We start from the raw sequence: 115,343 nt of genomic DNA on the forward strand, positions 1-115,343 counted from the left end.
TACCTATGGCGACTATATTAAACAGCAACTTTAATCTATAATCTCCTGATATTTATATTTATCACTTATATCTAACATGACTCTAGCAAAAATGTTTGTGCAAAAAAGAATTCCAACAATGGAATTATCTAAAGAACAAAGAAAGAAAATTTGGCTAAATAAGTTTATTAAATCATATTTGGTTGTATTTATAGGCTATCTTAGTATGTATATGATTCGTAAGAATTTTAATATAGCTCAGAATGATATGATTCAAGATTATGGTCTTTCTTTTACTGATTTAGGATTGATTGGTTTAGGTTTTTCAATTACTTATGGTCTTGGTAAGACTGTGACAACTTATTACTTTGATGGTAAAAATACTAAGCAAGTGTTGCCTTTTATGCTTATATTATCTGCGATATGTATGATAGGCTTTGGTCTAAGCTTAGGGAGTAGTACATATAGTATATTTCTCATGATTGCCTTTTATGCTATGAGTGGTTTTTTTCAAAGTCCGGGAGGCTCTTGTAGTTATTCTACTATTACTAAATGGACACCTAGAAATAGAAGAGGATTTTTTTTGGGACTGTGGAATATGTCTCATAATATTGGTGGAGCATTAGCTGCGGCTGTAGCACTTTTTGGGGCACATGTAGTATTTGATGGCAATGTGGTTGGTATGTTTATTTTTCCATCAGTTCTTTGCTTAATTATCGGTTTTATTGGATTGAGGGTTGGTAATGACTCTCCTGAATCATATGGTCTTGGACCTGTTGAAGAAATATTTGATGAACCTATTAGCGAAGAAGATGCATATGTTAAAAAAGTACAAATTTCAAAGTGGGAAATTTTTAAGAAATATGTGGTTTTTAATAAGATAATCTGGGTCTTGTGTTTTGCAAATGTCTTTCTATATGTAGTTAGAATTGGTGTGGATCAATGGTCACCTGTTTACGCTCATGAAGTTTTGGGTTTTACAAAAGAAACTTCGGCATGGAGTTACGCATTATTTGAATCAGGAGCTTTAACTGGAACATTATTATGGGGATTACTATCAGATCTTATTAATGGTAGACGTGGATTGACAGCTATTATTTGTCTTATAGCTACTATTATTTTAATTTTCTTATATCAGTCAGCCACTAATCAGTATGTATATTTAACGGTTATGTTTCTTTTAGGATTTTGTGTGTTTGGACCACAGCTTCTTATAGGTGTAGCTGCTGTGGGATTTGTTCCAAAACAGGGGATTGCAGTAGCAGATGGTATAAAAGGTACTTTTGCTTACTTGCTAGGCGATAGTTTTGCTAAACTTGGCTTGGGTATGATTGCCGATAAAAAAATTAGTCTATTTGGATTTGATGGTTGGTATGGAACTTTTATAGCATTATATTTAGCTGCGATTGTATGTTTCGTGCTAATGATGTTTGTAGCTATTGCAGAAGAGAAAAAAATTAAAAGAAATAAAGAGTATTATTCTGGTATATAGCTAGATTGATAAATTCTTTATTTGTTGCTCAACTTGTTTTAAAGATTTTTCTCGTATTTCAGCATTTAAATCAACTCCTTCAGCACAGATCACAGTTATGTCATTTATACCAATAAAATTAAGAATTGTTTTTAAATAGTTTTCTTGGAAATCTAAAGGTTTTGCAGCTCCTTCACTATAGATATTTCCTTTACTAAGAACGAGGATAGCTTTTTTATTTTTTACTAAGCCTTCAGGTCCATTCGCTGTATATAAGAATGTTTTTCTTGCAATCATTATATTATCAATCCAAGATTTTAGTGTCGAAGGGATACTAAAGTTATACATCGGCGATTCAATAACAATAATATCATTTTCAAAAAGCTCTTCTATAAGCTTGTTTGAGGTAGCAAGTCTATCTTGATTATTATTTGCCATGGCATTAATAAAGTCTGGATTTATATGTTCTACAGAATTATCTACAAGATCTCTCTCTGAAACTTTCACCTTGTCAGTGCTTTTAAAATGGCTAATTAAATCATCACCAATTTTTCTTGAAACCGAATTTTCTTCTTTAATACTTGATCTAATATGTAAAATCTTTCTCATATTTATACTCTCTTATGTCATTACTATGATTATAATTTTATATTTCAAATCTAATAAAAAATACAGACTAATTACATATAGTAGAAATTTTTATAAAATTTTTATATCTTTGCTAAAGTTCATAATAGAATCTTTATATCACTTGAAATTATAATTTATCTCCTAAAAATATATGTTTAAAGAGGTTGATATGATTATTGTTTCAGCAATTACAATGATAAGTTTGGCGATATATATGACAGCTACGCTTATATATCCAGAGAAATTTTAGCTTATAGGAGAGTATAGCTATGAGTTATAATTTTATTTTGTTTGTGGTTTTTATATTTACATTAGTGATTATTACTAAACCACTAGGAACTTATATATTTAAAGTATTTAATAATGAGAGAACATGGCTTGATTGGTTTGCAAAGCCTTTTCAAAGAGTATATCTATTAATACTTGGGGAGAGCTCAAAAAAAGAACAATCAGCGAAAAGTTATTTTTTTAGTTTGCTAAGCTTTTCGATTATGGCGTTTATCTTTGTTTTTGTAGTATTACTTTTGCAAGGCTTATTACCTTTTAATCCACAAGAAATTAAGGGAATGGGTTTTTCTCAAGCATTTAATACCGCAGTAAGTTTTGTTACCAACACTAATTGGCAGAGCTATAGTGGTGAGACAGGTGTTAGCTATTTCTCACAGATGCTTGCCCTTGCTGTCCAGAACTTTGTTTCAGCAGCAGTTGGGTTATGTGTTGCAATAGTCTTGATAAGGTCTGTAGCAAGGCATGAGGCTACTAAAGTTGGTAACTTTTGGAATGATTTGGGTAAAGCTATATTTTGGATTTTACTGCCAATATCTATCATAATCGCTATTGTATATATATTCCAAGGTGTGCCACAAAACATTATGGCATATTTACATGTACATACTTTAGCTGGTAGTGATCAAATCATTGCTCAGGGACCTATAGCATCACAAGAAGCTATTAAGTCTTTAGGTACAAATGGTGGAGGTTTCTTTAATGCAAACTCTGCTCATCCTTATGAGAATCCAACTATAATTACAAACTATATTCAGATGGTTTCAATATTTGCTATAGCTGCGGCATTAACTTATACCTTTGGTAAGTGGGTTGGCAACACCAAGCAAGGTTGGATGATATTTGCAGTAATGTTAGTACTATTTGTGATATCTCTAATGGTTATGACAATATCAGAGCTTCATGGCTTAGATTTTTTACATAGCAAAAATATCCAAGATATCTATGGGCAAGTTGGTCATTTATCAAATATGGAAGGTAAAGAGACTCGCTTTGGGATATTTAACTCAACTTTATATAATACTGTTTCAACATCTGCTTCAGATGGCGGTGTAAATAGTGTCATGGATAGTTATTCTGCTATAGGTGGAATGATGGCGATGCTGAATATGGCTATTGGTGAAGTTATCTTTGGTGGTATTGGTGCTGGATTTTATGGCTTCTTTATGTTCTTGATGTTAGCTGTATTTATCGGATCATTGATGATAGGTAGAGCACCAAGCTTTTTGGGTAAGCGTATCGAAGCTAATGATATGAAATGGACAATGTTTGCTCTACTTATATCACCATGTTGTGTATTAGTATTTACAGGTTTGGCAGTAGTTATTCCAAGTGTGCATCAAGCATTAACTAATAGTGGTGCGCATGGTTTTTCAGAGATACTTTATGCTTATATCTCAGGATCTAATAATAATGGTAGTGCTTTTGCAGGTTTAGCAGCAAATACTAGCTATCTGAATATTACAATAGCATTGAGTATGCTTATTGGACGTTTTGGAGTAATATTTGCTGTAATGATGCTAGCAGGATCATTAGTTAAGAAAAAACGTAGTTCACAAATGAGTGAAATAAGTTCACTTGATACAACTAGTTTTATTTTCTCGGTCTTAGTGTTTTTCACAATAGTGCTAATAGGTGGCCTAACTATATTCCCAGCTTTAAGCTTAGGACCAATATTAGATCAACTAAATTTAAATTTCTAATCGGTGATAGTTATGAGTACAAAAAAATCTCCTAATTTATTGTCAAAAGAACTTGTAGTTCCGGCTATAAAGAAGTCTTTTACAAAATGTGATCCTCGTCAGATGATCAAAAATCCAGTAATGTTCTGTGTCGAAGTTGTGACTATTTTGTGTACACTCTATCTAGTTTCAGAAATTGTACATAAACAAGATATTGGCTTTACATTACAGGTTGTAATATGGTTATGGTTTACAATATTATTTGCAAACTTTGCTGAAGGCATCGCTGAAGGAAGAGGTAAAGCTCAGGCTGATACTCTAAAAGCTGCAAAATCTAAGCTTTTTGCATTAAGAGTTGAAAGTGATGGTAATGTCACAAAAGTAGATGCAGAGAGTTTAAAGATTGGTGATACTGTCATTGTTGAAGCAAATACTCTAATTCCTTGTGATGGTGATGTTATTGAAGGAATGGCAACAATTGATGAATCTGCTATTACTGGTGAATCTGAACCTGTTGTTAAAGAAGCCGGCTCTGATAATTCTGCTGTGACTACAGGTACAAAAGTTCTTTCAGATGCTATCAAAGTTAGAGTTACATCTAATCCAGGTGAGAGCTTCTTGGATAAAATGATAGAGCTTGTTGAGGGGGCAAAGCGTCTTAAATCTCCAAATGAGATTGCTTTAACTATTTTATTGTCAGGATTGACACTAATCTTTATATTTGCGATTTGCTCTTTATATGGCATGGCAATGTATAGTAATACAGTTTTATCAGCTGTTGTTTTGATTGCACTTTTTGTGACATTGATACCAACTACAATAGCAGGCCTACTATCAGCCATTGGTATATCTGGTATGGATAGACTTCTAAAGTTTAATGTTGTGGCGTTATCTGGGCGAGCTGTTGAGTCTTCTGGGAATATTGATTTATTACTTTTGGATAAAACAGGTACGATAACTCTAGGCAATCGCTTTGCTACGGATTTTATTGCTTTAGGAGCGACATCTCCAGATGAGTTAGCTCATGCTGCTTGGTTAAGTTCACTTGTTGATGAAACACCTGAAGGTAAATCTATAGTTAAGTTAGCAGAACAGCGTTTCGGGTTTAAACAATCCTCTGTAGATATATCTGAAGCTGAAATCATACCTTTCTCAGCATATACAAGAATGAGTGGCATAAATTATCAAAGTCTTGAAGTAAGAAAAGGGGCAATCTCATCAATAGAAAATTATCTTAAAGATAAGCTTGATAAAGGTCTTCTAAAAATGTTTAGAAAAGTAACAGAGCAGATATCAGAGCAGGGAGGCACTCCTTTAGCAGTGGCTCATAAAGATAAGCTTTTGGGTGTGATCCATCTTAAAGATGTTATAAAACCGCATATCAAAGAGCGCTTTGAAGAGTTACGTAAAATGGGTGTGCAAACTGTTATGATAACAGGAGATAACCCATTAACAGCCGCTGCGATAGCTGCAGAGGCGGGAGTTGATGATTTCGTTGCTCAAGCATCTCCTCAGGATAAACTAGATTTTATAATCAAAGCACAAAAAGACGGCAAAACAGTTGCAATGTGTGGAGATGGTACCAATGATGCACCGGCTCTTGCACAGGCGGACGTTGGTATCGCTATGGCAACAGGGACATCTGCAGCTAGAGAAGCAGGTAATATGGTTGATCTAGACTCAGATCCTAAGAAGATAATTGAAATAGTTAAAATTGGTAAACAAATACTTGTAACTAGAGGAGCATTGACAACATTTAGTATAACTAATGATATTGCTAAGTATTTTGTGGTGATTCCAGCACTATTTGTGACAGCATTTCCTAGTCTTGGTGCGCTTAATTTTATGGGGTTACATTCTTCAACAAGTGCAATACTTTCAGCAGTTATATTTAATGCTCTAATCATTATCTTTCTGATACCTATGGCATTGGTGGGCGTGAAGAATGTTGTAGCATCATCACAAACCTTATTACGAAGAAATCTTCTATATTATGGTTTAGGTGGTGTGATAGTACCTTTTATAGCTATTAAGCTGATAGATATGCTTATAACAGCTATGCATATAGTTTAAGCAAGGAGTTAATCTTATGAAAAACTTATTTAAATCTTTTATGGCGATGTTTTTCCTTACCATTGTGCTTGGTTTAGTTTATCCATTTTTTATAATGGCAATTGGATATGGTGTCGCACATAATCAAGCTACAGGATCACAAGTTTATTATAATGGTAATGTAGTTGGTTCAGAGTTGATTGGGCAAACTATGCTAGATAATCTGTTCCAGTCTAGACCATCAGCATCAGGATATAATCCATTAGCTACGGGTGGTACTAATTATGCAGTTAATAATCAGACACAGTTACAAGATGTTAAAAATAGAATTAAAGACTTACAAGCTAAGTATGGTGTTAAGCCTATTCCAGAAGATTTAGTTTTTGCATCTGGTAGTGGAGTTGATCCAGAGATAAGTCTGCAAGCTGCGATATATCAATCAGCATATATAGCTCAAAAGAATAATCTCTCTATAGATCAGGTTAATAAACTTATCCAAGAGAATACTAAAGAGCATCTCTTTAATATAGCTACTGTAAATGTTTTACCATTAAATATAGCTCTTTTACAACTGATAGGTAAAAATTCTCAAGGTATATCCAGTCTGATATAATTATATTCTGTGAATATTCTCAACAACTTTAATAGCATTGCTTAAGGCCTCTATGGATAATCAGCAAAAAGTAGATGCACTACTAAATCTAGCAAATAAAAGTCAAGAATCTAAGAAAGGTAAGCTAAAGATTTTTTTAGGTTATGCCCCTGGTGTTGGTAAAAGCTACGCGATGCTTAATAATGCTAGAGCTCTACAAAAAGATAACAAAGATGTGGTAGTTGGGCTTCTTGTTAGTCATGGTAGAGCTGATACGCAAGCGCTATTAGAGGGATTAGAGGTGATGCCACTTAAAAAAGTGACATATAGAGGTAAGGTGTTTGAAGAGCTTGATATAGATGCAATAAAAGCAAGAAAGCCAGATATAGTAATAATCGATGAATTGCCACATTCAAATTTGCCGACATCGCGAAATAAAAAAAGATATATTGATATTGAAGAGCTTCTTGACGAAGGCATTTCTGTTTATACTGCGATAAATATTCAGCATATTGCTAGCTTATCTTATGAAGTTACTCAATTAACACAGGCTAATGTGAATGAGATTGTTCCTAATGATTTTATTCAGTCTGCAGATGAGCTTGTTGTTGTAGATGTTAGCCCAGAAGAGCTTATCAAGAGATTAAAACAAGGTAAAGTCTATAAAAGTGATGCAATAAATAGAGCGTTAGAAAGATATTTTCAGTATACGAATTTAACTATATTGAGAGACTATACATTTAGGATGGCAGCAAACCATGTTGGTCAAGATATTCAACAATATAGAAAGTTGTATCAAAATGGCAGTGCAATACCTACATCACCATACGTATTAGTTTGTTGTGGTTATGATGAAGCAACACCTAGTTTACTGCGTAAAGGTAAGCTTTTAGCTACAACATTAAATGCTAGATTAATAGCTATATTTGTCCAAAAACCAAATAAAGTTACAAAGACTAGATTAAACTTTGCTGTTATCAGACGCTATAAGATGTTAGCAAATAGTTTAGGTTATAATATTGAGCATATTCTTGGGGATAGGATTTCTGATACGATACTAGAATACGCAAAGTCTATAGGAGCTACTGATTTAGTTATAGCCAAGTCAATACGCCCTAAGTGGAAAGATAGGTTTTTTGGATCTCTTGTTTATGATGTTGTTCGTAATAACAATACGGGAATGCAAATCCATATTGTTTCGATAAATAAAAAAGAATGTAAGGCCGAAGAGCCACCGCGACATAAAAAGATAAATATAAAAGAGTTGGTTTTAGATACTATAAAATCGGTTTCAATAACTGCGATATCGGGAGTATTTATATTTTTTAGTTTGAATATTGCTGGATTAGTGTCTCAGACATTATGTTTCTTATTAGTTCTCGCTGCGTGTGCGTATAGGTATGGTCTGATACCATCGATATTATCCTCTCTAGTAGGATTATTTTTATATGTATATTTATATCTTGAGCCTAACTTTGTATTTCATATATCTAGTTTAGCGGGAATAATTACATTTGCTTTGTTTATGGCTATCGTTATATTTTCGAGTCATGTAATTCTACGTACAAAAAGAGCATTTACTCTTCTTAAAGAGCGAGAAAATAATATTTCTGTATTATATCGATTTACAAAGATATTTAATGAGAAAAGCTTAGATAAAGATTTACGTCCAATATTTTTAAATGCTTTGGAAGAGTATTTTAAGTGTGATTTTGTATTTTTAAGTGTTTCAAATGGCGAATTAGAATCTTCAGCATTTCCACAACATCCAAATTTTAACCAAAAAGAGTTAGCAGCAGCAAAGTGGAGTTTTAAGTATAAAGATAGTTGCGGTAAGGGGACTAATACTTTCGCAGGGTTAGATTGGGCGGTTGAGCCACTAGTTATAGAGAGTAGAGTTCTTGGTGTAATAGCTGTTTATCTAAGTTCAGAAGAAGCTGTAGAGAGGATAGTCACAGATAGTGTAATTCTAAGTAGCATGCTATCTCATATATCGCACTTACTACTTAAAAGAAATCTTGAAAAGGAAGAGAAAAAGTCTCTAGTTCTAGATGAGCAGCGAAGACTACAAAAATCGATGCTATCTTCTGTTTCTCATGATTTAAAGACTCCTCTAGCATCTATAATGGGCGCCTTAAGTAGTGTTAAATCATTTAAAGAATCTTTTACTCAAGAGCAACAAGATGAAATGATTGACTTAGCTTTGACAGAGTCTAAAAGATTAGATAACTATATAGACAATATAATCCAGATGTTAAAAGTCGACTCAGGAAAACTCTCTTTGAGTATAAGAGATATTGATAGTAATGATTTCCTTGCAGAAATTGAACAGGTTTGTAAAAGAGTTTATAGCAAGCAGAAATTCAAATTTATAGTCCCACGTGAATCATTTAAAATACAGTTGGATCCTATCCTATTCCAGCAGGTTATTCTTAATTTGATTGATAATGCGGTTAAATTTACAGCTAATTTTGATAAAGAAGTAATGGTTTCTCTTGTAAGAAAGGGTAACGAAGCTTGTCTTTTTGAAGTAAAAGATCAAGGTCTTGGCTTAAAAGAGGTAGATATGGAGAAGATATTTACAATTTTTCATAGAATTGAAAAAAGAGATAGCTATACCCATGGTAACGGTTTAGGTTTGGCTATATGTAAAGGGATTGTTGCTGCACATAATGGTAAAATACGTGTTTATAGTGATGGCGAGGGTAAAGGAAGTGTTTTTAAAGTTACATTACCTTTGCAATTAAACTTAAACAATAAGTAAATATAGATAGTTTAAATATGATAAAAAAAATACTAATAGTAGAAGATGAACCTCAAATTAAGAAGCTTTTAGAAAAAACTTTTTTGGTACTAGGGTATGATGTTGAGAGTGCACCAACAGCTTCAATAGCGACTAGCCTGCTAGGACAATATCATCCTGATGTTGTTATTCTCGATCTTGGACTTCCTGATCAAGATGGGCAAGATTGGCTTAAGGCTGTAAGAGTTAGTAGTGACGTACCTATTATTGTAGTCTCAGCAAGAAATGATACAGAAGAGGTTGTCAAAGCTTTAGAAAATGGTGCCAATGATTATGTTAAAAAGCCTTTTGATATGCCTGAGCTAATTGCTCGAGTTAGAAGACAGTTGATTGCTGTTATTAAAAAAGATCTTGAAATCGCTAATGTATATAGCTTTGATAATCTCATAGTTGACTTAAATGATCATAAGGTTATTTTGGATAACCAAGAAATTCACTTATCAAAAAAAGAATTTTCGATTTTGGGCTATTTAGTTAAACACTCAGGCAAGTTGGTAATGCAGAATACTCTTTTGCATGAGGTTTGGGGAGATTGCTATGGAGACGGGGCTCAGTATCTAAGAGTGTATATTGGACAGTTAAGAAAGAAGCTTTCTGCCTGTAAAAAGCAACCATTAATTGTTACAGAAAATGCCATAGGTTATCGCTTTATACCAGCTGACTAGAAAGTATACTTATAGTTTATAAGCTCATCTTTTTTTGGTCCAGATATTTTCCATACTAGACTAATCTCACTCTCTAAATTGTAAAGTTCAGCTGAATATAAATCATCAATACATATATGAGCCTGCTCACTTTGCCATAAGTTATCATCTATACGTATTAAATCAAAAAGTTTGACAAGATTGTTATAACCAAATCGAGCATGAGATAAACTTATGCGCTGTGAATTTATCTTTTGCCAGATATATTCGTTAGAAATGTTTATAGGTTTTTTTGAACCATCAAGTATAAAAGAACCTTCTTCTTTGAAGTATATACAATTATCTTTTTGATGAGTTATGACAGTGCCATGTCCATGACCATTCCAGCCTGTTTGAGAGTTTTTGCCGCTCTTCGACTCATACTTAAAGTACTGTATATTAAGTAGCTTAGAGAATAGTTCCATAGTGTTAACAAATTTAGTTTTTATGACTGTGATTATATGAAAAAATTGTTAGATAAGTCAGCATTATTTGCTTAGTTGTTAAAATAGAGTTATTATTTCAGCGCTTAATAAAAAATTATAATAAATTTTATGAACTCCAAATCTATCGGCTCAGTTTTTTTGATAATAGGTACTACTATTGGAGCAGGAATGCTATCTTTACCTTTGATAGTTGCTTCATGTGGATTTACTATGGCGACAATTCTTCTTGTATTATCATGGAGTGTAATGTATGTAACAGCTATTAAGCTATTGAGAGTTTGTGCAGAATATCCTCTTGGAGTTAATTTCACAACAATGATGCAGTCAAGAGTATCTAAAGGGTATCTGATATTTTTTACGGTAATTTATTTGTTATTGCTTTATTCATTAATGTCAGCATATACAACACAAGGCTCATCATTAGTAGCTACAATCGGAAGTCTTGAGGGTTCTTCGAAATTTGACGTAGCGTTATCGGCTATTATTTTTACGCTAATATTTGGTGCTTTAATGTTTAGCTATAGAGTGAGTGACTATGCAAATAGGACTTTTGTAATACTTAAGTTTGTGTTTTTTGCAGTAGCTGTCGTTATTATGTTGCTATATATAAATACGAGTTATTTAAGTAGAGCGCCTCTTAGTTTTTCAGCATTTATTTTTGCGTGGCCGACACTTTTACCATCTTTTGGTTTTCATAATATAATTCCTGTTATTTATGAGTATCAAAAAGGAGATATTAAAAGTCTAAAAAAAAGTATACTTATAGGCAGTTTATGTGTTTTGATTATATATATAATTTGGATTTTATTGGCTTTGGCTCTTATTCCTCAGCAAGGTTTGCATAGTTACCAAACATTATTTATGTCTAATAATACTCCTATGGGACTTGCTTCAGAAATTAGACAAGTCTCGGGCTCTGATTTTTTAGAAACTGGTCTAAATGCATTTATCCATATAGCTATCATTACATCTTTTATTGGTGTGGGAATTTCTTTAATGCATTATATTCGTGATTTATTCTCTCGTTATAATAAGAAAATAACTAATTTAGCATTAGGTCTTGTTTGTTTCATTCCGCCTTTAGTATTTACTGTTTTCTACCCTAGAGGGTTTATACTTGCGTTACAGTATGCTGCAATATTCGCTGTGATAATATTTGTTTATACGCCAGCATTTTTAAGTAGAAAGGCAGATCTTAAGGTGTATTATTCAAATATCTATGTGATATCAATGGGAAGTATAGTAATATTTTTTCAAATTTTTAATCTGTGTTTCGATATCAATCCATTTACTGGTTTTTAAATAGTCGATGATAATTTAAGCTAGAACATATATAATGTATGATTAGCATTTTTATAAGTATAAGATTATAGAGTTATGAGATTCGTAGATGAAGTAGTGATTAAGCTTCAAGCCGGTAAGGGTGGTAATGGTTGTGTGAGCTTCCGTAGAGAAAAATATGTTCCTCGTGGTGGACCGGATGGTGGAGATGGTGGTCATGGGGGTAGTATTTATCTCAAGGCAGATGAGAATGTAAACACTTTGATTGATTATCGTTACAAAAGAGAATACTACGCTGAAAATGGACGCCCAGGAGAGGGACGTAACTGTTATGGTAAAGCTGGTGAGGATATGTATCTAATAGTACCTGTTGGTACTAGTGTATTTGATCTTGAAACGAACAAAAAAATTGGTGAAGTTTTAAATAATGGTGAAACTCTTAAGCTAGTTTCAGGAGGTAAGAGAGGTATAGGTAATACCCATTTCAAGAGTAGTACAAATCAAGCTCCACGAAAGTTTACTTTAGGTGAGGAAGGTGAATATAAAGAAGTTCGCCTAGAACTAAATTTGTTAGCAGATATTGCATTGTTAGGCTTGCCAAATGCTGGTAAATCAACACTTATTCGTTCGGTATCTGAAGCTACACCAAAAGTTGCTGACTATCCATTTACAACTATGTATCCTCATCTAGGAGTAGTTAAGGTTGGTGTCGATAGTTTTGTGATGGCGGATATCCCAGGTGTGATTGAAGGCGCTGCTGAAGGAGCTGGGCTTGGCCTTAGATTTTTGAAGCACTTAACTCGAGCAAGATGCGTATTGCATGTAGTAGATATTTGTCCATTTAATGAGTCAGATCCTGTAGAGAACTATTTTGCAGTTGAGAAAGAGCTTAAAAAATATAGTGAAGAGCTATATGATAAGCCTAGATTTCTAGTTATTAATAAGATTGATTTGCTGGCTGATGAAGTAGAAGAAAAGTGCCAAGAGTTTGTCAAACAGATAGGCTATGAAGGTAATTATTATATGATATCGGCAGCTATGAAAAAAGGAACAGAAGAATTAGCTAAAAAGCTTAATGAGTTTTTACATAAGCAAGAGTAAATGATAGATGAAAATAAAGAATCTAATATTTGGTTCACCAATTCCTAATGCAAAGCAACAAGAACAAAAAATAGGTTTATTTGCCGGATTTGCAATATTATCATCAAATGCTTTATCTTCAGTTTCTTATGCAACGGGAGAAGTTTTTATAGTTTTAGCTACAGCAGGTGCTGTAGCTGTTTCACAGTACTCTATAGGAGTATCAGTGATGGTTATACTATTGATGCTATTGATGGGTTTCTCTTATGCTCAAGTCATAAGAGCGCATCCAGAAGGTGGCGGATCATATTCAATAGTAAAAGCACATTTTAGTGAAAGATTGGTTTTACTAACTTCAGCATCATTGATTATTGATTATATACTTACTGTGGCAGTTTCGGTTTCGACGGCAGCAGTAGCTATTAGTTCAGCATTTCCGGGGTTAGAAAATTATAGTACTAAGTTAGCATTATGTTTTTTAGTCTTTTTGATGATTATGAATTTAAGAGGAGTAAAATCTACAGCAAAAATTTTTGTGTGGCCAACATATATGTTTATCGTGTCAATAATTGTGATGATAATAGTGGGCATATATCAGTATAATCATGGCACTCTAGAGACTTTTAGCTATAAAGAAGACTATCTTAATCAAATGCAAGCATCAATGGGTGTGTTGACAATAACACTAGTTCTTAGAGCTTTTTCTTCGGGAAGTTCAGCTTTGACTGGTATAGAGTCTTATGCTAATGGTGTTTCTGCTTATAAGTCACCAGGACTATCTAAGGCTATTGTTGGGCTATTACTGATGGTTTTCTTATCTATCGTGATGTTTGCGGGAGTTACCTTTATTGCTGCAAAGACACAGATACTTCCTAATTTCTCTGAAAGCGTTCTATCTCAAGTAGCTCACCAAGTTTTAGGGAATGGATTTTTTTATTACTTTTTACAAGCATCAACATGTTTGATTTTGCTTATGGCTGCTAATACATGCTTTACAGGGTTTCCTATTCTTGCTGCAATTATGAGTAAGGATAATTATCTACCCGAACAGCTTCAGCGTCTAGGTGATAGATTTGCTTTTAGAAATGGTATTCTTATTTTGACAGTTTTATCAGCTATTTTAGTTATTATTTTTGATGCTAAAGTTAGTAGATTAATCCCTTTATATGCATTTGGTGTTTTTATTGCGTTTACTCTTTGCCAAGCAGGTTTAGTTAAATACTGGTATAAAAATAAGCGTATTTATAAGAGTTGGGGCTTAAGAGCCTTTATTAATGCTTTTGGCTGTGTAGCAACCTTTGTTGTTTTGATTACTATTATTGAGAGTAAATTCTTTGAGGGTGTCTGGATTGTAATAATTGCTATATTGATAATAATGTATGGTTTATATTCAATTAAAATGCACTACATTAAAAGAGAACATAATCTAGCTTTAAGTATTGATGAGGCTGTTGTAAATGCGTGTATACATGAGAATTTAAAACCAAAAATAGTTATACTAATCTCCCGTATTCACCGTGGTACAATAGATGCGTTGACATTGGCGAGAAATATCTCTGATGATATAACACCAGTATTTGTTTCAGCAAATGAAAAGAAAATAGAAAAAATAAAAACTGAATGGAAGAATCTTGCATTCAAAGAAAAGCTTCTTGTGATGCGACCGGTTTATAATTCATTTATCACACCTGTATTACAGATTTTGCACAAGAATGATTTGAGAGATCCTGAAAAAGGATATTCTGTAGTAATAATTCCTGAGGTTGTAAATACAAAGTGGTGGCATTTCTTATTGCATAACCAAAATTCGCGCATGGTTAAGCTAGCTATTGCCGCGATGGATAAAAAAGATAATAAGACAGCTACTAGAGTGGTTATCTCTGTACCGTATAAGGCAGAATAACGAATGTTGAGATTTTTTGGAAATTTCTGGCATATATCTGATTTTTTCTGGAAAAGTAAGTACGGTAAAATAGCACTGGCAATAGTAGCTTTGTTACTAGTCCTTGAAGGCTTGGGGGTTGCTCTAAGTGTTTACTTAAACTCATGGAATGTTGGGTTCTATAACTCAATTCAAGAATATAATAAAGCATTGTTGATACACCAGTTAATTATCTTCATAGTCTTGATATCATTGATGATGTTTAACTTCTTTCTATCATATTTAGTTAAGCAGTTCTTTGTTATTTTTATCCGTAAACCAATGACTGATTTTTATACTAAAAATTGGCTGTACTCAAGATCATACTATAGAAGTAAACAGGTTGATAATCCAGAAGAAAGGATTGATGAAGATGTTACAAGATTTATTACCGATTCACAGTCATTATTTTTAGGAATCACAAGAAGTATTTTTAGTTTTTTCTCATTTGCGGTAGTTTTGTGGGGATTATCAGGAGACTATACTTTCAATATTTTAGGTGTAGATATTACCATCTATGGCTATCTTTTTTGGGTGGCTTTTTTATTGGGTCTTTTGAATATTGTTGTAGTATTTTGGGTTGGTAGACCCTTGAAAAAGCTAGTGTATCAAAAACAGAAGTTACAAGCTAACTTTAGATACCACTTATCTACCATCAGAAACAATAGACTCTCAGTTAGGGACTATAATGCCGAAAGATATGAATATGCTCGTTCTAGAAGGAATTTCAAAGCAATTGTAACTAACTTCTATAGTTTAATGTTCCGTAATGCAAAAATAGATGTTGTAAATACGCTATTTAGTCAAGTCTATGCAATTATCGGTACAATCTTGTCATTACCTAGATATTTTGCAAAACAGATAAGCTTTGGTCAGATGATGCAGGTAAACTCAGCAGTAATGCAAGTGATATTTCCTATGGTTTATTTGACATATGTATATGAGACCTTAGCTAGCTTAAGAGCTAGTATGTCACGACTTACAGAGTTAAAGCATGAAATATCCTCAGAAAAAACAAACTCTGATGAGATAGATATGCTTAATTGTGAAGAAAGTATTTTAGAGGTAAATAGCTTTTCGTTGCAAAAATCACAAAACTCACCATTCTTGTTGGATAACATATGTTTTAGGCTAAAGAGTCAAGAAAGATTGCTTATAAGTGGCCATTCTGGCATTGGTAAAAGTACTCTGTTAAGAGCTATTGCAGGAGTTGGGTGTGGTAGTCACGATGGAGATATTATCTTTGCCAAGAAGTGTCTCAAGATTTGTTTATTGCCTCAGAAACCTTATTACCCTGAAGATGATTTTAAGCGAGCTATTTTTTATCCAATACAGTCGGGAATACCTTCGGATGATAAGTTTATCGAGATTCTTGAGTTATTAAATGTCGGCTACTTAGCAAAATACATAAATACAATAAATGATTGGCGAAATTTTCTATCGTCTGGTGAGCAGCAAAAGCTTAATTTCTGTAGGATTTTTGTTAAAGAGTATGATTTACTATTACTTGATGAGGCAACTTCAAATATTGATATAAATTCTGAAAGAAAAATATATGAAATTCTACAAGAAAAAGGATTTACATATATCTCAACAAGTCATAGTGAGAGAGTTAGAGAATACCATGATAGCTTTTTAGATTTTTCTAATGATTGATCAAAAGATGAACAATAATACTAGCGAAATAACCTATGGCAATAACCCAAGTCCACTTGAGGTGCCCCATAAAAGTATATTTACCTTTGGATTTACCCATCACGGCAACACCAGCTGCTGAGCCTATAGCTAGTAAGCTACCACCAACCCCAGCAGTTAGAGTTATTAGTAACCATTGAGCATGTTCCATTGTTGGATTCATGCTAAGGACAGCAAACATAACAGGGATGTTATCAATAATTGCTGAAAGTATACCAATAATTGTATTTGCTTGAGTATGTGCAGAGAAAAGGCTTGGTGCAATTGATTGCATATCTGTATAGATATATTGAGATGCTAAACCAAGATAGCCTAAAGCTGCTAGTCCTTGTACAGAAACTAATATTCCATAGAAAAACAACAGTGTATCCCACTCTGCTTCTTTGACTTTATCAAAGATATCAAAAGCATGAGGAGGCATTTTGTGTTTTTTAGGATTCCTATTCTCATAAGCAATTTTCAGTCCGTAGATATAGTTGTATATCATTACATATCCGAAGCCAGTCATCATTCCTAGTGATGGTGGTAAGTGAAGTAAATGCTCAAATGATACAGCAGTAGCAATCGTTAAGATAAATAGCAAAATAACTGGAATAGCGCCACGCTTAAGCTCTACTTTTTCCTCTATTATCGATTGAGATTCCATTTTTGGTATAAAAAAGCTCATAATAATAGCTGGTACTAAGAAGTTCACTAATGATGGTACAAATATAGCAAAGAATTCTGTGAATTTTACAACTCCAGTTTGCCAGACCATCAGCGTAGTAATATCTCCAAATGGAGAAAATGCACCGCCTGCATTTGCTGCAACTACAATATTAACACAAGCCATAGTAATAAACTTTTTATTGTCTTTGCCAATAGATATTACAACAGTACTCATCACTAGAGCAGTTGTTAGGTTATCAGCAACTGCCGATAGAAAAAAAGCTATAATACCGGTAAGCCAAAATGTTGCTAGATATCCAAAGCCAGCTCTTAGTAGTGTACTTTTTAGCTTAGCAAAGACATTTCGATCTTCCATTAGATTGATATATGCCATTGCGACTAATAAGAATAATAAAAGCTCACCATACTCAGTCATAATATGGTCAAAGTTTGAATGTACAATATTGTCCGCGCCAACTGATTTGCCAACTATTGCTACTAATGTCCATATAATACCTGCTGCGAGGATTACAGGTTTGGACTTATTGAGTTTAGTGAAGTCTTCGGTCATAACAAATAAATAAGCAATTACAAAAACCACAACAGCAGCAATCGCTAGTGGTTGGTCAACAGCATGAACACTCACCGCACTTAGAGATTTAGCCCCTTCAGCAAATGATAATATAGGTAACATGCTTGTAAATATTATAAGTAGGAGTTTTTTAAACATTATATTTAAATAAAAATTATCGATGGCGCTATTATAACATTGTCAGCTAGAGAGTTAAGAAAATAAACTAAGCTTTTAGCTTTGGTAGTACTACTATACTAAATGGGTAACATATTTATATTAATCTGATATAATAACCCGCTACTTACATATAAAATACAAGGGGTGTTTCTATGTGGAAATATTCTCCAATTAAAACTATTCTTATTCTAGGACCTATGGTTTTTGCTTTTGCATTAGCCATGGATGTCTATATGCCTGTTCTACCAGATATGCGAGAGGCTTTTAATACAACTCAGCAAATGGTGCAAGTCACATTATCTTTGTTTCTGGTTGTTACAGGAGTCGGTCAGCTTATTCTAGGACCATTATCAGATCAATTTGGTAGATTCAAAATTATTTTAATATCATCTATTATATTTTTGATAGGGTCGGTTTTATGTGCAATCTCTCAAGATATTGAGTTTTTGATATTTTCGAGAGTTGTTCAGGCTGTGGGGTGCTGTGGTCTATCAGTATGTGCTTTTGCAATTATTAGAGATGCATTCTTCGGTAAAACAAGTTCGATGATATACAGCTTTATTAATGCGATAATCTCTGTTTCACCAATAGTAGGGCCATTAATTGGAGTGCAATTAGCGATACATTTTCCATGGTATTCCGCTTTTATATTTCTGACTATATTAGCTTTTGTTTCATTTTTGATAATAGTATTTTTTGTCAAAGAAAGCTTACCTGTTGAAAGACGCAAAAAGATGACTTTGAGTGTTTTTGCGAGATATTTACATGTGTTAAAGTCTTTACAGTTTTGGGCGTATTCGCTAGCAGCTGTATCAGGGATGGTTTCGTTTTTTATATTATTTTCAATGACTCCATACATTATTAACTATTTGGGTTACCCTATTTCAGAGATATACATTGTATTTGGTTCAGCAGGGGTGGCATTTTTGATAGGTTCAATATTTGCTGGAGTTATTGTTAATGCACTGGGTGTCTATAACACTGCCTTTCTTGGTGTGGTGTGTGTATTTATTGCAGGTGTTTTGTCATTTAGTATATATGAAATATGGGGATTAAGTTTATGGGGCTTTTTTGCTCCGTGTTTCTTAGCGACATTTGGTTGTGCCCTTACCGCAGGTACTGGCGCTAGTGGTAGCATGGAGCCATTCTATGAAATGGCGGGTGTTGCAGCAGCATTATTTGGAACTATGGAGTTTGCTATTAGTGGAACTATAGGCAGCATAGCGATGTTATTCCCAGCAACTAGCTCTTTACCAATAGCAATTACAATGATTATTATTTCTATTATTGCGGCCTCATTGTTAATTCTAGTCAAAATCACACAGACAAAAGAATAGCTAATATTTATAAATCTTAGAAGTTACTTATGCTAAAAATATTAAAAACTATATTTAGTACAGTCAAATCGATATGGAGCGCTTACTGGAGCTGGTATATGGATTCGTGGAGAAGAATTGCCCCAATAAGATACTTTGGAATTTTTCTTATGATATTGATAATAATATACGAAGTTTTCTTTAAATCTTAACTTAATAATGCTCGTGAAGCATAGTCTTATGAATTGTGGTTAGTTTCTGTCAATCTTTAAGTTTTAATATGCATATATGCATGACAGCTATGCGCATATAGATATTTTTATCTATCTTGAGATAAATTAGAATCACTGGTATTGAGTCATCATAACCTTAATTATTGCCTTTTGAATAAATATAGATGTTCTTATAGATCAAAGGCAAAAGTTAGATACTCTAATTTCAAGAATTGATTTTATAAGAAACCAAAGGATAAACTATGAAAAAAACATCACTTGTTGTAGTGGCGCTATTTACGTCAACATTAGCCTTAGCAACACCATTCACTTTGAATATTGATAATCAGTCTGAAGCACAGGGATTGCAACTTCATTCATCTACTGATGGGGATAAGAACCTTGAAAAAGGCATCAATACTTTTAATCTTGATACTCAAAATCAGTATGAGATCCGTATACCAAATGTTCAGATAATAGGATCATTGAAGCAAGATGCAAGCTTTTTTACTATGCAGAGTGTTCCAATGAATCCACAATATTATCAAAATTTGAATGTTGAAATCTCATCTCCAAATGGTTCATACAAAACTGTAACACCAAAGCAAGCTAATGGCATATGTAGTATTGATACTCAAGGGCAGGGCATTACTTGTAGAATATCGAAAGTAGCACCAAGCGAGCTTAATATTACCCTCACAGGAGGTAAAGCTCCTGAGCCAATAGCTGAGTATACTTACGATGCGGGTGTTTGGGATGATTCAAAAATATATCAAGTCAAATATAATCCAACTTTGTACCCTAAAGTAATATATTCGGTAGATGGAGGAAAGAACTATATGTCATATGTAGCTTGTTGGTATGCAGATGCTTCAAATACTCCAGGAAATGGTGATCCTTGGAGAGAGTACGATCCATCAAAAAATGTTTGCTCGTAAAATCTCCATGATTAAAACCATACTCTAAAGCTATCTAGACACTATTTATTTCATAAATTTCTTATCATTAAGGCGAACTTCATATCATCAGATGTGACATTATCAAATCTAACTTTAGCTTGATAACCACTGCCCTTTGCCTCTTCCATAGGATTACCATCTTTGTCTAGCATATTGTCTAGTATTATCTCACGACTACCAGATGGCAACATAAGTTCGATACTATCGCCGATTTTCATTTTGTTACGGACATTGATATCAGCATAGCCAGTATACTCATCGAAGTTTGTTACTTCACCAACGAACTGTTGAGTAGAACTACGTGAGTCTGAGTTTTCATACTTTTGATACTCATCATGAACATGGCGACGATAGAACCCCTCGGTATAACCTCTGTGAGCGAGACCTTCAAGTTTATCCATAAGCGTCATGTCAAAAGGTTTGCCTGCAAGAACATCTTTGATAGCTTGATCATATAGCTGAGCAGTTCTAGCAGCATAGAAAAATGATTTTGTGCGACCCTCTATCTTAAAGCAATCAACACCCATTTTCATCATTGCTTCTACATGCTGTATAGCTCTTAGGTCTTTTGAATTCATAATATAAGTACCATGCTCATCTTCAAACATTGGGTTATATTGTCCTGGCTCTTTGTCATTCTCTATAAGCACTACTTTATCGGAAGGTGTACCTATACCAAGAGTTGAACTTACTTCAACAGGCTCGAAATCTCCCCACTCGTTTTGTTTTGCCTCAGCAACTTTGTAATTATTGCGACAAGCATTATTACATACACCTTGGTTAGGATCTCTATGACTGTAGTATCCTGATAGTAGACATCTACCTGAGTAAGCCATACATAATGAGCCATGAACAAATGTTTCAATTTCCATATCTGGAACATGCTCTTTGATCTCTGCGATTTCTTTTAGAGATAGTTCTCTTGATAATACAACGCGGGTAATACCAAATTTTTGCCAAAATCTAACAGTTTCATAGTTCACAGCATTGGCTTGAACTGATAAATGTATCTCTTGGTCTGGGAAGTTCTCTCTAACTAGCATAATCATGCCAGGGTCTGACATAATCATTGCATCAGGTTTAAGAGCAAGTACTGGAGCTATATCTTTGATGTAAGTTTTGATTTTAGCATTATGTGGAGCTATATTATTAGCTAGCATTATCTTCTTGCCTTGCGCATGTGCTTCAGTAATTGCTGTCTCAAGAGTTTCTAATTTTGAGAACTCATTATTTCTAGCCCTTAGACTATAGCGAGGTTGTCCAATATATACTGCATCAGCCCCATAAGCAAAAGCATAGCGCATAGCTTTTAGGGTACCTGCTGGTGACAATAGTTCAGGTCTTTTCATGTATTTTTATCCTTTGACTTAATATTTACTAAGCTTTTTTCTTAGAAAGCGAATGATTCGACTCTATATTTTAACTTTTTATTTTTTGTCTATAAAGATTTATTTTGATACAAAGAATTGTTGAATTAATTCTAATTTACAAAAAAATAAGATGGTAGGATTCAGTCAAAGTCTGGTATTTTGGAGATTTAGATATATCTAAATTAGTAACCTATAAATTATAATCCAAAAGGTCGGTAAAACCGCTAATATAATATAAGATATTATTAGTCCATCATAACCATACTTTGTTAAAAAAGCTCCAAGACCACTAAAAGTAAATGCTGCTAGGTTTTGCAATAATCCTAATGCTGATGCTGCTGTTCCTCGTCTATGAGGATGTAAAGATAGTGCTTCACTACTTATGTTAGGAGCTCCAATCCCAGAGCCTATTGTGAAAATGAAAAATGGTATCGCTAATAGCCACCCAGAGAGAGGTAGGTTGATTATTTTAGTAACTAAAACAATAGTCAAAGATGTTATGAATAAACAAATAGGAAGTATAATTCTATTTTCAAATTTAACTCCCTTTCTCAACATGAGTTTAGAAATTATTCCACCTAGTATAAATGCAATCGATATCGGAATAAAAAATAAACTAAATTCCCCTGTCGCAAAATGAAGCTTTGTCAACAAGAAGGGAACTTGAGACAGGTATACATATACAGATATATATATCGAAGTACTAGCTAAAGTTAAGATGATAAATTTAAAATCTTTCAATAAGTGTCTGTATTGATTTAGTACAGCTAAAATAATATGCTGTTGAATAATGCTATGATCTTTTACCAACATTTCTCGTTAAGTCTCAAGAGGGTAAAGATTTAGTTAATATGGATACAGAGTTATCGTTAGCTAGTCTTTATAGTTATTATGTTTATCAAACAAAAGAGTCAGTAAAGATTGATACTATTAAAAATCTCTTTCAAGTATCTTAATAATATTAAATGGCAAAAATTAGCAAGGTTCCTTTTACCGTGGTATTATGATATTATCTTTTTTCTAAATAGTAGATGAAATTTACTTCTTAATATTAAATATTAATAGGGGCTAATATGAATTTTGAGCTTGCTAGAGAGAATATGGTAAAGCAACAAGTCCTCACTGAAGGTCTTTCTTTAGATGGTGTTGCAAAGATTATGGCAGATATCCCTAGAGAGATTTTTCTACCCAAAGAATATCAATCTTTAGCTTACTGTGATACTAATCTTGTGATAGATGATAGAGAGCTTAGAAGCCCCATGTTTACAGCTAGGCTAATAGAAGCTTTAGCCATGAAAAAAACTGATAATGTACTAAAGCTTGGTTTAGAAACAGGGTATCCAGTAGCCTTAATAGCAAAGCTATGTAATAGTGTTGAGCTTGTTGACTATGATGAACAAAGATTAGCTATGGCAAGACGTAATTTAGCAAAAATAGATGTCTATAATGTCGAGTTTAATAGTGCTGAGCATCTGACAAATATTATAAAAAATGCTAAAAAATATAACTGTATATATATATCAAATGTTGTAGAAGAAAATGAGGTGGATGAGTCTTTATTAGATCTTCTTGAAGTTGGTGGTAGATTGGTTTTTGTCGTCAGAACTGATGTGTGTGACAAAGCTTATCTGGTAACTAAAGCAGTAAAAGAAACATACCAGAAGAATTTTCTTTTTAATGTTTATAATAGATAAAAAAGTATGAAGAAAATAGCACTATATATTTTGGGTTTTTTGGGAGTTTTTATGGCATTTGCCAACGAGGATACTCCAGTGCCAGAATACAAATATGCCGGAAGACCTCTTGGTACGGATATAACTCAGAATCCATATAGTGTAGAGAAACAGTATGCTAAGGCTGATGAGATTAAAGTAGATAATAAATTCTATGATCTTAAAAAAGCTGATGAAGTTGCAATGGTTGGCAATACTGAAGATAAATTCTATAGTCTAGTTGATATCTACAAGCTAGCTGCTGAGCATAATGCAGATTACCAAGCAGCTAGATCAACATTTGCAGCTAATGTTGAAACAGTGCCTGCGGCATTAGGTGCGTTATTACCGCAAATTGATTTCAACTATAATCTTAGACGTGATCTGTATAATCAGTTCGGTGGTAGAGTTAATGATACAGCAAACAATCTTAACTTTAGTGGTTCTCAAGTCCTTTTTGATTGGAGTAAATGGAAAACATATACTCAAGCTACATACTTGCAAAAATCTTATGCTATGATTTATGCAAAGGCAGAGCAGACTCTTATCGTTGATACTGTAACAGCATATTTTGAGCTTCTTAGAGCAGAGCAGGCGCTACAATTTCAGTTTGCAAACGAAGCATGGAACAAGAAGTTATATCTAACACAGAAGTATCAATATAACTCTGGTATGGTTTCCTATGCAGATTTTAAAACTACTGATGCTCAGTATCGTCAGGCTATTGCTGATAGAGTTAATGCTCAAAGGAATTTCATTAATGCAAAAGCAGTGATGGCTAAACTTATTGGTAAACGTATAAGCTCTATATTGTATATTTCAAAAGATACGGAATTTGGTAATCCTGTACCAGATGATATCAACTACTGGTTAAATACTGCTGAGAAATATAATCTTGATATTGCACAAAAAAAGTTTGAGTATGAGGCCGCTGGCGAGGGTGTAGGTATTGAGTGGGGTAATTTTTTTCCTAAGGTTAATTTAACTGGCGGTATATTAATGTCACGAAATGCACTTTCTGGTAATCCTCAGCAAACTGCACGAATTCCTACTAAGTATGATGTTGCTAATGTTGGTGGTGAAGCTAATTGGAACTTATTAAGAGGAGGTTCTGATTATGCGAAGCTTAAACAAGCAAGTTATAATAATCAAGCAGCTAATTATGCATTACTTCAAACACAAAGAGAGGTTTATGCTGGTACGGTAGAGGCATATCAAACGGTTGTTTTAGATGCTGTCAGAATAGATGCTTATAGAAAGTCAGTTTATGCTGGTATTGCTTCTGTAAAAGCGATATTAGATGGCTTTGAGGCAGGTACGCAGACTATCGTTGACTTACTTAACCGCCAGGCAATACTTGTACAAGCCCAGCTTTCATTTGCAGATGCTATATTCAACTATGTTGAGGACTATGTTAGATTGAAGCAATTGCAGGGTGGTTTGACTTATAAGGATGTTGAATACATAAATAATATTCTTGGTAAAACAGATATAATATCGCAAATTGCAACGGAGTAATTACTTCAATGTCTCAAGTTTCAGCTTTTATTTTAGATTTTGAAAAATACAAAGCTGAGGATCTTAGAAATTATCTTTCTTATAAAAATAGTATTGATTCGCTAAAGCTAAATAACAAGCAGAAAATATTTTCTCAGTTTATTCGTTATTTTGTATTAGAAAAATTTTATGATATTGCTACCCCAATATTTGAGTATAAGCATGGTAAGCCATATCTACAGGATCATGAACTATATTTCAATATAAGTCATACTAAAAATAAAGTGATAATAGTCTTTGCGAATAAGGATATAGGTGTAGATGCAGAGGAGATATCCTCAAAGAGAAATGTTCTTTTGATAGCAGAGCGATATTTCACTAAACAGGAGTATCAAAGTTTAAAAACTAGCGAAGACACATATAATCAGTTTTATAAATTATGGACATTAAAAGAAGCTCAGGTAAAAAGAAGCGCTCTAGGTATTGCTAGGGGGCTGTCTGATGCAAACTTCAGTAAGCAAAATATAAGTTGGATAAGTAATAACTATCCGGAAGATTTTTTTACTTTCGATTATCAAGAATTAATAATTTCGATTTGTTGTCAAAATATCACTAATCAAAAAATAGATTTATACGAAATTCAGAATTTTGAGTTTATAAGAATAAACACTACTAGGGGGTAGTTTTATGGCTTTACATGCCAAAAATAATATCAAACATAAGTTGTATAAAGAATCATTGCCAAAATTTGAAATTCCCAAAAAATCAAATGATGCTTTCGAAGCATATCAACAAATCAAAGATGAGTTAATGCTCGATGGTAATTCAAAGCAGAATTTGGCGACATTTTGTCAAACAGAAGTTGATGATTTCATTCACAAGCTTATGGATGATTGCATTGATAAAAATATGATTGATAAAGATGAATATCCTCAAACTGCAGAAATAGAGTCGCGATGTGTCAATATATTAGCAAACCTATGGAACTCTTCAGCAGAAAATGCAATTGGCTGCTCAACTACTGGCTCATCTGAAGCTGCTATGCTTGGCGGTATGGCGATGAAATGGCGCTGGAGAGATAAGATGAAAGCACAAGGTAAAGATTATACAAAACCTAATCTTGTCACAGGACCTGTGCAAGTCTGCTGGCATAAATTTGCTAGATATTGGGATATTGAGCTTAGAGAGATTCCAATGTCGAGTGAAAGTTTAATAATGACTCCAGAAACTATGCTTAAGTACTGTGATGAAAATACAATCGGAGTTGTGCCTACTTTGGGTGTTACCTTTACAGGTCAGTATGAGCCTGTTGAGGCTGTTTGTGAAGCACTTGATAAATTTGAGAGAGAGACAGGTATTAATATTCCAGTACATGTAGATGCTGCTTCTGGAGGCTTTTTGGCACCATTTGTAGAGCCTGAGCTGAAGTGGGATTTTAGATTACCAAGAGTTAAGTCAATTAATTCATCAGGACATAAGTTTGGTCTATCGCCGTTAGGGGTAGGTTGGGTTGTTTGGGCAGATAAGAAATACTTGCCCCAAGATTTGATTTTTAATGTTAATTATCTTGGTGGCGATATGCCGACATTTGCTTTGAATTTCTCTCGACCAGGTGGTCAGATAGTTGCCCAGTATTATAACTTTGTTAAGCTTGGTTTTGAAGGGTATAAAAATATTCATAAGCTTAGTTATGATGTTGCAAAATATATTGCTAAAGAAATTAAGGATATGGGTATCTTTGATATTATTCATGCTGGTAAAGGTGGTATCCCAGCGGTGAGTTGGTCACTTAAGGCAGGCAAAAGTTATGATTTGTTTGATATCTCTGAAAAAATTCGTGCTAGAGGTTGGCAGATAGCTGCTTATTCGATGCCAAAAGATAGACAAGACTTGGTAGTTATGCGAGTGCTTGTTAGGAGAGGCTTTAGCTTTGATTTAGCAGAGCTTATGATTAGGGATCTAAAAAATGTTATTAATTCTTTAGATAATAAATCTAAAGATATCGAAAGAGGTGGTTTTTCGCATTAGTAGTATTAGATGATTTTGATTAATTTATCATGATAAATATTGCTATAATATGTTTGTTAATTAATTTGGTATAAAGAGTAGTTGGTAGTTTTATGTGTGGAGTTATAGGAGTCGCTGGACCGAATCAGGTTAGTTATCCATTATTTTATGGTTTAAGTCTTTTGCAACATAGAGGTCAAGATGCAGCAGGTATCGCGACTATGGATCAAGGACATTTTTTTATTCGCAAAAATACAGGGCTTGTAAGTGATGTGTTTACTGATGAAAAGCTAGAAAAGTCAAAAGGTAATATGGGTATAGGGCATGTCAGATATCCAACTGCTGGAAGCTTAGGAGCTGCAGACAGTCAGCCTTTTTATGTAAATAATCCTCATGGTATAGTCTTTGCTCATAATGGTAATCTGACAAATGTTGCTGAGCTTGCACAGATGTTACATGATATCGAAAGACGTCATCTAAACACAACTTCTGATTCAGAGTTGCTTTTGAATTTTTTTGCATGTGGTATGAATAAATCAAAAGGTTGTCCAACACCTGAAGCTGTCTATAAAGCATGTGAGTTTGTTTTTGAACATGCTAAAGGTGGTTATGCTTGTACAGCGATGATAGCAAATTTTGGACTGGTGGCTTTTAGAGATCCGTATGGTATACGACCTTTGATACTAGGTGTTAAGGAATATGACAACGGCGAGAAAGCATATATGGTGGCTAGTGAGAGTGTTTCTTTAGATATATCGGGATTTAAGATACTAAGAGATGTTGAGCCAGGAGAAGTGATAATTATCACTGAGGATAGACAAGTTCACTCTAAGATATGTGCAAAAAATCCAGTTTTAGCACCTTGTCTATTTGAATATGTATACTTTGCACGTCCTGATAGTATTATGAATGGCGTAAGCGTATATCAAGCTAGAGTTGATGCTGGTAAAGTGTTAAGTCAACGAATCAAAGAAACATGGAAAGATAAAGAGATTGATATTGTAATCCCCGTGCCGGAGACAGGTAGAGCATCAGCCCAAGAGATAGCTACTGCTTTGGGTGTTGAGTACCGTGAAGGGTTTGTCAAAAACCGCTATGTGGGTAGAACATTTATCATGCCTGAGAATGTTGATAGAAAGAACTTTGTAAGAAGAAAGTTAAATCCAATACCAGCAGAATTTAAGGATAAGAATGTTTTGCTAGTTGATGACTCAATAGTTAGAGGTACAACATCTAAGCGTATTATTGAGATGGTTAGAGATTTGGGGGCGAAATCTGTATATCTTGCTTCTGTATCACCAGCTGTTTGTTATCCAAATGTATATGGTATTGATATGCCTGTTAAATCAGACTTGGTTGCACATGGTAAAACGTTAGAAGAAATTCGTGAGTGGATTGGAGTTGATGGATTGATTTATTTACCATTAGAAGATCTAAAGCAAATAGTTCAAAAGCAAAACCCTAAAATCACAGAGTTTGAAGATAGTGTTTTCTCTGGTAATTATATTACAGGTGATGTTGACGAAGCTTATTTGAACGAGCTAGAAAGACATAGAAAAGAGTTAAAAGAGTTAGAAAAGAAATATAAAGGGTTTGATAGCTAATGATTAGGATTTTTGAAGGGTTAAGCGCATTATCTCCATTTAAAAGAGAGAAGATTTTAGCAGATGCTAAAAAAATATCTAATAAAGTTGAGTCTGTATCTGCTCAATATATTCATGTTGTAGAACTTGAGTCAGAGTTAAGTAGTGAGCAAGAAAAAATAATTAAATCTTTACTTAACTACAATATAGAGTATGGTTCAACAGAGCCGAAGGGTCATACTTTTATTACGGCTCCAAGAGCAGGCACGATCTCTCCATGGTCATCAAAGGCTACTGATATTATCCGTAATACTGGTATCAGTGCTGTTAAGAGAGTAGAAAGAGCTGTTCTTTTTGGTATTGAGGGAAAGGTTTTTGATGGTGAGCTAAGAGCTATAGAAAATTTAGTACATGATCGTATGGTTGAGGAAGTCTTTTCTTGTAAAGAAGATCTGAATAGGTTGTTTAGTGTAACAGCACCAAAAGAGCTAGAGACAGTTAATGTTCTAGAAAATGGTGCTCAGGCTATCAAAGATGCGGATAAGAAGCTTGGATTAGCTTTAAGTGAGCAAGAGATTGATTATCTGGCTGATGAGTATACAAAGCTTGGTAGAAACCCTACTGATACAGAGTTATATATGTTTGCTCAAGCAAACTCAGAGCATTGTAGACATAAGATTTTTAATGCCAAATGGACTATAGATGGTCAAGAGCAAGATAAGTCATTGTTTAAAATGATTCGCAACACTACTGAGAAATCTCCGAAAGGTGTACTTTCTGCATATAAAGATAATGCAGCTGTGATAGAGGGTGCAACTGCTCAAAGATTCTATTCAAATACGCAAACTGGTGTTTATAGTTTCAATCAAGAGGAAGTTGATATCCTGATGAAAGTTGAGACTCATAATCACCCAACTGCTATAGCTCCATTTAGTGGTTCAGCTACTGGTGTTGGTGGCGAGATTCGTGATGAGGGAGCTACTGGATTGGGAGCTAAACCAAAAGCTGGTTTGACAGGTTTTACGGTATCAAACTTAAATATCCCAAATTTTGAACAAGCTTGGGAGACTAGCAAGTATGGTAAACCACACCATATAGTTACACCACTTCAAATTATGTTAGAGGCTCCAATAGGTGGGGCTCATTATTCAAATGAGTTTGGTCGACCAAATCTAAATGGTTATTTCCGTACTTTTGAGCAAGAGGTTAACACATCTGCTGGTAAAGAGATGTTTGGTTATCACAAGCCAATTATGATTGCTGGTGGTATGGGTAACATCAAAAGAATGCACGTTGAGAAAGGCGATATCAAAGTTGGTGCTAAGCTAATCTGTCTTGGTGGACCTGCAATGCGCATTGGTCTTGGTGGTGGAGCGGCATCTTCTGTTGTATCTTCTGATACTAACTCAGAGCTGGATTTTGCATCAGTTCAGCGTGATAATGCTGAGATGGAGCGTCGTTGCCAAGAGGTTATCGATAGATGTTGGCAAATGGGTGAGCATAATCCAATCACATTTATCCATGATGTTGGAGCTGGTGGTATCTCAAATGCGTTTCCTGAGCTTGTGAAAGATGGTAATGTCGGTGGTCATTTTGAGCTTAGAAAAGTGAGTGTCGGCGAAGAAGGACTTTCTCCATTAGAAATATGGTCAAATGAGTCACAAGAAAGATATGTATTATCAGTTGATCCTGAATCGCTAGAGCTTTTTGAACAGCTTTGTAACAGAGAAAGATGTCCATTTGCAGTAGTTGGTGAGGCAATTTCTGAGAAGCATATTACGTTAAATGATGAGTACTTTGATAATAAGCCGGTTGATTTACCAATGGGGTTATTATTCGGTAATACACCACAAATGCATATTGATGTTAAAACTGTCAAAGTAGAGCAAGATGCTTTTGATACGAGCGCTATTAAGCTTGATGAAGCGATTGAAAGAGTGCTAAAAGTACCGGCTGTAGCTTCTAAATCTTTCTTAATCACAATTGGCGATAGAAGTATTACAGGTATGGTTGCACGTGATCAAATGGTTGGTCCATGGCAAGTGCCTGTGGCTGACTGTGCTGTGACAACTGCTACAGTCGATAGTCAAGCAGGTGAAGCAATGGCAATGGGTGAAAGAACTCCTGTTGCTAGTATCAATGCGGCTGCTTCTGGTAGATTAGCAATTGCTGAGACTGTAACAAACTTATTAGCTTCTGATATTGAAAAATTAAGTGATATTCGCCTATCTGCAAACTGGATGGTTGCTGCAAATCAGGGTGACGAAAACCAAAAACTATATGAAACTGTAAAAGCAGTTGGTATGGAATTTGCACCAGAGTTAGGTATTGCAATACCAGTTGGTAAAGATTCAATGTCAATGAAAACTAAGTGGTCAGATAATGGTCAAGCTAAATCAGTAACATCACCTTTATCGTTAGTGATTTCTGGTTTCTCACCCGTGACAAATGCACGTAAGACTCTTACACCAGTTTTAGTTGATGATAATGATACAACTCTTTTACACATTGATCTATCAAATGGTGCCGGTAGACTTGGAGCTTCTTGTTTAGCCCAAGCTTATAACCAAGTTGGCAATATTGCACCAGATGTTGAAGCGACTAAGGTGAAAGTGTTATTTGAAAATATCACTAAACTAAAAGCTGAAAATAAAATCTTAGCATATCATGATGTATCTGATGGTGGTGTATTTGCAACTTTAGCAGAGATGTCATTCGCTGGGCGTAAAGGTTTAGATATCAATCTACAAACTCAAGATACATTAGCAAAACTTTTTGCTGAAGAAGTTGGCGCTGTTATCCAAGTTAAAAATAGTGATGTAGTACTAGTTGACAAGATGTTTAAAGATACTGAAATTCACCTGTGTGCAATAGCTAAGCTAAACTCTAGCGATGAGTTAAATATCTTTGCAAATGGTGAGAAAGTATACTCAAATACGCGTGTAAATTTACAAAGATGGTGGGCTGAGACTTCATATCAAATCCAATCAATCCGTGATAATAACGAATGTGCTAAACAAGAGTTTGATAGTATCTTAAATACTGATGATAAAGGTATACATGTAGAAGCAACATTTGATCTTGAAGAGGATATTACAGCTAAGTTTGTCAATGTTGAGAAGCCAAAAGTTGCAATCCTAAGAGAGCAAGGTGTTAACGGTCAAGTTGAGATGGCAGCAGCATTTACTACAGCTGGTTTTGAGGCTCATGATGTGCATATGTCAGATTTGCATGCTGGGCGTGTAACTTTGGCAGATTTCAAAGTATTGGTGGCTTGTGGTGGTTTCTCATATGGTGATGTTTTGGGTGCTGGTGGCGGCTGGGCGAAGAATATCCTATTTACAGAGAAGCTAAGAGATGAGTTTAGTAGATTCTTTGGTCGTAATGATACTCTAGCACTAGGCGTGTGTAATGGTTGTCAAATGCTTGCACAGCTTAAATCACTAATCAAAGGCGCTGAAAACTGGCCGATATTTATCAAGAATAAATCAGAGCAGTTTGAGGCTAGAGTGTCTATGGTTGAGATTCAAGAGTCTGATTCTATTTGGTTTGCGGATATGGCAGGTACAAAAGCACCAATTGCTGTAGCTCATGGTGAGGGTCGCCCATTATTTGAAAATGACAACCAGCAACAAGCTATGCTAGCAAGCTCACAAGTTGCTCTTAAATATATCGATGGGCAAGGTCAAGCAACAGAAATGTATCCATACAATCCAAATGGTGCAGTAAATGGTCTAACAGCTGTGACAGCTCTAGATGGTCGTGTCCTTGCAATGATGCCACACCCAGAGCGTGTATATAGAGCTATTACAAACTCGCATATCCCAGCAGAGTATGATGAGTATTCTGTATGGATGAGGATGTTTAGAAATGCTAGGAAGTGGGTTGGGTAGTGTTAAAGCTGTCAAAGAGAGAGTGCTTTGTTGAAATAACTAAAATAACAATATTTTTCATATCTTTATTTTTCTTATTTTTCTTTGATGGAGGGTTTTACTCTAACTTAACTTTGAAGTTGGTTTGTGCTTGTGTTCTAGGCTCTAGTTTTTTTTCAGCAGTTGCCCACATATATATTAAAAAAGCTTATCAAACAATTGATAAGCTTCTGTCAAAACTAATAAAGTCAATATTTCTAGATATTTCAGCTTTTAAAGATTTAGTAGGTTATATATTGATATGTGGCTTTTTAAAGAAGTTTACAACTTTTATTGCCGCTGGTGTTTTCTTTTTTATTTTAGCTGCGGGATATTATCAACAACAACACTTTAGAAGTGTATTAGGTATTGATAAAAATATATTTCAAGGATCTTTTTCTGATAATTTTTATGCAGTTAATGGAATAATTACATTATTATTTCCAAGTATAAAATGGTTTACCATATTATTCTTTACTAGCGTAGCTATATTGTTTTTTATTTGTATTCTTTTTGCTTTGGGGGCATTTCTCACAAAATATGCAGATCAAAATGAGAATAGATTATTTACGAGATGTCTTGGTCAATTATTATCTTTATTTGCTCTTGTTCCATTTGTATGGCTTTGTGTTATGATCATTATTACTCCTTTGGGTATAGCTGAATTGAGTTCTCGAGATACTGCTGAAGATGTGGTATTTAGTTTATTGGAAAAAGATATTAATGCTAAGCTACTTTTTACTGATCAAAACTATAACTATGTTATTTACCCTAAAGAAAGAGTTTTTTGTAGAACTTTGCTTGATGAATCTTTCTTTTCAATAGAAGAAGTATCTAGTAAGAAGCTTCTGGGATATAAATGTTTTATTCTTGGAGATGAAACTTTTCGTAAAGACTTATTGGAAAAAATTACTCAGGAAGAGCAAGAGAAGTCTAAACTAATTAAGGTTATGGGTGAAAAGAGTTATCAAAGGCTAGTTAATGCTTATGAGTAAAGTCTCGATACTTTAAATAATATGCTAAAATACTAATAGAGTATTTTAAATCTTAGATTTTCAATTACTCATTTTTATTGAAGATATTGAAGTTAACCCTGAAGAGGGTATAGTTTGGTAAGTGGTATTTGCAGAAATAGATTCTATAAATCTATTTCTTAGATTCCGCGGTCAAGCCTGACGGAATGACATGCCACTTTTGATACAGTTACACCTCTTCATTAACAACGAAGGGGAATTCTTATGATTAGAATCAAAAATGATAACTTATTAGTAGAGATTAGTGAGCTGGGTGCCGAAGTTCGCGCTGTTATTAATACAGCAACAGAGCATGAGTATATGTGGTCTGGAGATGGTCGCGTATGGGCTGGAGTGTCGCCAGTGCTATTTCCAGTAGTAGGTAAATCTCACGATAACAAAATCAAATATCAAGGTAAAGAATACCCTATGGGTAATCATGGTCTTGCTCGCCATACTGTATTTGATATTGTCTTACATAGTGAAAATAGTATCATCTTAGCTATGGAAACTACCAAAGAAGACTATCCATTTAGACTAAGATTGGAGATTTCATATACACTCGAAGCGAATAAACTTCTCACAGAGTACAATATTATAAACCTAGAGGATAATGTTGCATCATGTGGCTTTGGAGCTCATCCAGCGTTTGCTTGTCCATTCGATGATAAGCATCAGATAAATGATTATGAGATTACATTCTCTGAGCAAAAATTAGATTTTCATCCTATTACACCAGAGGCTTTTTATACTGGAGAAACCAAGCATTTCAAACTATCTAAAATTGAACTAGATAATTATACTTTTGATAATGATGCTCTTGTGTATAGTGGTTTCACAGATAAAAGAGTCAGATTAGCTGAGAAAGGTTCAAATCGTTATATTGAAGTTACTTTTGATGGCTTTGAATATCTTGGCTTATGGTCAAAACCTAAGGCTAATGCTCCGTATGTATGTATTGAGCCGTGGTGTGGTAGAAGTGATACACTAGGTATGGATGTTGATATTGAGTATCGTATAGGTAACGTTGAGATAGAACCTAAACAGATTTTTTCTCGCGCATATACTATAGAATTTGGGTATTAGTTATATTATTCAAAATATGATAAAAGTTTACACTTTTTGAATTCGTAAGATTAATTACTATGAGTAATAGACTCTAGTATATCTAAGTATGTATCTATAAGAATAAATCCTTCATTATCCGTTGTTACATTTTTTTGTCCAAAAGGCTTAAGAAAACCTTCCGGAGCCATATCTCTGCTGATACTTTTTGTCGCAGCAAATTTCATCACGCTATTACTTATTTCTTCCGCACTAGTATTAGCATGTTTAGGTTTATATGACATTTGCATTTCTTTTTGGACAGAGCCTACATCTTTACAAGTGACTTCATCAGTTACTAACTTTAGATATACAGACTCTGCGGGAGTTGTTGATACAAACAGGATATTTACACAGTTTTCATATTTATGACTATTTATCTGTATTTCAGGTATGAGCTTGTAAGCAAGTAGTTTTTCATTAACAGCACCATATCTATCACCATTATCCAAAAGCATCTCTTGACCTAGCGTGATTCTAGCTGGTAAGAGTAGGGTGCTATTAGGGTACACCTTGTCAGTCAGATATACATCACCAAAGAAATTTACATAATAAGTCTCATAATATTGTTCTAATATTTTATCTTTGCTGTTTTTTACAGTTACAAAGTACTGACACTTTGTGTTGTCATTATTGCAAGATTCAATATCTATATCAATAAAAATAGATTTGTTTGCTTTTAGGGCTGTTCTTTTGTAGTGGTACTGAGTATCAGGTTGCATAGATATGTAATCACTACCGTTAATTATAGTCGTAGAACAGCCAGCCAATAATGCTATTGAAATTAAAGCAAAGAGTATTTTTTTCATATATTTTTACTTTGTGATAGACATAAGTATATTTTTGTAGACAATTGGTTTTTCTGAATTAAAAGTCTCTTTTAAAGTATCTTTGACTAGCCCAATTTTTTTACAGTATGTTTCTATACTTTGAGTTTTTTCAACTTGTCCTTTATATTTTACAGTTGAGTTAGCTTCTAGTTCGATACAGTTCTCATAATCTTTACCGTTAATAGTCAGTTTAGGAATTTCTTTTTTAAATTCATAAGTATTTGAGAACTTACTGTTACCTATTGTTATATTTTCTTTTCTAATCTTGTTAAATTCTATATTAGCTGGTAAAAGTAGTGTTTCTTTATCAGAATTAGGGTATTGAATATATACATCGCCGTTATTTTTCGTTATATAACTATATACATACTTTGATTGAGATACTTCTTTACCCGATGGTTCTTTAATTTCGCTGAAATACTGACATGATGTCTTATCATCGCTACAGTTCTTTATTGTTGTTTGAACTAAGAAGTTATCTTTATCATCAGCATCAACACGTTCGAAATTATATGTTGTACCAACATCTGTTGAAATATAGTCACTACCTTTTAATACTGAGCTATAGCCTGTAGATGCTAGAGTCATAATTGCGATTGATGTGAATATAAGCTTTTTCATGCTATCTCCTTTTACTAGGTAATCTATTTTGACCTGTGTATTAAAAACAATAAGTATTTTTTAGTCATAATCTTTAGATAGTATTATAGCAAATGAGCTGAAAAAAATTAGTAAAATCGTTGGAGAGTAATATTTATAAAAATGTTGACAATATGGCTCCATTTGAGAGAATTAAAATATATTTATGTTGAATCAAATAAATCATTGTATATAGTCGCTTCTTGTTTTTAGCCATATGTTTTTGTGTCTGATGTGTCGAGGGTGCTTATACATGTTTATCGAATAGGATAGTAAGATGATAAAAAGGTATGATGTAGCAGAAATCTCAAAGATTTGGGCAGATGAAAATAAATATGCAAAAATGCTTGAGGTTGAGTTAGCAATTCTTGAAGCTTTAGAGGACAAAATGGTTCCCAAAGGTACGGCAGCTGAGATTCGTGCTAAAGCAGAGATTAGACCTGATAGAGTTGATGAAATCGAGAAAGTTACCAAGCACGATATTATAGCTTTTTGTACTTCAATTGCTGAGCAATTCACAGCTGAAACTGGTAAGTTTTTTCATTTTGGTGTTACATCTTCAGATATTATCGATTCAGCTCTTAGCTTACAGATCCGTGAGTCAATGGAGTATGTTGTTAGAGACTTAGAGTCTTTATGTGATTCATTATTAGCAAAAGCTCAAGAAACAAAAGAAATCATTACTATGGGTAGAAGTCATGGTATGTTTGCAGAACCTATGAGCTTCGGTCAGAAGTTTTTGGGTGCTTATGTTGAGTTTAAACGTAGACTAAAAGATCTTAAAGAATTCCAAAAAGATGGTTTGACAGTACAGTTCTCAGGCGCGGTAGGTAACTACTGTATTTTAACTACAGAAGATGAGAAAAAGGCAGCTGATATTTTAGGTTTACCAGTTGAAGAAGTGTCAACTCAGGTTATCCCAAGAGATAGAATTGCTAAACTAATTTCTATTCATGGACTTATTGCTTCTGCTATTGAGAGATTAGCAGTTGAGATTAGACATTTGCATAGAAGTGATGTTTTCGAAGTGTATGAAGGTTTCTCTAAAGGTCAAAAAGGCTCTTCAACTATGCCACATAAGAAAAACCCAATTTCTACTGAAAACTTAACAGGTATGGCAAGGATGTTAAGATCTCATGTATCTGTAGCATTAGAGAATTGTGTACTATGGCATGAAAGAGATATTTCTCATTCCTCAGCAGAGCGTTTTTACTTACCAGATAATTTCGGTATTATGGTTTACGCGCTACGTAGAATGAAAAATACTATCGATAACCTTGTAGTTCAAAAAGATATTATCGAAGATCGAGTAAGAAGTACAAGTGCATATTTATCAAGTTTCTATCTACATTTCTTAGTAGCAAATACACCATTTATGCGTGAGGATTGTTACAAGATTGTTCAGCAAGTTGCTTTTGATCTTAAGCAAGGTGAGTCATTCTCGAAAAACTTGCAAAAAGTAATGCAAGATGAGCATAGTATCATTTTAGATGTTCCAGAAATGGATTTTGAGGGTATCAAGAAAACTTATCTAAAAGAAATTGATCATGTTTTTGCAAGGTCAATCAAAGTTTAGAAATGGTTTAAATCAGTTTCCATTTATCTCTTCACTACAAATATGTATCTTTGCTAGATACATGTAGTATCATTACATAAAATTAATATCCTAGTGTAGACATTATTTAAAACAATATTATACTAAAGCAGTATAGTTGTTATTATGTCGTATTTTATTTTTATGTTGTATAAACAAATTAAATCAGTACTGAAAATTCCTAGACATACCGTATATACGCTTATTATATACAGTTTACTATTAGGTTTTTTATCACTAACAATTCCTGTATCAGTTCAAACATTAGTTAATCTTGTTGGCGTTAGTTTGTCTATTAGGCCAGTTATATCATTGATAACTATTCTGTTTATTCTATTAACAGCAGCTTTTTTTGTGAGGATTTTTCAACTAAAGCTTGTTGAAGATATCCAAAGGAAAATCTTTGTAGATGTAGTACTGCGAGTGATAACTGCTATCTATCGAGTTGATTTTAACAAGTTAGATAAGATAAATGTTCGCGAGAAAATTAACAGGGCTTTTGAACTTAAGTTTTTGCAAAAGTCGGTATCAGTTATTTTCATAATCCTTCTGGATATATTCTTGCAGACTCTTTTTTGTGTAATTATTTTAGCGTTTTATCATCCATTATTTTTAGTCTTCGATATTTTATTGATTACTTGTATCATACTGTCAATATTTGTGCCGATGAACGCTGGGTATAAAGCTGGACTTAAAGAGTCGAGTAATATTTATGATATTGTTGACTCTCTTGAAGAGAAAACAGCGGAGTTTTTATCATTTAAACAACGCCCTCTAAATAATTCTATGAAAAAGGTCGATACCAAATTATGTAACTATTTAGATGCTAGATCTAATTTCTTTGGTGTAGTCTTGAGACAGCATGTATACATAGGTTTGACATACATATTCATAAATATTCTACTATTAGGTATCGGTAGTTATCTGATCATAAATGGTCAGTTATCTATTGGTCAGTTGATTGCTGCAGAGCTTTTGGTCAATATAGTTCTACTTGGATTACTGAAATTTAGTCAATATTTATATGATTGTTATGGTTTTCTTGTGGCGGTGCGTAAGATTCTAGATTTATTGGAGATTTCTCAAGAAGATAAAGTGCGTGCAGAGCATAAAGAAGCTAAGCTAGCTGATAATGTTGTATCATTGGATGTTATATTAGCCGACGATGAGCAAAAGTATACTTTTGATTACACTCAAAATCAGTTTTATGAACTTTGTTTATCAATAAATAGTGCGCAAAAGCTTCTAGATTCTTTCTTTGATGATAATTCTCTTGGAGTAATAAAATTAAATGGTGTTTGTCTGACAAACTACTCTAAGCAAGAGATTGGTGACAAAATCCATATTGCTAGTGGTATAGAGGTCATTGCAGGTACTGTGCTTGACAATTTATGTGAGGGTGATTTCTCTCAAGAGAGGCTTGAGTATCTAAGTGAATTATTAGATATCTTTGGTATTGCTTTTCTTGAAAAGTATTTTGAAAAAGAAATTGATTCACAAACTATCAAATACAATTTAGAGTTTAATACAATGGTAGTATTAAAGATGAATTTAATAAGAGCTATTTTAAAACAGCCTAAGCTATTAATATTAATTGATTCGTATGGCTTAACAAACAGGAATGGTCATATGGCAATTACACATATACTACGTAAAATAGCAACACCAACGTTAATTATATCTATTCAGTAAGTGGGGATTTAATGATGCAATTAAAATCATCAGAAATGCTTAGAAAAGACCCTAGCTTTAAAAAGATTATATTCTTGGTTTTATTGAGCATTATTGTTATAGGTGTTGTCTTGGGTATGATTCCGTGGCAACAAACTATCGATGGCTATGGCGATGTTACAACTTTATCACCATCTGAGCGTCAGCAAAATATATCTGCTCCTATTGGAGGTAGACTAGGTAAATGGTATGTATTTGAAGGTGATGCTGTTAAAAAAGGGGATCCTATCGTTGAGGTGCTTGATCTTGATCCTGAGGTTGTCTCTCGTTTAGAGGAAGAAAAGGCAGCAATTGAGCTGGGTATCAAGTCAGTTAAACTAGCAATAAAAAATACACAAAATAATATCGAAAGACATAAATATCTAGTAGATAAAGGAGCGAGTACTCAAAGAATATATGAGCAGGCTCAGATGGAGATGGTAAATTATACTCAAGAACTATCAAAACTTAATGTTGATCTAGCAAAAGTAAAAGTACAAATAGCACGTCAACAAAGCCGTTTAGTCAAAGCTCCTACTGATGGTGTGATAATGGATCGTATCCATGGTATGGGAGGGGTAATAGTCAAAGATACAGATGTATTAGCAGTTATAGTTCCAGAGAGTAAGTCTAGAATAGTTGAATTATGGGTTAATAGTATGGATGTACCTATGGTCAAGGTTGGCGATAAGGTAATGCTACAATTTGAAGGATGGCCTGCTATACAGTTTAGTGGCTGGCCTCAGGTAGCAATTGGTACCTTCGAAGGCGAGGTTATATTTATCTCTCCACAAAATAATGCCCAAGGACAGTTTAAGATATTTGTTAAACAAAGTGGTAGTAGGGATTGGCCATCTCCTGATGTGTTAAGACTAGGTACCAAAGTACATGGTTGGGTATTGCTTAATGATGTTAGTTTAGGTTATGAGCTATGGCGTAGATATAATGGTTTCCCGATAAATCTAAACAGTAGCCAGCTACATATAGGTATCAAAAAGAGTGAATCAGTGATTAAACCTGTAACGATAAAAGAGCAAGTACAGAATCAGCCATCAAATATAAAATAGCAATAGCTACACCTTTCTTTATGTTTATGAGTATTCTATAATTTATGGGTATTTGTTTCTAATGATTTATTTGGGTGTTTAAATGGATAAAAAACTAGTAAAACATATTGCTAAGCTATCTTGTTTTGATTTGAATGAGCAGCAGTTAGAGCAGTATACTCAAGACCTTACAAATATTTGTAAGATTCTTGATGCCGTCAAAGATTTTGATGCCAATGGAGTTACACCGATGGTTTCTCCAATTAGTGTTGATTTTAAATTTCGTGAAGATATTCCTCAAGATCAAGATAATCGAGCAAGTTTTGATAAATTTGCTTGTGAAGTAGTTGATGATTATTTTATGGTGCCACAGGTTGTTAAATAGGGTGAGCAATGTCATATATTAAAAAATTGAGAGCTAGACTAGATAGTGGCGAAGTCACAGCGGTTGAACTAACTAAGCAATATCTAGCAAAAATAAAAGACCAAGATAAAAGTATAAACTCTGTAATTACACTATGTGAAGCAGAAGCGTTAAAAGAAGCAGAAAATGCTGACGCTATTATTTCTGCAGGTAAGCAAAGTTTGTTGACTGGTATACCTATTTTGCATAAAGATCTTTTTTGTACAAAAGGTATCAAAACAACAGCAGCGTCTAAGATGCTAGATAACTTTGTAGCTCCATATGATTCAACAGTTACAAAAAACTGTAAAGATCAAGGTATGGTGACTCTTGGTAAGTTAAATATGGATGAGTTCGCTATGGGCTCAACTAATGAGCATAGCTATTACGGAGCTGTTAGTAATCCTTGGGACTTGGATAGAGTACCAGGTGGATCTTCAGGTGGTTCAGCGGCTGCGGTTGCTGCAGGATTTGCTCCTGTTAGTACAGGTTCAGATACTGGTGGATCTGTGAGACAGCCTGCGAGTTTTTGTGGTCTAACAGCTATGAAGCCAACTTATGGAAGTACTTCAAGATTTGGTATGGTAGCCTTTGCATCATCTTTTGATCAAGCAGGTATCTTTGGACATTATGCAGAAGATGTAGCTATTATGTTAGATGCTATCTCTGGAGAGTGTCAGTATGATTCTACATGTGTTGGTGTCAAAGAAAATCATTTTACACAAGATTTAGAAAAAGATATCTCAGGTAAAGTAATTGGTGTTGATGAAAGTTTGATCAAAGACTTACCAGCACAAATACAAGAAGCTGTATCAAAAACTCTTGATAATTTCAAAAAGCTAGGAGCTGAAATAAAGTCAGTTAAAGTTCCTGATTTAAAAGAGGCTCTTTCAACTTACTATATCATAACGCCAGCAGAAGCAGCAGCTAACCTAGCTAGATATGATGGTATTAGATATGGCTATCGTAATCCAGAAGCTAGAGACTTAGATGAGCTATACAGAAAATCTCGTACTGATGGTTTTGGTGAAGAGGTTAAGCGTAGAATCATGATAGGTAACTATGTGCTAGCATCAAGTCAGTATGACTCTTATTATAATAAGGCTCAGCAGCTACGTAAGTTGATGACTGATCAAATTAATCAAATATTTGAGCAAGTTGATGTTATATTCATGCCTGCAGCTCCAAGTGAAGCTTTCAAAAAAGGCGATAAGTTAGATCCTGTTTCGGCATATTTATCAGATATTTATACTATACCAGCTAATATATCAGGTCTACCAGCAATAGCTTTTCCGATTGGTTTTGCTAATGATTTACCTGTTGGTGGTCAGTTCATGGCTAAAGCATTTAATGATAATGTTTTGACACAAATGGTCACACAATATCAAAATAGTTATGGTATTGAAGAATTTATTTTAGAACAAGCGAGGATTTAATAGTGAATTGGGAAATGGTGATAGGGCTAGAGGTCCATATTCAGTTAAGTACTAAATCTAAGCTGTTTTCGACTTCTGCAACAAAATATGGGCAGCATCAAAATACTCAGGCTGCATTTTTAGATTTAGGTTTGCCAGGAACTTTGCCTGTAGTAAATAAAGAAGCTATTCGTAAAGCTGTTATATTTGGTTTAGCTGTAGATGCTAAAATATCAAAAGATAGCTTCTTCGCACGTAAGAATTACTTTTATCCAGATTTACCAAAAGGCTACCAGATTAGTCAATCTAATAATCCAATAGTCCAAGAGGGTAAGCTAGATATTGAAACTTCTAATGGAACCAAAACTATCAGAATTGAGCGAGCTCATCTAGAAGAAGATGCTGGTAAATCAGTTCATGGTTATGTCGCTGGTGAGACAGGGTTGGATTATAACCGTGCAGGTACACCACTTTTAGAAATTGTTACATATCCTGATTTTAGGTCATCTGAAGAAGTAGTTTCTTATCTTAAAAAGCTTCATCAGCTAGTCAAGCATTTGGGTATATGTGATGGTAATATGCAAGAAGGCTCGTTTAGATGTGATGTCAACTTGTCAATTAGACCACAAGGTCAAGATAAGTTTGGTACTCGTGCAGAACTTAAAAACATAAACTCGTTTAGATTTATTGATAAAGCGATTGAGTATGAATATGCTCGTCAAATAGCTGTGCTAGAGTCTGGTGGAGAGGTTGTTCAAGAAACTCGTCTATATGATGCGGATGCAAATGAAACACGCTCAATGCGTGCAAAAGAGGATGCTTTTGATTATCGTTATTTCCCAGATCCAGATTTATTACCATTGGTAATAACTGATGAATATATCGAAAGTATCAAAAAGCAGATGCCACTTAAGCCAGAAGAGCGTGAAGCGGTCTATCGTGAGCATTTAGCTGATCAAGAAGTTGAGTTTTTATTATCAAATCTTGAAATAGCAGATTATTATGATCAAGTAGCAGCTGTGATAGGCTATAAGCCCGCGTATAACTGGATAACAGTCGATTTAATATCAACTCTTAATAGAGCGGAAAAAGAATTCTCAGTAGATATAATCCCAGCAGAGATTCTATTAGAGATTATTGATAATGTCCAAAAAGATGTTATCTCACAAGCGAATGCTAAAAAAGTCATAGCAGAATATATTGAGTCAGCAACATCTGTTGCTAATATCATCGAGAAACTAGGTTTGAAACAAGTATCAGATGAGGGCGCAATAAGAGAATTAGTTCAAGGTATAATTGTAGCTAATCCTCAACAAGCTGCTGACTTTAAGGCCGGTAAGACTAAGCTTATGAGCTTCTTTGTTGGTCAAGCTATGAAGGCAAGTAAAGGTAAGGCGAATCCTAAGCAGGTTAATCAAATAGTTCAAGAAGAGCTTAATAAATAAAATAGGAAAATCAAATGAATACAAATAAATTTTACTATCATCTTATGAAGCTAAATGTTTTAAGTAGTAGCTACGTTGATGATGCTTATAAAGTTGCTTGGAAAGGAAATGTATACCCATTTTTTCATGATAGCAAGTATGAGTTTCATTATGAGGTTGCAAAGTACTTTGACAGAGCTGATGAGAAAACTATAGATAAGCTTTGCTCTTTATTAGATGATTATATTGATGAGAAAACAGATTTTTCTAATTTCGAAGAAAAGGTTGAAAAGGTAGTTGGTAAAGGTAATGTATTTTATGTTCTTGATTATATTTTTAAGTCAGGCCAATACCAGCAACTTTTGGAAAATGTTAAATTGAATAAAATTCACTTTAGCCAACATTTTATTGATCGTTTTGTCGCTGGTGGCTATTTCGATTAAGTTTTCTACCTATATATTTATTCCTAAATACTCGTTAGCAATATATTCAAATAGTGCTTTATGCACTTGATAGGTTGGATGGACACCATCCCAGAATATATATTCTTGAGGATTATCACATAATTTACCAGTTTCAGCAGCTAAAATCGCACTAGTAATATCTGGATTCAGAGGAATTTTATTCATATCTAGCTCTCCTGATGAAATATTCTCAGATTCTTGAAGTAGGATAGTCTTGGGATTGCCTCTTAATAGGTTTTCATAAAACTCTTTTGAGTTTAGACCATCTGGATTATAAGAGAAATAACCACCACTCCAGCAACTTTGGTTGGTTTTGCTTGAGCTTATCGAAGTGTGATATTTTTTGTTGAAATTATCAGTATCATTAACAAGCATCTCAAATATTGGATTCATATCTACAAATTCTATATTGGTTTGGTCTTCAGCAAACTGTTTTAGAATTTGGTTATGTAGAGAAGATACTTCTTTTAAGAGGTTTTGGTTGCCTATATTTTTTGACTCTGGTGTTAAACCTAGATTAGGTAGTCCTATAACTAGAGTTTTTTGTGCTTTTACAGTTTTGATAGCTGCTATAATCTTGTCAGTAACCTCGCTAGCAATATTCTTGAGTAAGTTAGGATCTTGATTGGCTGATATTGTTAAATAGTCATTTGCACCAATAAAAAATATTGCTAGATTTTTATTGGTATCGTGAGCTCCATCATCGAGAGAATATGCTTGAAGTTCAGTGTCTATCGTATAGGGTAAGCCAAGATCTGTCCAAGATGGTTCAAAGACAGCGGTAGCTCCTCCAACAGCATAATTACTGATTGGGATTTTATTTTCTAGAATTCCACTTAACATTGTTGTCCAAACTGAGCCATTAGAAAACATACCTCTATAATAAGGAGTTGATCTTGGGATAATTCCATTTGTATAACCATATAAGTTGCCTGTATCGCTTAGGCTATCTCCAAATATAAGTATTCTTTCTATGTCTTTGAGTTTTGAGTCTTGCGGGTTTGTGAATTTCGGACAGGTAGAGATTGTAAATATAGGTATACGATATTTTAGTGTTGTTGTGTAGCTATGCCAACTATAGTCAAAATCATTATTTTGATGCTCTATAGCTATATCACCATTCAAATTATCAAAATTCGCACTATTAATAGTCCAACCATTTTTTAGATTATATTGTATTGAACCATTATATTGTAAATTCTCAGAATGGAAGTTTATATCTATAGTTGAGTTATAATCTACAAACTTATCATTGGTATACTGTCCAACATTGATATACTGATTTGCATCTAATACTTGATTGTTTATGGCACTTCCAGTGCTATTTCCTGGAGATATACTGAATGATATTGGGACTGAACAGTTATTCTCTATAATAATTTGTGATCTTGCATCAGCATAACATAATTCAGTTAAGGAAGTGGTTAACGTCAAAAAAACCAGACTAAGCTTTCTCATGTATACAAAAAATAAACTAAATAATAGTAATACTTTAGCTTAGCGTTAACTCAGTGACTACATGTATACAGCAATGTCTATAGTGAAAGTATTCATATGCTTGTCGTTATATAACTTTTGATATGAATACTCTGGACCTATTAAGACATTGTTGTCAAAATATGCGCGTTGAGTTGATAAAACTAGCTGGTTTTTGATTCCAGATGGAGATTGACCAAATAGCAGTGGAGATGCTGGTAATGACATCGGTATATTAGCAGAATTATATGTTTGCCCATATGATACACCAAAGTTTGTATTTCTGCCGCCTAGCTGTAATGAATAGTTTGCTGCAGCATACCAGCCTCCAGCTAAGACATTTTGATTACTACCATTAAAGTCTTTTCTATTTGTAGTACTTGCCCAACCTGTTCCTAGGTTTAAAAAACCACCACCTATAGTGTAAGTTAGGTTACCATTAATGTTGAAGCTGCCTATATTATCAGTTGAAGAATTTTGATTCTCCAAAAACTTGCTAAAAGAAGCATTTCCAGCTCCAGCAATATTAAAAACATAACCTGTATTAAAGCCAACAGCTAGGCTCTCAGTCCAACTCTCAGCATAGAATAGTCCGGTTGAAAAATTTAGATGATTATCATCAGATCCAAAGACTGCTATATTAGCATTTAGAATGTCATCTTTATAGTTTAGTGATATGTTGGTTGTTCTACCCGGTGCCAGAAATCCTGTTATACCACCAGTCCATGGCCCACCACCACCAAAAGCACCTACTGATAGTTTACTTCTTCCAGCAGTTACAAATAATGGTGATGTATCTAGATTACCAAATATGACAAAAGCATTGCCTAAGCCAAAGTTATTAAGCTCACTAGTGCTGATATCAAATTGAGCGGTCACGTAGTGTCCTACATTGGCTAAAAAATATAATGTAGAAGATGTCAGAGAAATATTTTGACCATTAGCATTTAGAGTATAGCCATTTGAGATTCCCTCACTACCAGACCATACTTGAGCATCGACTTCTATTTTTCCGCCTAAAAATATAGCATAGTCATCAAATTTATTGCGTTGTCCGATTACCGTAGATGAGAATAAACTGCCTGATATCATTCCTATAGGTATACTATTATTACCTGAGTAGGCTCCTAAAAATGTTACTTGTCCTCTGGTAGTAATAGCTGGGGCATTTCCGACATTAATAGCACCATCATGAGTAAAGATACCGCCTGCTAGGGTATTTCTTAAATCTATGATTGAATTATTTGTATTTATACTGGTGCTGATTTCGTAAGCATTTGTACTATTTCCAAATATTAGGCTTATATCATTAGGTTTTTGGTCGGTTATTTTTGAGTCATATGTTGTTAATCGATTGGAGTCTAGTGTGTTTTCTTCCATATCACTAATATCAGCTTGTAATTTACGTATCTGCTGCTGTAGTTCAATGATAGCTTCTTCATTTAAGCTAAGCTCTTGACCATTAGTGTTTGAAAAAGCTGTGCTGTAAGATAATAAAATAACTATACATATAATTATAGGCGCTGTAATTTTAGAATTCATAAGAATGTTATTGTATTAGAAGTAACAAATTAGAACTTAGATAATATCACCATGATAATGATAATCAATATCATTTATAGCAAATGAATAAATTAGATTATCTATCCAATATAATAGGCTTAGCACTCTCGCTAAGGAATAGTTTTTGTAATAATAGTAATGCTATTAAATATCCTGGTATGGAAATAATACCTCCTAGTGTGAAAAGCATTGAGTAACCAATATTCGCAGCTAAGAAACCACTAAGTGACATTCCTAGTATATAGATTAGAAGTTCAGCACATACTAAAACTGTAAAGTCAGTGCCTGCTTGATCTTTTGAGCTAAATTTCATGAATATAGTATATAGAACTATCATCTCCATAAGTCGAGAAGCCATATTTAATAATACAATTCCAAAGATAAATATTTGATTATTAATGCCATAAAAACTTATAAATCCTAGAGAGAAATAGCAAAAGCCTCTGATTACTGCCAATATTGTCAAAAGAATAGTTTCTTTATAAAAGTTAAAGAGATAACTAATAACAGCTGCACCACAAACACCTATTAATGCACTACCAGTTCCCATAACTATGCCTATCGTTGTTAGCGGAATGTGAGAATCTACCAAAAATGATGATTGCATTCCCATAACCAAACCTTCACAGGCTCTGTAGCTCAAACACATAAGTAACAATATTCTGGTTTCTTTTCTACTAAAGAAAGACTTTAGAGATGGTATGTGGTGCCGGTATTCTTCGTTTTGATGATTTTCATTTATAAGAAACATATAGGCACAAATGCATAAACTTATCAAAGTCATATATAGAGTAATTTGATGCCAGCCTAAAATTTTGTATAGCGCAATTAGAGATGCTCCACCAATCATGCTACCTAGAGTAGTGCCAATTACTCTACAAAAGTTGCTCCACTGTAAGCTTTTAGCTTTTGTTTGTTCTATTGAAAATCCATCAATTGCTATATCTTGAGTTGCTGCAATGGAGGACAATAAAAACGCAAATAAGAAAATATAGTTGGTATAGTCTTTTGGAGTGTAAATAGAGAATATTAAAAATAGACTTATGGTTAAAAATTGCATTACAATAAACCAGCTTTTTCTTCGGCCTATTTTTTTGATATATAACCTATCTACATAAGGAGCCCATAGGAATTTGATAACCCATGGTAATAGTAAGATACTAAAAAGGCCTATTTTTTCTAAAGAGACTCCTTCAGAACGTAGAATCGTTGGTAATCCAAAAGTACAGAAATATAGTGATATAGCTTGTGCTAAATAAAGAATGGTTATATCAAGTTGTTTTTTCATATCAAATTATCTTCAATTAGAATTTGTTGAGCTTTTTCCCATGCTGAGCATGTATTACCAATAGCAATACAGCTAAAGGGCATACCCTTAGCCATTGCTGGAGCATTAATCTTTTTGATCATAATAGGATCATTTGTGACACGAATCATACCTAGACACCATTTAGCAAGTTCAGGTTTAGACTCTTTAAACCATTTTGCTTGTTTTAATCGTGCTTTATGCTCAAACTGATATTGTTCAGAAAAAGTACTAATTACTAAGAATTTTTGTTGTTTCTTTAGTATTTGAGAACATTTATCTAACCAGCTAAGTACATCTTTATAGCTTGGGGAGCTACCAAAATGCATTTTAACTATTGGCCATTTTGAAATATCGCAGTCTATCATAATGTTTCACTCTCTATAAAAGAGCTCTTTGAACAACTAAATAGATATGCTTGTTTTTCAGGTAAGGCTATCTCACCAAGATTTGAATATCCGATTTTAGGAGCGATTTTTTGAAAAGGGATCACTCTGACATCAGGTTCAAAGATAACTTTATTAGCGCCAAGCATATCAAAGCAATATTTGCTAAGAGCTTCTACAAGTAATTTAGAATATCCTTTACCTATAGCTTCTTCAGGGCCAATTAGCAGATGCCATCCATATTCATTATTATTAGTAGAGAAGTAATTAGCGATACGATCAGTCTGTGTGTTATAAACTTCAGCATAGGCGATTTCTGAGTTATCTATCGATAATATAAGTAATTTTTGGTTAGGCTTTGAAAGCATATTGCAAAAATGTTTTTTTAGCTCTGACTTTGATTTATTTAAGCTCCAGAATTTTGCTACGTGAGGTTTATTCATCCATGAGTGAGTAGTATCTAAATCATGTTCTAAGTCAAATGCTCTAAAAGACACTCTATTATGCTTGAATAAATATTTATCTACATTTTTAGTGCTTTGGGCAAGATAAAGAGGATTATCAAGTTGACCTGTAGATATTACCTTAGGTCTTGCTGAATAATCACTATATCCAACTTCAAAAATTCTTAGCCTATTCAGACATAGTTTTGTAAAAGTTGGTTTATATAGATCAAAACGTTCAAAACGAGATTTTAGCTCAGGATTGCTTGTCTGATATTTTTGTATACATTCATCTAATTTTTGATAGAAGTAAAGTTCGGGGTAGTTTAGTTTATCTGCTAGTATCGAAGAGATATATCTATAGTGAACAACAAATAATCCTGTATGAATAAATTGCAGAAGGTAATCATCTTCAACTTGAGGAATGGCGTTTTTTACCTGTTGTGGAAGTGATCTTAGTTCAGCAACAGGATTTTTGCATATATTTATATCATCGACAAAATCTTTCATAGCCAGACCAACAGGGAGATTGTCCTCTATGATTAATATACTATTTTCTCCATGAGGAGAGAAAACCATGCCATATTTGTATAAGAAATGTAGTAGAGCAGGGACAGTATTTTCAAAAAACATTTCTAGCCATTTATCAATATCTAAAGATGATTCTTTGATCATTTCACAAATGATACTTTTATTATTAGCATCAACATAAGTTAAAGCAGCCATTGTTATAGCCTGTTCAGTACTTTTAAGTTTAGTGTGAATACTTTCTCTCCAGATTGCACCTAACTGCTCTGTAAAGTAGTATGGTACCTGAGGAACTTCTGACTGATAAGGATGATGGCAGTAGGCACTAGCTAACTCTCCTAGAAGAATAAAATTACATTTAGCTAAAAACTCATCTTTTTGGACTATATTTTTAACCCATTGTGTAAGCATTGGGGCATTAATTGTTTGATCTTTGGGTAGGCCTCTATAAACCGCGGTATTTAGTATATTTAGAGGTAGTTTTATACTGTGTTTTTCAGGATGAGAAATATTAGACATAGTTCTTATTGATTGCATAGCTAAGTATTGATCGGTAGACTTACCAAGAAATATAATATCTTTATCAGCTATATATTTCGTGAACTGTTGCATTACAGCATTTTTCCACTGCCATGGATGAACAGGTAAAATATAAAAATCACTAGGCTTTTTACCGTTCATCTTTATAGTTTTATTGAAACTGAGTAAGGTTTCTGAGTTAATTTCTTTATTAGTAATTTGTAGATAATCAGTACTTGCTATAGATGAAAAAGTTACTAAATCTTTGTTTACGGCAATCCACACTAAATTGATGATTTTTTGCATTTCTGGAGCGTAGTTTGCATAGTCTGATGCATTAAAGCCAATGCGACCCTTATTAATCACAAACCAGGGGTGACCAGTCATGTTTCCTTCTATGTAGGCATATGGAAGTTTGTATATGTCCTTTGCTGAGATATTGTCTTTTTGTAAGATAGCGATATCTGCAAATATCGTATTATTTAGCTCTTTTATGAGGTGTGCCGTTGTGACAGAGTCAATATTTGTTATAGGTAGTGTATCAATGATAAGTCTTATAGCATCATCAGCAGGTTTTGTACTATTACTCTCATGTCTTGTTACAGAATCCTTTTCAATAGTTAAATTACCGTATATTCTTTGTACAGCCTTAAATTTGTAATATAGGTTGGAGTTTATTTCTAAAGTATATACTTCTTGATCTATATCTTTTTGTAGTGGCTTAAAAATTCCTTCATAACTAAATTCTGAAATTATCTTTTCCAATAGTCTTGTGCTAGCTATCTTGTAGTAGTTTATTTCCTTTTTCATATAAATAGTCTCCTGTAATTTATGCGACTTTAATGTTTGTTCTTTGTCTTAAGTGTTTTCTTGGAACACCAAATGTTGAGAAAATCGTTCGAGAAGATACTTTGTATATCTCTTTGTTGAGAAGAGTATTTACTATCACAGCATTTCTATAACCCCCTAATCCTAAATCAGGAGTACCTACACCATGAGAGTTGATCTGAGCATTTTGGACAAAAATTTTTAAAGACGTATTTTGCGTGATTATTTTATAATCACGAGATATTTTGAGATTATTGCTATCATCTCGTTGAATTAGTGCTTCTATATTTTTGAGGGCATTATTTATATTTGCTTTATATCCGGTTGCTGCAATAACCCTATCTGTTGCGATTGAGAACTCTTGATTTTGCTGACTATGATAAAAAGAGCAGAGAAGTTTATCTTGTGAGTTATCAATATTTAGGCATTCACAGTTTGCAATTAATTCAGCATTGTTTTTATTTTCTATAGATTGTTCATAAAGGACATCATAGATATCTGATATTGTTTCAGCACTAATTCCTTTATAGAGTAAATCTTGTTCACTTAGAAGTTTAGGCTTTTCTAAATTAGGTAGGTTATAAAAATACTCAATATAATCAGGTGAGAAGTGTTCTAGACCAAGTTTAGAGTACTCCATTGGGAAAAAGCCTTTACTTCTAGTTAGCCAGCTAATTTTTGTAGAATCATCTTTTGACTTCATCAAATCTAAAAATATCTCTCCAGCACTTTGACCAGAACCTATCAGCGTTATGTGCTGATCTTTTAGAGCTAGATCTTTTATATTCAGATATTCACTACTATGGTGAATGTTCGCTTTATTCTTAAGTTTACTTGGCAAATATGCAGATGTACCTAACCCAAGTACAATGTTCTTTGTTAAGTATTGTTGCTCTAGATTATCTTTATCTTTTACTGTGATGCACCAAGCCTCGTTCAGGGAATCTATCTGATGCTCTATATTTATAACTTCATAGCCAAATTTACAAGAATTACACTTTTGTGATACCCACAAGCAATAGTCGTTATATTCTTGTCTAGGTATAAAGAAATTTTCTTTGAAGTAAAATTTATACATACGGTTTTTTTGATGTAAGTAATTTAGAAAAGTAAATTCACTAGTTGGATCAGCCATAGTTACTAAGTCAGCTAAGAATGGTACTTGTAATGTTGTCCAGTTCATCATCAACCCAGGGTGCCAAGAGAAATTATCTTTTTTATCAAAGAAAAGGCAGTTGATAGGTTTATCGTTTAATAATGCCGCTAGTCCAAGATTAAAAGGACCAATTCCTATGCCAATAATGTCATAGATTTTCATATAACCTCCTTAAAAGGATTATTTGTATTTACATAAATAGATTGATTAGTTAAAGGAGCCTGTAGTTCATCAAGCCCACAAAGTCTTGTGCGTAGATTAGCCTTTAGAGGTAATTGATCTATATTTAGAATCTTTTTGATAAATTTATCGCAGGTTTTATACTTTTCTAGGAAGCTTTCTAAGAAATCTATAGTTATTTTTATTAAATCTTGTTCGCTAATATAGCCAGTATTTGTAACGGCTTCTATTACAGAAAGAAGTTGATTTACAACGAAATAGTAGCAAAAATGATGATCTATAAAGTCCTCAGATTCTTCACATAGACTACTGATATCTCCGAAATTAGCTTTTTTGAGTTCTGGATGGTCTTTTATATAATAATATCCTTGGCTATCACGATAGTAGCTTTCAACTGGTAGTCCATGCTCTAGTTTGACTAGCAAATTTTGTTGATGAGCTTCAAGAGCAATACCATATTTTGAGTACAGCCATAGTATAGGGGTAATAGCCACTGTTAAGTAAGTCTCAAACCAGTAGATAGTAGCTTCATAAGTAGAGATATTATTGTGTACGCTGAAGTACTGAATTAATGAGCCAATACGCGTAGCTTCATTAAATGGGTTGGGTTCAGTTAGACTTGCAATACATGCAATATCATCTTGAGGATTAAAGTTGGCATTGCGTATAATGCAGATACTCGGATCAAAAACCTTATTATTAACTTTTATTGCACAATAAGCAGGATCTGTAATTAGCTTAAAGAATGGGAACTCATTATTTAAGATAGTCTGTAAATGATTTGTATATAGTTTATGAACCGTCAAACTTCTGTTACATTCTTTCGCCAAATTCGTTCTTACTGAATTTGTTATGGCGATATTTAGCGAGAATTTCAGCATAATGTTGGCTTGTGGAGAGTACACAGTTCTAACAGAGGTTGTTGGATAAAACCAAGGGCCTGTTATGCCAATATCTATTATCTTTTTTTGAGCTTTATACTTTTGGATTTCATCATGTTTTGCCAAGTATTTTGCTTGCCAAGGATGTACAGCAAATAATTGGTAATCTTTATCAGATTTATAGTATATACTCTCATTTTTTAGGAAGTCTGAAAAAATCTCATCTGTATTTTTTTCAAGTAATGATTGTGATTCTAAAATATCTTTACTTATATACATATAATAAAGCTGAAACTTGCCATTTGTTTCTGGAGAATATTGTACGAACTCTTCCTTAGAAAAGCCTTCTCTACTCTTAGGATCTGGTTGTAATCGATGACCTCTTATTAAGTTTTGCTCATTTGTGATAAATGAGTTTTCATATCCAAAGGCATCATCAATTTTGTGTTTTCTGTAATGTAATATCTGAGCAATATTTGTTGCGGAGTTGGTTATCCTCTCTAATAACTCATCAAAGGCGATTACATTAGAGCTTTCTAACTCCTTGCTAATTAAAAATACAGCCTCAAGAGGGTCAAGCTTTATTTTTTCATCTTGTTTTACTAAATAGCATGGTAATTCCCATATTGGTGATTTCAATATTGGAGAAATTTTTACATTAGTTTCAAAACTAGAATCTATAGATTTTAAAAGGATCTTAAATCGATAACCACCATCATTGTTTCGGGATAATTCATAATTGTTAAACTCACGGTAGTAACAATTTAAAAAATTTTTTAGAGTTATTCTATTTGCGTATTTATTCATTGTTTGCTTGCCTCTATTTGATTTTTGACTAAGTTGCCATAGTGTTTTATTTGCTTGAGACAGGCACTTATCAGTTCTGATGTTATCATTGGATTAACTAAGGTGATTTTTAAGTAAATATTCTTATTTATTTTTGTCTGAGCTATAGCAAATTTGCCACTATGAAATATAAGCTTATGAATCTCTCTATTAATTAAATTTAGAGTGTTAGAACTTAAATTTTTATCATAATACCTAAAAACAATTGTATTTAGATGATTGCTTAAGTGTTGTTGCTCTTCAAAGGCTAGTTGTAGGCTATTGTCTTCTTCTACAGTTGTTATCGTTATATTTGTAATCTCAATAATATGATCAATCCATTTTGCAAATAATTCAGTACCACTATTTTGCAATGAGATAAATATTTTTAGAGCATCAAACCTACGAGTTGTTTGTATCGATTTATCTACTAAATTTATAGTATCAAAGCCATCTTCATCAGGGTTTAAGTAATCAGCATGGTAACTTAGAAGCTTGAATGCTTGTCTATCTTTACAGAAAAAAGCCCCACAACTTACAGGTTGGAAAAATAGCTTATGAAAATCAATAGTTACAGAATCAACAAGTTCAAGACCGACTAGTCGATCTTTGTGTTTATTTGAAAGTATTAGAGCTCCACCAACAGCGGCATCTGCATGAAGCCAGATGTTATGTTTATTTGCTATTTCTGCTATTGACTTGATATTATCAATACAGCCAAAGTCAGTATCTCCAATAGTTGTAACTATACATATCGGAATTAAGTCTTGTACTTTCAGAGAGTCTATTCTTGAGGCTAAATCTTTAACATCTAATTTAAGATTCTCATCTGTTTTTATTAGTTCGATTGAGTTTTTACCTAATCCTAATATTGATAGAGATTTGTGCACAGAGAAGTGCGTTTTTTCTGTGCATAAGATACGAAATTTGTTAGCAGTATTTGGTAAACCTAAATCTGCTATTTTATGATTTAGAACATTTTCACAATAATGATCTCTTGCTAAAAGTAGTCCCATTAGGTTTGACTGAGTTCCACCACTTGTAAATATACCATCTGAGCATGGATTATCTATGTAAATTAAAGAGCTAAACCAGTTAATAACAGCTTGTTCAATATATGTGGCAATAGGGCTTTGATCCCATGAATCCATAGATTGATTTAGAGCTGAGATAAATATTTCAGCAACTAATGAGGGTAACATTACAGGGCAATGTAAATGAGCCATGGAAGTTGGAGAATTAACATTCAGCGAATGTTTAAAAAACTCGCCAAGCTGATTCTGGATTATATTCTCTAACTTTTTAGGTTCTTTATCTATCTTATATTGAGTAGTTAATCTTTCTAGTTGCCTTGCCTCTTGCCCACTAAAAATGTTAGGGCTCTTTAAGTTAGCTGTGATTATTTCTAACGTATCTTTTATACTTTGTTTATATGCATTAGTACTTTCTATAGAGCTGTTTAGAAAGTAGTTATCAAGATTTAGACTCATATATTCTCCTTAATCGAGTCTTCTAATATTTGAACTACTTCATTGATTTGTTCAATAGTTATTGTTAAAGGAGGTAATAGTCTAATAGTTCCTCCAAAGCGACCGCCTAACTCAACTATCAATCCCATATCAAAACAAGTTTTTTTGATTGCTAGAGCTTTTTTTCCATCAGCTGGCAAGCTACCGATTGAGTCCGGCTTTGAAGATATATCAACTATTTCCATACCAATCATCAAGCCCGAACCACGAACATCACCAATAATGTTATATTTGTTTTTTAGGCTATGGAGTTTGTCGAGTAGATAATTACCTTTTTTACTTACTTGTTCTAGGAAGTCAGTATTATTTACTCTTTTTAGAACAACGCTTCCTGCAACCATTGCAAGCACGTTACCACGAAATGTTCCTGTATGAGCACCAGGCTTCCAAGTATCTAAATAACTTTTGTATAGTATTACAGATATTGGTAATCCTCCACCAAGTGCTTTAGATAGAACAATTACATCTGGATCAATACCGGCTTTTTCAAAAGCATATAAGTATCCTGTTCTGCCAATACCACACTGAACTTCATCAACAATTAGAGGTATATCTAGTTCCTTAGTTAGCTCTCTTATTGCCTTTAACCATTTTACAGGAGCTGGGATTACACCTCCTTCACCTTGGACGGGTTCCAGTATGATTGCGGCTGGTTTTTTTATACCACTTTCAGGATCTTTTAATAATCGAGAGATCATTTGAATATTTATGTCTATGCTTTGTTCATCTTTTAGACCAAAAGGGCAACGATATGAATAAGGATAAGGTAGGAAATGTACATAGGGAGTAAGTCCAGCAATATCTTGTTTTGGTTCTAAATTACCCATAAGAGAAAGTGTTCCATGAGTCATACCATGATAGGCACCATGAAATGCAATTATATTTTCTCTACCTGTTGCCGTTTTGCATAGTTTGATTGCTGCTTCAACTGCATCAGAACCACTTGGGCTACAAAATTGAACTTTTGTTTTGCCATGATAAGACTGGGGTAGAGTATTTAGTAGCTCTTCCATAAAGCTATGTTTTTCTTCTGTAAGTAAGTCTAATGTATGTATCGGAACCCCTTTGTTTAGAGTTTGTGATATGGCATTTGTAATTTCAGGATCATTGTGTCCAAGAGCAATAGTTCCAGCTCCTGCTAGGCAATCTATATATTTTTTATTCTCAATGTCTGTTAAATAAACACCTTGAGCTTTTTTTATAACTAAAGGATTTTTTCTAGGATAGCTTCTAGCATTAGACTCCCAAGTTGCTTGATTTTCTAACATCGTTTGTTGTGATTGTAAATTCATATTTTATCTCTGCTGTTTATTTATTGATAATGATTATCATTTACATTATATTTAAATGCAACATGAATCAGCAAAAAAATTATGAAAAAACAAATCAGTGTAGCAAAATTTGGTGGAACTAGTGTCGCAACTATCGCAGCTATATATAAATGCGTTGACATAGTCAAAAACAATGAAGATATAAAAGTTGTTGTTGTCAGTGCGCAAGCTGGAGTTACTAATTTATTAGAGAAGCTTATAAAAAGTGATATTTATGGCTATAAAAAAATATTTAAAGACCTTCATCTTATCATAGATCCTATTGTCGAATCTGTTCTGCCAGCAGAGAGTTCTAATGTAGAGAACCTATTTAGTGAGCTCGAGGAGTTTTGTCAGAGACTATATATAAGTCAAGAATTAGATTTACGATTACAATCACAGATCTTATCTTTTGGAGAGAGGGTTTCAGCATATATTTTTAATCATATTTTGAGGGAGCAAGGCATAAATTGTGAGCATATAGATGCTCGAAAAATTATTAAAGCCGATGGTGGTTATATTGAGGCTAAGCCTTTATTAGAAAACATAAAAAATCAGGCGAGGAAATATCTTTCTGATTCGGAAAAGATATATGTCATGGGCGGCTTTATTGGTTCAAATTTAGATAATGAAACAATATTGTTAGGCCGAGGAGGGAGTGATTATTCAGCTGCATTGATTGCTGAGGCTATAAATGCAAATATGCTGTATATTTGGACAGATGTTGCGGGTATACATCAAGCTGATCCAAGATTGATACCTAAATCTCGAGTAATAAGACAGATAAATTTTGAAGAGGCTATTGAACTGATAAGCTTTGGTGCAAAGGTTTTGCATCCTGATACGCTTTGGCCTGTAATAAGAAGTGGAACAAAAGTATTTGTCGGGTCAACATTTGATCCTAATAAAGGAGGAACTTGTATTGTAGATAATCAAGAGTTAGTTAATAGAGATGGAGTGAGAGCTATTACAGAAAAGCATGAACAAATTCTGATGAAAATAAAACTTCAAGATAGAGATATATCAGATGTGGCTCCTGATATTTTTTCTCTGCTAAAAAAATATGGAGTAACGCCAGTTATAGTTAGTTTGAGTGACAAAGAATTCTCATTTGTTATTAATAGACTTGATAAATTTATAGAAAATTCTGTAATTAGTGATTTAACTGCCTTACATCTTGATTGTTTTGAATTTGAGCGTAATTTATCTTTAACCGCCTTAATTGGAAATGGTTTAGATAAGATACCTCAGTTGTTTAAGGACCTTTCGGATAGGCTAGGCATATCAAGTAGTAAGTTAGTTGGTTATGGAGCTAAAGGTAATAGCTTATATTTTCTAACAGAGAGCGATAATACTCTCTTGCAAAGAGTGTATGATGAAATTTTCAAAAATTAGAAGTCACTTTTTTAAGCAAGATTTACATTTAATATATATATTTAGACTGTGGTCAACCATTTCAGCTCCAAGAGATTGAACTATTTTTTTCTGCATGGCTTCGATTTCTTCACTATAAAATTCTTGTATTTTGTTGCATGAGACACAGATAATATGATCGTGGTGATCTCCTTGGTTTAGCTCATACATAACTTGATCAGAGTCTAGCTTAAGTCGGCTTATTATTCCTGCTGATTCAAACTGATTAAGCACTCTATAAACTGTAGCTATGCCTGTACTACTTCCTTGAGATTTAAGCTTAGAAAAAACATCATCAGGACTAAGATGTCTGTCTTTATTTTCTTCAAAAAGTTTAAGTATTTCAACTCGTGGTTGAGTAATCTTAAAGCCATATTGTTTTAGATCAAAGTTATTTGAGTTCATCTTATGTTGTTTATAGATTTTTTATAAAATTCTAATATTAAAGATTATGTGAAAAGCTTGACTAAGTAAAGCCTTTAGAGGCTATAGTGTTTTACGATTTTAGGTTTTTGTAGTTCAAATAATTATTTTATAGTATCTATAAGCTTTTAAATTTCTTATGACTTTGTACTTAAACTCTAATTGTGCTATCATTAACGAACTAATTATTTTTATCAATCTTTTTCTATGAGCGCTAATGTTTATGCAGAATTTGCACCAATATTGATATTCCTTATCATAGCTTTTGGTTTGGGAGCAGCATTTGCAATGATCGGTAAAATTTTATCGATGATTGTTGGAGCTAATAACCCGAATGCAACAAAAGGTGAGACTTTTGAGTGTGGATTTCCAACCTTCGGAGATGCTAGAGAAAAGTTAGATGTCCGTTTTTACTTAATAGCGGTACTGTTTTTGGTATTTGATTTAGAGTTGGCGTTCATTATTCCTTGGGGTATAAATTTAAAGGCTAGTGCTGGAATGCCTGCTATTTCAAATCATGCTTTTTTTGCGATGATTATATTTTTGGTGGTACTATTCTTGGGCTTGATATATGCCTGGAAAAAAGGAGCTTTAGAGTGGGAATAGGTAACGAGAATAAAGGTTTTATAACTGCAAGTGCTGATGCACTTATAAATTGGGTGCGCACTGGTTCATTGTGGCCTGTAACTACAGGTTTGGCTTGTTGTGCGGTTGAGATGATGCATGCTGGTGCTGCTAGGTATGACTTAGATAGATTTGGTATTGTTTTTAGACCATCTCCTAGGCAATCAGATGTTCTTATCGTTGCTGGTACACTTTGTAATAAGATGGCTCCAGCACTACGTCAAGTCTATGATCAGATGCCAGATCCTAAGTGGGTGATTTCTATGGGTTCGTGTGCAAATGGTGGTGGATACTATCACTACTCTTACTCTGTGGTGAGAGGGTGCGACAGAATAGTTCCTGTGGATATATACGTTCCAGGATGTCCTCCGACTGCAGAAGCTTTAGTTTATGGGATAATACAGCTGCAGAACAAAATTATTAGAAAAGATACTATAGCGAGGAAGTGATCGTGAGTGCTAGGTTACAAGATCATTTTAATAATGTAGAAAAAATATTGAACGGTTTTGGTGTTGAGTGTTATGTTGCATATGGTGAGATTAATATTTCTATTAAAGATCAGCGTGACATACATCTTGTGCTAAAAAAACTTAAGAAAGAGTATCACTTCAAGCAACTTACTGATATTACGGCTGTTGATTATTTGACTTATGGTCAGTCTGATTGGCAAGTGGGTAAGGTTGTTTCTCAAACAGGTTTTTCAAGGGGGAGACAACAGGGCTTTAAAACTGCTGATGTTAATAATAGATTTGAGATTATTTATCAGTTGCTAAGTATGGCTAATAACGTTCGAGTTCGTGTCAAATGTAAATTAAAAGATGCTCAGATTATTATGGTTGACTCGGTTGAGGATCTTTGGCCTTCGGCTAATTGGGCTGAGAGAGAGGTTTATGATATGTTTGGGATCTATTTTAATAATCACCCAGACTTACGTAGAGTGCTTACTGACTATGGATTTGTGGGGCATCCTTTGAGAAAAGATTTTCCCCAGACAGGTTATGTGGAGATGCGTTATGATGAAAATCTTGGCAAGGTTGTTTATGAGCCTGTAGAGATCGATGATAGGGTCAATGCACCAAGAGTAATTCGCAATCAATAAAATTATGGGTTTGTAACAATGGCAGAGTATAAAAACTATACACTAAATTTTGGTCCAGTCCATCCTGCTGCGCATGGTGTTCTTAGGCTTATTTTAGAGCTAGATGGAGAGACGGTTGTTAGGGCTGATCCGCATGTTGGCTTACTTCATAGAGGAACAGAAAAACTTGCTGAATTTAAACCATATAATCAAAGTATTGGCTATATGGATAGATTGGATTATGTCTCGATGATGTGTAATGAGCATGCTTACGTGATGGCGATCGAGAAGCTTTTGGAACTTGAGGTTCCTGAAAGAGCTCAGTACATTCGTGTGATGTTTGCTGAAATGACAAGGATTCTTAATCATTTGCTTTGGGTTGCTGCGTGTGGTATCGACTTAGGCGCTATGACAGTATTTTTGTATGCTTTTAGGGTTAGAGAAGACTTATTTGACTGTTATGAAGCTGTTTCTGGTGCTCGTATGCATGCTGCGTATTTTAGGCCAGGAGGTGTTGCTAGAGATTTACCAACACAAATGCCACAATATAAGCAAACTAGATTTACAAGCAAAAGAAAAACCAAAAAAATCAATGCTAACAGGCAAGGCGGTATGTTGGACTTTTTAGATTCTTTTGTTGTTGATTTTGATAAATCTCTAGATGAGATAGATACACTTTTAACAGATAACAGGCTTTGGAAACAAAGAACTGTGGATATTGGCGTTGTTACAGCAGAAAGAGCGGTTGAGCTTGGCTTCACTGGGCCAATGTTGAGAGGTAGTGGCGTGGCTTGGGATCTTAGAAAATCTCAACCTTATGAGGTTTATGATAAGCTTGATTTTGATATTCCTGTTGGTGCTAATGGCGATTGTTATGATAGATATCTTGTCAGAATGGCAGAAATGCGCGAATCAAATAAGCTAATTAAACAATGTGTTGATTGGTTGCGAGCTAATCCAGGGCCAGTTCTTTCGGATAATCACAAAGTTGCTCCTCCAAAAAGAAATGCAATGAAAAATAATATGGAAGAGCTTATTCATCATTTTAAGCTTTTTTCTGAAGGTTATTGTACTCCTGAGGGAGAGGTTTATGTTGGTACGGAGCATCCTAAAGGTGAATTTGGTGTATATATTAAGTCTGATGGAGCAAATAAGCCTTATAGACTTAAGATGAAAGCACCGGGATTTACTCACATAAGTGCTATGGATGAGTTGTTGTCAGGACATATGTTAGCAGATACTCCAGCGATTATCTCTACAATAGATGTTGTGTTTGGTGATGTAGATAGATAGAGGAAAAAGATGTCTTTAGTAGATTTGATATCGCCACAAGCGAAAGAAGATATAGACAGGGTTTTGAGTAAATTTCCAGCGGACCAGCGTAGATCTGCGATTTTGGAAGGGTTGCATATTTTACAAGATCAAAATGGTGGCTACTTAACTGATGATTTACAAACAGCTCTTGCTGAATACTTACAAGTTAGTAAAGTTGATGTTTATGAGGTTGCTACGTTTTACTGTATGTATGAACTGAAACCTGTGGGTAGACATAAGTTAAATTTATGTACGAATGTTTCGTGTATGTTAAATGGCGCGTATGATATATTGACGCATATTGAGAAAAAACTAGGAATCAAACCTGGAGAGACTACGAAAGATGGTCGCATAACTCTAAAAGAAGTTGAATGCCAGGGAGCTTGTTGTGGCTCGCCTATGCTTGAGGTTGATAAGATTTTTTATGAAAATCTAACTATAGAAAAAGTGAATCAAATAATTGATTCTTTGGAGTAGTTATATATGGCAAATGAAGTTTGTTTTCGTACCCTGCATTTAGATAAGCCGTACAGCTTGGAGTCTTACTTATCTGTAGGAGGTTATTCTTATTGGAATAAAATTTTAACAGAGAAGATTCCGCCTGAGCAAATTATTGAAGAGCTCAAGATATCAGGGCTTAGAGGTCGTGGTGGGGCTGGGTTCCCTACGGGTCTTAAGTGGAGCTTTATGCCACGTAATACTCCAGGTCAGAAGTATGTGGTTTGTAACTCTGATGAAGGGGAGCCAGGTACTTGTAAAGATAGAGAAATAATGCGTAATAATCCTCATCAATTAATAGAGGGTATGGCTATTGCTGGATATGTGGTCGGTGCTACGGCTGGTTATAACTATACACGAGGTGAGTTTTACGAACCTATTGCAAGATTTGAAGATGCCTTGATAGAGGCTTATCAAGCAGGATTGTTGGGGTCAAATATTAAATCTTCAGGCATTTCATTTGATTTGTATTCTGCGATTGGCGCAGGAGCTTATATCTGTGGTGAAGAGACAGCATTGCTTAATTCGTTGGAGGGCAAAAAGGGTCGCCCAAGATTTAAGCCACCATTTCCTGCTTTCAAAGGCCTTTATGGCAGACCAACTAACATAAATAATACTGAGACTTACGCATCGGCACCAGTAATTTTACAGCATGGTGGACAGTGGTTTAAAAATCTTGGAACTGAAAAAAGTGGCGGTACTAAGCTTTTTTGTATTTCTGGTCATGTTAAGCATCAAAAAGTCATGGAAATAGGTTTAGGTACTCCTTTCAAAGATGTTTTAGAGATGTGTGGTGGTGTTCGTAATGGTCATAAGCTAAAGGCTGTGATACCAGGTGGAAGTTCTTCTAAGATTCTTACTGGTGAAGAGATGCTTAAGGTTACTATGGACTATGAGTCTATAGCTGAAGCGGGTTCTATGCTAGGATCTGGCGCAGTAGTTGTTTTAGATGAAACAACTTGCATGGTTAAAACATTGGCTAGATTGGCAGATTTCTATTATGAGGAATCTTGTGGTCAGTGTACTCCTTGCAGAGAAGGTACTGGCTGGTTAGCGCGGACATTGCATAGAATTGTTGCTGGTGACGGAAAACCCGAAGATATCGATACTCTAGTTAGAGTAGCAACAAATATAGAAGGTAACACTATTTGTGGTCTTGGAGATGCTGCAGCATGGCCAGTCCAAAGTTATATAAATAAATTCAGAGAAGAATTTGTCTATATGATTGAGAATGGTGGTAAGAGTATTGTGGATCAATAGTTGATTGAGGTAGTTCAGTGTCAGACAATAAAGAATCCAAAAAAATAAGTATAGAGATTGATGGTAAAAGCTATGAAGCTTTGCCAAATCAATCAATAATAGAAGTGGCAGATGCTAATGGTATCTATATTCCTAGATTTTGCTATCATAAAAAGCTATCTGTAGCTGCTAATTGTAGGATGTGCTTAGTTGATGTGGAAGGTGCAAGACGTGCTTCCCCTGCATGTGCTACTCCAATTATGGATGGCATGAAGGTCAAAACTCGTTCGGAGAAGGCTTTACAGATGCAAAAAGACGTAATGGAGTTTTTATTGATAAATCATCCATTAGATTGTCCGATCTGTGATCAGGGTGGAGAGTGTGAGCTTCAAGATATTGCTATGGGATATGGTAATACGACTTCTGAGTACCTTGAGACAAAAAGAGCTGTTGAAGATCCTGAGCTAGGATCTTTGGTTGCTACTGATATGACTAGATGTATTTTATGTACACGCTGTGTTCGTTTTGGTGAGGAAGTAGCCGGCGTCAAAGAATTAGGTGTTATGGGTAGAGGAGATCATTCTGCTATCAGCACATATATTTCAGGAGATATGGTCGACTCAGAAATTTCAGGCAATATTATTGATCTTTGTCCTGTCGGTGCTTTGACATCTAAGCCTTTTAGATTCAAAGCAAGAGCATGGGAACTAAAACAGTTCCCTACGGTATCGTCAGGTGATGCTTTGGCTACAGATATTAATGCACATGTCTATCAAAATAAAATTGTCAGAACTGTTCCTAGAGAGAACGAAATAACTGGTACGTGGATAGCTGATAGAGATAGGTTTGAATACTCTGGATTATATGGCCCAGAAAGAATTGAAAAGCCGATGATTAAAAAGTCTGGTGGTTGGGTCGAAGTATCTTGGGAAGAGGCGCTTGATTTTGTTAAGGTAGCAATTGAGAAAACCAAAGAAAAAGACGGTGCTGATGCTATATCAGCTATTGTATCAGAGTCAGCAACATCTGAAGAGATGTATTTAATGAAAAAGCTCTTAGCTAGTGTTGGATCAACTAATATTGATGGTAGAGTAAGACAGTATGCTGATATACCGGGGATAAGTGCTGGTAAAGGCTTTAATTGTTCATTAGATGATATTCGTGAAAGTGATTTTATTTTGGTTTTTGGATCAAATATTAGAAAAGAGTATCCATTAGTTAATATTGCGGTTAAAGATGCTGTAGAAAAAAACAATGCTAAAGTAGTGGCTTGGAATATTTGTGATTATGATTTTAACTATGATGTTAAACAGGTCAAACTAGCTGCTGATAATATTCAATATATTGCATTATCTTTATTAAAAGCGATCTTTGTAAGAGCAAATTTGCCATATGGTGACTTGGATGAAATTTTGAGAAAAGTTGATCCAGCAGCTGAAGTTAGAGAAACTGCAGATAGAATTGTTGCATCAGATAGTCCAAAAATCATTGTTGGCCAAGATATTGTTAACAGTAGTAGCTTTGAAACAGTATTTAGTATTTTGGAAATATTAGAAAAAGTTATTGGTGTAAAAGGTGGTGTGCTGGCTAGTAATGTTAATTCGGTGGCAGCTGAGAGAATATTTAGCTCTTCTAAATCTAAATTTAGTACATATAAATGTTTGAACGGTCAAACAGCTACTAAGCTTTTATTTACTGCTCATACTGAGTTATCTAAAGATTGTTTATACGGTGAGCAGAAGCTAAGAGAGGCTCTTGATAATATCGATATCGTTGTTAGCTTTACTGCATTTGCAGATAAGTTTACAAAAGATGTCTCAGATATTATTTTGCCTGTAGCTACTCACTATGAAACAAGCGGAAGTTTCGTTGATTTATTTGGCAATACTAAAGAGTTTAAGCAAGTAGTAAAACCATATGCTGATAATAAAGAGCTATGGCGTGTATTAAGAGTCGTTGGGAATCTGTTGGGATTAGAAGGTTTTGAGTATAATTCAATATCAGAAGTTACTAATGATACTTATGCTCATAGAGCTAGAGTTGGTATTAATCATGTAGTGCAAATTCTTAATGCAAATCTAGATTATCAAAAAGATATTGCATTTGTTGCATCAAATTCTATGTATAGTACTAGTAGCTTACTCAGAAGGGCAGAACCTTTACAGAAAACTTATGATGCCAAGCGTTTCTCTGGAGTTAGGATTTCACAAGAAATAGCTGATGAAATCGGTCTGAAAGCTGAGGTCGGTATCGTTAAAATCTACGATATTGACAATGAAATAACACCTGAAGTATCAGTTGATTCTAGTTTGCAGGCTAAGAATATTATGATTCCAAGATCGTTGTATAAATCATTTTTGTCAGGCGATAGTGTGAATATTAAGCTGGTGAGGGAGGTTAAGTAATATGTTAGAGTATATATTATGGACAGCGCTTTATGTGTTGTTAATTGTTATTCCTCTTATACTTGTAGTTGCTTATTATACATATGCTGAGCGTAAAGTTATTGGCTATATGCAAGATAGAATAGGTCCAAATAGAGTAGGATCATTTGGCTTACTACAGCCGATATTTGATGCTCTAAAACTTTTTCTTAAAGAGATTATTGTCCCGACAAATTCAAATAGGTATTTGTTTTTCATAGCTCCGATATTAGCATTCGCTCCTGCTTATGCTGCTTGGGCAGTTATTCCTTTTTCAAAAGGTGTAGTATTGTCAGATATGAATTTAGGGCTTCTATATATATTAGCAATGACATCCTTTTCAGTATATGGGATTGTAATTGCAGGATGGGCATCTAACAGTAAATATTCTTTGTTTGGTGCTCTTAGAGCGGGTGCGCAGGTTGTATCTTATGAATTAGCTATGGGATTTGCAATCGTTGGAGTTGTAATTGCAGCTGGTTCTATGGGCATAACTGGGATTATTGAATCTCAGGCTGGAGGTCTGTGGCATTGGTACTTTATACCTTTGTTCCCGCTATTCGTAGTGTATTTCATAGCAGGTATTGCTGAGACCAATAGAGCGCCTTTTGATGTGGTTGAAGGTGAGTCAGAAATTATTGCTGGTCACCATATTGAGTATACAGGATCTAGGTTTGCACTATTCTTTTTAGCAGAGTATGCAAATATGATTTTAATTAGTATTTTAACTTCAATTATGTTCTTAGGTGGTTGGTGCTCACCGTTTGAGGCGACTCCCTTAGAAGCTGTATTTAACTTTGTTCCTGGTGTTGTATGGTTGTTTGCTAAGACTGGTATATTTATGTTTATGTTTTTGTGGGTGCGTGCGACATTCCCTAGATATAGATATGACCAAATCATGCGTCTAGGTTGGAAAATATTTATACCTTTAACATTTGTTTGGGTTGTAGTAGTAGCTTGTATGGTTAGGTTTGGCATAGGACCTTGGTGGTAAAAAGGATAATATTATGAGAAATATAACAAGTTTTTTTAAAACCTTTCTACTTTGGGAACTTCTAAAAGGGATGAGGGTCACGGGTAAGCACTTTTTTACACGTAAGGTTACTGTGCAATATCCTGATGAGAAAACTCCTATATCTAATAGATTTAGAGGGTTGCATGCCTTAAGACGTTATGAGAATGGTGAGGAAAGATGTATTGCTTGTAAGCTATGTGAAGTTGTATGTCCAGCATTAGCAATCACAATTAACTCTACTGAAAGAGAAGATGGATCACGTAGAACATCTAGTTATGAAATAGATTTATTTAAGTGTATTTTTTGTGGTTATTGTGAAGAGTCTTGTCCAGTGGACTCTATTGTTGAAACCAATATTCTTGAGTATCACTTTGAAGAGCGTGGTGAAAATATTATGACAAAAGCTAAGCTTTTAGCTATTGGTGATAAATATGAGGCACAGATAGCAGCAGATAGATTACAAGATAAGGATTTTAGGTAGAGAAATGGTAGTAACAGATATTTTATTTTACATATTTGCATCACTGGCTATTATTTCTGCTTTAGTGTTAGTTTTGGCGAATAATCCAGTAAATTCTGTAATAGCAATGATTTTTACATTCGTATTTACAGCAGCTGTGTGGATAATTTTTCAACAAGTATACTTAGCATTGTTGCTTATAGTTGTATATGTTGGTGCAGTTTTAGTAATGTTCTTGTTCGTAGTATTCATGCTGGATCTACATGTTGAGAAGCAAGGTAGAGTCGGAAGATTCTTCTATGCTTTTGCAGCTATAATAGTTTGTGCAATATTTGCTACAGTGATTAGCTATGCTGCTACTAAAGTATTCGCGGGAGACTCTATGCAGGGCGGTGTTGGTGGACTTAAAATCATAGGTCTAACAATGTTTGATAATAGCAATTTATATGTGTTTGAATTAGTTGATTTCATTTTATTAGCAGCAATGACAGCAGCAATTACATTAACATTGAGATCTAAGCGTAAAGGTAACAAGTCTGTGAATCCTGCGCAACAGGTCAAAGTTAGAGCAAAAGATCGTCTAACTATGGTTAAGATACCAAGTAATAGAGAGGGCGCTAGAGATGAATAGTATTTCAGTTTCAGTTACGAATGGTTTGATTTTTAGTACATTGTTATTCGTAATAAGTGTTGCGGGCATAATTATTAATAGAAGAAATATTCTTATACTTTTGATGTCGATAGAATTGATGCTTCTAGCAGTTAATACTAACTTTCTGATATTTGCTAATATGCACCATCAAGCGATGGGTGGCGTTTTTGTTTTCTTTATAATGGCTGTGGCAGCAGCGGAAACAGCAATTGGTTTGGCAATTGTTGTGGCAATATTTAGAAAACGTAAAACTATTGATTTAAGTAAACTCAATACACTAAGAGGTTAAGAGCAAGCTATGATAATAAATACTCAAGTAGCAGCTGTACTAATAGCAGTCATAGTGTTATCACCATTGCTTGGTGCTCTGATTGCTGGATTTGGTGGCAAGTCTGTAAAGAATGCAGGTGTTAACTTTTTTACAATTTCTTTGTGTGGTCTTTCTTTTGTCCTTAGTGTAATTTTAGCCTATGGTGTTTTTGCTGGATCAGAAGTTTATTCTGTAAGTTATTATCAGTGGGCTCCGATTTCAGATAAGTTTACATTTGATGTTGGTTTTACTGTTAATAAGATAACTGTATACATGATGTTGATAGTAACTTTTGTATCAACATTAGTACATGTTTACTCTATTGGTTACATGAAAGGTGAAGAAGGCTATGCAAGATTTTTTGCATATATTTCAGGATTTACCTTTGCAATGCTCTGCCTAGTTATGGGCAATAACTTCTTATTGCTATTTTTTGGATGGGAAGGCGTTGGTTTATTCTCATACTTATTAATTGGCTTTTATTTTAATAGAGATAAAGCTAACGTTGCTAGTTTGAGAGCATTCATTGTAAATAGAATTGGTGACTTAGGCTTTTTGTTAGGTATTGGGGCGGTTATTTTATACACTGGATCTGTTGACTATACAACTGTATTTGCAGCTTTATCAAATATTGATAATACTCAAACTATTCACTTCTTAGGTTTGAGCTTCAGTCCTGTTACACTGATGTGTTCGCTATTATTTATTGGTGCGATGGGTAAATCCGCACAGTTTCCTTTACACTCATGGCTAGAAGGATCGATGGAAGGTCCGACACCTATTTCGGCACTAATCCATGCTGCAACAATGGTTACAGCGGGTGTATTTATGGTTGCTAGACTTTCTCCAATGTTTGTACTATCACCTGCAGCACTAAGTTTTGTACTTATTATTGGTGCAATTACATGTTTGTTTATGGGCTTGATTGCGATAGTACAGACAGATATAAAAAGAGTAATTGCATATTGTACACTTTCTCAGCTTGGATATATGATGGTAGCTCAGGGCGCAGGAGCATTTTCTATTGGGATGTTCCATCTGATGACGCATGCTATGTTTAAAGCATTATTATTCTTGGCGGCTGGTTCTGTAATAGTTGCGATGCATCACGAGCAAGATATTCGTAGAATGGGTGGCTTGAGAAAGTATATGCCTGTTACATATTTATGTATGCTTATAGGTGCTTGGGCACTTGCAGCATTACCGCCATTTTCAGGTTTCTTTTCAAAGGATTTAATTATTGAAGCGGCGCAGTCTACTACTGTATATGGTCACCAGTTTGCATACTACATGGTATTAGCATGTGCATTTGTGACATCTTTCTATATTTTTAGAATGTTTTTCTTGGTATTCCATGGTAAAGAGAGAATGTCAGAAGAAGAGAAGTCTCATATCAAAGAGTCGCCGTTTAGTATACTAATTCCATTGGTATTATTGGCTATACCTTCAGTATTTGTTGGAGAGTATTTCTTCACAAGTATTTTATCGCAAAATCATGGCTTATTTGGTGATACTATAACTTCATATATTCAGGCAGGACTAGGTGGAGAATCTGTTACAGCTCATCTTGCTAGTGAACCTGCTACAGTTAGTTCTATAGCATTTATAAAACATTCAATATCAACTGTACCATTCTGGTTAGCTTTCAGTGCTTTAGTTTTGGCTTATATTTTGTATATATGGTTGCCAGTTATACCAAGAGTGCTTGCAAATGCTAAGTCTGGGTTTGGTATTGTTTATCATATTTTAGTTAAGAAATACTTTATTGATACTCTTTATGATGTTGTATTTGTTAATATCTTCTTGGCTATTAGTACTTTCCTATGGAAAGCAGTAGATATCTTTATCATAGATAAAACGATTGTACATGGCACATCTAGTCTGATCTATCATACTGGTGATAGTTTTAGAAAAATTCAACGTGGATATCTGTTTGACTATGCTTTTGTAATGATGGTCGGTGTGTTGTTATTTATGATTTTGCTAATATCAGTATAGGTAGAGGGTAAACTAGTATTATGAATTTAGGTAATTACTTATTAAGTTTAATAATTTGGCTTCCAATAGTTGGTGGCTTTGTTGTATTAGCGACAAGAACAAAAGAGTTGCATGGTGATGCTGCACGTTGGGTGGCTTTAGTATTTAGCTGTTTAACTCTGGCTTTATGCATACCTTTGGTAGCATCTTTTGATTATAGTAGTTCTGCGATGCAGTTCCAAGAATCAGCAAAATGGTTCAAGGTATTTGGCATGCATGATATTTATTATGGTCTAGGCGTTGATGGGTTTTCAGTTTTATTTATTGTTTTAACAAGTTTTGCTACTTTAGTTATTGTTCTAGCAGCTTGGACTTCTATCAAAACAAAAGTTAGACAATACATGGCAATATTTTTGATTACTTGTGGTCTGACAAATGGTGTTTTCTGTGCAACAGACTCTATACTTTACTATGTTTTTTGGGAAGCATTATTAATTCCAACTTGCTTGGGTATAGGTATTTGGGGTGGTAAGAACAAAGCGTATGCAGCTGTTAAATATTTTATGTATACTTTCTTTGGTTCAGTATTTTTACTAGCTGCGATTTTATATATTCAAACAAGAGTGGCAGCATCTCCAGCTGACTTACTAGTAAGTGCAGATACATATTCAATCCAAAACTTTATCGCATGGGCTGCTCAATCAAATGGTTTGGCAGATTCTGTTAAGTTTACACTTACTGCTCAATGGCTAATATTTGGTGCTTTCTTCTTAGCTTTTGCAGTTAAAATTCCGATGTGGCCATTCCACTCATGGTTGCCAGATGCTCACTCAGAGGCACCAGCAGGAGGTTCTGTTATACTTGCAGCACTTATGCTTAAGCTAGGTGCTTATGGTTTCTTAAGATTCGCAATACCGATGCTACCTGAAGTTACAGCATCATTAGAGTACGTACTGATAATTATGTCTTTGATAGCTATTGTTTATGTTGGTGTGGTTGCAGTTGCTCAGACTGATGTCAAAAGACTGATAGCATATTCATCAATTTCGCATATGGGTCTTGTTACATTAGGTTTGTTCTCTATTTTCATACTTAAGAGTGCCGATCCTGTACTTGGTACAACTAATGCGCAATTAGCACTACAGGGTGCTGTATTTCAGATGATTGCTCATGCGTTTTCTTCTGGTGGTATGTTTATTGGTATTGGTTATCTATACTTAAGAATGCATACAAGAGAAATATCAGATTTCTCAGGTGTGGCTAAGACTATGCCAATATTCGCAATGTTTTTCTTACTTTTCTGTATGGCTAATGTAGGTTTACCAGGTACTAGTGGCTTTGTCGGTGAGTTCATGATTTTGTTGGCTGTATTTCAGTACTCTCCATTAATAGCACTAATTGCTGGTTTAACTTTGGTCATAGCGCCAATTTACACTCTATGGATGTATAAGAGGGTGTTTTTTGGAGAAGTGGTATCTACGCAAGTAGCGAACCTGACTGATTTGAATAAGATGGAGCTATTTGTATTTATATTGTTAGCGGTACCAACTTTATTGTTTGGTTTTTATCCAGAGCCGATACTGCATCTTTCAGAAGCTGCTTCGGCTAATATTGTTGGTTTATCTCTATAGGGTGGTGTTTTGATTATGAGTTTATCAATTCTTTATATATTGCCAGAAATACTATTAGCACTAGGTGTGATAGTTGTAATGTTTTCTGGGCTTTTTTTACACGGTAAAATTAGGAATATTAACTACATATTCTTTCAAGTATTTACGCTACTTGCTCTTGTTGCTACTTTTGCCAAAGAATACTTAATCCAAAATAGTAGCTCTGTTTTTGAGGGGCAAGTTGTATTCAGTGGTTTTGCTTATACGTTACAGTTAGTGATACTTGTATTGGCAGTATTCGTGGCGCTATATTCAAGAGAGTATGTAAAAGATAGAAAAATATCAGATGGTGATTTTTATACACTTTTGATGCTGTGTGTTTTAGGTGCGATGGTTCTTACAGCTGCACATAGTTTGGTTACAATCTATATTGGTTTAGAGTTATTGTCATTACCAATGTATGCACTAATAGCAATTTATAGAGATTCTAGTACAGGCCTTGAAGCTGCTATTAAATATTTCGTATTAGGAGCTATTGCTTCAGCTTTATTGTTATTTGGTATGTCATTTGTATATGGTATGACAGGTCAACTTGATATTACTGATATTGCAACTGCACTTTCACAAGGAAATTTCACAGGCTTAGAGCAGCAGTTCTTACTTGTATGTTTAGTTATGATGATAGCAACTTTCTTATTCAAGTTAGGAGCTTTCCCATTTCATATGTGGTTGCCGGATGTTTATCAGGGCGCGCCAAATGCTGTTGCCAATATTGTTGCGACTATTCCAAAAGTAGCAGCATTTGCTATGCTTGTTAATATTTTATTTGTAGGCTTTCCATCGCTTAAAGATTCTTGGATATACTTATTCAGAGTTATAGGTATATTGTCGATATTCTTTGGTAGTTTAGTCGCTTTATCGCAAACAAACGTTAAGAGACTTTTGGGTTATTCTACAGTATCGCAAATAGGTTTTGTTTTGTTAGCTACTACACTTAATCCACAGGGCTATGCTTTAACAGCGGCTAGTTTCTATGTAATAGTTTATGTTTTTACTACTCTAGCAGCATTTGGGGTGTTAACTACAATCTCTGTTGGCGGTTATGAAGTTCAAGATCTTAAAGATCTAAAAGGTTTCAATACAAAAGACTCTTGGTTAGCATTTATACTGCTGATAGTTTTGTTCTCTATGGCAGGGATTCCTCCATTCGGTGGTTTCATAGCAAAATTATTTGTTATTATGGGCTTAATTAATGATGGCAGTTATGTATTGGCATGTTTTGTGCTATTTATGGCTGTTGTGGCATCATTCTATTATGTAAGAGTTATTAGAACTATGTATTTTGATGAGCCAGAGAATAATGAGACAGTTAAACCTCCAATGACATCTCTTATAGCACTAAGTATCAACGGTTTAGTTCTTTTATTCTTAGGTATTATGCCAATGCTTCTTCTTGGGGTTCTTACTCAAGTTACTAACGTTATTTAAGTTTCAATAGTTTATTGCCTATTCTTGTCATAACTTTTATACTTTTATGTAAAGATAATTTAATACTATTTTTCTATGAAAGAAATTTTAGGTCCAATTAATGATGTAATCAAAAACTCGAAAGATAATATTATTAATAAAAGTTTAAAAAAACTTGATGTGGTGAGTAGAGAAGAGTTTGAAATACAGAAAAAAATTCTTTTGAAAATACGTCAAAAATTAGAGCAGATCGAAGCTAAGTTGGATAAATTAATAGCTGAGAAAGAGTGATATGTCTTTAGCAATTCTAAAAAGTCGAGCTCAATTGGGTATTGAAGCACCGCTTGTCTCGATAGAAGTTCATTTGTCAAATGGTCTGCCTGGCTTATCAATAGTAGGCTTACCAGAGGCAGCTGTCAAAGAGAGCAAAGATCGTGTTAGAAGTGCTATCATAAACTCGGGATTTAATTTTCCAAATAAACGTATCACAATTAATCTTGCCCTTGCAGACTTACCTAAGAGTAGTGGAAGATTTGATTTGCCTATAGCATTAGGTATTTTATATGCATCAGGTCAAATAAATATTGTTAGAAATGTTGAAGATTTCGAGTTTGCTGGAGAGTTGTCTCTGGGTGGTGAGCTTAGGAAAATTTCTAGTGCGATACTGATGGCTATTAAGTGTGTTGCGAATAACAAAAAACTTGTGATACCTATTCATAATGAAAAAGAGATTGCTTTAGTTGAAGATGTTTGTGCTTATTCTTTTGAGACTCTAAAAGAAATCGTAGATTTTTTATCTGGTGACGATAAAGCTTCGGTAGAACAATTACAAGAAATTGACTTTGAGAGACTGTATTCTGATTTAGAAGATGTCAAAGGACAATATCAGGCTAGACGCGCTTTGGAAATTGCAGCAGCAGGTGGTCATAATATTCTTTTAGTTGGTCCACCGGGAACTGGTAAGACAATGCTTGCTAGTAGGCTTAATTCTATTTTGCCACCATTAGACAAGAAAGAAGCCCTTTCATCGGCGATGATTGCTTCAATTAAAGGTGAATCAGGGATAGCAGAAAGTTTTTATAAAAGACCATTTCGTCATCCTCACCATACTTCTTCAGGTGTTTCTTTGGTTGGAGGTGGTAGCAACCCTATGCCTGGTGAAATATCTTTAGCTCATAATGGAGTGTTATTCCTTGATGAGTTACCAGAGTTTGACCGTAAGGTTCTAGAAGTTTTAAGAGAACCTCTTGAGACGGGAGTTGTAAATATTTCTAGAGCAAAGTGTCAGGTAGAGTATCCAGCGAACTTTCAATTGATAGCTGCTATGAATCCTTGTCCGTGTGGGTATTTAGGATCGCAGTATAAAGAGTGCTCAGATTCAATTCAATCAATCAAAAGGTATCAAAGTAAGCTTTCAGGACCTCTTTTAGACAGAATTGATTTACAAGTTGAGGTTCTTGAGCTAGCAAAAGAGGATCTAACAAATCAAGAATTAAGAGGTGAAAAAAGTAGTATAATTAGGGAGCGAGTTAAAAAGGCGAGAGATATCCAGATCACTAGGCAAGGTAAAATAAATTCAATGCTAACAAGTAAAGAGTTAGACGAGGTTTGTGACCTTGATGAAGAAAGTAAAAAAATGCTAACACTAGCTATAGAAAAGCTTGGACTATCTGCCAGAGGGTACTATAAAATACTCAAAGTTGCTCGAACAATAGCAGATTTAAGCGGATGCAAGAAAATTGAAAAACTAGCAATCCAAGAAGCTATAGGTTACAGAAAAATGGACAAGTTTTTTAAATAGTCCTTCACAATAAATTTAAAGGTACATTTTAAGTATGAGAAAGTTGTTTTTGGATGCTTTTAAGCATGAGAAATTAGAAAAACCACCGATATGGATAATGCGTCAAGCTGGTAGATATTTACCAGAATATCGTGCAGTAAGATCAAAGTTTGAGAACTTTATGGATATGTGTCGCAATGCAGATGCTTGTTGTGAGGTGGCACTACACCCGCTAGAAAGATATGATCTTGATGCTGCAATTGTATTTTCAGATATTTTAACTATTCCTGAAGCAATGGGTATGGATCTAAAATTTATCAAGGGAGTTGGTCCTGTATTTTCTGATCCTATTGAGTCAGAAAAGGATTTAAATAGGTTAAAGTCAGCAGAAGATAGTGTTGGCGATTTGGAGTATGTTTATAATGCGGTTAGAACTACGAAGGCTGCTATAAATGTACCCCTTATAGGCTTTACTGGAAGTCCATGGACACTTGCTGCATATATGGTTGAGGGATCTGGCTCAAAACAATTCAGTAAACTAAGAAAAATGATGTATGCAAATCCTCAATTGATGCACGCACTTCTTCAAAGGTTAGCTGACATAATAGTGATTTATCTACTTGAGCAAGTCAAAGCTGGTGCTAGTTCTTTAATGATTTTCGATACTTGGGGAGGAATTCTACCTTTAGAGCAGTATAGGGAATTTTCATTAAAGTATATGGAGTATATTGCTAAAAATGTGAAGCAGAAATCCAATGTTCCTGTGGTTTTCTTCACAAAGGGAGGCTCAAACTTTTTTGAGGAGTTGAAAGATAAATCATGTGATGGCGTTGGTGTGGATTGGAATGTAACTCTAGATCAAGCTCGTCATAGAATAGGCGTAGGTAAAGTTCTGCAAGGCAATTTTGATCCGGCATTTTTGTATGGCACATCTGATAGTATTAGAAACACAGTTAAGAAAAACATGGAATTTATTCAGTCTGATAAGCTAAACAACTATATTGTTAATTTAGGTCATGGCATTTACCCAGATATCAATCCTGATAATGTTAAAATTATGGTAGATGCAATAAGAGAATTCAGTGTTTAAAAAACAAACTGTCATAAAGCTTGACATCTGTTAAAATGTTGTTATTATATATTGTCATAGACGCGGGGTGGAGCAGCTTGGTAGCTCGTCGGGCTCATAACCCGAAGGTCGTAGGTTCAAATCCTGCCCCCGCTACCAAAAGTTTTTATTTTATAAAGGCCCTTCAAGGGCCTTTTTGCTATCTAGAGGGTATGCAAAATCTAAGGGGTGAAAATGTTACTAGATGATTTGTATGAAATAGTAGAACCCATCACAGCTGATTTAGGCTATATTTTATGGGGAATAGAGGTCGTGGGTGCTGGCAAGCTTACTATACGTATTTTTATTGACCATGAGAATGGTGTTTCGGTTGATGATTGTCAGGTTGTAAGTAAAGAGGTGAGTGCAATTTTTGATGTGGAAGATCCTATCTCAGATAAGTATGTTCTAGAAGTGTCTTCTCCAGGGATGAATCGCCAAATTTTTAATATTATTCAGGCGCAAGCTTTGGTAGGATTTAATGTTAAGGCAGTTACCTTGACGCCAGTTGAGTCTCAAACAAAATTTAAAGGTGTGCTTGAGAGAGTTGAAGGCAATAACGTTATTCTAAAGCTTGATGATGGCAGAGAAGTCAGTTTTGATTTTGATGAGCTTAAGAAATTTAGAGTTTCGCCAGATTTTAGTTAGATAGAGGGATTAGGTATGAGCAAAGAATTATTGTTAGTATTAGAAACTGTAGCAAACGAGAAAGATATTTCAAAAGATCTTTTGTTCGAAGCTATGGAAGAGGCGTTAGCTATTATAACTAAAAAAGAGCTTGACGAGCATATGAATATCGAAGTTAAAATCGATAGGGTTACAGGTGACTTTAAAGCAGATAGAGTTTGGCATATTGTGTCAGAAGATGAGGATTTGATTGATTACTCTAAAGAACTCTATGAGGATGTCGCGCAAGAAAAGGGCTACAATGTCAAAGCTGGCGATGTGATCCGTGAATCTGTAGAAGTCAAAGAGTATGGGCGTATCGCTGCTACTATGGCAAAACAGATCTTAATGAAAAAGATTAAAAATTTCGAAAGAGAAAAGACAGCTAGATTTTATCAAGGTAAGATTGGAGATATTGTTTACGGAGAGGTAAAAAGAGCAACTTACGAGATTTTAGTTATTGACCTTGGTAATAATGCTGAAGGTATCCTACCAAAGAAAGATTTGATTTCTAGAGAGAGATTTCGCGTTGGTGATAAGATCAGATCATGTGTTGAGAGTGTTGAGGTTGATGAGTTTGGTAAACCAAGCACGGTCATGCTTAGTCGCGCTAGTAATATGATGCTTAAAGCTTTATTTAAATTAGAGGTTCCTGAAGTTGAAGAGGAGCTTATAAATGTTGTAAATGTTGTTCGTGAACCTGGTTTTAGATCAAAAGTTACTGTTAAGAGCAATGATCAGAGGATAGATCCATGCGGTGCTTGTGTGGGTGTTAGAGGATCAAGAATACACTCTATTATGAGCGAGCTAAATGGTGAGAAAGTCGATGTTATTCTATGGGATGAAGATATGGTTCAATATGCGATCAACTCTTTATCACCAGTTGATTCTGAAGATATTTTAGAAGTAAATGTTGATGAAGAAACTAATTCAATGGATATAGTTGTTAAACAAGAAAGTTTATCAAAAGCTATTGGTAAGAATGGAGTTAATGTCAGATTGGCTAGTGCTTTAATCGGTTGGAAGATAAATGTTTTATCTGATACTGAGCAAGAAGAAAAGCAGATGTCTATAGTTGAGAAATTTGTTGAAGCATTAGATATCGATCATGATTTTGCCTTGGTACTAATAGAAGAGGGTATTGAAACGTTAGAGGATTTAGCATATTTAGATAGAGATGAGCTTTTGGAAATTGAAGGCTTTGATGAAGAGATTGTAGATGAGCTTCAAGAAAGAGCAAAGGCCGTGATTTTATCTCAAGCATTAGGTGGTAAAAAACCAGCTGAAGATTTGCTTAATATGCAAGGTATGAATCAGGAGTTAGCGGATAAGCTTGCTCAAAATAATATAGTGACAATGGAAAATCTGGCGGAACTATCTGTGGATGAGTTGCTTGACATTGTTGCTATTGATGAAAAACAAGCAACAGATTTGATAATGCAAGCAAGAGCCCCTTGGTTTGAATAGAAAGTACGAATCAAAATAGTACAAAGGAGAGGGAAATGGCAGAGATTACGGTTGGCCAACTGGCACAACAAACAAATAAAGAAGTAAGCACATTACTAAAGCAACTTAAGTCTTTTGGTATAGAAAAAAGTAGCGAAAAAGATACTTTAACTCCGGAAGAAATGAAAACTCTTTTAGATAAGATTAATAGTGCTAAAAATACTGTTACTAGAAAAAAAGTAACTTCTCTTAAACTTGATGGTAAGCATAAGATAAATGTTTCGGTCAAGAAAAAAAGACGAGTTGCAAAAAAAGTAGAAGAACAATCCCCAGCTAAAGTAGAAGAGTCTATAGTTGAAAAGCCACAAGCAGCAGTTGATGTTAAAGATAATAAAGCTGTTGAAAGTGTAGAGAGAGATTCTGTCAATCTTGTACAACCTCAGCAAGAAAAGCCTGTTATTAAACCAGTTATAAAAGATAATGGTTTTAAGATAACTGCTATGCCTGAAGTCAAAATTCAAGAGAATAATTCTCAGGATGAAGAAAAGTCATCTGAAGATAAATCTACAGAATCTAAAAGTAATAAGAAAAAGTCTCCGAAGAAAGTCTTCACTGAAAGTGGTAACAACACTAATACTAAATATAAAAGAGAAGAAGAAGAGAAGAAGTCCAAAGCTAAAAAGGCTAGTGGTAAAGGCTTCAAAAAAGCTAATCCAAGACAATTGTCACAACTTGCAGGTGATTTGGAATCATTTGATGAGTTTGGTAGTAAGAAAGGTAAGTTAAAAGCACCTAAGGTTAAAAAACAAGAGTTTACAATGCCTGTCGAAAGTGCTGTTAAAACAATTGAAATACGTGAAGGTATTACAGTTAGTGATTTGGCTAATAGAATGGCAGTCAAAGGCGCTGAGATTGTTAAAGTATTATTTAATATGGGTGTAATGGCTACAATTAACCAATCATTAGATCAAGACACAGCGGTTTTGATTGTTGAGGAAATGGGGCATAAATATACATTACATAATGAAAATGCTCTTGAAGAAGCTGTGACTACTGTTGATAGAAGTTTACATAAGAAAATATCTCGTGCGCCTGTTGTAACTATTATGGGTCATGTAGATCATGGTAAGACTTCCCTATTAGACTATATACGTAAAGCAAGGGTTGTAGCAGGAGAAGCTGGTGGTATAACACAGCATATCGGTGCATACTCTGTTAAAACAAGTAAAGGAGCTATTACTTTTCTAGATACTCCTGGTCATGAAGCTTTCACATCAATGCGTGCTCGTGGTGCTAAAAGTACAGATATCGTAATCCTTGTGGTTGCAGCAGATGACGGGGTTATGCCTCAGACTGAGGAAGCTATTCAGCATGCTAAAGCAGCAGGTGTTCCAATCGTTGTGGCTGTCAACAAAATTGATAAGCCAGATGCTGATCCTGATAAGGTTGTCGGTGAGTTAGCTCAACGTAACGTTATTCCAGAATCTTGGGGTGGGGATGTTATGTTTGCTAATGTTTCTGCTAAAACTGGTGAAGGCGTTGCAGAGTTATTAGATGCTGTGTTATTACAATCTGAAGTTCTAGAGCTAGAAGCATTTGCTGAAGGTTTAGCTGAGGGGGTTGTTATTGAATCTCGTCTAGAAAAAGGACGTGGTCCAGTTGCAACAGTACTAGTTCAGAATGGTAGTCTTAAACAGGGTGATAATATCTTGTGTGGTACTGAGTATGGTAGAGTCCGAGCAATGCATGATGATCTAGGTAAACAGATTAAAGTAGCAGGGCCAGCAACTCCAGTTGAAATACTAGGTTTATCAGGTGTTCCTGCAGCTGGTGATGATATGGTTGTTATTGAGAATGAGAAAAAAGCTAAAGAGTTAGCAGCTCAAAGATCTCAAAGACAAAAAGAAGCTAAGATAGCACAAGAACAGTCTCTTAAACTTTCTAATATGTTTAGCAATATGGGTAAAGAAGGTGAGCAACAAACTCTTAAAATTATTCTTAAGGGTGATGTACAAGGTTCAGTTGAAGCAATTAGAGAGTCATTACTTAAGCTTTCCACTGATGAGGTGAAGGTTGATATAATTGCAAGTGGTATCGGAGCTATTACTTCTTCTGATGTAACCTTAGCGGTTGCTTCGACAGCAGTAATTATTGGCTTTAATGTTAGGGCAGATAGTGCAGCTAAGAAACTTGCGGAAGTTGATGGTGTGGAGCTTCGCTACTATAATATTATTTACGATCTAATAGATGATGTTAAAAAAGCAATGACTGGTCTATTATCTCCGGATATGAAAGAGCAAATTATCGGTATAGCTGAAGTTAGGGAAGTCTACAGATCTTCTAAGTTTGGTTCGATCGCAGGCTGTATGGTTGTTGAAGGAGCTGTAAAGCGTACAAATCCTATTCGTGTATTACGTGATAACGTTGTGATATATGAAGGTACACTTGAGTCCTTAAAGAGATTTAAAGATGACGCAAGTGAAGTCAAAAAAGGTATGGAGTGTGGCATAGGTGTCAAAAACTATAATGATGTGCGTGAAGGTGACCAAATAGAAGTGTTTGAAGTTATTGAAGTTGCTAAGGAGCTATAATTATGGCAGCAGAAGGTAGAGTGCAACGAGTAGCAAGTGAGCTTCAAAAGGTGATATCTTTGCTACTACGTACAAAAATAAAAGATAGTAAGCTTGCTACTGCAACTATTACTGAGGTTGAGCTTTCTAAAGATCTATCTTATGCAAAAGTATATTACACATGCTTAGATATTCAAGAAGCTCAATATATCTCTAAAGCCTTTGAAAAATCAAAGGGTTTTTTTAGATCATCTATAGCTAAATCATTGAATCTTAGAATAGTTCCAAATCTTAAGTTTATTTATGATAAATCTCTTGATTATGGGATGGAAATGGAAGGAAAAATCCAGCAGGCTCTAGAAGCTGATTCTAAAATAATCAAGCAAGATGATAATTCGTTACAAGAAAACTATAAAGATAGTGATAAAGAAACTAAAGTTGAAAAATTAAGGTAGGTAGCTTATGAGCAAACTTACTATTATTCGTGGTTTTAATGATATTCTTCCTCAAGAGAGCTGTAAGTGGCAGTTTTTAGAGTCAAAAATAAAATCAATTCTAGATAAGTATAATTATGATGAAGTAAGGCTACCGGTCTTAGAAAAGAGTGAACTATTTCATAGAAGCGTAGGAGAAACATCGGATATAGTTTCTAAAGAAACTTATGATTTTGTAGATAGAAGTGGAGAAAGTTTAACGCTCAGACCTGAAGGAACGGCTGGCTGTGTGCGTATGGTAATCGAAAATAGTTTGGCTAATAGAGGACAAACACAAAAGCTTTGGTATTCTGGTCCTATGTTTCGCTATGAGAGACCTCAAAAAGGTAGGTATAGACAATTTTATCAACTTGGTGTTGAAGCTTATGGTTATGATAATATTGCAATAGACCTAGAAATTCTTACTATTAGCTGGAACTTATTTAGAGAACTAGGTATTTCTGAATGTGTAAAATTAGAGTTAAATAGTCTCGGATCAAGTTCTAACAGACAAGAATACACGAAGGCATTGTTAGAGTATCTAAAACCATATCATGCTCAGCTTGATGAGGATTCAATCAGAAGATTAGACAAAAATCCTCTGAGAATACTTGACTCTAAGAATGAGCAAACTCAGCAGGTATTGGTTAATGCTCCTAAACTCATTGATTTTATTGATGAAGATTCATTGGCGAGATTTGAGCAGACATGTGAGTATCTTGATAACTTAGGAGTTAACTATCAGGTTAATCAAAAGTTGGTTAGAGGTTTGGATTATTATAGTGGACTAGTTTTTGAGTGGGTCACAGATCGGTTAGGAGCTCAAGCAGCAGTATGTGCTGGCGGTCGTTATGACAATTTAATAGAAAGCTTAGGTGGGCAAAAAACGGGAGCTATTGGTTTTGCTATTGGCTTAGAGCGTCTATTACTTTTGCTTGAGAGTGAGGGTAAGCTTCCAATTGAAGATGATAAAAGTGATGTTTTTTTCATATTAGATAATAATCAGCTACATAGATCGTTACTATTAGTTGAAAATGTTCGTCAAGAATTACCGGCATTAAAAATAGATATGGATTTGAAATTTGGTAGCTTTAAATCACAGTTCAAAAAGGCAGATAAATCAGATGCTAAAATAGCTGTAATAATTGGTCAAGATGAGTTATTGCAACAGACTGTTGGTGTAAAATATTTACAACAAGATAAGCAACAAGAACAAATTCCTTTGAATAAATTAATAAATTTTCTAGAAAAAATAGCTATATGAAGTTACATAATATAAAAGGTTATGCTTGGATAGTTGTAGGTCTGAGCTCATTTTTACTGATTGATAAATATATAATGAATGTGTCTCCTAGTCTGATAGCAAATGAATTGATGACTAGTTTTTCGATAAACGCTACTGAAATGAGCGCTATGGTGTCATTATTTTTATGGTCAGTAGTGTTTTGTCAGTTTTTTGTAGCTGGGCCAATTATAGATAAGCTAGGATTTAGAAAGGTCAGTTTTTTTTCACTAATTCTTTCTGCAATAGGATTGATACTGTTTGTTCTTTCCGCAGACATTCATAGCTTTGCGCTCGGTTGTATTTCTCGATTAATGATTGGAATCGGTGCTTCATTTGCCACGGTTGGTTATATTAAAGCTGCTGCAGTTTGGTTTGATCCACGTAAATTTGCTTTTGTTTGTAGTTTTTTAATGACTGCTGCAATGTTGGGGGCTTTGCTTGGACAAGTTCCACTTGTATATCTTATTGAAATTACAGGATCATGGCATAGAGCATTAATTGGCTATGCTTGTTTTAGTATTGTAATGGCCTTATTATATTTGGCTTTAGTAAGAGATTATAATCCCAAAGCATCATTTGCAAATGATTCAAAAGGAAATACTGGAACTCTTGCAGGTATAAAAAAGGTACTTATGAACAAGAATAATTGGTATCTTACTTTATATACAGGACTAACCTTTACAACGATAGATGTTTTTGGAGGTATTTGGGGTAATAATTATTTCAGAGAATTGTATGCTATTCCAGCAAAAGAAGCTTCGTTTATTGTATCAATGATGTTTCTTGGACTTGCCATAGGCTCACCAGTAATAGGTAAGTTATCTGAAAAATTTGATAATAGAGTTAAAATTATGATAATTTTTCATATAATTGCTACAATCTGTTTGGCTTTGGTTTTGCAATTTAAGCTTACTCCTGGAATTTCAGGAGCTTTATTGTTTGTATTTGGTTTTTGTTTAGGAGTATACATGCTTGCTTTTGCGATAGGTAATCGTATAAATCCAATAGTTGTGGCTGCTACTGTAGCTGCGCTTATTAATACTGGTGAACCATTGCTTGGGGCGTTATTTGATCCTTTGATAGGGCATTTGCTTGATCTGACATGGACTGGTCAATATATAGATGTTCATAATCAAATTACGAATATAGCTGCGGATGGAGCTCATAGATATTTCCACATAAGTGCTTATCATAATGCTTTCTTGATTTTAGTGTTTAGTATGATTGTATCTTTTTTTCTACTTGTTTTAGTTAAAGATAAAGAAGTTGAATAATGAATTTAGATGATATTTATCTCCAAAAGGTTCGCGAGCTTGATTTAAAGGTTGATTCTTTGCAGCTTGAAGCTATCAGAAGCTTGCAAGAAATAATAGATCAGATATTAATAAATAAGAAAACAAAATTTGGTTTTCTTAAAAGATCGCTATATCCATCTGTAAAGGGATTGTATATGTGGGGTGGTGTTGGTAGAGGGAAGACTTTTATTATGGATATTTTCTATAATAATCTACCGATAGAACAGAAAAGAAGACAGCATTTTTCACACTTTATGAAAGGTATTCATTCTGAACTAAGAAAGTATCAAGGTTATAAGAATCCTATATCAAAAGTGGCTTATGATATGGCAAAAGGTATGCGAGTTATTTGTTTTGATGAGTTTTTTGTCGAAGATATAGCTGATGCTATGATTTTGGGAAATGTTTTTACAGAATTGTTTAAGCTTGGTGTGACACTGGTTGCAACTTCAAATATTGAGCCAGAAAATTTGTATAAGAGAGGCTTGCAGAGAGAGTTGTTTTTACCAGCTATTGATGTTTTGATTAAAAACGTAAATGTTTTAAATTTAGATTCTGGGGTTGATTATAGATTTCGTTTGCCAAATGAGTATTTAAATTATATCTATCCATATAACGAGCAGAACCGTAAAAATTTTTTTGATAAATTTTTCCTTAGAAATCATCACTTTGATAAAGATATTAATATAGAAGTTTTGGGCAGAGAGATTTTTGCTATGCTTGTAAGCCATAAAGATATATGTTTCGATTTTAGAGTCATTTGTGGTGATGGGCGTAGTTCTTATGACTATATTGATATTTGTAGTAAGTATGAACAAATTTTTATATATAATCTGACAGGATTTGATCAATATAATGAAGATATGGCAAGAAGGTTTATTGCTTTGATTGATGAGTTTTATGATCAAAATAAGAAAGTTGTAATTTTGGCTAATAATGATTTTACAGAGTTGTATGAAGGTGAGCGCTTGAAATTTGAATTTCAGCGAACAATAAGCCGACTTAATGATATGCAGAATTCTAGTTTTGGTGTTTTAAATGAATAAAGTTCAATTGATTGAAGTTACTGATGATGTTATAGAGCAAAGAATCGATAACTTTTTGATAAGTAAGTTTTCACGACTACCAAAATCATTAATTTACCGTTGGATTCGTAAAGGTGAACTACGAGTTAATAAAAAAAGGGTTAAGCAAACGACTCGCGTAAGTGCGGGAGATATTGTTAGAGTGCCACCATTTAGTCTAGAAGAAAATTTAGAGATAGCAAAAGTATCGAAATCTCATTTGGACTTTTTGGAACAACGAATTTTATACGAGACGGATGATTATATCGTTGTTGATAAACCATCAGGTATGGCCGTCCATGGTGGTTCCGGAGTTAATTCAGGTCTGGTGGAGCGTTTAAGACAACTACGTCCTAAGGTAAGGCGTTTAGATTTGGTACATAGACTTGATAAAGAAACATCAGGCTGTGTGCTACTAGCCAAAAAGCATAGCTCATTAGTATATTTCTTTGATATTTTTAAAGAGCGTAAAGTAAATAAGATTTATTATGCTTTAGTTCACGGTCATTGGGATGAAAAGGTAGATGCGATTGACTTACCATTAAGTCGTACAGAAACTAAAGATGGCCAACGAATAGTTAAAGTTGACAAGCGAGAAGGTAAAAGAGCTCTTACAAGAATATTGGCAGTGCAAAAAATAGGTGATTACAGCTTACTAGAAATCAAGTTAGAAACCGGTAGAACACATCAGATTAGAGTTCATACAAGAGCAATGGGGCATCCGATTGTTGCTGATAAGAAATATGGTTATATGATTGATGATGAAAAACTACTTGCTAAAGGAGTTGATAAATTATTACTTCATGCTGGTAAATTAGAGTTTTATGATGAGAAGCAGCAGAAGCTGATATCTATTGAAGCAAAATTAGATTCAAGGTTTGATGAGTTTGTTAAAACAGAATAGTTTTGTTTTAATCTTTACTGTCTTTTATCATTAATAACACTATTAGTGATGCTACCAAGCTTATTACAAGGGTCGTAAATGCAAAATGGTAAGAACTTAAATCAAAATATTTAATATCGTTAGGACTTGTGTGTTGTGAAACAATTTCTCCGGCTTTATTTAAGTATTTCCCAGTCCACGACCAATCTAAGAAATAGCCGATTAAAGGATCAAATATCGCTCCTAATATAGGCTCTCCGGTATTAATAAACGCCGCTACTGTTGCAGTTATGACTATTGGATTTATACGATTTCCTATGGCAAATGAGAGCATGTATATTCCAAGACATAATCCAAAAATAAAAAGTAGAATTGCTGAGAGTGTTGCACTTGTTTTAGTAAGTAAAACAAAGCTTAAAGCAATAGAGCCTATTATGTGAAAGAAAATCATTACTCCTTTTCGACTATCAAGGATTTCTGATAGTTTTCCTATGATTGGTGAGCCTATTGCCATGCCAATAAATATCATTGATATAATACTGGCAGCTTCTTCACGTGATAGGTGATAGGCTTCTCTAAAGTAAGCATTACCCCAGAATCCAGCAAAGGCATCTACTGCTGTAAAACTTAAGCCAACATAGAAAGTCAAAAGCCAGTTGTTTTTATTTTTGATGACTTCTTTAAGTGCTTCTAGAGTTTTTAGCTGATTGCTTGGTGAGCTAGCTTCCGGTTGTTTTGGATTGAAGTCGCGTACAACTATATAATAAAGTACACCAATCAATAAGCTAGCTACCGCAAACAAGAGCATAGCCATTTTCCAATCACCACATAAAGTTATCAAATATGCTAATGGAGCTTGTGCACAGAGTGCTCCTATCATAGCAGCAGTTGCTAAAAAACTAGCAGCAAAAGCAAATTTACGAGGCTCAAACCAAACTGAAACAGCCTTAAGATAAGAGATGGTAGCGAAAGAGACGCCCATGCCTGTAATAATTCTAGCTATATAAGCCATACTCAAACTACCGAGATTACAGGCAACAACAAATAGAATAACTCCCATCGCAGAAATAGTTATGGATATAGGACTAATTAGTCTAAAACCAAATTTATCTATAATAGGTCCAGCAAGAAATAGCTGACAAATAATTATTGACCAGAAAAATGCCGAGCCTAAAGCTCCTGTTTGGGTAGCATTAGTGTGGAAGCTAGACATCATATCATCGGTAATCAGGCTAGGGAATACTTGCATAATATACTTATCAAAAAGCAAGAAAGAACTGAGAATAATAATTATCCATGCATATCCGCGAATGTTGTGAATTTTTTGTTCCATACGGCGTTTGTTTTGTTATAGCTTAAGAGTATAATTTTAAGTTTCTGAAATATATAAATCAAGCCTAAAGCTTTTCTTTGTTTAATATAAGCATTTTTGATATTATAGGCTCAACAAATTTACTTATATTAATGTTAGATATGTTGGCAAATATTAGAATTGATGAAAAGAAGTTTATATTGATGCAATTTCTTTTAGGCTTTGTGGGTTATGTTATTGTGCTCATGGTCTATGGATATACTTATGCTAATTCATTTGCACTTGGTGCATTAACAATGTTTTTAGCTAATTTTGTATTTTTTTTTAGATTATTTGTCGAAAAACAGTTTAGTCCAGGGGTTGAGATAGTTATTTTTTATTTGAGCGAACTCCTGAAATTAAGCATTGTTGCATTGATTACAATACTGCTGGCAGTTTATGTCAAACCAAAATTATTTTCTTACATTTTCGGATTACTTTTGTTACAATTAGTCGTGTGTTTTGTGCCTATTTTGTTTAAAAGGGTAAGATAGGTGTATTTTAGGGTTGTAAATACTAATTTATTTAAATTATTGGTGGAATAAGTAATGGCAAATACAGAGGCGGGTTCTCAAGTAGCTACAGAATACGTTCAGCATCACTTACATCATTGGCAAATAAGCCTAGGTGAGGGTTCTTTCTGGCAGCTAAATGTAGATTCACTGTTGGTCAGTGGGGTTTTAGGTATAGTATTTATCTTGGCTATGTTTATGGCTGCAAGACGAGCTAATGCAGGCGTTCCTGGCAAGTTTCAAAATATGATCGAAGCAGTGTGGGAGTGGATGGATGGTATGGTTGCAGAAAATTACCATCATAAAAGAGACTTTGTTACACCGCTAGCTTTGACAATCTTTGTTTGGGTTGTGCTTATGAATTTGATGGATTTACTCCCTGTAGATCTTTTTGGCTGGATAATTAGTTTCTTTACTAATAGTCATGAAGTGTATTTTAGAGTTGTGCCTACAGCAGATCCAAATGTTACTTTTGCGATGTCTATTGCAGTGTTTTTCTTGGTGATTTTTTATAATCTCAAGGCTAAGGGTTTTGGTTTGCTGAAAGAAATTTTAAGCTCTCCTTTTGGGATATGGTTATTCCCTTTAAATATATTCTTTAGGCTTGTAGATGAGATAGTTAAACCGGTTTCATTGTCGCTACGTTTGTTTGGTAATATTTTTGCAGGAGAGCTTATATTTATTCTGATAGCATTATTGCCATGGTGGTTCCAGTGGACACTTGGTGGTATATGGGCAATATTCCACATACTTATAGTTTTAATACAAGCTTTTGTATTTATGATGCTAACTGTAGTTTATCTAAATATGGCTCAGGAAGCTCACTAAGTTTTAAATCAACCTAAATAAAAATAAATAAAACAGGAGAAATAAAAAATGGATATGTCTTTACAAGTTTTGGGTAACTTAAATGGTTTAACAGCAATAGCAGTTGCTTTACTGATATCACTACCTGCTTTAGGTACGGCTATAGGCTTTGGTGTGTTGGGCGGCAAGTACTTAGAAGGTGTTGCTCGTCAGCCAGAATTAGGCGGTATGTTATTAGGTCGTATGTTTATCGTGGCTGCTTTCGTAGATGCGTTTGCTGCTATTTCAATTGCTATTGGTTTCTTAGTATTGTACGCGAATCCTCTAGCTATTCCAGGTCTAGCGGATGCTGCTCAGAAAGTTATTGGTGCATAATAAAGTAATATAAAATCATAATTTTATTATCTAAAGGATAAGTAGATGGATATTAATATAACTCTAATTGGGCAGATGATAACATTTGCAATCTTTGTTGGATTTACAATGAAGTTTGTATGGCCTCCACTGCGCAAAGCTTTAGACGAGCGTAGAGAAAAGATTGCTGAAGGTTTGGCGTCTGCTGATAGGGCATCTCGAGAGTTAGAAGTTGCAAAAAGACAGTCTGCAGAAATCTTGCGTGAAGCTAAGGCAAAAGCTACTGAGATAGTTGAGAATGCTTATGTTAGGGCCCATAAGGTTGATGAGCAAGCAAAAGAAGAGGCTATCGCTGCGGCTGATAAGATTAAGAGTATGGCTATGGCTGAGATTGAGCAAGAAAAAGTGAAAGCAAAAGAAGAGCTTAAGCATGAAGTTGTTAGTTTGGCGATGGCAGCAGCTAGTAAGATAATATCAGCAAATGTTGATGAGCAGTCTAGCAAGAAAATTTTGAAAGACTTTGTAGAGAAAGTATAAATTTGGATGAGAAGGTAGGTAAATGACAAATCTAAGTGTGATTGCTAAACCGTATGCCAAAGCTGCATTTGAGTTTGCAAATGAATATAATCTACTTCAAGAATGGTCTAAGCAACTAAAATCGTTTGCCGAGTTGGTTCAAGATGACGCTATCGCTGCTATTGTTTCTAGTCCTGAAATCTCTCAAACAGAGATTATAAATACAGTAAAAGATCAGCTTGATGAGAAGTTTTTCAACTTTGTTGCACTAGTAGCGGAAAATAAAAAGTTATCTATACTGCCTGAAATTTCATTCCAGTTTGAAAATATAAGAAACGTTCATAATAATATAAAAGTGGCAGATGTTACATTAGCTTATGCTATTGATAAAAACACATTGGCTAATTTGAAGACTAAGTTAGAAGAAAAATTCAGTTGTTCAATAGATATGAATGTGATTATTGATCCTGTTATACTAGGTGGAGCGGTAATTAAGGTTGGTGATACAGTAATAGATGATTCTGTATCTGGTCGTATAGAGACATTAAAAAGTATTTTGTTATCATAAATTATAGGAAGTGAGCTTATGCAATTAAGTCCATCAGAAATAAGTGGTTTAATAAAGAAAAGAATTGAAAAGTTCGATAATTCAGTTGAACTTAAATCAGAGGGTACTATCGTTAGCGTTGCTGATGGTATTGTTACTATATATGGTTTAGATGATGTAACTGCTGGTGAGATGATCAAGTTGCCAGGAGATGTATATGGTCTAGCGTTAAACTTAAATACTGACTCTGTTGGAGCAGTTGTTTTAGGTGATTACGAGCATATTAAAGAAGGCGATAAAGCATATTGTACAGGCAGGATTTTAGAAGTTCCTGTCGGCGAAGCTTTACTAGGTAGAGTTGTTGATGCTTTAGGTAATCCAATTGATGGAAGGGGTGAGATCGAAACAGCTCATTCTTCACCAATAGAAAAGATAGCTCCAGGTGTGATTTGGAGAAAATCAGTAGATCAAGCTTTACAAACTGGGATTAAGTCAATTGATTCGATGGTTCCAATTGGTAGAGGTCAAAGAGAGTTAATTATTGGTGATAGACAAATTGGTAAGACAGCCATAGCTATTGATGCAATTATTAATCAAAAAGGTACAGGTGTTAAATGTATCTATGTTGCTATTGGTCAAAAAGCATCATCAATTGCTAATATTGTAAGACAACTTGAAGAGCACGGCGCTATGGAGCATACAATTATTGTTGCAGCTACAGCTTCTGATTCTGCTGCTTTGCAATATATAGCACCTTATGCTGGTTGTTCTATGGGTGAATATTTTAGAGATCGTGGCGAAGATGCACTAATTGTGTACGATGACTTAACTAAACAAGCATGGGCATATAGACAGATTTCTTTATTATTAAGAAGACCTCCGGGGCGTGAAGCCTATCCTGGTGATGTATTCTATCTTCACTCAAGACTTCTTGAAAGAGCTGCAAGAGTAAATGAAGAGTATGTAGAGAGATTTACTAATGGCGAAGTCAAAGGTAAGACAGGTTCTTTGACTGCTCTGCCTATTATTGAGACACAGGCTGGCGATATTTCTGCATTTGTACCAACAAACGTAATTTCAATTACTGATGGTCAGATATTTTTAGAGACAGATTTATTTAACTCGGGTCTAAGACCAGCTATTAACCCTGGTAACTCAGTATCACGTGTTGGTGGAGCTGCGCAGACTAAGATTATCAAGAAACTAGGTGGTGGTATCCGTTTGGCACTAGCGCAGTTTAGAGAGTTAGAAGCATTTTCACAGTTTGCATCGGATTTAGATGAAGCTACTAGGTCACAGCTAAATAGAGGTCAAAGAGTTACAGAACTTCTAAAACAAAAGCAGTTCTCGACATTGTCAATTGCTTTGATGGCATTATCATTGTATGCAGCGGATAATGGCTATCTAGATAGCTTAGAAGTTTCGGAAGTTATTCCTTTTGAATCAGCATTACATGCGCTTGCAGAAAATAAATATGCAGAAGTTGTTGCTGAGATTAATGAAACTGGCAAGTATGATGCTGAGATTGCAGAGAAGTTAAAAACAATTGTTGAAGATTGTAAAGCAAATCAAGCTTGGTAATAGGAGTATAGACTATGTCTAATGCTAGAGAGATACGTTCTAAAGTACAGAGTGTTAAGAACACCCAAAAAATCACTGGTGCTATGGAATTAGTTGCAGCTAGTAAGATGAGGGGTGCGATAGTTAAAATGAATAATGTACGCCCTTATGTTGAAAGTGCAAATACTATTATCAAAAACGTTACAATGGCAAGTATTGATTATCCAAATCCATATCTTTTTGATAGAGAAGTTAAAAGGGTTGGGTATATAGTCACATCCACAGATAGGGGCCTTTGTGGAGGTCTTAATATCAACTTATTTAAGCATGTTCTTAAAGATATCAAAAAGAATCTTGATGATAGAGTTGAGGTAGATGTCTGCGCAATTGGCTCTAAAGCGGCAACATTTTTTGCAAAACTTAAAGATGTTAACGTAGTTGCTACAGCACATTACAATGATAAAGATAATGAAGGTAGTATTAGAGCTATTCGTGGTGCACTTAAAGTTATGTTAGATAGGTTTACAAATGGTGAGATTGATAGACTTTATATGAGTAGCAATCAATTTGTTAGTACAATCAAACAAAAACCAAAATTGCAAACATTGTTGCCTATCCAAGACATTTTTTCAAAAGAAGAGCTTAAAACTAACAAAGAGCAGGCTTCTAAGGGTCATTGGGACTATATTTATGAAAGAGATATTGAAGAAGTTTTAAATGCTTTATGTATTAGATATATTGAAGCTCAGGTAAGAGGGGCAATATTAGAGAATGCAGCATGTGAGCAAGCTGCTCGTATGATGGCGATGAAAAATGCAACTGATAATGCAAGTGATATAATCGATCAGTTGAAACTAGATTACAACAAAGTCAGACAAGCTATGATTACACAAGAGCTTGCAGAAATTTGTTCAGGTGCGGCAGCAGTTTAGGAGAAATAAATGAGTACAGGTAAAATTATTCAGGTAATTGGTGCTGTTATTGATGTAGAGTTTTCTAGAGATAACACTCCAAAAGTATATGATGCATTAAATGTAAAAGAAGCAAATTTAGTATTAGAAGTACAGCAACAAATCGGTGATGGTGTTGTAAGAACTATTGCTATGGGCTCTAGTGATGGTCTAAGACGAGGAATGGTTGTTGAGAATACTAACGCACCAATTTCCGTACCAGTAGGGCATGGTACTTTGGGTCGTATTATGAATGTACTAGGTGAACCTATTGATGAGGCGGGACCTATTCAGTATACAGAAACTAGGTCTATTCATCAGGCACCTCCTGCATATGATGAGTTAGCATTAAGTACAGAAATATTAGAGACAGGTATCAAAGTAGTTGATCTTATTTGTCCATTTGCGAAAGGTGGTAAAGTAGGTCTATTTGGTGGTGCTGGTGTTGGTAAGACTGTAACAATGATGGAGCTTATTAACAACATTGCAAAAGAACACAGTGGATACTCAGTATTTGCAGGTGTTGGTGAAAGAACTCGTGAAGGAAATGATTTCTATTATGAGATGAAAGATTCAAATGTACTAGATAAAGTAGCTCTAGTATATGGCCAAATGAATGAGCCACCAGGAAACAGATTAAGAGTAGCACTTAGTGGTTTAACGATAGCAGAAGGCTTCCGTGATGAGAAGCGTGATGTATTGATGTTTATTGATAATATTTATCGTTATACATTGGCCGGTACAGAAGTTTCAGCATTATTAGGTCGTATGCCATCAGCAGTAGGTTATCAGCCAACACTAGCTGCAGAGATGGGTGCCTTACAAGAGCGTATTACATCTACTAAAACTGGTTCTATTACTTCAGTTCAGGCTGTTTATGTACCAGCAGATGATTTGACAGATCCATCACCAGCGACTACATTCTCTCACTTAGATGCAACGATTGTGTTATCTCGTCAAATTGCCGAGTTGGGTATTTATCCTGCGGTTGATCCATTAGATTCTACATCTAGACAGTTAGATCCACTAGTTGTTGGGCATGATCACTATGAGACAGCTCGTGCTGTTCAGAAGGTGCTCCAAAGATATAAAGAGTTGAAAGATATTATTGCTATTCTTGGTATGGATGAGCTCTCTGATGAAGATAAAAGAACAGTTGATAGAGCTCGTAAGATTCAAAGATTCTTATCTCAGCCATTTCATGTTGCAGAAGTGTTTACTGGCAATCCTGGTAAGTTTGTATCACTTAAAGACACTGTAGCTAGCTTCAAAGCAATAGTTAATGGTGAGTATGATCATTTACCAGAGCAAGCTTTTTACATGGTTGGTTCGATACAAGAAGCAATCGAGAAGGCAAAAACTCTATAATTGGGTGTAGATATGACAAAAAAATACCTAAAAGTTGATGTGGTTAGTCCCCTAGGTTCAGTTTTTAAAGGCGAGGCTGATATTGTAAGTCTACGTGGATCTGCTGGAGAGATGGGTATAGCATATGGACATACAGAGCTTCTATCCACTCTACCAGCTGGTGTGGTCAATGTTAGAAAAGATGAACATACTGATGTTCTATACGTCTCAGGTGGTATTGTAGAAGTTACTCCTACTCGTGTTACAATTATGGTAGATGATATGGAGAGAGCAGAAAACTTAAATCAAGCAGAGGCTGAAAAAGCTAGAGCTAGAGCTCAGGAAGCTCTTAAGAATCCAGATGCTTCAAAACTTGACATAGAAGCTGCGAGCAAAAGACTTAGTGAGGCTGATGCTCGTCTTAAAGCTCTTAATTCTTCTAAAGGCTTGTATTACTCAAAAGAAGACTAGCAACTCTATTAATTTTCAAAAAGTTTAAATTCGATTTACATTTGCTTATAAATTTATTGTATTGATTTATGAAAAAATGACTATTTCTAACATATTTATATAGAATTATTTATAATTATAATACTAGTATTTATATTGTTTAATAATGAAAAAAGTTTTTACTTTAATTGTACTTTGTTTGTCGATAATACCTACATATATAATCGCCCAATCATCCAACGATGTCGAAGTTCAAAAAAGCAGCTCTGTAGAGCATCTGCTTCCTAAGAGAATTATAGCTGGATTCTTAGATGTTAGAACTCCTAGTTCAACATCTAGAGTTGATATTGAGCAGGCAAAGAATGATGGATATAATGTTATTGTTATAGCTTATGGTGAGGTTTATAATACAGATATTGGACTTTATACTTCTAGCCCTATATCTATACAAACTATCATTGATAAAGTAAGACAAGCTAAAAAAAATGGTATGAAAGTCTTGCTAGCTGTTGGAGGCATTCCAAATACATTTCATCCTGGACTAAATAAGACAGATGTATCACCAAAAGTTTTTGGCAAAGATATGTCAGATGCACAGATCTATTCCTTAGCAAATAATATAGTCAATTTTTTGCATAAAAATAGTATTGATGGAATTGTTTATAGTTTTAGGAAATTCACATCAGCGGATTTTATTAATCAACTTTCTTTGGATATCAAAAAAATTGATCCAAATATTGTCATAGTTGCAGAGCCTCAGATAAATGATTATAAATTAGTAACAACGGGTAAGAGTAATGACTATGATAAAGTAATTCAAAATGGGTATATAGATTATTTATTTATCCAAGAGTATGATACATACCCAGAATATGAGCCTGGTTTTATAGCAGATAGTTATTCAAAAATTGTCAATGATTTGAATATTCCTGTTCATACTAAGATTTTAATTGGTGAACCAACAAATGCAATTTCAGGAGGTACAAATACAGTATATCATCCTGAGGGCAATGCAACTTTATCATTAACAACTGAACAGGCAGTAGAGCTTATGTTACCTCAGTTTGAGAAACTTAAGTTTAAACCGAGATTTGCGGGAGTAACAGGTTGGTCTTTAAATACCGATTATGCCGCTGACTTATATGGGGATTCATCTCATAGTTCCGGTTCCTTTGCTAAAAATCTTAGAGCATGTATTTATGATAATGTATGTGTTCAAATTGATAATAGAATAAAAGGCCCTGTAATTGCGGGATTTTTGCCTTTATGGGGAAAGAGTAGCTCTTATAATATTTCAGGTAGGCAGATAAATACGATTCCAGTTGATATATCAATGCCAGAAAATAAAGAATATTGTGATAAAAATCCTGATGTATGCAAATACAATGTAATAATAGCAGCATATGCTAGGTATACCAATAGTAAAGGATTTGAGTTGTCATTTAATGATGAGAATGGTAGCTCGAATAAGTTATATGACCTTGATGAGCTTAAAGAATTTATTGGATATATGAAGTCAAAAGGAAAACATGTTTTAATTTCTTTTGGAGGAAAGTCATCGCACATCGATTGGCAAGCTGTAAACTTTGATAGTTTAATTCATATTGTAAAAGATTTTGGTTTCAATGGTATAAATTTTGATTTGCCAAAAACAGCAGTGCCAAAGGATGAGAAACAGGCTCAAACTGCTGCTCTAAAAATAAATCGACTGATAAGGTCACTTAGAAATAATGATAAAGACTTTTGGTTAACCTTTTCTCCTGAATGGGATTATATTGTAGCCCCTTTAGCTAAGAATAATAAGGACAATATGTACGTTAGTCATGGCTATGTTGAGTTATTAGATAATATTGGTATGAGTAAGATAAATTATATTTTTCTTAATACTTTTTCTGAAAGACCAGCTGATGCAATTTTAGGTTTATATAAGGATCAAAAGGGCGAATTTATGAAAATATCTCCTTTAGATGGCTATGATAAATTTTTGGCTTCGCTTGCATGGGCTCTGACAACACCTCAAGGATTTGAAGCAAATCATCCGAAGTATGAAGTTGATAGGCCTATTAAAATTCCAGCTAATAAACTTGTATTTATTGTTCCAGCGACTAAGGGCGCGGTTCATGGAGGAGATACTTATGTTTTATCAAGTTCGGAGATAAAGCAAATACTTTCATTAATGAAAGAAAATAAAGCATCCTTTGCTGGATTTGCTCTTTGGAGTATGGATTTTGATGCTACAAATATTAAGTCGGGAGATTTAAGTGATGGTTATCAGCATTTACCTTGGAGCTCTACTAACAATATAGCAAATATCGAACTACCTCCAGTAGCTTCAATTGTGAATGATAGTGATAGATACCTGAAAAAAGTAAATGATTCTCATAAACCGCAAAAATATATTATGGATACAGGAATTGTTAGATATCCGTATCAGATAGGCACTTATGGATCAGACACTGTTGTAAGTTTTGCAGGCAAGATGTATAAATGTAAGTCTATGCTAGAGGTCAAGCTGTGTAATGATGAAGCATATATTCCCAATGGCTTATACGGGGATCTTGCATGGGAAGAGATTAAGCCACAAAGCACAAAAAAATATTCTGAAAGTAAGAAATTTAAATTGAAAGAAGGTGAGGTAGCTACTTATCCAAAAGGAATAGGGAGCTATAAGGTGGGCCAAATTGTGCTTGCTGATGGAAGAGAGTTCGAGTGTCAGAAAGAAGAGTATTGTAATAAATCTTCTTATAGCCCTATTAAAGAAAAAGGTTTTGTGGCATGGAGTAATATTACAAATGATATTTCTCACTTTGTGAACAAAGAGCAAGATGTTAAACCTAGTGGCGCTGATTATATCTACCCTTATGGTATAGAGGATTATAAAGGGGGCACGGTTGTGGCTGTTAATAAGGACTTGTATAGATGTAATATCGGCCCTGAGTCAAGCTTGTGTACCATGAGTGCATATAAGCCAACGGGTAAATATGGTACAGATGCTTGGACAAAAATGAATAATAAATAATTTTCAGTGAGTAGTTTTTATTTGACCGAGTCTATAAGTTCCTTAAGTTCACCCGACTCATTCATCTCCATTATTATATCGCAACCGCCTATTAGTTCACCTTTTACCCATAGTTGAGGGAAAGTAGGCCAATCAGCATATTTAGGTAAAATAGCACGAATATCCGGATTTTCTAGAATATTAACGAACGCAAAGGGCTTTCCACATGCTCTAATTGCAGAAGCTGCATGGGCTGAGAACCCACACTGAGGCAAATTTGGAGAGCCTTTCATGTATAGGATAATATCATTTTCCTTTAGTTGCTTTTCTATTCTATCAACAACTTTTTGTTCTTCTTGTGTATACATATTTATTTCCTTTTTATTTGATTAAACAACTAAGTTTAGAAATTTTATCTAAAAAATGATAGCATATTATACTAAACGGGTATAGTACCGAGATGCTATAATAATTAATTCAACTAGTTCAGGGAGAATAATGAGATGAAATTTGAATTACCAAAACTACCTTATGCATTTGATGCATTGGAGCCTACTATTTCAAAAGAAACGATTGAGTATCATTATGGTAAGCACCATCAAGCTTATGTAACTAATCTAAACAATCTGATTGAAGGTACAGAGCATGCTGGTAAAAATTTAGAAGAAATAATAAAAACTTCTTCAGGCGGTATATTTAATAATGCTGCTCAAGTGTATAATCACACATTTTATTGGAATTGCCTGTCACCAGTTAAAACTGAACCATCAAGCGAGTTAAAAGCAGCGATTATTGAAACTTTTGGTTCAATAGATAACTTTAAGGATCAATTCTCGAAAGCGGCTGTAGCTACATTTGGATCTGGTTGGGCTTGGCTGGTAAAAAATACCGAAGGCAAACTTGAGATTGTTACTACTAGTAATGCAGGCTGTCCTTTGACGGATAACAAAAAACCTTTACTTACATTTGATGTTTGGGAGCATGCTTATTATATTGATTATCGTAATGCAAGACCTAAATATGTTGAGTCTTTATGGGATATAGTAAATTGGAAATTTGTTTCTGAGCAGTTTAAGAAATAGGGTTGTATCAAGTGAATAAAAATAAAATACCACTATATTCTTTTATTGTTGGAGTATTGTCTATAGTATTTGTTTTAGTGGTGATTATACTATTTCCAAGTCTTCAAATAACTGCTGTTACAAAAAATATTGTACTAGCAGTTCTTTTGTTTCCGTGGATAATTTTTATTATTTCTCTATTATTTGTTAGAAAAAAATAAATAAATCTTTGAGTATTTATTGGATATTTGCCATTAGTTTAATTCTTTGTCTAAAAATGTAGATGATAGTAGATATAAGTATTCCTATTATAAAGCTTGCTATGAAAAGTCCTTCCCATTTATAGTGGCTTTGTACATATCCCGCAAATGGTCCTACAAGGACTCTTCCTAGTGAATCAATTGAACTAAGGACAGCAAATTGCGTTGCGGAAAATTTTATATTTACAAGACTCATAATCATCGCTACAAGTATTGCTGTACCCATTGCTCCACAAAAATACTCAACAGCAACAGAGCTTACCATTAGATAGTAGTTTTTACCAACAATTGCTAGTAACACATACATTAGATTTGCTGATGCCATAATAATACTAAAGAAGAGAAAACTTTTGTAAATACCTATTTTTCTTGCGATTAGTCCACCTACGATAAGACCTATTAAAGTTGCTGCTAATGAAAAAGCTTTGTACGAAACTGCTATTGTGGTTTTATCAAATCCTAAGTCGGCAAAAAAGACTGTATTAAGTGAAAATGCGATCGCATCTGCAAGTTTATATCCAATTATTATCAATAATATTATAATTGCAGTTTTGATTCCCTGTCGTTTAAAAAACTCAATAAAAGGCTGTGTGAAGGCTTCTTTAAAACTTTTTGGAGTTTTGGCCGATGAAGGTTCTTTTAGAAATAAACAATATAATGGGCAGATTATGAAAAATGCAAGAATTGTTATTAGTGCTAGGCTCCAACTGTTAGATATAAGTTTTTGAGTAGAAACTATATCAATATTAGTAAATAAGACATTGCTACCATAGTATTCAGTAAGTTTAGGTGTACATATCTCTATAGGTTCAGCACCGCCACTATAATAATCAGCAAATATTAGTACTAACGAGCCTGTTACAAGCATTGCAATACGATAGCCCATAACCGCTATAGCATTACCAAGAGCCTTCTCTCTCTCATTAAGAACCTCAGTCTGATATGCATTTATGGCGATGTCTTGTGTTGCAGATGTAAAGCATATTAAAAAGCCGATAAAAGCGATCATAAATGGTTGAGCTGCGGGAGATAATTGACTCATAAGAGCTATTAGAACAATTAGGCTTATCTGTGTTGTAAGTATCCAACCTTTGCGTCTACCAATCCCTAAAATATTAATTTTATCAAGGAATGGAGCCCATAGGTATTTAAATGTATATGGTATTGCTATAAGTGTTAAAAAACTTATATTTTGAATATTGATACCACTATCTTTATACCAAAGCAGTAATGATGATGCTGTAAGCATCAGAGGTAATCCAGAGGCATAACCTAAAATTAGCATAGTAAACATTTTAGGCTGTTTAAATGGTGCAACCAATTTGTCACTAAATGTTAGAGAGTTATTCATTATCTATAGAATAGAAATTTTTTGATAAAAGAATCGTAGTTTAATTAAAGAAAAAAGTAAATAAAATAAGAAAGCAGTTTTGATTAAATTATAGATCTCTACTTGTTGCACCAGTATATAATTGTCTCGGACGACCAATTTTTTGTGCTGGATCATTCACCATTTCGATCCATTGAGATATCCAACCAGAAGTTCTAGCAAGAGCGAATATTGCTGTGAACATACTCTCTGGAATACCCATAGCTTTTAATATGATTCCAGAGTAAAAATCTACGTTAGGGAAAAGCTTTCTCTCAATGAAGTAGCTGTCCTGAAGAGCAATTTCTTCTAGTTTCTTTGCGATTGCAAGAAGAGGATTGTCACTATGACCAAGCTTAGCAAGAATTTCTTCACAATTTTTCTTCATTGCAGTTGCTCTTGGATCAGTGTTTTTATAAACTCTATGACCGAATCCCATTAGTCTAAATGGATCATCTTTATCTTTCGCTTTCTCTATAAACTTATCGATATTATCAACACTACCAATTTTTGATAGCATTTTTAATACAGCTTCGTTAGCGCCACCATGAGCAGGACCCCAAAGTGCTGTAATACCTGCTATGATAGCTGCATAAGGAGAGTTACCTGTTGAGCCAGAAAGTCTAACTGTAGATGTTGAGGCATTTTGCTCGTGATCAGCATGAAGCATGAAAATAGTATCCATAGCTTTAACGTGTAGCTCATCAGGCTTAAAGCTTTCGTCCTCTGCAAACATCATGTATATAAAGTTTTCAGCATAACCATACTCTTTTTTAGGTTCTAGGAATTTTTTACCTTGGTTATGTCTGTAAGCCATAGCTGCAATAGTTGCAATCTTAGCAACTATATTTTTAGCAACTTCATCTTGTGCTTCAGTTTGACCCTTGTGAATATGTTCAGCAGCCAAAACATTGACACCGGCAATTAATCCAGACATTGGATGAGTGTGTTGTGGCATAGCAGAAATAGCTGCTTTAACATGCTCACATACTGGCATCTTAGCTATAATCTCTTCTCTAAAATCTTTGATCTGAGAATCTGTTCCTAATTCACCATAAATCAAAGCATAGCAAAGATTTCTGTAATTTGATTTCTGCGTCCATTGTTCGATTGGATAGCCTCTATGTAAAAGAATACCTTTGCCACCGTCGATATACGTGATTTTAGATTCACATGCAGCTGTCGACATAAAGCCAGGGTCATAAGTAAAGACACCATGCTTTACTAGAGATGATACATCTATGCAGTCATTACCTAGACTAGGAGAGTAGACTGGTAATTCTATTTCAATATTTTTATCTGCATACTTAAGAGTTGCATATTTACTCATTAATAGGCCTCCAAGTGAGTTGATCAAAAAATACAATGCAAAAGGTTTGCAATAAAAAGATACCTTTTCTAAAAAAAACATATTTATTTAGGTATCATTACAGGGGAATAATAAGCTAAAGATTTCTGTTTTGCAAATAAAAAAGTCATAAGATATCAATGATGTGAATATTGTTTATTTTGCTTAATAGTTTGTTGCATTTAATTATCTAGTAAAATAGAATCAAAAATTTGTTTAAGTATTTGAATTTGTTTTACTAAAAATATATTATTTAAGAGTTGTTGTATAACATTGGTTTACATCCGATTTACTGATATACATAAATTGCTTCGGAGGAATGTCGAGCATGAAAAAAATTACTAATGTTGATTTGATGTCAATTAAATCTTATAAGTTTCCTATTACTGCTATTAGCTCTATACTGCATCGTATATCTGGTGTGGTATTGATTTTTGCAATACCTCTGGCGGTTGTTGGTATGAATTATACACTTGCAGGTCCGGATGGCTATCAGCAAACTGTTGCTGTTTTGACTAGAGGATGGTGCAGTATATTCTTTTGGCTGTTTTTATCATCTATAACCTATCATGTTTATGCAGGTGTCAGACATATGATTATGGATATGGGTTTTGGTGAAAGTATGAAAGCAGCTAAGATTACTTCGTTGCTTGTTATTATTTTAGGTGTTTTATCTGCTATTTTATGGGGGTGCTACTTATGGCTGTAATTTCATTAACTTCTTCTGGAATTAAAGACTTCTTTGTTCAAAGAGTAACAGCTGTGATTATTGCTGTTTACTTTGGTTATCTGATTTTGGAAACTTTGTGTTTATCTCATGCTGGAACACTTAATTATGACAGTTGGAGAGGATTGTTCACAGATAGTATGTTTTTTAGAGTCGCTACACTGATGGCTTATCTAGCCATGTTTTTCCATGCTTGGGTTGGTATTTGGATTATTTGTGGTGACTATATTAAGTATGCTTGGGCATCAGCTCTTGTTATGCTGAGCTTTGTGCTGATTTATGTGTTCTGCTTTTTTTGGTTATTCGCAGTTTTATTTTTCTACTAAGAGGTTATTTTTATGAGTATAGCTACGCAAGAGTTTGATGCTATTGTAATTGGTGCTGGAGGTGCTGGTCTGAGAGCATCTTTTCAGTTGTCGCAATCAGGTTTCAAAACAGCTGTTGTGTCTAAAGTTTTTCCTACTAGATCGCATACGGTTGCAGCCCAGGGGGGTATTGCAGCTGCTCTAGGAAATATTGAATTTAATGATGGATTGCCATCAGATGATTGGAAATGGCATATGTACGATACGGTTAAAGGTTCTGATTATATTGGTGATCAGGATGCGATTGAATACATGTGTGAGCATGCGCCGCAGTCAATTATTGAGTTAGAGCATATGGGTATGCCTTTCTCAAGACTAAAAAACGGTAAGATATATCAGCGAGCATTTGGTGGTATGTCTAGAAATTATGATCCTGCTAATCAGGCAGAAAGAACTTGTGCTGCGGCTGATAGAACTGGGCATGCGCTTTTACACACCTTATATCAGGGCAATCTTTCTCATAAAACTGATTTTTATACGGAATGGTTTGCTGTTGACTTGGTCAAAGCTGATGATGGAAGTATAGCCGGTGTAATAGCTCTTAGCATAGAAACAGGAGAAACTGTTTTCTTGAAAGCAAAAATTACTATATTGGCTACTGGTGGAGCAGGTCGTATATACGAATCTAGTACTAATGCCTATATCAACACAGGTGATGGTATGGGTCTTGCTTTAAGAGCAGGTTTGCCACTTCAGGACATGGAGTTTTGGCAATTTCACCCTACTGGTATTGCTGGAGCTGGGGTTTTGGTTACTGAGGGATGTCGAGGTGAAGGTGGAGTGTTACGTAACAAAGATGGCGAGAGATTTATGGAGAGATATGCTCCTAATGCAAAAGATCTTGCTTGTCGTGATGTTGTGTCGCGTGCATCGCAACAAGAAATTATGGAAGGTCGTGGTGATACTTTCTCTGGGACAAGTTGTGTATGGCTAGACTTGACTCACCTTGGTGAAGAAGTTATTGATGAAAGATTGCCTACAGTTAGAGAGTTAGGTAGAACTTTTGCTGGTATAGATCCTGTTGAGAAGCCTATACCAGTTGTACCTACATGTCATTACCAAATGGGTGGAATACCAACTAACAAGCATGGTCAGGTAATCACTCAGGTGAATGGTGAAGATAAGGTTATTGGTGGCTTATATGCCGTTGGTGAATGTGCTTCTGTATCAGTACATGGTGCAAATAGACTTGGTAGTAACTCTTTATTAGATTTGGTTGTATTTGGTAGAGCTGCAGGTATGCATGCTGAGCAGAGTTTAAAAGAAGGTATGCCTTCGAAAGAAGTTTCGCAAGAGAATATTGAAAAAGCAACTGCTAGAATCACTAAGTGGGATACTTCTGAGCAAAGAGGTTGTCAAGAAAAAATAGCGGTGCTTAGAAAAGAGCTTCAGCAGACTATGCAACAATATTTCTCAGTATTTAGGCAAGAAAGTACAATGAAAGAAGGTCTTGATAAGTTATTCAAAATTAGAGAAAGACTTGATAATGCTGTTTTGGAAGATAATTCTAGAATTTTCAATATGATGAGAATAGAGGCTTTGGAACTAGATAATCTTGTATTGACTGCGATAGCTACGGCGAAGTTAGCACTTGAAAGAAAAGAGTCTAGAGGTGCGCATTCGAGAGTAGATTATCCTGAAAGAGATGATAAGAACTGGATGAAGCATACGTTGTATTTCTTAGATGGTGATAAAACATCACAACGTGATGTAAATATGTCTCCTACTAAGGTTAAAGCTTTCCAACCAGCAGAACGTAAGTATTAATACGAGGATTTGATAAATGGATGTAAGATTTAAGATTTATAGATATAATCCAGAAGTAGATAAAAAGCCATATTATGATGAGTATACTGTCACAGTAGAAAATGAGGGAGTTAAAGTCTTGACTGCTTTGGAACTTATCAAAGAACAGGACCCTACATTGGCTATGAGAAGATCTTGTAGAGAAGGTGTCTGCGGTTCTGATGGTATGAATATTAATGGTAAAAACCGTTTGGCATGTATTACCTCAATTGGAGAGTTAAAGCAACCAATCAAAGTTAATCCTCTACCGGGCTTACCAGTTGTTAGAGACTTGATTGTAGATATGAAGCAGTTTTATAAAAACTATGAAAAGGTTAAGCCATATCTCATAAATGATGAAGAACCTCCGGTCAAGGAAAGGTTGCAGTCTCCTGAAGATAGAGCTAAATTGGATGGTCTTTATGAGTGTATTCTATGTGCATGTTGTACAACATCATGTCCATCTTTTTGGTGGAATCCAGATAAGTTCATAGGGCCTTCAGGTTTGTTACAGGCATATAGATTTATTGCAGATTCAAGAGATACTGCTACGGAACAAAGACTTGAAGATTTAAAAGATCCGTTTAGTCTATTTAGATGTAGAACTATTATGAACTGTGTTTCTGTGTGTCCTAAAGGTCTTAATCCTACAGAAGCTATCGGTAAGATCAGATCTGCACTATTAAAGAAAAATGTGTAAAATTTAAAACCTGACATTTAGGTATTTATATGAAAAAAAAACAACCGGATTTTAGTCAGTGGTTGGAAACAACCCAGCTCTTCGGAGGTAATTTAGAATATCTTGAATCAATATATGATGATTATATTATGGGCAACTATGAGGATATTGATCCAAAATGGTTGTCCTTTTTTGATTCTATAGCTAGTTCAACAGATACTGTGCATCGCGACTTGGTTGATGAGTTCAAATTTTTGGCTAAAAATAGATCTACTGCTACAACAGTTATCAGTAGTGAAGGTGATGTGAGCTTGAAGGCAAAAGCTCTAGTAAAAGCTTATCGATCTCATGGGTATAAATCAGCAAATATTGATCCATTAGGGCTGATGAAGTATCAAAGAGACTCTGATCTAGAATTGTCTGCACATGGCCTATCTGAAAAAGATTTGTCTGAGAAAGTTAATCTTGGAGAATTTACTGATAATAAAGCTATTACTCTGAAAGAAATAATAGATAAAGCTAAGGCAATTTATGAATCTAGTGTAGGTTATGAGTATAGGTACATTGGTAATAAAGAAGAGAAGTTATGGCTTCAAGATAAGATAGAAAAAAATCTATCCACACAGCAGTCAGATAAGAAATGGATTTTACAGCAGTTGGTTGCAGCTGAGGGGTTAGAAAAGTATTTAGCTTTGAGATATGTGGGCCAGAAGAGGTTTGGTCTTGAAGGTGGTGAATCTTTAATTCCTTCTCTTCAACACGTTATAGAAAAAGCAGTATCTAGACATTCAACAAGATTTATTCAATTAGGTATGGCTCATAGAGGTCGCTTAAATGTTCTTGTGAACGTTATGGGTAAAAATCCTAAGGATCTATTTGAAGAATTTGAAGGTAAGAGAAGCGAAAAGAGTTTGTCTGGTGACGTCAAATACCATATGGGATATTCAAATTATAGATGTATTGATGGTAAAGAAGCAAAAATCGCACTAGCGTTTAACCCATCGCATCTCGAAACAGTAGATCCAGTTGTCGAAGGTGCAGCTAAAGCTATACAAGATAAATTAGATGGTAATGTTTATAATAAAGTACTACCTATATTAATACATGGTGACTCAGCTTTTTGTGGACAAGGTATCGTAATGGAAACTTTTGGCTTTTCCCTTACAGAAGCTTATGGAACAGGTGGAACAGTTCATCTTGTGGTAAATAACCAAGTTGGTTTTACTACTAGCAGTACATTTGGGGTCAATAGAAGTAGTAACTACTCAACTGATATTGCAAAAATGGTTGATGCACCAATCTTTCATGTAAATTGCGATGATCCTGAGGCTGTACTTAAGGTTGCTGATATAGCCCTTGAATACCGCATGAAGTTTAACAAGGATGTAGTTATTGATTTGGTTTGTTATCGTAGAAATGGACATAATGAAACTGATGAACCATCTGGAACTCAACCACAGATGTATGAAGTGATTAAAAAGCTTCCTTCAACACTAAAACTATATAGTGAAAAACTTATTAGAGAAGGTGTCGTCGATAGTAACCTTGTTGCACAATTAAATGCTAATTATCGTAGTAAACTAGATAATGGTCAAGTCACTATAGATATTCTTGATAGAAAGGCTGTAAAAGACAAACTTAATGTTTGTGACTGGCTGCCTTATATTGGTAAGCAAGAGACTAAATATACTTATCATGCAATACCTGAAAATAAACTCAAAGATTTGGCTTTGAAAATGAGTGAAGTACCGGAAGAGGTTAGTGCTCAGATGCAGGTCAAAAAAGCGATAACAGATAGAGTCAAGATGGCGAATGGAGAGCTTCCATTAAATTGGGGGTTTGCGGAATCTCTTGCTTATGCAACATTGCTTGATGAAGGTTATTCGGTAAGGCTATCTGGAGAAGATAGTGGTAGAGGAACATTCTCTCATCGTCATGCTGTTGTTAAAAATATGGATACTAGCTCGCAGTTAAAAGAGTATGTACCACTTCAGCATATTAATGAAAAAGCTCGATTTGATGTCATCGATTCTACGCTATCTGAATACGGTGTTTTAGGATTTGAATATGGTTATAGTTGTTATAGTCCGGATTCTCTAGTAATTTGGGAAGCTCAATTTGGTGACTTTGTAAATACGGCTCAAGTAGTTATTGATCAGTTTTTGGTAGCTGCTGAAGAAAAGTGGGGTATTTTATCAGGGTTGACACTATTTTTGCCTCATGGTCAAGAAGGCGCTGGTGCTGAGCATTCTTCAGCACGCTTAGAGAGATTCTTGCAATCATGTGCAAATAAAAATATGCAAGTTTGTACACCTACTACTCCAGCACAAATCTATCACTTGCTAAGACGTCAAGTTATTAGACCGCTTAGAAAGCCATTGATCGTAATGACACCTAAGAGTTTATTAAGAAACCCTATGGCTGTGTCTACACTAGAAGAGCTCTCTAAGGGTAAGTTTGAATCTATTATAGATGATGCAAGTGCTAATAAAGAAAAAGTTAAAAAACTTATACTTTGTAATGGTAAGGTTTACTATGATCTAATTGCTAAAAAGCAAGATACTCATGAGGATATCGCTGTAGTTAGACTTGAAGAGTTGTATCCGTTCCCGCAAGACGAACTTGCAGATATTTTTGCTAAGTATAAGCATGCCGATAAGGTAGTATGGCTACAAGAAGAGCCTCAAAATAAGGGAGCTTGGTATAATATTAGACACTTCATAGAAAAACTAGTATTAAAAAACCAAGAGTTGCTGTGTGTTGCAAGAGAGAGATCATCAACTCCTGCAGTAGGGTATCATGCACTATATGTTAAACAGCAAGAAGAAATTATTAATAGAGCTTTAGAAATATAAAATTTAAGTTATTACTAGGAGTAAGAAATGGTTGAATTAAAAGTACCTATGTTTCCAGAGTCTGTTGCAGATGGCACTCTAGCTCAGTGGAATAAAAGTGAAGGCGATTTTGTTGAAGAAGGTGATATAATCGCTGAAATAGAAACTGATAAAGTAGTTATGGAAGTTCCAGCTACTGCAAGTGGTGTTCTTAAAGGAATTAAAAAGCAAGAAGGTGATATAGTTTTATCTGAAGAATTTTTAGCAAATATTGATACTAATGCTTCAACTTCTGAGCCAAAACAAGAGGTCGTTGTAGAAGCTTCTTCACAAGCTTTGGGTAAAGAAATAGATGTTAAAGCACCTGTTTTCCCTGAGTCTGTTGCAGATGGTACGATTTCTGAGTGGCATAAGCAAGAAGGCGATGCTGTAGCAGAGGGCGATGTCTTAGCTGAGATTGAAACAGATAAGGTTGTTATGGAAGTCCCTGCAACATCCAACGGTGTTTTATCAAAAATATTAAAGCCTGCAGGTGAAACAGTTCTTTCATCAGAGTTAATAGCAAAAGTTATAGAGGGTGCAGTGGCATCTGCAGCACCTACGTCAGATGCAAAAATACAGACTGAAGATAAAGGCAATGATCCTCATCTAGTTCCTTCTGCACGTAAAGCTTTCAATGCAAGTGGATTAGATTCTGCTGCAAGTATTGAAGGTACTGGTAAGAAAGGACGTATAACTTCTGAAGATGTTAAAAAGGCGGTATCTAGTAGCAAGCCACAACAGCCTGCTATAGTCGCTAACCAAGGTCCAAGATACGAAAAAAGAGTTAAGATGACTCGTTTACGTCAGACTATTGCAAATAGATTAGTTGAGGTTCAGCATACTAATGCTATCTTGACGACGTTTAACGAGGTTGATATGAGTGCAGTTATGGCGCTTAGAAATAAATATAAAGATATATTCCTTAAAGAGCATGATACAAAGCTTGGTTTTATGTCTTTCTTTATTAAAGCAGTAACTGAAGCACTTAAAAAGTTCCCAGATGTTAATGCTTCTATTGATGGTGATGAGATTGTTTATCATAACTACTTTGATATTGGTATAGCTGTTGGTACAGATAGAGGCTTAGTGGTACCTGTTTTAAGAGATACAGATGGTAAATCTTTAGCAGAGCTTGAAGCAGATGTGCTTGATAAAGCAATCAAAGGTCGCGATGGTAAATTAAGTCTAGAGGATATGCAAGGTGGTACGTTTACAATTACTAATGGTGGTACTTATGGGTCTATGCTATCCACACCGATTATTAATTCACCACAAAGTGCGATCTTGGGTATGCATAATATTGTTGAAAGACCTGTAGTAGTAAACGGCGAGATCAAAATCCGTCCAATAATGTATTTGGCATTATCTTATGATCATAGAATTATCGATGGTGGTACATCAGTAAGATTCTTGAAGATGATTAAAGAATTGTTAGAAGATCCAAATAGAATCCTTCTACAAGTATAATTATTTTTCTTTCACTTTATTCTAAAGGTTTATTTCGATGAATTTAGATTTTATAAAAGACAGAATTGTGGCTGTACCTGACTTTCCAAAACCTGGTATAGTGTTTAGAGATATCACTCCATTATTGGCAGACCCTCAAGGGTTGAAAATGACTGCAAAAGCTATGGCTGAAGAGTTGAAATCTAAAGGTATAAAGCCGACAATTATTGCTGGTACTGAAAGTAGAGGGTTTATCTTTGGTGTAGCACTTGCAGAAGCTTTAGGCTTAGGATTTGTTCCTGTAAGAAAACCTGGCAAGCTTCCTAGAGAAACTTATAAAGTGAGCTATCAGTTAGAGTATGGCAGTGATAGCTTAGAGATTCACAAAGATGCTTTTAAGCCAATGGATAAAGTACTGGTTGTCGATGATTTGTTAGCAACTGGTGGCACAGCAAAAGCAACTGTTCAGCTTATAGAAAAAACTCAAGCAAGTGTCGTAGGTCTTATATTTGTAATAGAGCTTGAAGATCTAAATGGTAGAAAAGTTCTTGAAGGACATAATGTTTCAGCATTAGTAAAATATTAGGAGATGATTGTGGCTAAGTATTTTGGTACAGATGGTATTCGTGGTGAAGTAGGTAAATCTGTTATAAAAGCAGAATTTATGCAAAAGCTTGGAAATGCGGTTGGAGCATTAATAAATGAAAGGGATTATCCGAAGTTTGTTATTGTCGGACAAGATACGCGTAGTTCTGGTAATTTTTTAAAATTTGCTTTAGTTTCAGGTCTAAATGCAGCTGGTATAGATGTGATTGATCTAGGTGTAATCCCTACACCTGTTGTGGCTTTTATGACTGTTAAATACAAAGCAGCTGTTGGATTCGTTATCACAGCATCACATAATAAGTTTACTGATAATGGTGTTAAGCTTTTTTCATCAAGTGGATTTAAATTGGATGATGCTCTAGAAGAAGAAGTCGAAGCTAAAATTGATTCGGATTTTATTTATCAGACAGAGTGCAAGTTTGGTAATTATAAGGTTGCTGAAAACTTTATAGACGAGTATATTGAAAACTTATTTGAAAGTTTTGGTTCTTTGGTTAACTATAAAGGTAAAGTTGTCATAGATTGTGCTCATGGAGCTGCTTCGAATCATTTTGAAGCATTGCTTGATAGATTTGATATTAACTATATTTCTATAGCATCTAATCCAGATGGTTTAAATATAAATGTTGATTGTGGGGCGACTTGTACCTCAAATATCAAAAAAGCAGTGATAGAGCATAATGCTGATCTGGGGATTTCTCTAGATGGAGATGCAGATAGAATTATTATCGTTAATGAGAATGCTCAAGAAATTGATGGCGATGGAATATTAAATATTATTGCTCAATATAGTAATATATGTGGTGGTACTACTGGTATTGTAGGTACACAGATGACAAATATGAGTTATGAAAATCATTATAAGTCAAATAATATACCATTTATTCGCTCTAAAGTTGGTGATAGATATGTTTTGGAAGATTTGGTTAAGCATGGTTATAAAATAGGTGGAGAGTCATCAGGGCATGTCATTAATTTAAATTTTGGAACTACAGGTGATGGTTTGTCGACAGCTATTCAATTGTTAGCGATTTTCTCGCAAAGTGATAAACCTGTATCAGCTTTTAAATTACCTGGTGAATTAATGCAACAGACTATGATCAATGTTCCACTTAATTTTAAAGTAACATCTGATCATTTAGCTAAGCTAGCTAGTGACGTTGCTAAAGCTGAAGAGCGATTAGGTAGTCGTGGACGTGTATTGTTGAGACCTTCAGGAACTGAGCCAGTTCTGAGAGTTATGGTTGAGGCAGATACTAAAGATTTAGCTACAAAAGAAGCAGAGTATTTGGTTGAGAAAGTAAAACAAAAATTGGTGTAGATATGCAAAAATTAATAATGGGAAATTGGAAAATGAATGGTAGCTCTGCAAGCATAAAAGAGCTTTGTAGGGGTATTTCGGAAGTCGATTACAATAGTGAGAAAATTTCTGTTGCTGTTTTTCCTTCAAGCATATACGTTAAAGAGGTACTTACACAGCTTCCTAAAGAAATCGGTGTAGGTCTGCAAAATATTACTTTTTATGATAATGGTGCATATACTGGAGAGTTATCTGCAGAGATGTTACATGATGTTGGTTGTAATTATCTACTTATAGGACATTCTGAGAGAAGATCTTTGTTTGGTGAAACTGATCAAGATGTTTTCAAAAAACTTAATAAAATTATAGATACATCAGTTGTGCCAGTTGTATGTATAGGTGAGTCGCTAGAAGATAGACAAGGCGGAAGGTTAGAAAAAGTACTAACAACACAATTAAGTCTAATATTAGAAAATTTATCTATTGAGCAACTTGCTAAGGTTGTAATAGCTTACGAACCTGTTTGGGCTATAGGTACAGGAGTTGTAGCATCATTAGAGCAAGTACAAGAAACACATCAATTTATTCGTTCGCTTGTGGCTAAAGTAGATGAAAATCTTGCTAAAAATATGAAAATAGTGTATGGTGGTAGCCTAAAAGCTGAAAATGCTAAAGATATATTAAGTCTACCAGATGTTGATGGTGGCTTGATTGGTGGAGCATCTTTGAAAGCTTCTGAGTTTAACGAAATAATAAATCAAGCAAATAAAATATGTACGGAATAATTTTAACTATAGATATTATTGCAGCTATCGCTATTGTAGCTCTAGTGTTGCTACAACAAGGTAAAGGCGCTAATATGGGTGTCTCTTTTGGTGCGGGTGCTTCTAATACTGTTTTTGGTAGTAAGGGAGCGGCTTCGTTCTTGTTTAAAATGACAGTGTTCTTTACTGCAGTGTTTTTTGTATGTTGTCTTACTTTAGGATATTTAGGTAAAAGTCAAAATACAACCGCTAGTGTAAGTTCAGTTAGTACAGATAACTCTATAGCTAGCCAATATGATCAATATCAAAAAGAGATAGATCAAAGTTCTACTAGTACGAAGAAATAAAGTACTCTATTTAGCACCGGTGGTGGAATTGGTAGACACGCCATCTTGAGGGGGTGGTGTCCGTAGGACGTGCGAGTTCAAATCTCGCTCGGTGCACCAAAATCTAGAATTCTTTAAAATACAATTTTCTGATAATATAAAAAATACATATTGTTTTTTAATTTTTTGTATATGAGTCAAACCTTTGAAAAAGTTGTTGATAAGAATGTAATAGAAGGGACAAGATACTTCATATCTTTAGTTGATTTGGGGTCATACACAGCAGTAAAAAATTATTACTCGGTCGAAATTAGTACAGTTCGAAATAAATTAGAGCTTCTGGAAAGTTATTTAGGAGTTAAACTAACAACGCCAAGTCGTAATAAAATAGATATAACAGATGATGGTAAAAAATATTATTTATCGTGTAATAAGTTATATACAGACCTACAAAATACTATATTATCTAGTAAATATAAGGGTATAGATAAACTAAAATATATTCGTCTCTTTGGGACAAGAGCTTTTGTAGAGTATATTTTGCCTAAAATTCATCAAATAGATGATAAAGGTGAATACACATTTACATCTGATACCTATTTACTTAATCAAACAATAAGCTATTTATATCAGTTGTGTAATTATGATGTTGCTCTTATAGCAGCTAAAGATCTAGAAAAAATAGATCAGGATAATTGGATAGTTTGTTCAACCATCGATTCAGTTAATTTACCATCAAAGATTTATGTAAATCAAGAATTGATAAATCAATATGATTTAATCAATAATCCAGAAAATGTTTTCCATTTACCTTTTATTTTACGTAAAGATCATACAGCATTTAGTCTTAATGTTAGGATTAAAGGTAAGGATATAAGTAAGACAATTGAGAATATAAAATATCTTGTCGAGGATGATAATTATAAGGTTATGCTTATTGAAAATGGGCTCGGTGCAGGTGTTTTATTAGATAATTATTCGCAAATTTCTAAATCAAACATAATCGCCTTAGATAATATTATAAGTGAAACTTTCCATCAGAAAGTTGCGGTAATAGTCTCGAAACATGTTTCTGGTAAAACAAAACTTATTAAGTTTCTCCGAAAACAAGTAGACAGTTATATAAAAACTGTTTTGAAGATATAGTTTTCTTGAGATAAGATTTGGCTTTTGTATTATTAATTGTTTAAGTAATATCTCATTAAGATTGTCTATTAAATATTTTTTTTTGTTGATAACATAACAGTAGTGTATTAAAAATATCTAACTAATTGAATTATCAATGAGTAAAAATCCTAAAGAAGTTGTAGATAAAAATATAATAGAAGGTACAAGATACTTTATATCTTTAGTTGAGTTGGGGTCTTATGCAGCAGTTAAGAGTTACTATTCAGTTGAAGTTAATACTATTAGGAATAAGCTCGAATTATTGGAAAGCTATCTAGGCGTCAAATTAATCCAATCAGGTAGCAATAAAGTCGAAATAACAAAATATGGTAAAAAATACTATGCATCGTGTCATAGGCTGTACATAGATTTAGAAAATAGTATTCTTTCTAGTAAATATAAGGGTGTTGATAAGCTGAAGTATATACGTATTTTTGGTACTAGAACATTTGTCAATTATATTTCGCCAAATATCCATGATATAGATACTAAGGATGATTATACTTTCACTTTTGATAGTTATTTATTGTATCAAGCTAATAGCTATATTTATCAACTAAATAATTATGATATAGCTCTTATAGCATCTAAAGATCTTGAGAAAATAGATCAAGACCACTGGATGATTTGTGCAACTATAGATTCGGTAAATTTACCATCTAAGATTTATGTTAATCAGGAGCTATTAGATAAGTATGATTTAAGCACAAATCCTTTGAGAGTTTTTGAGCTTCCTTTTATTATGAGGAGAGATCAGTCATCTTTTAGTTTAAACGTTACAGTAAATGGTAAAGACTTAAGTAAACGTATTAGAAAGATAAAGTATCTTGTTGAGGATGATCTGCATAAAGTATCTTTGATTGAAAAAGGTTTAGGGGCTGGTGTTTTGTTGGATAATTATGCACAGATATCAAATTCGCCTATTGTTGCTATAGATGGAATTACAACAGAAACATTTCATGATAAACAAGTAATAATACTATCAAAACATGTTGGTAATAGAACGAAGTTAATAGAGTTTCTTCGAAAACATGCTAAAAATTATGTGAGCACTGTTTTGGGTCAATAATAGTTGGTGCTCATATCATTGATATTATAAGTTCATAATGGTAATTTAAAACCATCTCTAAAATAATAGGTCAAAAAAATGAGAAAAGTTCTAATAGCTTCTAAGATGATTTTATTAATGGTAATATCTACGTCAGTTATTTACGCGGATGATATACCATCATCAACAGCAGTTCCGATTGGTAAGGTTGTTGCAAATATATACTCTCAAGGATACCCTAGCATCAATAAAATTGAGTTTGATGATGGAGTATATAAAGCAAAAGTCATCAATGATGCTGGCAAAGAAGAGTATTTGTATATAGATCCGAATACAGGTAAAGTTCCTTTGCCCAAAAATGGCTCAAAAGAAATTAATATGAGCAAAGCTATAGCAGTAGTACCTAATGATAGATGTAAAACCATTACAAGCGTTGAAGACAAAAGTGATGTTTATGAGGTTGAATGTGTAGATAGTTCTAATAAAGAAGTTAAAGTATATGTTGATGCTATTAGTGGTAAGATATCTCAAATCGAATATGATGATTAAATAAATGTATTTATACAGTCATTTAAGAATAAGTAGCCCTTATCTGTAGGCTTGACGTTATCTT

100 protein-coding genes and 2 tRNA genes (1 of these 102 running past the window's edge) are annotated in these 115,343 nt (G+C 34.4%); 80 read left to right on the forward strand and 22 right to left on the reverse strand.

All coding sequences use genetic code 11. The features are described from left to right. Positions 1 to 76: 76 nt before the first annotated feature. Positions 77 to 1,471: a hexose-6-phosphate:phosphate antiporter gene (gene uhpT, locus FTPG_RS02775; protein ID WP_004286905.1), complete on the forward strand. Its 1,395-nt coding sequence runs from the start codon at positions 77 to 79 to the stop codon at positions 1,469 to 1,471. Here uhpT and FTPG_RS02780 read toward each other — a convergent pair whose 3' ends face one another. Beyond that, a complete protein-coding gene (locus FTPG_RS02780; RefSeq protein WP_004286906.1) occupies positions 1,472 to 2,059 on the reverse strand; it encodes an FMN-dependent NADH-azoreductase in 588 nt (195 codons plus the stop codon). It lies immediately after the preceding gene. Between the two features lie 290 nt (positions 2,060 to 2,349). Here FTPG_RS02780 and kdpA point away from each other — a divergent pair, with 290 nt between their 5' ends. The 5 genes from kdpA to FTPG_RS02805 are packed head-to-tail and all read left to right on the forward strand — an operon-like array spanning position 2,350 to position 10,159. Then, complete coding sequence (kdpA, locus tag FTPG_RS02785; protein ID WP_004286907.1) at positions 2,350 to 4,068, forward strand: potassium-transporting ATPase subunit KdpA; 1,719 nt, start codon at positions 2,350 to 2,352, stop codon at positions 4,066 to 4,068. 12 nt (positions 4,069 to 4,080) lie between these two features. Further along, positions 4,081 to 6,120 (forward strand): potassium-transporting ATPase subunit KdpB, encoded by a 2,040-nt coding sequence (gene kdpB / locus FTPG_RS02790; RefSeq protein ID WP_004286908.1) that lies wholly within the window; start codon positions 4,081 to 4,083, stop codon positions 6,118 to 6,120. A gap of 16 nt (positions 6,121 to 6,136) precedes the next feature. After that, positions 6,137 to 6,712, forward strand: coding sequence for a potassium-transporting ATPase subunit C (locus FTPG_RS02795; protein WP_004286909.1), 576 nt, complete (start codon positions 6,137 to 6,139; stop codon positions 6,710 to 6,712). 52 nt (positions 6,713 to 6,764) lie between these two features. Beyond that, complete coding sequence (locus tag FTPG_RS02800; protein WP_004286910.1) at positions 6,765 to 9,455, forward strand: sensor histidine kinase; 2,691 nt, start codon at positions 6,765 to 6,767, stop codon at positions 9,453 to 9,455. Between the two features lie 17 nt (positions 9,456 to 9,472). Then, positions 9,473 to 10,159, forward strand: coding sequence for a response regulator transcription factor (locus tag FTPG_RS02805; RefSeq protein WP_004286911.1), 687 nt, complete (start codon positions 9,473 to 9,475; stop codon positions 10,157 to 10,159). Here FTPG_RS02805 and FTPG_RS02810 read toward each other — a convergent pair. Continuing rightward, positions 10,156 to 10,602, reverse strand: coding sequence for a DUF6314 family protein (locus FTPG_RS02810; protein WP_004286912.1), 447 nt, complete (start codon positions 10,600 to 10,602; stop codon positions 10,156 to 10,158). The two genes, FTPG_RS02805 and FTPG_RS02810, sit on opposite strands and share 4 nt — an antisense overlap. 129 nt (positions 10,603 to 10,731) lie before the next feature. Here FTPG_RS02810 and FTPG_RS02815 point away from each other — a divergent pair, with 129 nt between their 5' ends. The 4 genes from FTPG_RS02815 (at position 10,732) to FTPG_RS02830 (ending at position 16,561) form a co-directional block, all read left to right on the forward strand. Beyond that, entirely contained in the window at positions 10,732 to 11,925 is a 1,194-nt protein-coding gene (locus FTPG_RS02815; protein ID WP_004286913.1) for an amino acid permease, read from the forward strand. 75 nt (positions 11,926 to 12,000) lie between these two features. Then, complete coding sequence (gene cgtA, locus FTPG_RS02820) at positions 12,001 to 13,005, forward strand: Obg family GTPase CgtA (protein WP_004286914.1); 1,005 nt, start codon at positions 12,001 to 12,003, stop codon at positions 13,003 to 13,005. 7 nt (positions 13,006 to 13,012) lie between these two features. Beyond that, positions 13,013 to 14,887, forward strand: a complete 1,875-nt coding sequence (locus FTPG_RS02825) for an APC family permease (RefSeq protein WP_004286915.1) — start codon at positions 13,013 to 13,015, stop codon at positions 14,885 to 14,887. 3 nt (positions 14,888 to 14,890) lie between these two features. Beyond that, complete coding sequence (locus tag FTPG_RS02830; RefSeq protein WP_004286916.1) at positions 14,891 to 16,561, forward strand: ABC transporter ATP-binding protein/permease; 1,671 nt, start codon at positions 14,891 to 14,893, stop codon at positions 16,559 to 16,561. Here the strand turns inward: FTPG_RS02830 and nhaD are convergent. Next, positions 16,551 to 17,978, reverse strand: coding sequence for a sodium:proton antiporter NhaD (nhaD, locus tag FTPG_RS02835; protein WP_004286917.1), 1,428 nt, complete (start codon positions 17,976 to 17,978; stop codon positions 16,551 to 16,553). The genes FTPG_RS02830 and nhaD overlap by 11 nt on opposite strands. A gap of 173 nt (positions 17,979 to 18,151) precedes the next feature. Between nhaD and FTPG_RS02840 the strand changes: the two genes are divergently transcribed. Next, positions 18,152 to 19,336: a multidrug effflux MFS transporter gene (locus FTPG_RS02840; protein WP_004286918.1), complete on the forward strand. Its 1,185-nt coding sequence runs from the start codon at positions 18,152 to 18,154 to the stop codon at positions 19,334 to 19,336. Between the two features lie 454 nt (positions 19,337 to 19,790). Continuing rightward, positions 19,791 to 20,465, forward strand: coding sequence for a hypothetical protein (locus tag FTPG_RS02845; protein WP_004286919.1), 675 nt, complete (start codon positions 19,791 to 19,793; stop codon positions 20,463 to 20,465). A gap of 50 nt (positions 20,466 to 20,515) precedes the next feature. On the opposite strand, the gene trhP is transcribed toward FTPG_RS02845, so the two are convergent. Next, positions 20,516 to 21,835, reverse strand: coding sequence for a prephenate-dependent tRNA uridine(34) hydroxylase TrhP (gene trhP, locus FTPG_RS02850; RefSeq protein ID WP_004286920.1), 1,320 nt, complete (start codon positions 21,833 to 21,835; stop codon positions 20,516 to 20,518). 198 nt (positions 21,836 to 22,033) lie between these two features. Beyond that, a complete protein-coding gene (locus FTPG_RS02855) occupies positions 22,034 to 22,669 on the reverse strand; it encodes an MFS transporter (protein WP_234367147.1) in 636 nt (211 codons plus the stop codon). A 260-nt stretch (positions 22,670 to 22,929) separates the two neighbouring features. Here FTPG_RS02855 and FTPG_RS02860 point away from each other — a divergent pair, with 260 nt between their 5' ends. The 8 genes from FTPG_RS02860 (at position 22,930) to FTPG_RS02895 (ending at position 34,665) form a co-directional block, all read left to right on the forward strand. Further along, entirely contained in the window at positions 22,930 to 23,550 is a 621-nt protein-coding gene (locus tag FTPG_RS02860; RefSeq protein ID WP_004286922.1) for a protein-L-isoaspartate O-methyltransferase family protein, read from the forward strand. Between the two features lie 6 nt (positions 23,551 to 23,556). Then, positions 23,557 to 25,086 (forward strand): TolC family protein, encoded by a 1,530-nt coding sequence (locus FTPG_RS02865; RefSeq protein ID WP_004286923.1) that lies wholly within the window; start codon positions 23,557 to 23,559, stop codon positions 25,084 to 25,086. An 8-nt stretch (positions 25,087 to 25,094) separates the two neighbouring features. Continuing rightward, entirely contained in the window at positions 25,095 to 25,748 is a 654-nt protein-coding gene (locus FTPG_RS02870; RefSeq protein WP_004286924.1) for a 4'-phosphopantetheinyl transferase family protein, read from the forward strand. A 4-nt stretch (positions 25,749 to 25,752) separates the two neighbouring features. Next, positions 25,753 to 27,093 (forward strand): glutamate decarboxylase, encoded by a 1,341-nt coding sequence (locus FTPG_RS02875; RefSeq protein WP_004286925.1) that lies wholly within the window; start codon positions 25,753 to 25,755, stop codon positions 27,091 to 27,093. Positions 27,094 to 27,185: 92 nt separating this feature from the next. Beyond that, complete coding sequence (gene purF / locus FTPG_RS02880) at positions 27,186 to 28,676, forward strand: amidophosphoribosyltransferase (protein ID WP_004286926.1); 1,491 nt, start codon at positions 27,186 to 27,188, stop codon at positions 28,674 to 28,676. Then, positions 28,676 to 32,548, forward strand: a complete 3,873-nt coding sequence (purL, locus tag FTPG_RS02885) for a phosphoribosylformylglycinamidine synthase (RefSeq protein ID WP_004286927.1) — start codon at positions 28,676 to 28,678, stop codon at positions 32,546 to 32,548. The genes purF and purL overlap by 1 nt, the downstream gene beginning before the upstream one ends. After that, on the forward strand, positions 32,548 to 33,561 hold the full coding sequence (locus FTPG_RS02890) for a hypothetical protein (RefSeq protein WP_035722238.1): 1,014 nt from the start codon (positions 32,548 to 32,550) through the stop codon (positions 33,559 to 33,561). The genes purL and FTPG_RS02890 overlap by 1 nt, the downstream gene beginning before the upstream one ends. Positions 33,562 to 33,804: 243 nt before the next feature. Beyond that, on the forward strand, positions 33,805 to 34,665 hold the full coding sequence (locus FTPG_RS02895; RefSeq protein WP_004286929.1) for an aldose 1-epimerase family protein: 861 nt from the start codon (positions 33,805 to 33,807) through the stop codon (positions 34,663 to 34,665). Positions 34,666 to 34,715: 50 nt separating this feature from the next. Here the strand turns inward: FTPG_RS02895 and FTPG_RS02900 are convergent, their stop codons facing one another. Together FTPG_RS02900 and FTPG_RS02905 are read right to left on the reverse strand one after the other, a co-directional pair. Then, positions 34,716 to 35,492 carry a lipoprotein gene (locus FTPG_RS02900; RefSeq protein WP_004286930.1) on the reverse strand — a complete coding sequence of 259 codons (777 nt, stop codon included), beginning with the start codon at positions 35,490 to 35,492 and terminating at the stop codon, positions 34,716 to 34,718. 6 nt (positions 35,493 to 35,498) lie between these two features. Continuing rightward, complete coding sequence (locus FTPG_RS02905; protein ID WP_004286931.1) at positions 35,499 to 36,134, reverse strand: hypothetical protein; 636 nt, start codon at positions 36,132 to 36,134, stop codon at positions 35,499 to 35,501. Between the two features lie 295 nt (positions 36,135 to 36,429). On the opposite strand from FTPG_RS02905, the gene purB reads away from it, so the two are divergent. From purB to FTPG_RS02940, 7 genes are all read left to right on the forward strand, one after another. After that, positions 36,430 to 37,728 carry an adenylosuccinate lyase gene (gene purB, locus FTPG_RS02910; protein WP_004286932.1) on the forward strand — a complete coding sequence of 433 codons (1,299 nt, stop codon included), beginning with the start codon at positions 36,430 to 36,432 and terminating at the stop codon, positions 37,726 to 37,728. Between the two features lie 162 nt (positions 37,729 to 37,890). Next, positions 37,891 to 39,438, forward strand: coding sequence for an ATP-binding cassette domain-containing protein (locus FTPG_RS02915; protein WP_004286933.1), 1,548 nt, complete (start codon positions 37,891 to 37,893; stop codon positions 39,436 to 39,438). Positions 39,439 to 39,452: 14 nt separating this feature from the next. Further along, positions 39,453 to 40,523 carry an HlyD family secretion protein gene (locus FTPG_RS02920; protein WP_004286934.1) on the forward strand — a complete coding sequence of 357 codons (1,071 nt, stop codon included), beginning with the start codon at positions 39,453 to 39,455 and terminating at the stop codon, positions 40,521 to 40,523. 82 nt (positions 40,524 to 40,605) lie between these two features. After that, complete coding sequence (gene gatC, locus FTPG_RS02925) at positions 40,606 to 40,887, forward strand: Asp-tRNA(Asn)/Glu-tRNA(Gln) amidotransferase subunit GatC (protein WP_004286935.1); 282 nt, start codon at positions 40,606 to 40,608, stop codon at positions 40,885 to 40,887. Positions 40,888 to 40,895: 8 nt separating this feature from the next. Then, complete coding sequence (gatA, locus tag FTPG_RS02930; protein WP_004286936.1) at positions 40,896 to 42,341, forward strand: Asp-tRNA(Asn)/Glu-tRNA(Gln) amidotransferase subunit GatA; 1,446 nt, start codon at positions 40,896 to 40,898, stop codon at positions 42,339 to 42,341. Positions 42,342 to 42,343: 2 nt separating this feature from the next. Then, positions 42,344 to 43,765, forward strand: a complete 1,422-nt coding sequence (gene gatB / locus FTPG_RS02935) for an Asp-tRNA(Asn)/Glu-tRNA(Gln) amidotransferase subunit GatB (protein ID WP_004286937.1) — start codon at positions 42,344 to 42,346, stop codon at positions 43,763 to 43,765. Positions 43,766 to 43,779: 14 nt separating this feature from the next. Further along, positions 43,780 to 44,187, forward strand: a complete 408-nt coding sequence (locus FTPG_RS02940) for a hypothetical protein (protein WP_004286938.1) — start codon at positions 43,780 to 43,782, stop codon at positions 44,185 to 44,187. 9 nt (positions 44,188 to 44,196) lie between these two features. Here the strand turns inward: FTPG_RS02940 and FTPG_RS02945 are convergent, their stop codons facing one another. The 9 genes from FTPG_RS02945 to FTPG_RS02985 all read right to left on the reverse strand — a co-directional run bounded on the left by FTPG_RS02945 (position 44,197) and on the right by FTPG_RS02985 (position 57,120). Continuing rightward, positions 44,197 to 45,666 (reverse strand): SGNH/GDSL hydrolase family protein, encoded by a 1,470-nt coding sequence (locus FTPG_RS02945; protein ID WP_004286939.1) that lies wholly within the window; start codon positions 45,664 to 45,666, stop codon positions 44,197 to 44,199. 57 nt (positions 45,667 to 45,723) lie between these two features. Next, positions 45,724 to 47,226: a rhizoferrin import outer membrane protein FslE gene (gene fslE, locus FTPG_RS02950; protein WP_004286940.1), complete on the reverse strand. Its 1,503-nt coding sequence runs from the start codon at positions 47,224 to 47,226 to the stop codon at positions 45,724 to 45,726. A 97-nt stretch (positions 47,227 to 47,323) separates the two neighbouring features. After that, positions 47,324 to 48,535: an MFS transporter gene (locus tag FTPG_RS02955; protein ID WP_004286941.1), complete on the reverse strand. Its 1,212-nt coding sequence runs from the start codon at positions 48,533 to 48,535 to the stop codon at positions 47,324 to 47,326. Beyond that, the gene (locus FTPG_RS02960) at positions 48,532 to 48,921 is read right to left on the reverse strand and encodes a hypothetical protein (protein WP_004286942.1); all 390 of its coding nucleotides are present in this window, start codon (positions 48,919 to 48,921) and stop codon (positions 48,532 to 48,534) included. The genes FTPG_RS02955 and FTPG_RS02960 overlap by 4 nt, the downstream gene beginning before the upstream one ends. Beyond that, a complete protein-coding gene (locus FTPG_RS02965) occupies positions 48,918 to 51,239 on the reverse strand; it encodes a GNAT family N-acetyltransferase (RefSeq protein ID WP_004286943.1) in 2,322 nt (773 codons plus the stop codon). Before FTPG_RS02965 ends, FTPG_RS02960 begins: the two co-directional genes overlap by 4 nt. A 19-nt stretch (positions 51,240 to 51,258) precedes the next feature. Next, complete coding sequence (locus FTPG_RS02970; protein ID WP_004286944.1) at positions 51,259 to 52,575, reverse strand: lysine N(6)-hydroxylase/L-ornithine N(5)-oxygenase family protein; 1,317 nt, start codon at positions 52,573 to 52,575, stop codon at positions 51,259 to 51,261. Continuing rightward, positions 52,572 to 54,281 carry an IucA/IucC family protein gene (locus FTPG_RS02975; RefSeq protein ID WP_004286945.1) on the reverse strand — a complete coding sequence of 570 codons (1,710 nt, stop codon included), beginning with the start codon at positions 54,279 to 54,281 and terminating at the stop codon, positions 52,572 to 52,574. Before FTPG_RS02975 ends, FTPG_RS02970 begins: the two co-directional genes overlap by 4 nt. After that, positions 54,278 to 55,789 carry a pyridoxal phosphate-dependent decarboxylase family protein gene (locus tag FTPG_RS02980; protein WP_004286946.1) on the reverse strand — a complete coding sequence of 504 codons (1,512 nt, stop codon included), beginning with the start codon at positions 55,787 to 55,789 and terminating at the stop codon, positions 54,278 to 54,280. Before FTPG_RS02980 ends, FTPG_RS02975 begins: the two co-directional genes overlap by 4 nt. Further along, positions 55,786 to 57,120 carry a diaminobutyrate--2-oxoglutarate transaminase family protein gene (locus FTPG_RS02985; RefSeq protein WP_004286947.1) on the reverse strand — a complete coding sequence of 445 codons (1,335 nt, stop codon included), beginning with the start codon at positions 57,118 to 57,120 and terminating at the stop codon, positions 55,786 to 55,788. The genes FTPG_RS02980 and FTPG_RS02985 overlap by 4 nt, the downstream gene beginning before the upstream one ends. Before the next feature lie 81 nt (positions 57,121 to 57,201). Between FTPG_RS02985 and FTPG_RS02990 the strand changes: the two genes are divergently transcribed. After that, positions 57,202 to 58,533 carry an aspartate kinase gene (locus FTPG_RS02990; RefSeq protein ID WP_004286948.1) on the forward strand — a complete coding sequence of 444 codons (1,332 nt, stop codon included), beginning with the start codon at positions 57,202 to 57,204 and terminating at the stop codon, positions 58,531 to 58,533. A 3-nt stretch (positions 58,534 to 58,536) separates the two neighbouring features. On the opposite strand, the gene FTPG_RS02995 is transcribed toward FTPG_RS02990, so the two are convergent. Beyond that, positions 58,537 to 58,956: a Fur family transcriptional regulator gene (locus FTPG_RS02995; RefSeq protein WP_004286949.1), complete on the reverse strand. Its 420-nt coding sequence runs from the start codon at positions 58,954 to 58,956 to the stop codon at positions 58,537 to 58,539. A 225-nt stretch (positions 58,957 to 59,181) separates the two neighbouring features. On the opposite strand from FTPG_RS02995, the gene ndhC reads away from it, so the two are divergent. The 26 genes from ndhC (at position 59,182) to FTPG_RS03125 (ending at position 86,232) form a co-directional block, all read left to right on the forward strand. Then, positions 59,182 to 59,580, forward strand: coding sequence for an NADH-quinone oxidoreductase subunit A (gene ndhC, locus FTPG_RS03000; RefSeq protein ID WP_004286950.1), 399 nt, complete (start codon positions 59,182 to 59,184; stop codon positions 59,578 to 59,580). After that, positions 59,571 to 60,047 carry a NuoB/complex I 20 kDa subunit family protein gene (locus FTPG_RS03005; RefSeq protein WP_003017394.1) on the forward strand — a complete coding sequence of 159 codons (477 nt, stop codon included), beginning with the start codon at positions 59,571 to 59,573 and terminating at the stop codon, positions 60,045 to 60,047. Before ndhC ends, FTPG_RS03005 begins: the two co-directional genes overlap by 10 nt. Positions 60,048 to 60,049: 2 nt before the next feature. Then, a complete protein-coding gene (locus tag FTPG_RS03010; RefSeq protein ID WP_035722240.1) occupies positions 60,050 to 60,697 on the forward strand; it encodes an NADH-quinone oxidoreductase subunit C in 648 nt (215 codons plus the stop codon). An 18-nt stretch (positions 60,698 to 60,715) separates the two neighbouring features. Next, positions 60,716 to 61,969, forward strand: a complete 1,254-nt coding sequence (locus FTPG_RS03015) for an NADH-quinone oxidoreductase subunit D (RefSeq protein ID WP_004286953.1) — start codon at positions 60,716 to 60,718, stop codon at positions 61,967 to 61,969. A gap of 9 nt (positions 61,970 to 61,978) precedes the next feature. Beyond that, entirely contained in the window at positions 61,979 to 62,467 is a 489-nt protein-coding gene (locus FTPG_RS03020; protein WP_004286954.1) for an NADH-quinone oxidoreductase subunit NuoE family protein, read from the forward strand. A 6-nt stretch (positions 62,468 to 62,473) separates the two neighbouring features. Then, complete coding sequence (nuoF, locus tag FTPG_RS03025; RefSeq protein WP_004286955.1) at positions 62,474 to 63,748, forward strand: NADH-quinone oxidoreductase subunit NuoF; 1,275 nt, start codon at positions 62,474 to 62,476, stop codon at positions 63,746 to 63,748. A 17-nt stretch (positions 63,749 to 63,765) separates the two neighbouring features. Next, positions 63,766 to 66,132 (forward strand): NADH-quinone oxidoreductase subunit NuoG, encoded by a 2,367-nt coding sequence (gene nuoG / locus FTPG_RS03030; RefSeq protein WP_004286956.1) that lies wholly within the window; start codon positions 63,766 to 63,768, stop codon positions 66,130 to 66,132. A gap of 1 nt (position 66,133) precedes the next feature. Further along, complete coding sequence (gene nuoH, locus FTPG_RS03035) at positions 66,134 to 67,144, forward strand: NADH-quinone oxidoreductase subunit NuoH (protein ID WP_004286957.1); 1,011 nt, start codon at positions 66,134 to 66,136, stop codon at positions 67,142 to 67,144. Between the two features lie 13 nt (positions 67,145 to 67,157). Further along, positions 67,158 to 67,646 (forward strand): NADH-quinone oxidoreductase subunit NuoI, encoded by a 489-nt coding sequence (nuoI, locus tag FTPG_RS03040; RefSeq protein ID WP_004286959.1) that lies wholly within the window; start codon positions 67,158 to 67,160, stop codon positions 67,644 to 67,646. A 4-nt stretch (positions 67,647 to 67,650) separates the two neighbouring features. Continuing rightward, positions 67,651 to 68,256 carry an NADH-quinone oxidoreductase subunit J gene (locus FTPG_RS03045; RefSeq protein ID WP_004286960.1) on the forward strand — a complete coding sequence of 202 codons (606 nt, stop codon included), beginning with the start codon at positions 67,651 to 67,653 and terminating at the stop codon, positions 68,254 to 68,256. Then, positions 68,249 to 68,566, forward strand: a complete 318-nt coding sequence (gene nuoK, locus FTPG_RS03050; protein WP_004286961.1) for an NADH-quinone oxidoreductase subunit NuoK — start codon at positions 68,249 to 68,251, stop codon at positions 68,564 to 68,566. The genes FTPG_RS03045 and nuoK overlap by 8 nt, the downstream gene beginning before the upstream one ends. A gap of 9 nt (positions 68,567 to 68,575) precedes the next feature. Next, a complete protein-coding gene (gene nuoL / locus FTPG_RS03055) occupies positions 68,576 to 70,585 on the forward strand; it encodes an NADH-quinone oxidoreductase subunit L (protein ID WP_004286962.1) in 2,010 nt (669 codons plus the stop codon). A gap of 20 nt (positions 70,586 to 70,605) precedes the next feature. Next, positions 70,606 to 72,195, forward strand: coding sequence for a complex I subunit 4 family protein (locus tag FTPG_RS03060; RefSeq protein WP_004286963.1), 1,590 nt, complete (start codon positions 70,606 to 70,608; stop codon positions 72,193 to 72,195). A 15-nt stretch (positions 72,196 to 72,210) separates the two neighbouring features. Next, positions 72,211 to 73,662, forward strand: coding sequence for an NADH-quinone oxidoreductase subunit N (locus FTPG_RS03065; protein WP_004286964.1), 1,452 nt, complete (start codon positions 72,211 to 72,213; stop codon positions 73,660 to 73,662). Positions 73,663 to 73,737: 75 nt separating this feature from the next. After that, a complete protein-coding gene (locus FTPG_RS03070) occupies positions 73,738 to 73,932 on the forward strand; it encodes an accessory factor UbiK family protein (RefSeq protein ID WP_004286965.1) in 195 nt (64 codons plus the stop codon). Position 73,933: 1 nt separating this feature from the next. Further along, entirely contained in the window at positions 73,934 to 75,442 is a 1,509-nt protein-coding gene (locus FTPG_RS03075; protein ID WP_035722243.1) for a YifB family Mg chelatase-like AAA ATPase, read from the forward strand. A gap of 34 nt (positions 75,443 to 75,476) precedes the next feature. Continuing rightward, the gene (hemE, locus tag FTPG_RS03080; RefSeq protein WP_004286967.1) at positions 75,477 to 76,511 is read left to right on the forward strand and encodes a uroporphyrinogen decarboxylase; all 1,035 of its coding nucleotides are present in this window, start codon (positions 75,477 to 75,479) and stop codon (positions 76,509 to 76,511) included. Positions 76,512 to 76,572: 61 nt separating this feature from the next. After that, a tRNA-Met gene (locus FTPG_RS03085) sits at positions 76,573 to 76,649 on the forward strand. Between the two features lie 75 nt (positions 76,650 to 76,724). Then, positions 76,725 to 77,177: a ribosome maturation factor RimP gene (gene rimP / locus FTPG_RS03090; protein ID WP_012280354.1), complete on the forward strand. Its 453-nt coding sequence runs from the start codon at positions 76,725 to 76,727 to the stop codon at positions 77,175 to 77,177. Between the two features lie 15 nt (positions 77,178 to 77,192). Continuing rightward, the gene (nusA, locus tag FTPG_RS03095) at positions 77,193 to 78,662 is read left to right on the forward strand and encodes a transcription termination factor NusA (protein WP_004286969.1); all 1,470 of its coding nucleotides are present in this window, start codon (positions 77,193 to 77,195) and stop codon (positions 78,660 to 78,662) included. Between the two features lie 35 nt (positions 78,663 to 78,697). Next, positions 78,698 to 81,232, forward strand: coding sequence for a translation initiation factor IF-2 (infB, locus tag FTPG_RS03100; RefSeq protein WP_004286970.1), 2,535 nt, complete (start codon positions 78,698 to 78,700; stop codon positions 81,230 to 81,232). Between the two features lie 2 nt (positions 81,233 to 81,234). Continuing rightward, positions 81,235 to 81,666, forward strand: a complete 432-nt coding sequence (gene rbfA / locus FTPG_RS03105; protein WP_004286971.1) for a 30S ribosome-binding factor RbfA — start codon at positions 81,235 to 81,237, stop codon at positions 81,664 to 81,666. A gap of 7 nt (positions 81,667 to 81,673) precedes the next feature. Then, complete coding sequence (hisS, locus tag FTPG_RS03110) at positions 81,674 to 82,948, forward strand: histidine--tRNA ligase (RefSeq protein ID WP_004286972.1); 1,275 nt, start codon at positions 81,674 to 81,676, stop codon at positions 82,946 to 82,948. After that, positions 82,945 to 84,243, forward strand: a complete 1,299-nt coding sequence (locus tag FTPG_RS03115) for an MFS transporter (protein ID WP_004286973.1) — start codon at positions 82,945 to 82,947, stop codon at positions 84,241 to 84,243. Before hisS ends, FTPG_RS03115 begins: the two co-directional genes overlap by 4 nt. Continuing rightward, positions 84,243 to 85,310, forward strand: coding sequence for a cell division protein ZapE (gene zapE / locus FTPG_RS03120; protein WP_004286974.1), 1,068 nt, complete (start codon positions 84,243 to 84,245; stop codon positions 85,308 to 85,310). Before FTPG_RS03115 ends, zapE begins: the two co-directional genes overlap by 1 nt. Then, positions 85,303 to 86,232, forward strand: coding sequence for an RluA family pseudouridine synthase (locus FTPG_RS03125; protein WP_004286975.1), 930 nt, complete (start codon positions 85,303 to 85,305; stop codon positions 86,230 to 86,232). Before zapE ends, FTPG_RS03125 begins: the two co-directional genes overlap by 8 nt. A gap of 7 nt (positions 86,233 to 86,239) precedes the next feature. Here FTPG_RS03125 and FTPG_RS03130 read toward each other — a convergent pair whose 3' ends face one another. Continuing rightward, positions 86,240 to 87,544: an MFS transporter gene (locus tag FTPG_RS03130; RefSeq protein ID WP_004286976.1), complete on the reverse strand. Its 1,305-nt coding sequence runs from the start codon at positions 87,542 to 87,544 to the stop codon at positions 86,240 to 86,242. Between the two features lie 140 nt (positions 87,545 to 87,684). Here FTPG_RS03130 and FTPG_RS03135 point away from each other — a divergent pair, with 140 nt between their 5' ends. The 10 genes from FTPG_RS03135 (at position 87,685) to FTPG_RS03180 (ending at position 97,624) form a co-directional block, all read left to right on the forward strand. Beyond that, on the forward strand, positions 87,685 to 88,056 hold the full coding sequence (locus FTPG_RS03135) for an ATP synthase subunit I (RefSeq protein ID WP_080542600.1): 372 nt from the start codon (positions 87,685 to 87,687) through the stop codon (positions 88,054 to 88,056). A gap of 54 nt (positions 88,057 to 88,110) precedes the next feature. After that, positions 88,111 to 88,902: a F0F1 ATP synthase subunit A gene (gene atpB / locus FTPG_RS03140; RefSeq protein WP_004286978.1), complete on the forward strand. Its 792-nt coding sequence runs from the start codon at positions 88,111 to 88,113 to the stop codon at positions 88,900 to 88,902. Positions 88,903 to 88,950: 48 nt separating this feature from the next. Continuing rightward, positions 88,951 to 89,256 carry a F0F1 ATP synthase subunit B gene (locus tag FTPG_RS03145; protein ID WP_004286979.1) on the forward strand — a complete coding sequence of 102 codons (306 nt, stop codon included), beginning with the start codon at positions 88,951 to 88,953 and terminating at the stop codon, positions 89,254 to 89,256. A 45-nt stretch (positions 89,257 to 89,301) separates the two neighbouring features. After that, positions 89,302 to 89,772 (forward strand): F0F1 ATP synthase subunit B, encoded by a 471-nt coding sequence (locus FTPG_RS03150; protein ID WP_004286980.1) that lies wholly within the window; start codon positions 89,302 to 89,304, stop codon positions 89,770 to 89,772. Between the two features lie 22 nt (positions 89,773 to 89,794). Continuing rightward, complete coding sequence (locus tag FTPG_RS03155) at positions 89,795 to 90,319, forward strand: F0F1 ATP synthase subunit delta (RefSeq protein ID WP_004286981.1); 525 nt, start codon at positions 89,795 to 89,797, stop codon at positions 90,317 to 90,319. 18 nt (positions 90,320 to 90,337) lie between these two features. Next, complete coding sequence (gene atpA, locus FTPG_RS03160; RefSeq protein ID WP_004286982.1) at positions 90,338 to 91,879, forward strand: F0F1 ATP synthase subunit alpha; 1,542 nt, start codon at positions 90,338 to 90,340, stop codon at positions 91,877 to 91,879. Positions 91,880 to 91,893: 14 nt separating this feature from the next. Beyond that, complete coding sequence (locus FTPG_RS03165; RefSeq protein WP_004286983.1) at positions 91,894 to 92,790, forward strand: F0F1 ATP synthase subunit gamma; 897 nt, start codon at positions 91,894 to 91,896, stop codon at positions 92,788 to 92,790. Between the two features lie 9 nt (positions 92,791 to 92,799). Further along, on the forward strand, positions 92,800 to 94,176 hold the full coding sequence (atpD, locus tag FTPG_RS03170) for a F0F1 ATP synthase subunit beta (RefSeq protein WP_004286984.1): 1,377 nt from the start codon (positions 92,800 to 92,802) through the stop codon (positions 94,174 to 94,176). Positions 94,177 to 94,188: 12 nt separating this feature from the next. After that, positions 94,189 to 94,626, forward strand: coding sequence for a F0F1 ATP synthase subunit epsilon (locus tag FTPG_RS03175; protein ID WP_004286985.1), 438 nt, complete (start codon positions 94,189 to 94,191; stop codon positions 94,624 to 94,626). Positions 94,627 to 94,771: 145 nt separating this feature from the next. Next, positions 94,772 to 97,624: a glycoside hydrolase family 18 protein gene (locus FTPG_RS03180; RefSeq protein WP_004286986.1), complete on the forward strand. Its 2,853-nt coding sequence runs from the start codon at positions 94,772 to 94,774 to the stop codon at positions 97,622 to 97,624. A gap of 17 nt (positions 97,625 to 97,641) precedes the next feature. On the opposite strand, the gene grxD is transcribed toward FTPG_RS03180, so the two are convergent. Next, positions 97,642 to 97,971 carry a Grx4 family monothiol glutaredoxin gene (gene grxD, locus FTPG_RS03185; RefSeq protein WP_004286987.1) on the reverse strand — a complete coding sequence of 110 codons (330 nt, stop codon included), beginning with the start codon at positions 97,969 to 97,971 and terminating at the stop codon, positions 97,642 to 97,644. A gap of 135 nt (positions 97,972 to 98,106) precedes the next feature. On the opposite strand from grxD, the gene FTPG_RS03190 reads away from it, so the two are divergent. Beyond that, on the forward strand, positions 98,107 to 98,685 hold the full coding sequence (locus tag FTPG_RS03190; protein WP_004286988.1) for a superoxide dismutase: 579 nt from the start codon (positions 98,107 to 98,109) through the stop codon (positions 98,683 to 98,685). A gap of 11 nt (positions 98,686 to 98,696) precedes the next feature. After that, positions 98,697 to 98,885 carry a hypothetical protein gene (locus FTPG_RS03195; protein WP_004286989.1) on the forward strand — a complete coding sequence of 63 codons (189 nt, stop codon included), beginning with the start codon at positions 98,697 to 98,699 and terminating at the stop codon, positions 98,883 to 98,885. Between the two features lie 16 nt (positions 98,886 to 98,901). Here FTPG_RS03195 and FTPG_RS03200 read toward each other — a convergent pair whose 3' ends face one another. Both FTPG_RS03200 and FTPG_RS03205 read right to left on the reverse strand, forming a co-directional pair. After that, positions 98,902 to 100,275, reverse strand: a complete 1,374-nt coding sequence (locus FTPG_RS03200) for an AmpG family muropeptide MFS transporter (RefSeq protein WP_035722248.1) — start codon at positions 100,273 to 100,275, stop codon at positions 98,902 to 98,904. 88 nt (positions 100,276 to 100,363) lie between these two features. After that, positions 100,364 to 101,623: a citrate synthase gene (locus FTPG_RS03205; protein ID WP_004286991.1), complete on the reverse strand. Its 1,260-nt coding sequence runs from the start codon at positions 101,621 to 101,623 to the stop codon at positions 100,364 to 100,366. Positions 101,624 to 101,969: 346 nt separating this feature from the next. Here FTPG_RS03205 and sdhC point away from each other — a divergent pair, with 346 nt between their 5' ends. From sdhC to FTPG_RS03275, 14 genes are all read left to right on the forward strand, one after another. Further along, on the forward strand, positions 101,970 to 102,350 hold the full coding sequence (sdhC, locus tag FTPG_RS03210; protein WP_035722250.1) for a succinate dehydrogenase, cytochrome b556 subunit: 381 nt from the start codon (positions 101,970 to 101,972) through the stop codon (positions 102,348 to 102,350). Further along, positions 102,326 to 102,694 (forward strand): succinate dehydrogenase, hydrophobic membrane anchor protein, encoded by a 369-nt coding sequence (gene sdhD / locus FTPG_RS03215; protein ID WP_004286993.1) that lies wholly within the window; start codon positions 102,326 to 102,328, stop codon positions 102,692 to 102,694. The genes sdhC and sdhD overlap by 25 nt, the downstream gene beginning before the upstream one ends. Positions 102,695 to 102,706: 12 nt before the next feature. Beyond that, a complete protein-coding gene (gene sdhA, locus FTPG_RS03220) occupies positions 102,707 to 104,500 on the forward strand; it encodes a succinate dehydrogenase flavoprotein subunit (protein WP_004286994.1) in 1,794 nt (597 codons plus the stop codon). Between the two features lie 16 nt (positions 104,501 to 104,516). After that, positions 104,517 to 105,218, forward strand: a complete 702-nt coding sequence (locus FTPG_RS03225) for a succinate dehydrogenase iron-sulfur subunit (protein ID WP_004286995.1) — start codon at positions 104,517 to 104,519, stop codon at positions 105,216 to 105,218. Between the two features lie 29 nt (positions 105,219 to 105,247). Beyond that, a complete protein-coding gene (locus tag FTPG_RS03230; RefSeq protein ID WP_004286996.1) occupies positions 105,248 to 108,052 on the forward strand; it encodes a 2-oxoglutarate dehydrogenase E1 component in 2,805 nt (934 codons plus the stop codon). A 27-nt stretch (positions 108,053 to 108,079) separates the two neighbouring features. Beyond that, complete coding sequence (odhB, locus tag FTPG_RS03235; protein ID WP_004286997.1) at positions 108,080 to 109,540, forward strand: 2-oxoglutarate dehydrogenase complex dihydrolipoyllysine-residue succinyltransferase; 1,461 nt, start codon at positions 108,080 to 108,082, stop codon at positions 109,538 to 109,540. Between the two features lie 37 nt (positions 109,541 to 109,577). Next, positions 109,578 to 110,105: an adenine phosphoribosyltransferase gene (locus FTPG_RS03240; protein WP_004286998.1), complete on the forward strand. Its 528-nt coding sequence runs from the start codon at positions 109,578 to 109,580 to the stop codon at positions 110,103 to 110,105. Positions 110,106 to 110,114: 9 nt separating this feature from the next. Beyond that, the gene (glmM, locus tag FTPG_RS03245) at positions 110,115 to 111,446 is read left to right on the forward strand and encodes a phosphoglucosamine mutase (protein WP_004286999.1); all 1,332 of its coding nucleotides are present in this window, start codon (positions 110,115 to 110,117) and stop codon (positions 111,444 to 111,446) included. A 2-nt stretch (positions 111,447 to 111,448) separates the two neighbouring features. After that, positions 111,449 to 112,210, forward strand: a complete 762-nt coding sequence (tpiA, locus tag FTPG_RS03250) for a triose-phosphate isomerase (protein ID WP_004287000.1) — start codon at positions 111,449 to 111,451, stop codon at positions 112,208 to 112,210. Further along, on the forward strand, positions 112,198 to 112,536 hold the full coding sequence (secG, locus tag FTPG_RS03255) for a preprotein translocase subunit SecG (protein ID WP_004287001.1): 339 nt from the start codon (positions 112,198 to 112,200) through the stop codon (positions 112,534 to 112,536). The genes tpiA and secG overlap by 13 nt, the downstream gene beginning before the upstream one ends. A 13-nt stretch (positions 112,537 to 112,549) precedes the next feature. Continuing rightward, positions 112,550 to 112,635, forward strand: a tRNA-Leu gene (locus FTPG_RS03260). A 72-nt stretch (positions 112,636 to 112,707) separates the two neighbouring features. Then, on the forward strand, positions 112,708 to 113,661 hold the full coding sequence (locus tag FTPG_RS03265; RefSeq protein WP_004287002.1) for a hypothetical protein: 954 nt from the start codon (positions 112,708 to 112,710) through the stop codon (positions 113,659 to 113,661). Positions 113,662 to 113,797: 136 nt separating this feature from the next. Further along, positions 113,798 to 114,751: a LysR family transcriptional regulator domain-containing protein gene (locus FTPG_RS03270; protein ID WP_004287003.1), complete on the forward strand. Its 954-nt coding sequence runs from the start codon at positions 113,798 to 113,800 to the stop codon at positions 114,749 to 114,751. Positions 114,752 to 114,856: 105 nt separating this feature from the next. Continuing rightward, positions 114,857 to 115,279 carry a PepSY domain-containing protein gene (locus FTPG_RS03275; RefSeq protein ID WP_411762935.1) on the forward strand — a complete coding sequence of 141 codons (423 nt, stop codon included), beginning with the start codon at positions 114,857 to 114,859 and terminating at the stop codon, positions 115,277 to 115,279. Here FTPG_RS03275 and hemW read toward each other — a convergent pair. Further along, positions 115,276 to 115,343, reverse strand: the final stretch of a protein-coding gene (hemW, locus tag FTPG_RS03280; protein ID WP_004287005.1) for a radical SAM family heme chaperone HemW. It continues 1,075 nt past the right edge of the window; only the last 68 of its 1,143 coding nucleotides appear in the window; its start codon lies beyond the right edge, outside the window; the stop codon is at positions 115,276 to 115,278. The genes FTPG_RS03275 and hemW overlap by 4 nt on opposite strands.

The sequence above is a fragment of the Francisella philomiragia subsp. philomiragia ATCC 25015 genome, from assembly GCF_000156715.1.
Taxonomy (GTDB): Bacteria; Pseudomonadota; Gammaproteobacteria; order Francisellales; family Francisellaceae; genus Francisella; species Francisella philomiragia.

What these genes read in the sequence shown, in the direction of transcription:
- uhpT (WP_004286905.1), top strand. Translation starts at nt 77, where the DNA reads ATGACTCTAGCAAAAATGTTTGTGCAAAAAAGAATTCCAACAATGGAA.
- FTPG_RS02780 (WP_004286906.1), bottom strand. Translation starts at nt 2,059, where the DNA reads ATGAGAAAGATTTTACATATTAGATCAAGTATTAAAGAAGAAAATTCG.
- kdpA (WP_004286907.1), top strand. Translation starts at nt 2,350, where the DNA reads ATGAGTTATAATTTTATTTTGTTTGTGGTTTTTATATTTACATTAGTG.
- kdpB (WP_004286908.1), top strand. Translation starts at nt 4,081, where the DNA reads ATGAGTACAAAAAAATCTCCTAATTTATTGTCAAAAGAACTTGTAGTT.
- FTPG_RS02795 (WP_004286909.1), top strand. Translation starts at nt 6,137, where the DNA reads ATGAAAAACTTATTTAAATCTTTTATGGCGATGTTTTTCCTTACCATT.
- FTPG_RS02800 (WP_004286910.1), top strand. Translation starts at nt 6,765, where the DNA reads ATGGATAATCAGCAAAAAGTAGATGCACTACTAAATCTAGCAAATAAA.
- FTPG_RS02805 (WP_004286911.1), top strand. Translation starts at nt 9,473, where the DNA reads ATGATAAAAAAAATACTAATAGTAGAAGATGAACCTCAAATTAAGAAG.
- FTPG_RS02810 (WP_004286912.1), bottom strand. Translation starts at nt 10,602, where the DNA reads ATGGAACTATTCTCTAAGCTACTTAATATACAGTACTTTAAGTATGAG.
- FTPG_RS02815 (WP_004286913.1), top strand. Translation starts at nt 10,732, where the DNA reads ATGAACTCCAAATCTATCGGCTCAGTTTTTTTGATAATAGGTACTACT.
- cgtA (WP_004286914.1), top strand. Translation starts at nt 12,001, where the DNA reads ATGAGATTCGTAGATGAAGTAGTGATTAAGCTTCAAGCCGGTAAGGGT.
- FTPG_RS02825 (WP_004286915.1), top strand. Translation starts at nt 13,013, where the DNA reads ATGAAAATAAAGAATCTAATATTTGGTTCACCAATTCCTAATGCAAAG.
- FTPG_RS02830 (WP_004286916.1), top strand. Translation starts at nt 14,891, where the DNA reads ATGTTGAGATTTTTTGGAAATTTCTGGCATATATCTGATTTTTTCTGG.
- nhaD (WP_004286917.1), bottom strand. Translation starts at nt 17,978, where the DNA reads ATGTTTAAAAAACTCCTACTTATAATATTTACAAGCATGTTACCTATA.
- FTPG_RS02840 (WP_004286918.1), top strand. Translation starts at nt 18,152, where the DNA reads ATGTGGAAATATTCTCCAATTAAAACTATTCTTATTCTAGGACCTATG.
- FTPG_RS02845 (WP_004286919.1), top strand. Translation starts at nt 19,791, where the DNA reads ATGAAAAAAACATCACTTGTTGTAGTGGCGCTATTTACGTCAACATTA.
- trhP (WP_004286920.1), bottom strand. Translation starts at nt 21,835, where the DNA reads ATGAAAAGACCTGAACTATTGTCACCAGCAGGTACCCTAAAAGCTATG.
- FTPG_RS02855 (WP_234367147.1), bottom strand. Translation starts at nt 22,669, where the DNA reads ATGTTGGTAAAAGATCATAGCATTATTCAACAGCATATTATTTTAGCT.
- FTPG_RS02860 (WP_004286922.1), top strand. Translation starts at nt 22,930, where the DNA reads ATGAATTTTGAGCTTGCTAGAGAGAATATGGTAAAGCAACAAGTCCTC.
- FTPG_RS02865 (WP_004286923.1), top strand. Translation starts at nt 23,557, where the DNA reads ATGAAGAAAATAGCACTATATATTTTGGGTTTTTTGGGAGTTTTTATG.
- FTPG_RS02870 (WP_004286924.1), top strand. Translation starts at nt 25,095, where the DNA reads ATGTCTCAAGTTTCAGCTTTTATTTTAGATTTTGAAAAATACAAAGCT.
- FTPG_RS02875 (WP_004286925.1), top strand. Translation starts at nt 25,753, where the DNA reads ATGGCTTTACATGCCAAAAATAATATCAAACATAAGTTGTATAAAGAA.
- purF (WP_004286926.1), top strand. Translation starts at nt 27,186, where the DNA reads ATGTGTGGAGTTATAGGAGTCGCTGGACCGAATCAGGTTAGTTATCCA.
- purL (WP_004286927.1), top strand. Translation starts at nt 28,676, where the DNA reads ATGATTAGGATTTTTGAAGGGTTAAGCGCATTATCTCCATTTAAAAGA.
- FTPG_RS02895 (WP_004286929.1), top strand. Translation starts at nt 33,805, where the DNA reads ATGATTAGAATCAAAAATGATAACTTATTAGTAGAGATTAGTGAGCTG.
- FTPG_RS02900 (WP_004286930.1), bottom strand. Translation starts at nt 35,492, where the DNA reads ATGAAAAAAATACTCTTTGCTTTAATTTCAATAGCATTATTGGCTGGC.
- FTPG_RS02905 (WP_004286931.1), bottom strand. Translation starts at nt 36,134, where the DNA reads ATGAAAAAGCTTATATTCACATCAATCGCAATTATGACTCTAGCATCT.
- purB (WP_004286932.1), top strand. Translation starts at nt 36,430, where the DNA reads ATGATAAAAAGGTATGATGTAGCAGAAATCTCAAAGATTTGGGCAGAT.
- FTPG_RS02915 (WP_004286933.1), top strand. Translation starts at nt 37,891, where the DNA reads ATGTTGTATAAACAAATTAAATCAGTACTGAAAATTCCTAGACATACC.
- FTPG_RS02920 (WP_004286934.1), top strand. Translation starts at nt 39,453, where the DNA reads ATGCAATTAAAATCATCAGAAATGCTTAGAAAAGACCCTAGCTTTAAA.
- gatC (WP_004286935.1), top strand. Translation starts at nt 40,606, where the DNA reads ATGGATAAAAAACTAGTAAAACATATTGCTAAGCTATCTTGTTTTGAT.
- gatA (WP_004286936.1), top strand. Translation starts at nt 40,896, where the DNA reads ATGTCATATATTAAAAAATTGAGAGCTAGACTAGATAGTGGCGAAGTC.
- FTPG_RS02940 (WP_004286938.1), top strand. Translation starts at nt 43,780, where the DNA reads ATGAATACAAATAAATTTTACTATCATCTTATGAAGCTAAATGTTTTA.
- FTPG_RS02945 (WP_004286939.1), bottom strand. Translation starts at nt 45,666, where the DNA reads ATGAGAAAGCTTAGTCTGGTTTTTTTGACGTTAACCACTTCCTTAACT.
- fslE (WP_004286940.1), bottom strand. Translation starts at nt 47,226, where the DNA reads ATGAATTCTAAAATTACAGCGCCTATAATTATATGTATAGTTATTTTA.
- FTPG_RS02955 (WP_004286941.1), bottom strand. Translation starts at nt 48,535, where the DNA reads ATGAAAAAACAACTTGATATAACCATTCTTTATTTAGCACAAGCTATA.
- FTPG_RS02960 (WP_004286942.1), bottom strand. Translation starts at nt 48,921, where the DNA reads ATGATAGACTGCGATATTTCAAAATGGCCAATAGTTAAAATGCATTTT.
- FTPG_RS02965 (WP_004286943.1), bottom strand. Translation starts at nt 51,239, where the DNA reads ATGAAAAAGGAAATAAACTACTACAAGATAGCTAGCACAAGACTATTG.
- FTPG_RS02970 (WP_004286944.1), bottom strand. Translation starts at nt 52,575, where the DNA reads ATGAAAATCTATGACATTATTGGCATAGGAATTGGTCCTTTTAATCTT.
- FTPG_RS02975 (WP_004286945.1), bottom strand. Translation starts at nt 54,281, where the DNA reads ATGAATAAATACGCAAATAGAATAACTCTAAAAAATTTTTTAAATTGT.
- FTPG_RS02980 (WP_004286946.1), bottom strand. Translation starts at nt 55,789, where the DNA reads ATGAGTCTAAATCTTGATAACTACTTTCTAAACAGCTCTATAGAAAGT.
- FTPG_RS02985 (WP_004286947.1), bottom strand. Translation starts at nt 57,120, where the DNA reads ATGAATTTACAATCACAACAAACGATGTTAGAAAATCAAGCAACTTGG.
- FTPG_RS02990 (WP_004286948.1), top strand. Translation starts at nt 57,202, where the DNA reads ATGAAAAAACAAATCAGTGTAGCAAAATTTGGTGGAACTAGTGTCGCA.
- FTPG_RS02995 (WP_004286949.1), bottom strand. Translation starts at nt 58,956, where the DNA reads ATGAACTCAAATAACTTTGATCTAAAACAATATGGCTTTAAGATTACT.
- ndhC (WP_004286950.1), top strand. Translation starts at nt 59,182, where the DNA reads ATGAGCGCTAATGTTTATGCAGAATTTGCACCAATATTGATATTCCTT.
- FTPG_RS03015 (WP_004286953.1), top strand. Translation starts at nt 60,716, where the DNA reads ATGGCAGAGTATAAAAACTATACACTAAATTTTGGTCCAGTCCATCCT.
- FTPG_RS03020 (WP_004286954.1), top strand. Translation starts at nt 61,979, where the DNA reads ATGTCTTTAGTAGATTTGATATCGCCACAAGCGAAAGAAGATATAGAC.
- nuoF (WP_004286955.1), top strand. Translation starts at nt 62,474, where the DNA reads ATGGCAAATGAAGTTTGTTTTCGTACCCTGCATTTAGATAAGCCGTAC.
- nuoH (WP_004286957.1), top strand. Translation starts at nt 66,134, where the DNA reads ATGTTAGAGTATATATTATGGACAGCGCTTTATGTGTTGTTAATTGTT.
- nuoI (WP_004286959.1), top strand. Translation starts at nt 67,158, where the DNA reads ATGAGAAATATAACAAGTTTTTTTAAAACCTTTCTACTTTGGGAACTT.
- FTPG_RS03045 (WP_004286960.1), top strand. Translation starts at nt 67,651, where the DNA reads ATGGTAGTAACAGATATTTTATTTTACATATTTGCATCACTGGCTATT.
- nuoK (WP_004286961.1), top strand. Translation starts at nt 68,249, where the DNA reads ATGAATAGTATTTCAGTTTCAGTTACGAATGGTTTGATTTTTAGTACA.
- nuoL (WP_004286962.1), top strand. Translation starts at nt 68,576, where the DNA reads ATGATAATAAATACTCAAGTAGCAGCTGTACTAATAGCAGTCATAGTG.
- FTPG_RS03060 (WP_004286963.1), top strand. Translation starts at nt 70,606, where the DNA reads ATGAATTTAGGTAATTACTTATTAAGTTTAATAATTTGGCTTCCAATA.
- FTPG_RS03065 (WP_004286964.1), top strand. Translation starts at nt 72,211, where the DNA reads ATGAGTTTATCAATTCTTTATATATTGCCAGAAATACTATTAGCACTA.
- FTPG_RS03070 (WP_004286965.1), top strand. Translation starts at nt 73,738, where the DNA reads ATGAAAGAAATTTTAGGTCCAATTAATGATGTAATCAAAAACTCGAAA.
- FTPG_RS03075 (WP_035722243.1), top strand. Translation starts at nt 73,934, where the DNA reads ATGTCTTTAGCAATTCTAAAAAGTCGAGCTCAATTGGGTATTGAAGCA.
- hemE (WP_004286967.1), top strand. Translation starts at nt 75,477, where the DNA reads ATGAGAAAGTTGTTTTTGGATGCTTTTAAGCATGAGAAATTAGAAAAA.
- rimP (WP_012280354.1), top strand. Translation starts at nt 76,725, where the DNA reads ATGTTACTAGATGATTTGTATGAAATAGTAGAACCCATCACAGCTGAT.
- nusA (WP_004286969.1), top strand. Translation starts at nt 77,193, where the DNA reads ATGAGCAAAGAATTATTGTTAGTATTAGAAACTGTAGCAAACGAGAAA.
- infB (WP_004286970.1), top strand. Translation starts at nt 78,698, where the DNA reads ATGGCAGAGATTACGGTTGGCCAACTGGCACAACAAACAAATAAAGAA.
- rbfA (WP_004286971.1), top strand. Translation starts at nt 81,235, where the DNA reads ATGGCAGCAGAAGGTAGAGTGCAACGAGTAGCAAGTGAGCTTCAAAAG.
- hisS (WP_004286972.1), top strand. Translation starts at nt 81,674, where the DNA reads ATGAGCAAACTTACTATTATTCGTGGTTTTAATGATATTCTTCCTCAA.
- FTPG_RS03115 (WP_004286973.1), top strand. Translation starts at nt 82,945, where the DNA reads ATGAAGTTACATAATATAAAAGGTTATGCTTGGATAGTTGTAGGTCTG.
- zapE (WP_004286974.1), top strand. Translation starts at nt 84,243, where the DNA reads ATGAATTTAGATGATATTTATCTCCAAAAGGTTCGCGAGCTTGATTTA.
- FTPG_RS03125 (WP_004286975.1), top strand. Translation starts at nt 85,303, where the DNA reads ATGAATAAAGTTCAATTGATTGAAGTTACTGATGATGTTATAGAGCAA.
- FTPG_RS03130 (WP_004286976.1), bottom strand. Translation starts at nt 87,544, where the DNA reads ATGGAACAAAAAATTCACAACATTCGCGGATATGCATGGATAATTATT.
- FTPG_RS03135 (WP_080542600.1), top strand. Translation starts at nt 87,685, where the DNA reads ATGTTGGCAAATATTAGAATTGATGAAAAGAAGTTTATATTGATGCAA.
- atpB (WP_004286978.1), top strand. Translation starts at nt 88,111, where the DNA reads ATGGCAAATACAGAGGCGGGTTCTCAAGTAGCTACAGAATACGTTCAG.
- FTPG_RS03145 (WP_004286979.1), top strand. Translation starts at nt 88,951, where the DNA reads ATGGATATGTCTTTACAAGTTTTGGGTAACTTAAATGGTTTAACAGCA.
- FTPG_RS03150 (WP_004286980.1), top strand. Translation starts at nt 89,302, where the DNA reads ATGGATATTAATATAACTCTAATTGGGCAGATGATAACATTTGCAATC.
- FTPG_RS03155 (WP_004286981.1), top strand. Translation starts at nt 89,795, where the DNA reads ATGACAAATCTAAGTGTGATTGCTAAACCGTATGCCAAAGCTGCATTT.
- atpA (WP_004286982.1), top strand. Translation starts at nt 90,338, where the DNA reads ATGCAATTAAGTCCATCAGAAATAAGTGGTTTAATAAAGAAAAGAATT.
- FTPG_RS03165 (WP_004286983.1), top strand. Translation starts at nt 91,894, where the DNA reads ATGTCTAATGCTAGAGAGATACGTTCTAAAGTACAGAGTGTTAAGAAC.
- atpD (WP_004286984.1), top strand. Translation starts at nt 92,800, where the DNA reads ATGAGTACAGGTAAAATTATTCAGGTAATTGGTGCTGTTATTGATGTA.
- FTPG_RS03175 (WP_004286985.1), top strand. Translation starts at nt 94,189, where the DNA reads ATGACAAAAAAATACCTAAAAGTTGATGTGGTTAGTCCCCTAGGTTCA.
- FTPG_RS03180 (WP_004286986.1), top strand. Translation starts at nt 94,772, where the DNA reads ATGAAAAAAGTTTTTACTTTAATTGTACTTTGTTTGTCGATAATACCT.
- grxD (WP_004286987.1), bottom strand. Translation starts at nt 97,971, where the DNA reads ATGTATACACAAGAAGAACAAAAAGTTGTTGATAGAATAGAAAAGCAA.
- FTPG_RS03190 (WP_004286988.1), top strand. Translation starts at nt 98,107, where the DNA reads ATGAAATTTGAATTACCAAAACTACCTTATGCATTTGATGCATTGGAG.
- FTPG_RS03200 (WP_035722248.1), bottom strand. Translation starts at nt 100,275, where the DNA reads ATGAATAACTCTCTAACATTTAGTGACAAATTGGTTGCACCATTTAAA.
- FTPG_RS03205 (WP_004286991.1), bottom strand. Translation starts at nt 101,623, where the DNA reads ATGAGTAAATATGCAACTCTTAAGTATGCAGATAAAAATATTGAAATA.
- sdhC (WP_035722250.1), top strand. Translation starts at nt 101,970, where the DNA reads ATGAAAAAAATTACTAATGTTGATTTGATGTCAATTAAATCTTATAAG.
- sdhD (WP_004286993.1), top strand. Translation starts at nt 102,326, where the DNA reads ATGGGGGTGCTACTTATGGCTGTAATTTCATTAACTTCTTCTGGAATT.
- sdhA (WP_004286994.1), top strand. Translation starts at nt 102,707, where the DNA reads ATGAGTATAGCTACGCAAGAGTTTGATGCTATTGTAATTGGTGCTGGA.
- FTPG_RS03225 (WP_004286995.1), top strand. Translation starts at nt 104,517, where the DNA reads ATGGATGTAAGATTTAAGATTTATAGATATAATCCAGAAGTAGATAAA.
- FTPG_RS03230 (WP_004286996.1), top strand. Translation starts at nt 105,248, where the DNA reads ATGAAAAAAAAACAACCGGATTTTAGTCAGTGGTTGGAAACAACCCAG.
- odhB (WP_004286997.1), top strand. Translation starts at nt 108,080, where the DNA reads ATGGTTGAATTAAAAGTACCTATGTTTCCAGAGTCTGTTGCAGATGGC.
- FTPG_RS03240 (WP_004286998.1), top strand. Translation starts at nt 109,578, where the DNA reads ATGAATTTAGATTTTATAAAAGACAGAATTGTGGCTGTACCTGACTTT.
- tpiA (WP_004287000.1), top strand. Translation starts at nt 111,449, where the DNA reads ATGCAAAAATTAATAATGGGAAATTGGAAAATGAATGGTAGCTCTGCA.
- secG (WP_004287001.1), top strand. Translation starts at nt 112,198, where the DNA reads ATGTACGGAATAATTTTAACTATAGATATTATTGCAGCTATCGCTATT.
- FTPG_RS03265 (WP_004287002.1), top strand. Translation starts at nt 112,708, where the DNA reads ATGAGTCAAACCTTTGAAAAAGTTGTTGATAAGAATGTAATAGAAGGG.
- FTPG_RS03270 (WP_004287003.1), top strand. Translation starts at nt 113,798, where the DNA reads ATGAGTAAAAATCCTAAAGAAGTTGTAGATAAAAATATAATAGAAGGT.
- FTPG_RS03275 (WP_411762935.1), top strand. Translation starts at nt 114,857, where the DNA reads ATGATTTTATTAATGGTAATATCTACGTCAGTTATTTACGCGGATGAT.